Here is an 84,159-nt window from a genome sequence, read left to right as displayed (position 1 = left end):
CTGCGCTGTCTTCATCCACCGTGGCCGTATCATCAGCCACCACCGTGATATCCCCTTGTGGGTTCACCGTCACCGTGACCGTCGCCGTATCTGTACCACCATTGCCATCACTGATGGTATAGGTGAAGGTAACCACACCATTGAAGTTTGGTTCTGGGATGTAAGTCACCACACCGTTAACTAAGGTCACGGTACCGTGTGTAGGTTGTGTGACGGATGTCACCGATAAACTATCTCTATCTAAATCGGTATCATTGGCAAGTACATCGATAACCGTGGCATCATCGTCTTCATTGATAGAGACAATATCATCGACCGCGAGAGGTTCGTCATTTTGACCATTAACTGTTAAAGTCACCGTAGCCGTATCTGTACCACCATTGCCATCACTGATGGTATAGGTGAAGGTCACCACACCATTGAAGTTTGGCTCGGGGATGTAGGTCACCACACCGTTAACTAAGGTCACCGTACCGTGCGTCGGCTGCGTCACTGCGGTGACTGTTAAACTATCACCATCAAGATCGCTATCATTAGCAAGCACGTCAATAACCGTGGCACCGTCATCTTCGTTGAGTGAGATGATGTCATCAACTGCGACCGGATCATCATTTTGTGCATTGACCGTTAAGGTCACGGTCGCTGTGTCCGTGCCGCCATTGCCATCACTGATGGTATAGGTGAAGGTCACCACACCATTGAAGTTTGGCTCCGGGATGTAGGTTACTACACCGTTAACTAAGGTCACCGTACCGTGCGCCGGTTGCGTCACCGCGGTCACCGTGATGCTATCACCGTCAAGGTCGCTATCATTAGCCAGCACGTCAATAACCGTGGCACCGTCATCTTCATTCAGGGAAACGATGTCATCAACCGCAACTGGATCATCATTTTGTGCATTGACCGTTAAGGTGACGGTCGCTGTGTCCGTGCCGCCATTACCGTCACTGATGGTATAGGTGAAGGTCACCACACCATTGAAGTTTGGCTCGGGGATGTAAGTTACCACACCGTTAACTAAGGTCACCGTACCGTGCGTCGGCTGCGTCACTGCGGTGACTGTTAAACTATCACCATCAAGATCGCTATCATTAGCAAGGACATCGATGACAACTGCACTGCTATCTTCTTCAAGAGAGATATTATCATCAATGGCTTGAGGCCCATCATTTGTCCCATTAACCGTTACGGTAATTTCATGACTTTGACCATCAATAGTAAATACGGTGAAGGTTTCAATAAAGCTATCACCTTCTCCTAATGATTGAACTGCTGACAGGGTATTATCAATGCTGTAATGCCAGTTACCTTCAGCGTCAATGGTTAATACACCAAGTGTATCAGTACTGGTAACCGTATTAGGATCAAATGCAGGAGAGTCACTTGTGTCCACATCCGTCACCGTTAAATGACCTGAAGTCGTTAATTGATCCTCTGTATTAACAGCAACATCTTCTGTTACTGAACCGACATCAGTATCGCCTAGCTCAAGGCTGATCACTGATAAATCGTCAGTACCATTAACCGTTACGGTAATTTCATGGCTTTGACCATCTATAGTAAATACGATGAAGGTTTCAGTAAAACTTTCACCATCATCAAGGGATTGGACTGCTGACATGGTATTATCAATGCTGTAGTTCCAATTACCCTCAGCGTCTATAGTTAACACGCCGAGCGTATCAGTACTGGTAACCGAATTAGGATCAAATGCTGGATTATCGTTAGCGTCTACATCCGTCACCGTTAAATGACCTGAAGTCGTTAATTGATTCTCTGCATCAACAGCAATATCTTCTGTTACTGAACCGACATCACTATCGCCTAGCTCAAGACTGATCACTGATAAATCATCAGTACCATTAACTGTTACGGTAATTTCATGGCTTTGACCATCAATGGTAAATACCGTAAAGGTTTCAGTAAAACTTTCACCATCATCAAGGGATTGGACTGCTGACAGGGTATTATCAATGCTGTAATGCCAATTACCCTCAGCGTCTATAGTTAACACACCAAGCGTATCAGTACTGATCACCGAGTTAGGATCGAATGCTGGGGAGTCACTTGTGTCCATATCAGTCACTGTTAAATGACCTGAAGTCGTTAATTGATTCTCTGTATTAACAACAACATCTTCAGTCACTGAACCGACATCAGTATCGCCAAACTCAAGACTGATCACTGATAAATCGTCACTACCATTAACCGTTACGGTAATTTCATGGCTTTGACCATCAATGGTAAATACCGTAAAAGTTTCAGTAAAACTTTCACCATCATCAAGGGATTGGACTGCTAACAGGGTATTATCAATGCTGTAGTGCCAATTACCCTCAGCGTCTATAGTTAACACACCAAGCGTATCAGTACTGGTAACCGAATTAGGATCGAAAGCTGGATTATCGTTACTATCTACATCAGTCACCGTTAAATGACCCGAAGTTGTTAATTGATTCTCTGTATTAACAGCAACATCTTCGGTCACTGAACCGACATCAGTATCGCCATCAGCTAGTATTACCACTGATAAATCTTCCGAGCCTTGAATTTCTAAATTAATAGTATGTTCAGTGCCATCAATAGACGTTACAGTCACAGATTCAAATAAGCTTTCACCTTCATCGAGTGATTGGATAACAGCTAATTCATTATTAAGCTGAAATTGCCAATTACCATCAGCATCTATGGTGAAAACTCCATATTGTGTTTCGATAGAATCAACTAGAAATTGTGCTTCATCAGCATTGGTATCAATAATATCTAACTTGCCATTAATTACCGTTTGTAAATCTTCAATAGCAATCCCTTGATCATCACCTGAAATAATTGCAGGCCTTGGCGCATTATCATCATCTGAAGGGGTTACACTTTGAACGGCCCCCGCCGCATAACTGGTATCAAAACCAGCAGTGACTTGCACCTCTTCTATTGTGGCATCTATTTTTGGAGAAGTTGAAGAACCTTGATTACCTGTTTCACCGGCTGCTGCGGCTTCAAATTCATCTACTGAGGTAGGATCAATCCCCTTTTCAATAAGCTCTTGTAGGTTGGTAATTTCATCGTCACTGGTTGATGTTGGATCAACGCCTGCTAATATCAATTGCTGTAGTTGCTCTACACTTTGGTGTTCTAGCGCTAAAGTATCACCTGCAATCTCTTGGCTATGTGCGATTGGGTTATTATCGCTATCAATCGCGATACAAGCTGCACATGATGGCTCTATCGCCACTGCTTCGGTATGTCCATCAAAATGAACAAGCACCTTGGCTTGGCTTGAAGTTAAAATAATATCACCTGGACTTACTTTATCACCAACTTTAAGAGTTCTTTTTTGGCCTTCCGCGCTAATAATAGATACGTTACCAACGACCGAAACAACGCTTCCAACTTCTACCAGTTTAACTTCTTGCATGCTATCTTTTCCAAGTGTATTAAAAACAGACGATTTGTTACAAACACGTAAACATAATTGTATCAATTTTGAGCCATCAAATAAATAATTAGCGTTAAATTTGTGGAACTTTTATTACTCTTCCCCCCTATTTAACAGTAAAACAAGTTAATATATCGAAAAATATTGTTTTAAAAATTCATCCTATAAATGTTAATTAAATGTATTTTGTATGCAAACGTAGCACTTCGAATAAAAGCAATTGAATTACCAACTGTTATTCCTATATAGTTTTAGTATCAGCTAAACTAAATAAACATAATTGAAAAAGAGAAATAAATGAAAAAAGTAAGTCTAATGACCCTAATTGCCATCATTTTAACTCTGTTAACGACTAAAATTACTGTCGCTAATGAAATAACAAGCACTATTGCAACTTTTAAAAAATCTAAGCAATTAGCACCATTCTTTAAAAGTGCCTATGGCTATGCCGTTTTTCCCACCATAGGAAAAGGAGGAGCGGGTATTGGTGGTGCCTATGGTACAGGAGCAGTTTTCAAACAAGGAAAGAAAACAGGTACCACAACAATGTCTCAATTAACCTTTGGTTTTCAACTAGGTGGACAAGCTTTCAGCGAGATAATTTTCTTCAAAGACAAAGCAACATATTATGCTTTTACAAAAGGGAATTTTGAATTTAGTGCTCAAGCATCAGCAGTAGCTATTACTGTCGGCGCCAATGCTAAAACCAGTACCACTGGCACCTCTGCCGGTGCCGCAGTAAATAGTGATAAAAATCAGCAGCAAGGTATTTATCAAAAAGGCATGGCAACCTTTACTTACGCCAAAGGCGGTTTAATGTATGAAGCAGCGCTGGGCGGGCAGAAATTTAGTTTTACCCCAATTAAAAAATAGCAATGATAACCGCAGTAAATCATGTATTTACTGCGGGTAGCCAGTGATCTCTTTAATATTCTGATAGATTGGCTTTAATTGGCGATACATTTTTCTATACACTTTGCTATATAGTTGCTCATAAAGCTCTACGTTTTCTTGCTGAGGAAAAAAGCTCGCTTCTGTACGTGTCATAGCTTGAACCGCATCGGCATAACTTTGATATACCCCCATGCCTACCGCAGTGTTAATTGCCGCGCCTAAGCCTGAAGTTTCATAAGTGTGCGGTCTATGGGTTGGCAAATTAAAAATATCAGCAGTTAACTGCAACGCAGCATCAGATTGAGAGCCTCCCCCTGAGACTATCAATTGAGTAATCTTTTTACTTTGTTTTCTCTGTAGGCTCTCTTTGCCTTCACGAAGCGCATAGGCGAGTCCCTCTAAGATAGCCCGATATACATGTGCTCGGTTATGCACATCGCCAAAGCCTAATATAGCGCCTTTTGCTTCTAAATTCTTTAACCCAGGAGACCAATACGGTTGTAACATTAACCCCATCGACCCAGGCGGTACCTTAGCCACAAGTTCATCAAATAAGGATTCAGGACTCACACCTAAAGCTTTTGCCTGTTGAGTTTCCAGTAAACCAAACTCTTCTTTAAACCAGTTAATCATCCAGAAGCCACGATAAATCATCACTTCACTGTTATAGTGGTTTGGTATTGCTGATGGGTACGGAGGAATAAAACGAAGCGGCTCTATATATCGTTTGTTATTGGTATTAATGGTTGCCGTTGTACCATAGCTTAAACTTGCCGTACTCGGTGAAATACAGCCAGAGCCAAGTACTTCACACGCTTTATCAGAAGCACTAGCAATGAGTTTTAACCCTTTTGGTATACCCGTTAAGACAGAAGCCTCCTCGGAAACAAGACCAAGCAATTCTCCCGGCTTAACTAAATCGGGTAACATATCAGGGGTTATTTTTAAGGCTTTCCATTTCCAATCAAACTTCCCCGCCCAGCATTGTTTTTTATAATTTAGTGGTAAATAACCGACAATACTGGCAACAGAGTCTTTGAACTGCCCGGTCAGTTGATAAGTTAAATAACCCGATAACAATAAAAATTTATCAGTGTTTTTCCAAATATCAGGTTGATGCTGTTCAATCCAATTTGCTTGTGCTTTACGTCGAAAATATTCGATAACTTTTGATTGACCAATACAAGCAAAAGCAATTCGCCAATGCCAAGGCATTCTTTTGGGTTTATCTGCTAAGCGTTGATCGAGCCAAAGCATGGCGGGTCTAAGAGGATTGCCGTTCTCATCTAAGTTGATGACACTCCCCCGTTGAGTGGTTAACGTAACCGCGATGATTTTGTCTTTTAAATCTTGCGTAACAACTAGCTCTTGTTGCCATAACTCTTGACAGCATTGAGCCAACTTTTGCCAAAAGTAATCTGCATTTTGTTCTGCCCAGCCAGGCTGGTGAGAGAAGTAAGGCGTGAGCGTCACTTGGTTTTTAGCGACTAAATTACCAGACAAGTCGAATAATAATGCTCTAACACTTTGGGTGCCGTTATCTATGGCAAGAATAAGTTTATCGGGTACTTTTTCTTTAATCATGGTCAAACAGCAACCTAGTTAAAAATATGTATAAGGAAAAATAAAAACATAGAGCCACATCGACTTATGTTTAAACATTCATCATTACTCGCTAACTTTTACACCCAATAATTGTTGAATAGATGCCGTTATTTGTTCAATATTATGTACATCATCAGGAGCAATAAAAATAGTATCATCACCTGCTAGTGTACCGAGAATTCCTGCTGACTCCCCCATACTGTCTAACATACGAGAAATTAACGGCGCTCCGCCAATCCCTGTTTTCACAATAATCTGCATATTATTATGTTTTACACTGGTGACCACAGATTCAATTGATTGCTTCGATTTAGGTACAGCAAGCTCGTCAGGCAAAATATAAATCATTTCATTATTTGCATTACGTGTTTTTACCGCACCAAGTTTTGATAAAAGGCGAGATATTTTAGCTTGTGACATATTCACAAAGCCTTGTTCAGCAAGGGCATCAGCTAATTGGCCTTGGGAACCATAACATTGCTCTTTTAGCAACTTTTTAAAGGCTTGAACTAGGTTAGATTCAATTTGTTTTCGGCTACTATTCATCCAGCTACTTCACATAATTATGCATAAAAAATGTATTCTACACTATTTGTTACTAATTAGGACAGTCTCGAGTACTGACTAACTTGACTGTCTTCACTCTGTCACGCAAAATTCATTCTGTAAAAATTAACAATATAATAACATACACTGTTGAGATATTTCCTATGAGAAAATTAACCAAACTACTTATGCTACCTGCGCTAGCATTTGCTAGTCATACTGCGATAGCTGATGAAGGGATGTGGCAACCACATCAACTACCTACTATTGCGAAAGAATTAACTAAAGCAGGTTTAAAGTTAAACCCGAATGATCTAACTGACTTAACTGGCTTTCCTATGGGCGCCATTGTTAGTTTAGGTGGCTGTACCGCTTCTTTTGTTTCTGATCAAGGCTTAGTAGCAACAAACCACCATTGTGTTTATGGCTCAATTCAGTACAACTCAACAGAAGATAACAATTTGCTTAAAAATGGATTTTTAGCAAAATCTCTTGATGAAGAAGTACCAGCAACACCAGGCAGTCGCATATACGTTACCGAAGAAATTACCGAAGTGACTAAGCTAGTTAAAGCGGGTTTAAATAACAATATGACAGGTAGCCAACGCTACAAAGCTATTGACGAAAACTCTAAAAAGCTTGTTGCTGAATGTGAAAATGATGATCGCTATCGTTGTAGCGTGGTTAATTTCCACGGTGGATTAGAATATTACCTTTTCAAACAGCTTACCATTCGTGATGTTCGTTTAGTTCACGCCCCTGCAAGCAGTATTGGTAAATACGGTGGCGATATTGATAACTGGATGTGGCCACGACATACTGGCGATTATGGCTTTTACCGCGCTTACGTGGGTAAAGATGGTCAGCCAGCTGATTTTAGCAAAGACAATGTACCTTACAAACCAAAGCATCATTTAAAAGTAAACAAGAGTAGTGTTGATGATGGCGACTACATTATGGTTCTAGGTTACCCTGGTCGTACTAATCGTTACCGTACAGCATATGAAGTAGAGAACACGTTTACTTGGACTTATCCGCAAGCTAAGGCATACCGTGAAGAAATTATTGATTTAATTCACACTCACTCTGAAGAAGGTAGCGAAGCACGTCTTAAGTACGAAAGCACCTTAGCTGGCCTTGCAAACTATGCTAAAAACTATGGTTCTATGATCCACAGTTTTAACACAGGAACTTTCTTTGCACGTAAACAAGCTCTTGAAAGTAACTTGTCACAATGGGTAAACAGTAATGCCAAGCGTAAAGCACAATATGGCGAAGCACTATCTGGCTTAGACAAGCTGTTGAAAATGGATGACGCTCAACAAGCTCGCGATTTAATTACCGGTTACATGCGTTATAGCAAAATGCTAACAACGGCAAACCGTTTACATCGTTTAGCCGTAGAAAAACAAAAGCCAAACTTAGAACGTGAACGTGGCTATCAAGAACGTGACATCGCTCGATTTGAACAAGGTATGAAAGCGGTCGATCGTCGTTACGATGAAAAAATTGATACTGAGATTTTAGTGGCAATGTTAACGCATTACGTGGCATTACCTAAATCTGATCGTATTACTGCGTTTGATAAATTCTTTGGTTTAAGCAAAACAACTGCGAAAAACTTTAATGAAAAAGCTTTACGTAAAAAACTCGCTAAAATGTACAAAAAAACAACGCTTAACTCAGAAGAGCAACGTTTAGCTTGGATGAATAAATCGGTGAGTGATTTTGAAAAAAGTAAAGACCCATTTATCAAACTAGCAGTAACTAGCTTCAAAGAGCGTAAAGCGATTGAAGATAAGTCAAAAGAATTAGCTGGTAACATCAATGCTTACCGTCCTAAATACATGGCAGCATTAATTGCTTACTTTAATGATAAGAACTTACCTGTATATGCTGATGCAAACAGCACATTACGTATCACTTACGGTAATGTTAAAGGTTACTCACCTCAAGACGGTTTAGTGGCTACGCCATATACTACCCTTGAAGGCATTGTTGCTAAAGATACTGGCGTTGCACCATTTGATGCACCGAAAAAGCAATTAGACCTTATCAAGAAGAAATTCTATGGTGGTTACGAAAAAGAAGCGATTGGTTCAGTACCCGTTAACTACTTAGGTACTTTAGATATTACTGGTGGTAATTCGGGTTCACCAACGTTAAATGATAAAGCTGAGTTTGTTGGTTTAGTTTTTGATGGTGTTTATGAAAGTATCATTGGTGACTGGGATTACGACACTAAACTAAATCGTTCAATTCATGTTGATGTTCGTTATATGCTTTGGGTAATGGAGCATGTTGACGGCGCTACCAACTTAATTGAAGAAATGGATATTGTTGAATAACTTATTCAGTTCATAACTATAAAAAACGGGCCGAAGCCCGTTTTTTTTTGTACTCATCAATCGATGAAAATAAAATTACTCTTGCTTCATACCTTGCATTTTTTGCTCGAAAATAGCCAGCAACTGTGCATTTAACTCAATAAGTTGGCCATTTAGCTGCTCTCGTTGCCTTTCTGCTTGCTCTGATTTATCTTGCTGTAATGCTTGAAGCTGACGCTGTACTTCTTTTATTTGTTCTTTAATTTGTGCAATAAGCTTATCAAGAGGATCTTTACTGTCTTGACTTTGTTTTGCCGACTCTTGTTCATTTATCTCATATAATTTTTCGGCAATTTCCTGCCCTAACGCTTTTCGCTCTTTCGCCAATTGCTCAGATGCTTGATTTGATATAGATACCGTATCAACTTGATTTTGCTTAGTAACATTTGACGGTGAATTAGCATTACTGTTATTCGACTTAGCTATTTGTTTTGTTGTTAACTGACTAATTGATTGGCTATATGCATTAGGGGTTTCGCCACGCTCATTTACAGCATTCCTATCTACATCAAAGATAGCTACAGCTGATATATTGGTTAAATAATCCTTCATCACTTAAGCTCAGTTGCCAATCGTTATAACTAAGTTATCGACACATTGTCCCTAAGCTTAAGCAATCTATTTATGAACTAGACTTAACAATGAGAAGTCCCTAAATACACACTTAAACAAATACCTACACTGGCACCTAAATTAAACAAAAATGGGCACTTAAACAGCCACTCAAAAATATTCAGCTACTGAGTTATCTCCTGCCATTTACTCACCGCTTCTGGATTTCCATTTTTCGATTTTATGTATAAGTTTAATAACTGTAACTCATTACTTTGTCTTTCTTCTATTGGCTTAGCTAACACTTCAATTAGATTTATACCTACTGCATTTTCAGTATTTATAAACGCCTTTTTAAAATCAGCTACGCTTTGACACGTTTGACTTTGTCCTTGATAGGCAGACACTAAATGATGAACGTTAAATTGCTCATCATTGCAATGATATATTTTACCATCACCACTTTTACCTAAATGAAAAATGTTGTTTCGCATATAGATGATAGTGACATTAGTTTGATCTTTTAAGAAGTGAATTAACTCATTTGATTGAAAGTGGAAACCGCCATCACCTATTATGACCACTGCTCTTTCGGTATTACCTTGCGCTTTGATATGCTGTGCTATCACTCTGGCATAAGGTAAAGCGGTGCCCATAGCGCCATACCAAGGGTTGGTTATCCAAGAGCGTCCAAGCTTAGAAGCTTTCACCTCCAAACTGTAACTGGCAAAGTAGGAATTCCCTACTTCAGGCAAATATACGTGAGTTTTCTGACTTTGCTGTTGCAGCTCATTTAAGGTTTTTGCTAAATTATTAAAATCAATATCCGTGGTTTCATCTATTGTACTTAATAACCGCTGTTGTTTATTAACATCAACGCCTTGCTCGACTTTATTAACAAGCACTTCAATGTTAAAACGTGGCATATCACTTTCAAGTAAACGATTAAAAATTTCAATTAAATCTTTTTCAAGTAATGAGCCACCTTTTAATAAAGTCTTATTGGCAAATTTTTCAATGACATGCGTACCTGTAGCAAAAGCAACATTACAATCTTGCGAGAAAATACTAGTTGCCACATCAATCACATAATCAATATCGTTCTCAATATAATCTCGCCCTACCGTTTGGCTAAACACACCATTATAAGCACCTAAACATAGCGAAGCCGTTTCATCAAAAAGCCCTTTGGCAAACCAAGTCGTGGCATAAGGAATATTAAATTGATTTGCAAAAGCAATGACTAAGTTTTTCAATTCACTATTGTGCTTTAACCTATCTCCAATATATAGCAGCGGATGTTTAGCTTGCTTTAGCTTTTCAATAATAGATTGAGCCACTAAGTCAGTGCCACCCAATACATTACCACCACAGCAAATATGATCTACGTCTTGAGGTAACTTAAGAGGCTGAGTTTTTGCAAACACTTGATCCCTTGGCACTTCAATGAAAACAGGCTGTTTGCTTTTATAGGCTTCAGCGACAATTTGATAAAAGCGTTGACCAGCAATATTAGGATGCCCTGCTAGGCGCTGACCTTGTAACCTTTCAACACGCATGCCTAAAGCAGAAAATGCCTCTAGAGCATTGTCATATTCAGCTTTCCAAGAAGCATTAGGATGAATAGTATGATGAATCGCTAATTGGTTTACTTCGCTTTCTGCAGGAGCACCTGAAATAAAAACTACAGGCAAACTTTCAGTTACCGCAAGCGCCGCGGCACTTGTACAAGGTAAACTACCCACCATATACGTGGTTAAACAAAACCCCATGCCCGAAATTTCAGCTTGTGCACAAGCTGAAAAACCGGCATGCATTTCATTACTTGATGGAAAAATATCAATATCTTCACCAAGTGCCGCTATTAAGTTTGCCGCAAAATCACCACCTACACCGTAAATACTTGAACCACCAAAGAAATTAATTACCTCTCGCATCACATCGCCAAGAGTTGGTAATTGCTCACTATAGGTTTGACCAAAGTTTGCTTCGTAGGACATTTTTTCACCTGAAATTTATATTAAAATTTACTGACACTTTAAAAGGGAAAAAAATTTATAAGATGATCAAGATCATGGTTTGTCTAAACCATGGCAAACCAATGTGAAGCCACATGTTCAGAGTTTTTTACAGTCACTGTAAAGTATGATTTTTATGAAAGATAGAAAGGGAATCATAAATCAATAAAAATAAAAAAGGCACGAATAATCATGCCTCTTAACCTGCTTATTGATTAGTAACTAATAAGTCTAATCAACCATCAACGACAGTAGTTTTTCTTCAATTTCTGTGCAGTATTTACTTGCATAAATTTTAGGGTTAATCCCTAAACTTCCTTCAAGTGCAGGAGCTCCCGTTTGTTTTCGCGCAGCAATATTGATTATTTTATTTACATTTTGCTTACCTGATAACTGAGCAATAATCTCTTTGTAAATTTCAGCATCACCTTTATTATAAAAATCAGTCCTAGCTCTTTTATGCGCGATATAACATCCTGCAACTTCATCAGATAGTTCAGCTTTAGTTATTTCCTGAGAATCATTTTTCGCATATGCTCCAAAAGTCGCTAATAATAACAAAATGCTCAATATTTTAATCATCATAGTTCCTTTATTCCAATCAATTTAAGTCAACTTCACCTAGCTAGATCAGTATAGACAGTTTTGACTAAAAAAAGCACAAATTTGTTTAAAAGAAAGCTTGAATACCTGTTTGTGCCCTACCTAATATTAATGCATGCACATCATGGGTGCCTTCATAGGTATTAACAGCTTCTAAGTTCATCACATGGCGTATGATATGGAACTCATCACTCACACCATTTCCCCCATGCATATCACGGGCTTGCCTTGCTATTTCAAGTGCTTTACCACAAGAATTTCGCTTTATTAACGATATAGCTTCAGGGGCAAGGTTATTGTCATCCATTAAACGTCCCACTTGCAAACACGCCATTAAACCCGTACTAATTTCCGTTTGCATATCAGCGAGTTTCTTTTGAATTAATTGTGTTGCTGCCAATGGTTTACCAAATTGCTCTCTATCTAACGTGTATTGCCTTGCGCCATGCCAGCAAAACTCTGCCGCTCCTAACGCGCCCCAAGCAATACCATAACGCGCTTTATTTAAGCAACCGAACGGTCCAGATAAACCTTTAGCGTTAGGTAGCATATTTTCTTGTGGTACAAAAACATTATCCATAACGATCTCACCTGTAATTGAGGCACGTAATGAAAACTTTCCTTCAATTTTAGGCGCTGATAACCCTGACATTCCTTTTTCAAGAATAAAACCTCGAATAACTCCTGCTAACTTAGCCCACACAATAAAAACATCAGCAACCGGAGAGTTTGTGATCCACATTTTACTGCCCGTTAGCTTAAACCCACCAGGAACTTCAACGGCTTTCGTTGCCATGCTAGCAGGATCAGAACCAGAATTAGGCTCAGTTAAGCCAAAGCAGCCAATATATTCACCTGAGGCAAGTTTAGGTAAATATTTTAATTTTTGTTCTTCACTACCATAAGCATGTATTGGGTGCATAACCAAAGAGGATTGCACACTCATTGCACTACGATAGCCACTATCGACTCGCTCTACTTCTCGTGCAATTAAGCCATATGTCACATAATTTACACCTGCACAGCCATATTTCTCTTCAATGGTAGCGCCCAATAACCCCAATTCACCAAACTCCTTCATAATATTGACATCAAACTCTTCATTACGATTTGCCAATAAAATGCGCGGCATGAGTTTTTCTTGGCAGTATTGATGGGCACTATCTCTAACTAAGCGCTCCTCTTCAGTCAATAATGATTCAAGTAGTAATGGATCTTGCCAGTTAAAACGAGGTTTTGAAGCTTGTGATGCTGTGGTCATGTTGTTCTCTATGTTACGCGATAAATATATAGTGAAATAGTAATTGAAAGCATACGCAAGTCAATTCAAAGCACCACGTGATATGCGCTAGAACAATAAAAAAGGCTACTTACACTTTCTGACAAAGCTAAAACAGTTTGTCGACATTTACATTACTGTTTCAAACAGCATTTTTTTGCATGATACAGGCAATTATTAATCATTAAAGTACAAAACGTCCATGCAGCCTAATCAGTTATCGAAACTTACACTTGCTATCGTTTTATCATGTAGCTGCAACTCCTTGCTAGCAAATGATACTGACGAAAAAGAAAAACAAGATATTGAAGTCATTGAGGTAACCAGCAAACGAAATCAAGCGAATACCGAAATGACGGAAGAAACCCAAGAGTTACTAAACATTGCAGGTATTAGCGGAGATCCACTTAGCGCCGTTTACAGTATGCCGGGAATAGTTTATGCGGGCGGAGATAGTGGCGGTGAACCAGCCGTTAGAGGCTCTTCACCTGATGATAATGCCTTTTATGTTGATGACATGCCCGTTGGATACTTATTTCACTTATTCGGTGATAGCATCTTTAATGAAAATTTAATCAGGGATTTTCAGCTTCACCCCGCAGCTTTTGGTAGCGAATATGGTAATGCTACAGGCGGTGTTTTTGATGTACAGCTACGTGATCCTCGTCATCAAGATATTTTAACCACTATAGATTTAAGTATGCTTAGAAGCGGTGTCATGGTGGAGGGCTCTGTCACTGACGATCAAGCATTCTACTTATCTTACCGACGAAGCCAAATGCATTTATTCTTACCTGAAGGCGAAGAAGAAGATGGATATACCGTATTTAAAGCACCTATTAGTGACGACTATCAAGCGAAATATCAATGGCTAGTGGGTGAATCACATAAGTTAACCTTTACGGCCTCAGGTGCGAGTGATACTGGTGGCATTAATATTTCTGAAAATTCAGAATCTGGTAGAGTCGACCCAGATTCCATTGGCGATTTGAAAATATCAACAGGTTTTGATAGCCAAAGTTTGTCTTGGCAGTTTTATGGTGAAGAGCAAAAACTAATGCACTTAGTCGCTAGCCATAACAAAGAAGAATCAAAACAAAGTTTTGGTAATGGTCAGTTTATTGATATCGATGAAGAAGAATATAGCTTACGCTTTTTCTACCAACTTGCTTGGTTTGAAAATCATAAACTTGGCTTTGGCGCAGACTACAGTAAAAGTATGGTCGATTACGAGTTTGATATTATTCCATATTATTGTACAGATCATGATGCGGATTGTAATCAACAAAAAGGTGAAAGAATACAAGACAGTACTGACCTTGAGGTAGAAAATATTGCCATACACCTTGATGAAATTTGGAATATTAACGATAACTGGCAAGTCAACCTTGGAATACGAGCTGAACGTGATGATTACACTGAGCAAAGCTTTATTCATCCAAGATTATCAATTAACTGGTACGCAACAGACGCATTAACCGTTAAAGCAAAAGCAGGAACTTATAGTCGTTTTCCTGACATAAGTACGGCCTTAAGAAAAATCGGCAACCCAGAGATAAAGTCACCAGAAGCAACACATTACTCTTTAGCATTTGAATATCAATTAACTGATTTATGGTTTACGAGCATTGATATTTATCAAAAGAATCTGACTGAATTAGCTCGCTCAACAGATGACTTACAAGAAAATGACATTAAATACACCAATGATTTAACCGGTGATGCTAAAGGTATTGAATGGGTAATTAAACGAGAGCGAGATAACGGCTGGTATGGCTGGGCTTCTTTAAGTTGGTCCAAAAGTGAGCGGACCGATGAAATAACTAATACTACATCTGAATATTACTTAGATACCCCTTTATTGGCTAATGTCGTTGCTAATTACCAACTAAATGAACATTGGGATTTTGGCTTACGACTTACTGTTAGAAGTGGTGCAAAATACACTCCTATTGTTGGTCTAAGGGAAAATCCTGATTATCCCGATCATTATCTCCCAAATTATGGTGAATTAAACAGCAAAACCTTGCCTGTTTACCATCGCTTAGATTTAGAAGCGAAATATCATACACAATATTTTGGACAGGATGCTCAATGGACCTTCGCGGTGATCAATGCCATGGCTCAAGAGAATATCTCTGGCTATTATTATGATCCGCAAGACAATGATTCTCCGAATAATTATACGATTTCAGGTGAAGAGGATATTGGTATTTTTCCTTATATAGGCTTAAAGATGAGTTTTTAATACAAATATAAATGCGAAAAGATGATCATTTACATTTTTTAAACAAATAACCCAGCAGGGCAAAGTCAGTCACAGTTACATTATGGTAACATGTGAGTATTTTAACAATAATGCCCTGTGACTATGCTAAGTAAACAACGTTTATCAAATGCCCTTTTGTTCATTTTTACTGCCTTTTTTCTTGGGATTTGTCAGACTAGTTTTGCAAATGAGAACACAGAATCTGCTTTAGAAAAAACAGAAGAATCTGGCGAATTTGAGTGGCAAATAGTCCTTGAATTATCATTAGTTTATGATCCTAAAATAATTGCAGGCATTAAACAGGAAGAGCCTTGGCATTATATGCACCCAGCTATCTGGGTGGATTTATCATATAAAGGTTTTTTCCTACAAAGTAACCAGCGACGTGCGAGTTTAGCGCTCGATGGTATTGAATTAGGCTACCATATTCAAGAAGAAGAGGACTGGCAACTTGATGTCATTATCAAAAGCTATATGGAGGGCTTTGATTCAGAATCATTGATTGAATATAGTGGTGGCAGTGATAGCGAACTCAAAGGTTTAAGTGAACGCGACAGTATTGGCGGCATAGCGCTACGTTATTCTTACTACCTTGATAATGCATTATTAACACTTGATATTGCTTCAGCTCATGCAGGAAATGATGAGCATGGCGATCATGTGCAGGGTTTTATTTTTGATAGCTTTTATAGTCATCTAGTACAGCATCGAAATTGGGATATTTATTTAGGCGCAGGGTTTACTTATTATTCACAAGATATAATGGATTATTATATTGGTGTTAGCTTTGGCGAAACTAATGAGAATAGACCTGAGTTTACCGCAGAAGAAGGCTACAGAGCACAAGCAGAAATATATGCACAGCATCCAATTTCAACAAATTGGTCTTTCAATGCAGGGATAACACATAGTTATTTTTCATCGAATGTAAAAGACAGCCCTATTGTTGATGAAAACCAAGTAACCCAAGTGATGGTTGGAGTGCTATATGTATTCTAATCTTGGCAAAGGAATTGTCTTGCTATGGCTGTTTTTATTGAGTTTCCCCTGTAGCGCTGCAGAGCTAACACAAAATCAAGGCAGTAACATGCCATTAGCAGTGGCATTAACAAAAGTAACAGAAGCGTCGATACAACAAGTCGAGCCAGCACAAGTAAGCTTTGTCGCTCAACCGGAACAATGCGTGTCTTTACGACAAGGAAGAAACTGCTTTGCCACGATAAAACTTGAATGGCAGGCCGATACTAAGCAAAGTTTATGCTTATATCAATATGGTCATAAAAAAGAAATTGCCTGCTGGCAAGACGATAAAGTAGCTCAATTTGAATTTGAATTTGAATCTGATCAAACAGTGATCTATCAACTTCGAAGCCTTAAGAATGAGCAAGTGATAGCGCAAACTCAAGTGAAAGTGAGCTGGCTTCATAAAAAAAGCTCTCGTAAAAAACGTTGGCGATTATTCTAGATAAACATGGCTATCAACTAGATTAGCTAGTATGTATTAAGGAAACATTATGCACCACATTCTACTTGTTGAAGATGACATGAGCTTGGCAAGCTGGGTTAGTGAATATTTAACCGAACAAGGCTTCAAAGTTACGCATAAAGCACGCGGCGATGAAGTGCTTGGCGTGCTCCTTAACTCACCAATAGACTTAGTCTTACTCGATGTGATGTTACCGGGATTAAATGGTATTGAAGTTTGCCGCGCCATAAGACAACACCAAGAGTTACCTATTATAATGTTAACAGCGCGTGCCGATGAATTTGACGAAGTTATTGGCCTTGAAGCAGGTGCTGATGACTACGTGATAAAGCCAGTACGTCCACGCGCCTTACTCGCCAGAATTAATAGGCAATTAACCACAGTACAACGCAATAACAGTGTTGAAAACAAAATTACCTTTGGTGATTTAGTAATTAACCAAGAAGCTAAACGAGTCACCTATCAGGGGAAAGAAGTTGAGCTATCAACAAGTTTATTTTCATTTTTAACCTTTTTAGCTGAGCGCGCAGGTACAGTCGTAGACAGAGACTCCGTGTTTAAAGCACTTAAAAAGAGAGAATATGACGGTCAAGATCGTCGTTTTGACGTAATGCTGTCAACCTTAAGAAAAGTCTTTCATGACGATCCACAAAAGCCCCAAAAATTTAAAACCGTGTGGGGAAAAGGCTATTTATTTGTCAGTGATGCATGGCAAGAAAATTCACCACAACAACCAGATAACGAAGTTTAACATGAGTTACTAGCGTTATGCGTACCCTTTATCTCAGTATTATTTTTACGGTACTAGGCTCTTTATTTATTATAGGTTGGGGTTTAGATAAGTTGGCCGAAACTGCCGAGCAAGCTCAACTGTCTCATCAAAAAAATTATACAACCGATGTATATCACCAACTAATAAACGGCTTAAGCGAAGAGCTAAATCAACTGCCAGTTGAACAATTACCAGAGAAGCTGCAAGACTTTCATAAGTTATATCAGTTCGACGTGTCAATAATTGCACGTGAAAATATCGCTTTACCCGCCAGTTTACATCAAAAACTAGATCAAGAGAGTAGCTTATATCTTGCAACAAATGATGCGCAGTATTTACTAAAAACATTAATAAAACACCCACAACTCTTATTACAGTTAGATATTCCCGATGAACCTGAAATTGACAGTTCATTTAACTTTGTACTCACGATGATTTTATACATCAGCATATGTTGTATCTTGATTATTTGGCTATTTCCGCTAACAAGACGACTTTATTTGTTAAATCATACTGCTGCTAAAATTGGCGCAGGTCAGCTTGACGCTAGAATAAAACCAAGCTCTATCTCTTATATAAAAATGTTTGAGAATAGTTTTAATAATATGGCCAACCAAATTGAAAAATTAGTCGCCGACAATAAAATACTGGCGCGTGGTTTATCACACGATATCCGCACGCCTATTGCTTGTTTACGTTTTGGCTTGGAAGCAGCAATTGATACCCCCACTGTCGACAAAAAGAATGAGTACCTCAACCGTATGGAACATGAACTTACCCGTATGGAAGATATGACCAGTGCATTCTTAGATTATGCCTCAATGGAAAGGCAAGCTTTACACCTCAAACAAAGTAAAGTATCCGTTATTGAATTATTATCTTCAGTAAAAAATGATTGTCTGCCGTTAGCTAAAAAACAAAACGTTACTGTGCATTTGAATGATAATAACTCAAAAACCATTCATCATACCCTTGACTACCACTGGTGCTATCGCGCATTAACCAACTTATTAACCAATGCCATTAGTTATGCAAATACAACCGTTGAAATGACAATAAAAAAACAAGCCAAACAACTTATAATCACTATTGAAGATGACGGTAAAGGTATAGAAGAAGACAAGTTAGATATTATTTTTACCCCCTTTGTTAAACTTGATGCTGACATTCCTCGAGAGCAAGGGCACTTTGGCTTAGGTTTAGCTATTTGTGCTAAAGTGATGCATTGGCACAAAGGGAACATTCAGGCCAGCAAGAGCAAGAACTTATCAGGTGCTTGTTTCACTCTACGCTTCCCAATTCAATAGTTTCCTTTAGTTTATTGAAGTCGAATAAATAAGTTTAATTCAATAACTGTTAGAGGTTACTATTTCCCCCTCATACAACAAATACTTCTCACACTGAATCAAAGGAATTAATCATGAGCCAAAATCGCCGTCAATTCTTAAAAACCATTGCAGCTAGTGCAGCAGCAGGCGTCAGTGTAGGCATGACAACGGGTTGTACAACGACCAAAAACACAATGCAGGTACCTACTGCCCAAGGAAAATCCGTTATGGGGTTAACCGTGCCCAAAATGGACATTGTTCGTATAGGTTTTATTGGCGTAGGTGAACGAGGCTCTGGTCATGTAAAACATTATTGTCATATGGATGGTGTTGAAATTGTTGCAATTTGCGATACAAACGAAAAAGTACTCGATGCTTCTTTAAGCCATGTTGTCAGTAAAGGTTTTAAAAAGCCCGCTCGTTATACGGGGTCTGATTTAGCGTATAAAAAAATGCTTGAACGTCAAGACATTGATATGGTTATTATTTCCACTCCTTGGCGATGGCATACCCCCATGTGTGTTGACACCATGAATAGCGGCAAACATGCTTTTGTTGAAGTCCCCGCTGCAACCACCGTAGAAGAATGCTGGCAACTTGTCGATACTGCAGAAAAAACACAAAAAAACTGCATGATGATGGAAAATGTTTGCTATGGCAGAGATGAACTCATGGTACTAAATATGGTACGCCAAGGGCTTTTTGGTGACTTGTTACACGGTGAAGCCGCCTATATTCATGAGCTCCGTTGGCAGATGAAAGAATTAACTGAAAAAACAGGTTCATGGCGCACTTATTGGCATACAAAAACTAATGGCAATTTATATCCAACTCACGGCCTTGGTCCTGTCGCTCAATATATGAATATTAATAGAGGCGACAGATTTGATTATGTCACTTCAACCAGTTCACCTGCATTAGGGAGACAAGCCTATGCGGCTAGAGAATTTTCTTCAGAGCACGAACGCAATCAATTGCACTATATTGCTGGTGATATGAATACCAGTGTGATCAAAACCGTTAAAGGGCGCTCTATCATGGTTCAACATGATACCACCAGCCCTAGACCCTATTCGCGTCATAATTATATTCAAGGAACGAATGGGACTTTTGCCGGTTTCCCCAATCGCATTGCTGTTGAAAAAGCACCAAGTAAGATCCAAGCACTTTACCAGCAGGACTTTGAGCGCAAACTGCAGCAATGGCATGAGCAAGGTGAACAAGGACGAAAACCTAAGCCTTCAAGCTTTCATCGTTGGGACTACGATATTGAAAAGTGGCAGCAACAGTATGAGCACCCCTTATGGTTAAGAATGGGTAATGAAGCACAGCGTAATGGTGGTCATGGTGGCATGGACTTTTTAATGCTTTGGCGAATGGTTTATTGCTTACGTAATGGCTTGCCACAAGATCAAGACGTTTATGATGCCGCAGCTTGGTCTGTTATTACACCACTGAGTGCTGATTCAGTTTCTGATAGAAGTAACTCCAAAGATATCCCTGATTTTACCCGTGGCCAATGGCAACATGCACAACCTCTTGATATCGTCAGTTAGTTGTATATATAAAACAAATGAAAACATTAGTAATATTAGCAGCGGGCTTAGGTTCACGCTTTGGCGGCGATAAACAACTCGCTGAGTTTGGGCCGCAAAGCAAGACTTTGTTAGAGTATAATATTCACCATGCCGTGAACGCTGGCTTTGAACGATGTCTATTTGTCATTCGTCCTGAGCTACAAGCACTTTTTAATGTACAAATAGTGCCAAGGTTACCTAAGTCTTTAACTATTGATTTTGTTCAGCAAACATTGCACGAGTTACCTGCAAATTGTTCAGTAGAAGATGAAAGATCAAAGCCCCTAGGTACCGCTCACGCACTATGGTGTTGCCGAAAAAAGTTAAACCGTAATTTCGCCGTAATTAATGCAGATGATTATTATGGCGCTGATTGCTTTAAGCAGCTTGCTTCACACGATGAGCAAGCTGATAATTTTTATCTCATGGTTGCATACCAGCTAGAACAAACACTGTCTAAATTTGGTGGTGTTAACCGTGGTATATGTAAACTTTCCAAGAACAATACCTTACTTTCAATTGAAGAAGGGGAAAATATCATTCAGCAGGCACAAGAGATTACGGCGACAATATCTCAACATGAAACAACATTAATGCCTAGTTGCTTGGTTTCAATGAATAGCTGGTACTTCACACCTGATATATTCCCTGCACTAGAACATGCTATTCAAGCTCTATTGCAGAACACTAGCATAGAGAAAAAATCAAAAAAAATGGCGGAATGCTACTTACCCGATGTCGTCATGTCACAAATAGAAAAGGGCGAAAAACACGTTAAAGTACTAACCACCTCAGCAAAATGGTTTGGCTTAACATTCCCGCAAGACACTTGCCTTGTAGAAGAAAAAATAACTGCTCTTTTTCCAAAATAAATGTAGAATAGCTGCATAGCTAGTGGGCTGTAAATATATCAGCGAAGAGTCATTTCTCAAGATTTATCTACAAAATCAGATTAAGTAGTATCAGTAAATATAAAAAGTAATATGGACGATAAAAATATACCTTACAGCAGGGATATCCAGCTGTTATTAAGTCATTTTGAGCAAGATTTTACTACTGCATCGCTTGCTCCTTTAGGTAATGGTCATATTAATGATACGTTTAAATTAGTTACAGCCACTAATAGTTATGTTATTCAACGCATTAATCACGAAGTATTTCCAGATCCTGTTGCTTTGTGTAATAACGCACAGCTAATCAATCAGCATCTTAGCAAACAGAAGCTCAATAACGCCTATCCTTTATTTGTACCCCAACACTTACTGACCATAACCGGTGATAGTGCAGTAAAGATTGGTGAAAACTATTGGCGAATTATGGAGTTTATTGAAAACTCATACACTTTAGAATCTGTAACCACAGCGAAACAGGCAGCTTTAGTCGCTCAAGCTTTTGCACAATTCAGCCATACATTAAGTCAGTTTTCAGCAAAAAACTTAACCATCATAATTAAAGATTTTCACGACATATCATCCCGTATGAATCAGTTGCGACAAGCTGTTGCTAACGATTTGCATGGTAGGCTTTCAGGCTGTAAAGAAGTTGTCGATTTTTGTTTTTCACAGCAAAAATTTATAGAGCAAGTTATTGAAATAAGTAATACATTACCTGTTCATGTTACTCATAATGATACTAAAATTAACAATCTTCTCTTTAGTGCTTCAAGCCAGAAACCTTGTGCTGTTATTGATTTAGACACCTGTATGCCAGGCCTTCTTATGCATGATTTTGGTGATATGGTTCGAACTTGCTGTAGTAACTTAGCAGAAGATGATCCCTGTGTTGATAGTATGGTTTTAAACTTATCAATATTTAAAGCATTAATAGAAAACTACCAAGATACTTTTGCGGACTCTATTACTCAACTAGAAAAACAAAGTCTTATTGTCGGCGCCAGATTATTACCCTTTATTATTGGTACACGCTTTTTAACAGATCACCTCAATGGTGATAGCTACTTCCATACTTCTCGGGTAAATCACAACTTAGACAGAGCAAACAACCAGCTACAATTATATAAACTCATCACGGCAGCTGAAACCAATTTACAACAGTTTGTGAAAAAAGCACTAGAGCCAATAAACTAATTCAATTGTTACGATTAACACTGAGTTTGGGCGGTCAGGGCAAGAATACTTTGCTGAGCATCAACTAACTGACTACTAACGTGCTTACCTTGAGTGATAGCAGCTTCAAGTGGCACATGACTCATTACCCCCTGTTGTTCAGCGATCATTATTCCTGTTTCACCACCAACAATCGCTTGAACGGCGCAAACCCCCATCTTTGTCGCTAATATTCTATCTTTAGCAACTGGAGAGCCACCTCGTTGAATATGGCCTAAAACACAAGCTGTACATTCAATGCCTGCTAAGGCTTTTAGTTGTTCAACAAGCTTAGTCGCGCCACCTGACCACAGGTTTTCGGCCATAACAATAATATAACTACCATGTCGACTTTGTTGAGCTTGTTGTATTTCTTCGGCGAGTTGTTGAAGTTTTGCCTCTTCATCATCTTGAGAAAAGTTTTCAAATGACAAGACCTGTTCAGCGGCACAGGCGATCCCTACATTAAAGGTAATATGACCACTGTGCCGACCCATTAACTCAACTATAAAGACTCGCTCAAACGCATCAGCGGTATCTCTGATCTTATCAATGGCTTCAATACCTGTATTTACCGCTGTAGAAAAACCAATAGTAAAATCTGTATTAGCCAAATCATTATCAATAGTACCTGGCACACCGATAACTTGTCCTTGCCATAACGCTTGTAATGCTAATAAGCCAGTAAAAGAGCCATCACCACCAATAACGATAAGTGCATCTATTGATTGTTCAACTAAGGTGTCAGAGGCTTGATGCAAGCCCGACTTTTCCATCATCAAAGGACAACGCGCGCTTTTTAATATCGTACCACCTTGATGAATAATACTGTTTACATCAGTCAAATTAAGGCGTTTACTTTGAGCGATATACTCATCTATGACTAAGCCATTGTAACCATGAACAAAACCGATTACATCAATATGATAATGATGTGCTGCTAACACCACAGCGCGTATCGCTGCATTCATGCCTGGCGCATCACCACCACTGGTTAATAAACCTATTCGCTTTATCTGTTTTGTTGCTACTGTCATTTAATAACCCGCCCTAATAAACAGCAATGTTATGGTTAATATATTAAGAGTAGTTAACCGTCACTGGGATAGTAAGTACTTTTTTTCCTTGGCTTTTGAGCCAAAAATAAATTGCAATAAAAACCAATACAGCAATTGAAATTATCAGCATTGATGAAAGCGGCGATACAAATAAACTCCCGAGCTGATAACAGATTGTCGCCACTAAGTAAGCAAAAACAAAACTCCAAATGCCTGCAAAAGCAGCCCAACGACTCCCTACTTCATTTTTAATGGCTCCCATTGCGGCAACACATGGGGTATATAAGAGAATAAAGAGTAAATAGCAAAAAGCGCCAAGCTGGCCAGCAAAGGCTGTTTGCATCACATGATAAGTAGTTACTTCAACATCTTGCTCAACTGCAGCTACTGATAAATCACTCACCTCACCAACAGAAATCCCTAATGGATCTTCCGGTGCAATTCCCAATAAATTTTGTTTAATACTTGCTAGTGCTTCATGCCAGCTTTCACTTAGGCTTGCTTCTTCTTCATCAGCCCCATTAACAGGTGAATATAAGCTATTAAATGTTGCTACAAGTACTTCCTTGGCAAAAATGCCTGTTATGATACCAACACCTGCTTGCCAGTTTTCTTCTTTAACTCCCATTGGCGCTAATGCTGGCATAACAATTTTAGCCCCCTCACTCAATATAGATTGTTCGCTGTCTTGGTGACCAAATTCACCATCAGTACCTATTGAGTTGAGGAAATTTAAAAGACAAACAACTATCACAATGGTTTTACCTGCCCCAGTAACGAAACCTGCAGTTCTTTGCCAAACTCGCTTTGAAATATCAAGCAACTTGGGTAACTCGTATTGAGGAAGCTCCATAATGTTTAATGAACTTGTACCACTTAGCACCGTTGCTTTAAGTAAAAAGCCAGTAAATAAGGCTGCCGCAATGCCAATTAAATATAACAAGAAAACTAAATTTTGACCGTTATCAGGAAAGAATGCTGCTGCAAACAAGGCGTATACAGGTAGCCTTGCACCACACGACATAAAAGGAGACATCATAACCGTGGTAATACGCTCTCTTTCACTATCTAAAACTCTTGCAGACATCACGGCAGGCACGGTACAACCAAAGCCGACAATTAATGGTACAAAAGCCTTACCTGGCAAGCCAATTTTTTGCATTACAGTATCAACAACGAAAGCCGCTCGAGCTAAATATCCCGAACTTTCTAAAAGCGATAAACCAATAAATAAGCAAGCGATTACTGGAACAAAGGTCGCTACGGTTTGTATACCCGCACCAAACCCCTCAATTATAGTAGATAGCCACGCAGGCAAGTTAAGCGGGCTTAATAGTTCACTTGGGTAAGTAACGAAAATAAAACCACTTAAAATATCAAAAAAGTCAATAAATGCACCACCAACATTTATAGCAAACATAAATAGTAGATACATCATCATCAAAAAGACTGGAATACCGGTCATAGGATGCAAGATAAAGTTATCTAATTTATCGGTCAGTGAATTGGTATTAGGTGAAACCAAGTTAGTTCTGGATAAAACATCAGCAACATAATCATGCCGAGCTTGAATATGACTTAACGTTGCTCGTGATGTTGCAGGCTCATCAGTGTGTTGTTTATTAGGAGCTTGCGTTTCTTTAGCTAACTCCAGCAAGTGCTTTGATAAGACTGAAACATCAATATCATTTTTAGCGCTCATTGCAATAACAGGGCAACCTAATTCACTCGATAATAACTCAATATCAACTGGAACTTCTTCGGGTGAATCCGCTTTATTCAATACCACTAACACAGGTATACCTAACTCTAACAGTTGACTGGTTAGATATAATTGGCGGCTAAGTTGGTTAACATCAATGACATTGACTAAGACATCTATTTGAGCATTTTCAATGAACTGATGTGAAATGGTTAAATCTTGCCCTTGCTCATCGCGCTTATTTAAGGAACTAATACCAGGTAAATCTGATAAGAAGGCATCTTCGTCAAGAATAACAATAGGAGATTTTTTAGCGGCAACTGTCACACCTGACCAATTGCCAACTTTTTGTTGATGCTTTTTTTGCGATTGCTTATCACTTGATTGCAACAATGCATTAAACAGCGTACTTTTACCCGAATTAGCATAGCCAACTAGGGCAAAGTGTTTATTAGTGCTCATGAATAGCTCACTTGAGAATAGGAAACAGTCGTTAAACTAGTAACTAAGCATCAACCTTAATCTGTTGTGCAACTGCACGTGCAAGACTAATTTTTGTATTGTGTAAACGAAAAGCGATAGGCCCATTAAATGGTGCCTTATGTGCTAAAGAGATTTCAGTTCGAACAGCAAAACCTTGTTCAAGTAACTGTGCAGCTAAATGCTTGTCTTCAGGTAAAGCCAGTATTTTTGCTCGTTTATTTTTAGGTAAATCAATTAATGTCATGCATTACCTCAGCACAAAAAGAATAGTTAATGATAATTACTTTCGTTTAGATTATAACATTTTGTTGCTAAAGCCCATAGTAAAACAAAGCGAAGTTATTTGATTCTGATCAAGCGATAGTGTCGCTATTGGGTAAGACAGTAAAAGACGTGCAATTAACGCTGATAGAAAATCCAAGCGACACCAAAACCTAGTGCCCAATTATTATCTTGTTTCAATAAAGGGCTATCAATATATTCAGCACCTGATAGATTGTAATAACGAGCAAAGCCCCCTATCCACCATTGGTTCACTTTATACGTTAATCCCGCCGAAATATCTGAGCCAGCATAACCACCATCACTATTAAAAGCAGCGCGTGATTGGCTAATAAAGCGCTCAGGTACGCCGTAATAGTAATTTAGGTACCTATCATCTGAAAAGTTAATATTAGCACGTACAGTTAGCTCAAATTCTGCGCCATGACCTGCCAAAAACTTAGGTAAAGCGTGATCAGAGAAATGCTTTTGATAACTAACACTAGGGCCATAACGCCAACCGACATTAGTTATTGACTTGAAATCGGTAGCTGCGGCTTTTCTCGTAAAAAATTCTAGATAAAAATAATCAGAGGCTTGCGGATCACCTTGCAAATAATATTTGATTGAGGGACCTAATTCGAACACCCAGTCTAAATCATCCATACCTCTTCGCGCCGTATTGTCGTCACTATTAACTTTAACGCCACCCGAAGCTGAAATATCTAAATAGAAGTGATTATCTTGCCAAATTTTCCCGGTAAACTGGTTTCTATCCACTTTATATTTATCATCTAAATAATAGAAATAGGGAAAAGGCACTACATATGCATCACTTTGATCTGAGCCAAGATAATGGGGCAAATTTAAAGCAAAAGCCCCGGCACCAATTTCCATTTTACTTTTAGGCTTTTCAATTACCACTGACTCACTGTTAACATCAGCATTAGCTAGAGTAAAAAAATTTATAAACAGTAGCGCTAAACCTAACAAGTATTTATTTTTGTGCATCGTGATTACGACCATCGCTTGAAAATAAGAGAGGTATTTATACCACCAAAGGCAAAGTTATTACTCATAACATAATCAGTTTCAATAGTGCGCCCTTCACCTTGTATATAATCTAAATCACCACAAGCTTCATCAACCTGTGTTAAGTTTACCGTCGGCGCAAACCAATTATCTTCCATCATATTAATCGTTGCCCAAGCTTCAATACTGCCACAAGCTCCTAAGGTGTGACCAATATAACTTTTCAATGAACTAATTGGCACTTTTCCGAGCACATTGGCTGTAGCATTCGATTCTGCAATATCACCTTTATCTGTTGCCGTGCCATGCGCGTTAACATAACCAATATCACTCGCTGTTAAGCCAGCATCTTCTAGGGCTTGTTCCATAGCAATCTGCATAGTCTCAGCTGTAGGTTGAGTAACATGCATACCATCTGAATTACAACCAAAACCTACCAACTCAGCTAATATAGTCGCACCACGCGCTTTGGCATGCTCATATTCTTCTAAAATTAATGTGCAAGCACCTTCACCAATAACTAAACCATCTCGGTCTTTATCAAAAGGCTTAGGTGTTAACTTAGGGGTGTCATTCTTAATACTGGTCGCATATAAGGTATCAAATACTGCTGCTTCTGTAACACATAACTCTTCAGCACCGCCTGCCACCATCAATTTTTGACGACCAAATTTTATCGCTTCATAGGCATAACCTATTCCCTGAGAGCCAGAGGTACAGGCAGAACTTGTAGTGATCACTCGCCCTTTTAAGCCAAAATAAACCCCAACATTCACTGGCGCAGTATGCGACATCATTTGTATATAACTTGTCGCCGTAACACCGTTCATATTACCGTTTTCAAGCATTTGGCCAAAAGAAATTAACGGCTCAGTAGAACCAATTGAAGAGCCATAAGAAATACCTGTGGTTCCATCTGTTAACGCTGGAGCATCTAATAATTGCGCTTGCTCTAGTGCCAATTCAGTTGCCCGAGTTGCCATCAAAGACACGCGTCCCATAGAACGTACCTTTTTGCGTTTAAAGTGTTTTGGTTTTTCAAAGTGGTTTACAGGCGCAGCTATTTGAGTATTCAAGCCATCCATAACATGCCATTCTGGCATCAACTGAACAGCATTCTCACCATTAATTAACGCACCTTTAAATGTCGACCAATCATCACCTAAGGCGGTAATCGCAGACATACCTGTAACAACAACTCTTTTCATGTTTAATCCTGTAAATACGAGTTACTAGCACGCTAATTACATAGAAAAACAATCAAACACTCAGTTTTTCAAATTTGTTGGCATAGGCGCTAATAATAATGACGCGATATTAACACTTTATTAAAGACATAAAAATATCTTAACAGCTTAGTTAAGATATTTTTGCGTTGAGATAAGTGGTTGACAAGTGGTAGATAAAAACTTACAAAAACGAATAAAACGAGCTATTTAAGCCATACCGCCATTCACTGATATAACTTGTCTTGTGATGTAGGCTGCGCCATCAGACATTAAGAAACTAACAGTGTGAGCTACTTCTTCTGCTGAACCAGCACGCTTTAATGGGATCATTTTTTTAATTTCTTCAACCGGAAGATCGTCAGTCATCCCTGTATCAATTAATCCAGGAGCAACACAGTTAACGGTAATTTTTCGTTTAGCTAATTCTAAAGAAAGAGCTTTAGTCGCGCCAATAATCCCCGCTTTTGAAGCACTGTAGTTCACTTGACCACGATTACCAATAATCCCAGAAACCGACGCCATAGTGACAATTCTTCCGCCTTGTCTTGCTTGTACCATCGGCATAACTAATGGCTTTAATACATTATAAAAACCATCTAAATTGGTATGTATGACCTTATCCCACTCATCATCCATCATCGCTGGAAAAGCGGTATCTGCGGTAATACCAGCATTACAAACCACGCCATAAAAGGCACCATGTTGTGCTAACTCTTGTTCGAGGATCAATTTAGCATTTTCTCTGTCGCTAACATCAAATTGTAATAATGATGCTTCAACACCTAGTGCTTTAATTTCGGCAACGGTTTGTTGTGCTGCTTCAATACCTGAACGACAGTGCACTGTAATAGCAAAACCATCTGATGCCAGCTTTAATGCAATCGCTTTACCAATCCCTTTGCTAGAACCTGTGACTAAAATTCGTTTTGACATGCTTTACTCCATATCTTGCAATAATTTATTGCTCAGCTAAAAATGCTTTAGCATCGTTAGGTTGAAAAATATTAATTTTGGCTTCGACAACTATTTGACCTGCTTGCTCTATTATACAATCAAAGGCAGACAAGCCATTTTCTTCGCTATACAGTTGTTCAACAGTAACTAATAATGTACTGGCGAGGCTAAACTCTTTGACTAGCACCTTAAGTTTTCGACTACTCACTAAAAAGCCAATTGACACTTCACCGCCTTGATCCTTTTCATTAGCATTGGCAAAAGCTGCAATACTTTGCGCCATATACTCTATGGCCACATAGTTGGGCACTGATTGAGTTTCGCTATTATAAAAATTACTGTTTTCAGTAATCGTTAATTGGCAAAGGGCTTTTGAGTCATCGTACTCAAGTAATTCATCAATTAAAATCATTGGGTGAGCATGTGGAACTACATGCTCAATTGCATAGGTATTTTTTTTCATGTTTTGATTAACTCAAGCCAATTAATACACTGACGTTGTTACCACCAAAGGCGAAAGAATTAGATAAGCAACTTCGAATAGCCGTAGTCTTTTGCTGACCTTGCTTAGTCAACATAAGTTCTGGTAAATCTTCATCTACGACTTCATCCCATACATGGGGTGCATAGTTATGATTATCTTGTTGATCATCACCACCAAGTATAAGCCAACAAAGCCCAACTTCAGTCGCCCCTGCTGCGCCTAATGTATGACCAATAAGGCCTTTGCTTGAACTACAAGGGGTGTCACTGCCAAAAACCTGCTGAACAGCAATAGCTTCCATTACATCATTTTTTGGTGTTGCTGTACCATGAAGGTTTACGTAATCGACATCACTAGCAGCAAAGTTTGCTTCATTTAGAGCAGCTTGCATTGCTTCAATAGCACCGATACCTTCAGGGTGAGGTGCAGACATATGGTGGGCATCACTAGATTCTCCTACACCTAAAAGTTTTATCCGAGCAGGTTGCTTGGTTAAAATTGCTAACGCTGCAGCTTCACCAATATTAATACCATCACGGTTTGCGCTTGAAGGCTGACATACGCCTGCAGATGTTGAACTTAGGGCATGAAAACCATTTATTGTCATACCACAAATACTATCAACACCGCCAACAATTGCCGCATCCGCCAAGCCAGAATCAATCAGCTCTGCCGCAGTTTTAAACGCTTTAGCGCTTGATGAGCACGCTGTTGATATTGTTAAACAAACGCCAGTAACTCCTAACTCTTGAGCAACAAACTCAGAGGTATTAAAAATCTCTTGCTGTTGATAGTCGTAATGCTCAGGGAATTGTCCTTCAGCGTGCAACACCTTCATCGCTACTTCGCCTTCGCTTATCCCTGAGGTACTTGTTCCAACAACAATAGCAACTCTACTTTTACCCACCTGAGCAATTAAGTTATTTGCTTGGCTACGGATCTGTTCAATGGCTAATAAAGCCAACTGGTTATTACGAGAGCGTAAGTGCTTTGACTTATCTGCCAAGCTAGGTAATACAACATTCACATCGGCAACAGTAATATCCCCTTCAAGGAGTAAATCACTACGGCGACTTAAGCCATGTTGGCTTGCTAAAAATAATTGCTCTTTGATAGCGTTATTATCACTACCCAGTGCATTTACTAAACCATAACCACTGATATATAAGCTTTCTTTCATAAAATATCTTTTTTATATTACTGCTGGACTATTGGACATTACACTAATGATGTTTCACTCAAACGAGAAATGGTTAACTGATAACCTGCTCGCTTGTGTTCGAAGTGTATATTTAGGCCTTGCTCGGTTTCTTGATAACGTACAATTATAATGACTTGTTCCTTGTGATAAAAGCGCCTTGTTCTTTTTCCTGCAGACGATGTTTCACTCAGTGAATAGCCTTTTGGCAAAACCTTGACTAAATGAGCAACAGGCCAGTTGACGGCTTGCAAATCATGAAGCACTTGCTGACCATTAAAATATTGTGCTACAAACCTTTGCGTTGTGACATTTTGACTATGAGTTTGCCAACTTGCTTGCGCTAATGGGACGCCGGAAAAGCTCATTGCAGCAATATTTATTGCTTCTGCTGAGAGCTCAGTTTGAAGCAACATAGCTTCGTTTGCCATTGTACTACGCTCATCTGCTTGTTCAGCGCGGACAAAATCGAAGGTAAACTTCTCTAACCAAACAATATTTTGCAAATCCTGTGGTACAGGTTGCAACGGAAATATCGCCAGAAAATCACTATCATTCTTTAAAGGTGAAAAACTACTACAGGCACACAACAGCACCGCTGAAACCATCACAATACAATATTTTTTGACTAAGTGACTTAATAACTTCATGAAAACTTTCCTAGCCCTTGTAAATAATTATTTTCGTTCAGGTAACTTGGCTAAAGTCAATATAGGCGCTAAAACAAAAGTAAGTAAAACACCAATGAATACTGTCAAACCAAAGCTATGGATTGCGGGCATAGAGCTAAAAATCAACATTGCAAAAACAAACACTGAGCTCATAGCCGATAACAAGGTTGTTAAGGTCACTTTTTTACTCAAACCATGTTCAGCATAAAATACAGAATAATCTAAGCCTAACGCTAATATTAAAATACCGGCAACTAAGTTGAAGATATTCAAACTACCTTGCATTAAATAACTAACAATCAAGGCGATAACCAAGGAGAAAACAGGTGTCATCACGCCTAACATGGCCCGTTTCAAACCATAGCGCCAAACGAATACCAGCAAAGCTGCCAGGATTGCCGCTATCAATACTATATGTAACTGTTGACTAAACAGAGATAACTGCTGTGAAATACTACCCGCTTTATCAACAAAATGTATCTGACTACCAGGTATTATACTTTCTGATTGTTGCAATGATTCAGCTAAGTTCTGCAAGGGTTCAACATGAGATACCCCTGCTAACTTAATCACACTGTAATAGCTCAGTACAGCCCCCTGTTCTACCACTAACCATTGTGTTTGATACAGTTTACCCATCGCAGATGAAAGCCAATTATCAGGAGTTAAGGCAGAGAAATCGTCAAGCTGCATCGGTAACGATTGGTTTAGCATCTGCAAGAGCTGATTAAAATTTCCCTGCTCTACTGATTTATCGAATAAGCCTTTATTAACTCGTTGCATTTTTATCGACGGCAACCACTGGCTAATAGCCGAAAAATCACTGATGTTTTTTTGTTGTTGCAAAAGAACTAGTTGCTCAACCAGCTGCTCAGTCTTTTGCAAAGCGAGTTCAGCCGTATCTGCCTTAATAAGAAAATACTGCAAATCCCATTTTTGTTGAACGATAGCTTTTACTTGATTTTCATTGTGTTGTAACTGCTTATCTGGTGAGTAGTAGTGACGAATATCATTATCCAAACGCAGTTGGCTTGCCAGTATCAGGCTTATAATAAGGATAAATAAAGCAGGGACTTTATAACGAGCAACAGTCAACACTAGCTTTTGCTGGCATGCATTGATTGTTTGTGCAAAAGATGGGACTATTTTTATCGAAATTACTGCTGATTTATTGCACTTTTCTTCACTATTTTTATCTAACTTCTGCCTACGACTCTTTGCTTTCCCATTAAAAAGCAGAGGCCTTAACAATGGAAAAATCAATAGTACTGTGATTAAAGCACCCAACAAACCAAATAAGGTAAAAATCGCTATTTGCTTAAATAAAACAAAAGGCGCTAAAAATAATAATGCATAACCTGCACCTGTTGTGACATAACTCATCGTTAAAGAAGCAAAAATGTTAGCCAAAGGTTGTTGCTGTAATTGTTGCAACATTGCATTACTCATTCTATCTGATGGGTAACTCATTTCAGTTAAGGCGTGAAAGCTATAATCAGCTGAAATTCCTATAAGGGTCACAGAAAATACTAATGTAATAATGCTTATTTCGTTATAGGCAAAGGTTAAAGCTAAATAACCATAAACAAAGCTAATGGTTATTAGCGTCATGGTCGAAATAATAGCGACAACATTTCGATAAACTAACGCAATGAAAAGTAAAGTTGCCATTAATGAAATACTGCCATAAAGCATCATTTCATGTTGACCAACACTACTGGCTTTACTGGCATAAAACATAGCGCCAGTATAAAGATATGCTTCTTCATCACCTGCAATGAGCTGCTTAAATGTTTTAACCAAACTTTGTGCCGAGTCAATATCAATACTTGCGGCACTACTTTGAAAAGTTACCAGAACATAAAATTTATCTTGGAAATGAGTCACTAAGTGATTTTGTTGTAAATTTAACCCTGATGCACCCGCTAACGGTTGAGATAAAAAACTCGCTAACATTAAACTCGCATCATACTCTATGGTTCGGGCAACAAATTGATTCGAAGGCTGAGACAAAAGGGAGAATTGCTCAGCAAAAATCTCGTTTGCACTGCCGTTTGTTAACTTTTCCTTCATATCCTTAGACAATAGCTGCTGCTTATAGGGCAAGTATTGTTTAACAAATTCATCAAGCTTGGGTAAGTCAGCAAAGTTAACTTGCACGCTTTTTATCAAGCTATGATTTGAAAGGTTTTTCGCTAAACTGTCGGCTTTTTCAATAGCTATTGATAAATCTTTATCCGAAACCAACACTAACTGATGGTTGCTAGCTTGCTCACTTATTTGATCGGCAATATCGCTAATATCACTTTTCTGGCTTTCAGCAAATATCGCCGTTAGATCAGCATTGAGTTTTAATGGCTTGCCAAGTTGAGGTAAATTTCCTGTTTGAATTAACAGCAGTAATAGCCCCAAAACGCCAAATTGAAAAAGCCAAAGTAAGGCTTTATGACGACTATTAAGGTTAATTAGCTGCATAAATGGAGGAGAACAATCAAATTATTGCAAAGCGTGAGGCGTTAACACCTCATTAACGCTTAAAGGAGAGTTAATCTTAAGTTGCGCCAACTCTTCTTTAGACAGTGTTCGCGACGATAATACCATGGTGATTTCAGTCTTATTTTCTTTTGGCTCAAACAAAGTGATAACTCGACGCATTGTTTGTTGCTCACCTTGAGCTAAACATACTTGCGCTTGTTCAAATACCTGTCGCAAGATATCTGTTTTTGGACTAAGTGCTAAACAGTGGCCATTTTCATTTTTGAGCACTTGTTTAGCAATATCCCATTGAGAGCTATCAATATTACCAGTAAAAATTGTCGATAATATAGCAGATAACTCATTCCCTTGAGTAAGCGCTTGAAAATTTTGCTCAATAGATAAACGACGATATATTGCTTCGGGTGTTAATAGAAGTTGAGAAAAGATCGGCTTTTCAGTTTGCCAAAGTGCAGATTGCCGATTAACGAGAAAGCGTCCAGTAGAAGTAATGGGCATTGCCAAAAACTTAAAATGTTTTTGCTGGGTAAACTCACCTACGCCCTGTTCAATGGCTAACTTCTCGAGTAGTTCAGCCACCGTAACAGTGTTAGCTTGTGTATTTGTTTGCGACGTAACTTGTGATGTTGCTACGGCTGAATCCTGAATAGTTTCAGCCTTAAGCGTATAAGAAAGCAGCATTAACACCTTGGTTAAACTGATTAGCACGAGTAATTTAAACGAATTAAGCAAGTTAAGCGAGCGAGTAACCCTAAATCCTGCTCTTTGTGCGAGTTTGGTTAATACGTTTATCATTCTTTTGTCATGGCATACCATATTAACCTCCCTTTGCGACTCTTTATTGCCTAAACTTACTTGCCCAGGCTTACTTACTGACTAGACACTCTCAATCAAATTTACTAGTCTATTCTCAATCACTTTTAGCAAAATAAAAGCATAAGACTAAATTAATGCTATAACTTTATCAGTGAAAACCTTAGGACTCTCAAACATCATTTCTTCAGTTTCAATATTGACAGCGACTTGCACTGTATGCGCCTTATTGAGAATTTTGCCCGACGATAAGTCATAAATTTCATACTCAATTTTCATTCGAGATTCATATTCAATTAAATGAGCAAAAACCCGAACTGTATCAGGAAATTTAGCTGAAGCGACGTACTTTAAGCGCATGTCAACAATAGGCCAAATATAACCTGACTCTTCCATTGCTAGGTAATTATATTCCAGCTTATCGAGTAATTCACAACGCGCATCTTCAATATACTTAACATAATGGCCATGCCAAACAACGCGCATTGAATCAACATCGTAAAAGGGCACTTTGATATCAACATAGCTCGACAGCAAAGCTTTTTTAGCTACTTTGCTTGGCGAGATATTAACAGCCTGAGTGCTTGCTGGCACGTCAGTATTACTCATACAAAGACCAACGCTGCGTTTGAATATAACCAACAGTTTGTCTTAATAATTTATCTGTTGGTCTGTCTTCTTCAAGTAACTCGAAAAATTCACTGATATCTTCAATCATACCTGAGATGTCAGGTGTCAATGAATCAGCATTAATTTCACCATTCATGATTCGAATACGTATACCTTGCACTGCTGCTAGTAATGTTGCCGCTAACACTTGTTCTGTTAACTCAAGCACGCGTAAACAGTCACGTGCAGCAATTGTTCCCATACTTACTTTATCTTGGTTATGACACTCAGTTGAGCGTGAAAACACGCTGGCAGGCATAGTTAATTTTAATGCCTCTGCTGTCCATGCAGAACAACCTATTTGAATCGCTTTAAAACCATGATTAATAAAACGACGCTCAGCTTTTGCCGCACTTAGATTTGAAGGTAAACCATGATTCATTTTCACATCAACTAATGTCGCAATCTGTCTATCAGCTAAATCCGCTAAATTTGCCACACAGTTCTTCATTGAATCCATCGCCATCGCAATATGACCGCCATAAAAATGGCCACCATGCAATACATGCTCACCAATACCATCAATAATCGGGTTATCGTTTGCACTGTTCAATTCATTTTCGATCATAGAGCGCAACCAAGGCAAGCTGTCTTCTAGAACGCCAATAACATGAGGAGCACATCTAATTGAATATCTATCTTGTAAACGGTGAGAGTTACGCGGATGATCATGATGGTTTAGATCGTTTTGCACGCGCTTAGCCACATTGATTTGACCCGGATGGGGTTTAACACTGAATAAAATATCATCAAAGTGATGACTGTTACCTTTTAACGCTAAGCTAGATAACGCAGTTATACGTGTCATTAACTTACTCGCATATTCAGCACGATCATAAGCCTGACAAGCAAGAGCTGTCATGACTGCAGTCCCGTTCATAATAGCTAACCCTTCTTTAGGTCTTAACTTTATGGCTGATAAGCCTTCTTTTGCAAAGGCTTCACTAGCATTAACAATTTCACCACGATAATAGGTATCACGTTCACCTATCAGGGTGCCAGCAACGTATGATAATGGTGTCAGATCACCACTTGCACCAACAGAACCTTCTTCTGGAATAACAGGAACAATATCGCGATTAACAAGCTCTACTAGCAAATTAAGTAAGTCCCAACTTACACCTGAGAATCCTTGTGACAATGAAGCTAAGCGAGTCGCTAAGATCATTCGACCTTGCTCGATAGTAAAAAATTTACCTAAACCACAACCATGAAAACGCGTTAAATGCATTGGTAGCTCTTCAACTAACGACATAGGCACCTCAACGGTACAAGAGTCACCGTAGCCAGTTGTCACACCATAAATATGGCCTTCCTCTTCAAGCAACTTATCTAAAAAAGCGACACCTTTGTCAACTTTTTCACAAAAATGTTCATCATTACTTAGGCTAACTTGCGCTTTGTCTTTCACGACACTAACAATATCTTCGATCGTTAGTCTGCCTTGACCAAAAACAATATTACGCTGCTCTGTTGTACTCACTGTATTCTCCATATGATCATGATTAGATCAAATACTACCTAGGCATAGGTTATTAATGTTTCTTATCAACTTGTGATTTATCAACGGTATGCCAAAAATTAAAAAAGTTATACCACTGATATGGGGCTAACTTCACATGCTTTTCTAAACGCTGTGCAAAGCGCTCTGTTAAATCTTTAAAATATTGCTGTCTTTCCTTGCGTTTAACCTTGATAGGATCAGCAAGCTTTTCAATATATGTTTTATATCGTCCCTTCTCATTCAGACAAAACATGGTAAACACCGGACAGTCCATAATGGTTGCTAATGCAAAAGGCCCTACCGCAAACGGCGCTTCTTCACCTAAAAAAGGTGAGAAGTTAACACTATTTGGGTTATTTACTGAGGTTCTGTCAGCAAATATAACCACGGCCTCGCCATCTTCAATTTTTTGTTTGAGCTTTATTGTATCATCAGGGCCAAAATTATTAATATGAACAAAATTAATCGCCGAATCGGCATTGACCTTTTTTAAGAAGTTATTAAATGATGGTGTATGTTCATTGTAGGTAATGACATTAAGAGGTCTCTTATTTTCACCACTACTAAAAATAGCGCGACACACTTCCATATTACCAAGGTGTGCACTAAAAATGACTGCGCCTTGCGCTTCAAGTAATTCTTGATAGGCCTGTTCGTCAGCAATATCAATATCACTGATATTCACTTTGCCTAACCAAGCATCAAACTTATCAACAATAGACAAGCCAAATGAATAAAACACTTTAAAACCTTCTTTAAACATGGCGAAACCCGTAAGAGCTGAAAGGTTCTCACTGCTTCGATAATTGTTTAAATAATACCAAGTTGATTGTCTCGCCGCTTTTCCTGTTACATAGAAGTAGAACATGACAGGTGTTAAGCAAATCTTGAAAAACAGCTTACCAAAAATTCTATAAATGAATATTAAGGTTTCTATGCCAAGCATAGAGCCCCGTTCTTTAACTTTTGACCAGTGCAATTCTGACTTCATTATTTTACCGCCTTATGTTGTGCAGGACGGAATTTTCGCCAAATGAGTTTAGGTAAACGTAGTAACATGCCAAAAAACAAACGTGTGTGCATCAATGAAATTAACACGTTATCATCAAAAACATTAAAGTGTGAGATACCATTTTCAGGGTATTTAACTTGTGTCGGCACAAAGATTATCGGCACATCTAACCAGTGAAGCTTCACCATAACTTCAATGTCAAAATCCATTTTATTGCCAAGGGTGGTTGATTGTACTAACTGTTGATAAGACCCTAAAGGATAAACTCTAAAACCACACATAGAGTCTTTAATATCTGTCGATAGGGTTTCAATATAAACCCAAAAGTGAGTAATAAAGCGGCCATAATAGCGCCCCTTAGAAATGCTATCATCATAAACAGGCTGACCACTAATTAACGCGAAAGGATTATCGAGTGATTGTTTTATCATCCGAGAAACATCATTTAGATCATGCTGCCCATCAGCATCTACTTGCAGCACATGGCTCCACCCTGCTTTAATAGCAGCAGCCAAACCAGTTTGTACTGCAGCACCTTTGCCACCGTTTTTATCTCGACGAATTAATTGTACCTCAGGATATTTTTCATCTATCGCTTGTAACACCTGCTGTGTTTCTTGATTACTGCCATCATCCACTAAAATAATAGGTAAATTAAACGCTAATAGAGATTCTATCGTCTCGGTAATCACAAGATGGTGATTATAATTTGGGATCACAAAACCATAGCAGCTATTGCTATTATTTAATGTGGCTAATGTTTGTGCACTAAAAACTACTTGAGTCACTCAATATCCCTAAAATTACCTAGCTATAACAACTTTGCCTGAGGCATGCTGACCATGAGCTGAATAGTACTTAAAGCTAAATTTATTTTCTTTAATCTGTTCTAGTAGTAACGTTACTTGATAGTTTGGCCTAACAATTTGTTGAAACTTTAACGCATCAACACTGCTTAGCTCACGGGTATCCACAGTAAAATACTCTCGCAAAAAGTACATCACCCAATCTAGCTGCGCGACACCAGGTAAAATAGCAGCTTCGGGAAAATGTCCTTGAAAATAATATAAATTTTCAGGAATGGTGAGTAATAAGGTTACTTTTTTTTCATCTTGCTGCTCCACACTTACGTGAGGCTTATAAACAAAATTAGTCAAACAAAGTCTCCAACTGTTTCTTATTTAATTTTCCTTGACTGTTATAAGGTAAACAATCGAGGTATCTAAACTTTCTTGGCACAACGATAGCCTCGAAATACTGTTTCAAATGCGCTTTTAATTGCTTATCAAAAGTAAATTTTGAACTAGCGGCAAAGACTTCTTTACCTGTAGTAGTTAACTCAACCACTGCAGCTAAGGTTCGTCGATGACCTTGAGCATCTATCACCAGCACAAAGGCTTGTTCTACCCATGGATGCTCACCAAGTCGTAGACCAATTTCATCAAGGGAGCAGCGTTTTTCTTCTATTTTGACAATTCTATCAGCCCGCCCCAATAGTTTAAATCTTTGTTTATCAATCAACTCAACTCTGTCTTGGGTTTGATACCAAGTACTGGCGTCAACATAAGGAGATAATATCGCAAGGCATTGCTCATCATGACTGCTTTTACATGTAATACCACTAAAAACATGCCACACATCATCTTGCGCAGTTGCTCTTTGTCGCCAAGCGATACCACCCGTTTCAGTACTACCAAAAACTTCTATTGGGCTTTTCAGTAAGCTATCTTTTATTGCGATAGCGGCCTCACTATTGAGTGGGCCTCCAGATGAAAACAAGGCTTGTAATTGCTCTTTTACTTCAACTAACACATTGTCTGCCAATAAACGATGATAATACGCTGGGCTTGAGATCAACCAAATATTTGTCTTGGGATGTTGTTTGATTTCATGGACTAAATGCTCAGGGTAAGCAAAGGTTTTAAGGTACAAATCTCTGCCTGACCAAATGGGCCAAAGCACTTTAAAGAGCAAACCGTAAATATGCTGATGAGATACTGTTGCCATCACAACAGGCACTGAACTATTGCTTTGCTTAGTATCAAGCAACTTAGCAAAGGTCAATTCAAGTTGTTCAACTTCGATAATAAGTTGTTCAAAGGTTTTCTCAATAGCTTTTGCTTGACCCGATGAACCCGAAGTAAAAAAAACCAATTGGCAATGCTTGTCGAAGCTAAGAGGGTTATTTGTTAAATCAACGGGTTGTTTTATATCATCTTCAAGTTGAGATAAGTTGAAAGTTAGGTAATCTGACGATGTATCTGTGTTGTTAAGACCTGATAGCTCCCCCAAGAAAATATCTGCATGCTCCATGCACTGAACTATTTGCAGAGGTTGACCATTAGGCGGTAAGATTACTTGCTTATTAGCTGCGATTAAGGCAAAAAAGTAACAGGTAAATTGGTAACTATCCTCAAAGAAAATTAACCAACGCTGCTGTGGCTGCGAGATAAAAAAGTCTCGATAAAGAGCGACTTGCTGCTGCCACTGAGCAAAGCTTACTTGTTGTTGTAAAAATTGTGATGTTTGATATGGGAATTTCATGACTTTACTACAGTTTTAGCTAGACGCTACTTTACTCTTATTATGCTTAACGTATTTTCTAACACCGAACTCTATAAGCATTAATAAACCCATCAGCACGTAAGAAACCAAGCCATTATAAATCAACCAGTAGCTTTGATCTTCTTGAAAAATAGTCCAAGTAGCTATCATTGCATTAACACTAAAAAATACACACCACACTTTAGTGACATTACGTGTGTAGATAATTCCTTGTTGATCTAACTCTTCTTGCAAGCTTGCAATGACTTCAACCACACTCGGTGGTTTCCATAAAGAATAAGCAAAGATAACTAAAAAACTGACATTCACCACCACAGGATAAAATTTCAAGGCTATTGCTGAATTAGCAAGCATAGAGAAGGCAAGTAGTGAAGTAACACTAATAAATAAAATATTTAAATGCGGTATTTTACCTTTACGTTTATCTTGTGAAAAATATCGGTAAGCAAAAATTAGTGCAAAGAAAGCTGCGAGATAGCTCGGCTTAACATATTGTAAACCAAAGTAAACAAGTACTGGATAAATTAAAAATGTTAAACCGAGTATAGCATTTTTCATATAGCGTCATTAAATCACTAATTAGTGACTAATTAGCGCTGGCTCATTTTATAGAGAGATTAATTGAGCAACTTACTGATTGCAGTAATAACGTCTTCTACAGTACGTACTTGCTTAAAGTCGTTGGGTTCAATTTTTTTACCCGTTTGCTCTCTTAACTTAACCACAAGATCTACCGCATCTATGCTATCTAGATCTAGGTCATCATATAAGTTAGCTTCTAAGGTGATATCTTCCTCTTCAACTTCAAAAGCATCAACGAGAATATCACTAAGCATTGAAAATAATTGTTCGTTATTCATAGTGTTTATTATCCACGATTCGCTGCAATAAACTCACATAAGGTTTTCACCGAATAGAAGTGTTTTTTGCTGTCTTCAGAATTATTATCAATTTTAACATCATAGGCTTTTTTAATTGCCACACCTAACTCTAATGCATCAATAGAATCTAAACCTAAACCATCTACAAACAGCGCATCTTCATAATCAATATCTGCTGGCTCAATATCTTCCAGATCTAAGGTATCAATAATTAACTGTTTTACTTCTTCACTTAATGCATTCATTTTTATTTCCTTTAAATACGACTAACAAGTTGTTCTTTTAAATTGCCATTTATGGCGCTTTGAAACAACTTCTGCTTGTTCTACACCACTATAATAAAAATGAAGAAAATCTAGCGCTTGCATGTGCGGATTTTCATCATCTCCAGCGGGTTTATCACCTTGTTCTTTATTCGATAAAGTTAATTCAAAAACAGCTTTATCTTCTTCACATTCACTTGCCAATGCCGATTGAACAGGCTCTATCAATAATGCACATGACATAGAATACTCTTCTTGAGCAACATATTGCGCATATATTTCAGGTACTTGTGCTTCAGTGTATACCAGCAAAATTTGTGGGTATGCGTTATAGTTCATTTTACTTACCGCATCTAATATCGCGACAAAAAAAGTATCCTCGCCGGCAGAAATAGCACTCAAAGGCGCTTTATTACCAGTATAAATACTGAACAATCCGCCCACTGCGTTATGCACTGACAAGCCAAATTGTGTCGGTGATAACACTTCTTTGGCTGCAACATCACTGATTAATTTACTCGTTTTTTGTAAATCTCCATGACGAGAGGCAAAAACACTCGGTACAGTAGCTAAACAATCCTCAGCGGCCGATAGTGCACAATGTAAAGACAGCTTTGCAAAAGGGCTTAATCTTCTGCGTTGCATTGCCGGCATTTGCTTTAACGCAGGTAACTCTTGCTCTAGAGATAACTCTTTTTCTTTTTGCGCGAACTCTTGCCAGTCTTGGTCTGTGGTTAAACCACCGCCCCAAGCAACACATTTTTTAATGGTAAATTTCAAACTGAAATACCCTTTAAGATATAGTAAACACAAAAACAAGGAGGCAGATTTTACCTAAGGCGATAGTGTGATTCAAGTGATTACTACGTTTACTAAAGATAAACTTTGTACCGTTTAGTTGTACATTAACACAATTTTATCAGCATTTTTCTTCAATTTACCGACAAATCATATTATGTGCTAACCACAGTTTTCGGCTATCTAAAGTGATTTTAAAAATAGGTATCTTTTATTTTTCCATAATGAAAATAACCCCACTGCCCGACCCGTCTAAGTGGTGCAAGTGGAAACTTAGGTAAAGATGTTTGATATAGCGGTAAATTAGGTAGCTCTTTCTCTGCCACTCTTTCAGCTAATCGCTTACCCGCTTGCGTAGAAAAAGAAACACCACTTCCACAATACCCCATGGCATAAAACACTTGTTGATCTTTGTCTTGATAAATATGCGGAATATCATCTAGTGACATACAAATCCAGCCAGACCAAGCATAATCAAACTTTAAACTGCTTAGTGGTGGGAAACTAGTTTTTAAAACCGACAGTAAACGATTAGCATAATAAGGATCATCTGCCTTATTACCTGTAATAGCACCTCGTCCACCAAATAATATGCGGTTGTCAGGTAATTTTCGGTAATAGTATTTCAATGCTCTGGTGTCCATCACCACATTTGAAGTGAGAAAATTACACTGTGCTAATTGTGCATCGGTTAATGGCTCTGTAACAATAATTTGTGAAAGCACAGGTAAACTTCTTTTTTCTATCAGAGGGTGAAAACCTTTAGGCGTATAACCATTAGTGGCAATAACCACTTTTTTAGCTGTCACTCTTGCTTTGGGTGTATGTAAGACCTGCGCATTATTTTCCTGAGTCCAGTGCTGAACAGGTGAAGAGGTATGAATTGTGGCCCCAGCCTTCTGGGCTATTTGTTGATAACCCAAGGCCAGCTTTAATGGGTTCAAACCAAAACCATCATGATAACGAATGGCACCAAAAGCATTTCTATCGTCCATATATTGTTGACGAACTTGCTGTTCACTTAGTACTTCAACTTGATAATTGAACATTTCTTGCTGAAGTTTTGCTTGCTTTATTAGAGTGTTTAACATTGCAGGTTTATGGGCAACTTTAAGGAAACCTGATGACTGCTGCTGACAATCAATACCTTGAGCTATTAAGCCATTAACCGTTTCAACACCTTGGCACATCTCTTGGTAAATACCATGCATGACTTCTTTACCCCATGTCTTAAGCATGCTTGGGTAAGTTTTTCTACCTGATGATTTTAAAATAAAACCTGCATTTCTGCCGCTACAGCCCCATGCAGTTTGGTTGGCTTCTAATACATGTGCTTTAATACCATGTTGCTGGGCCAAGTGCAGAGCACAAGACAAACCAGTATACCCTGCGCCAACAATGGCAACATCAACATCAATATCCGTTTCAAGCGCTGCAGTGCCATTACTTTTAGGTGAAGATGACTTCCCTCCCTTATAAAGAGTATCCGCCCAATAACTATCTGGATAAGGTTCTCCATGACCAGGAGATTGATGTAGTAGAGGGTCATACATATAAAGCGCCTTTTAAAAAACAAACAAAACTTCTCGAAAAACATTCTAATATTTTGAATAAAAACTACTACAATTAAAACAGTTATGTTACTTATATAATTACACAAAGATGCAAAAAAATGAGTTTGTATACTAAGATAATCGTGATGAGAGCAGTATTGATGATAGATAGGGTTCACGAAAGTTGTTTATCTAACTTAAAGTATTTTCAGTTATTTATCATTAGCTGCATTACATATTTTATCTTCAGTATGCCTAGTTATGCTGAAGAGGAGCATTCTTCTTGGATCAAAGCTCCTTTTCAACAATTAGATGAATTTAATAAAAAAGATCCTGCTATTGCGTTAGATTTTGCCGAAAAACTTTATGCCAAATCCTCAAGCAAAATGAACAATGCAGAGAAAGCAACTTTATTTGCCAAAATGGCGTTGTATTGTTCATACCTAGGTAAGTTAGAACAAAGCCAAGAATATGTCGACACCGCCAATACCTTTAAGCCTAAACCGAACAGTACAACAGGTATTTCATTATTGCTTACCCAAGCAACCTTACTTGACTCGTTGGGGAAGGCAAAAGAAGCCATGCTCTTGTATAAGCAAGCTGAGCAACGCTCCCTTGATAGTGAAAACTTAAAGTCACTGGCAGATAGCTATAGCTATATAGCAAGCTCTTACTCATTAAACCATAATGACATCGAAGCAATAAAATATTTCAATAAAGGTTATCACTTGTTTGAACAGTTAGGTGATGATTTAGAAATAGCCTATATGAAAATCCAGATGTCGACTTCTTATTCACTGTTATACGACGATGAACAAGCAATACGGTTCGCCAATGAAGCTTTAGAGTATTTCTTGATACATGAATTATTCTTTGATGCCCTATTTGCACAAAATGCCCTAGCTTATAACTATTTACGAAAGAAATCATATGAGTTGGCAAAAGAAGCCTTTTATCAAGTCATAGAACTATCAAAGAAAGTAAATACCGAAGACTATGAGCCTGGCGCTTATCTTGGTTTAGCAAAAGTATTCTTACAAAGTGAAAAGAATGAAAAAGCTCGTTATTACTTCAATAAATATCAACGCTATAAAACCCTAGGTAATACTCCCTATGAAAAAATAGATCATTTGCTGGTCAAAGCAGAATTAGAGTTAAACGATGAAAAACTTGAATTAGCTGAGCAAGCACTAAGCAAAGTAGAAACAACACTAATAGGCATAGAGAAAGAAAATGCCTTGTCAGTGTACAGACAATTATATGACTTAAAAGCCAAACTTGCTACCTTTCAAGATGACTATAAAACCGCTTACAATCTGCAATCGCAAGCGAGAGATATACAATCAAATTACAGTAACTCTGAACGTGAAAAAATTCGTTCTAAAATGAAAATCATTTTTGATACTGACCAAGCCTTATTAAAAAATAAATTACTTGAACAAGAGAAACAGCTTAACGATATAGCACTTGAAAATGCGCAGAATAAGCAATGGTTACAGAACCTAGTGATTGCCATTATTTCAACTTTAACTTTGCTACTTGCATATTTTGTCTATCGCCAGTTAAAAACGAGCCAATCACTGCAAATGCTGGCAAATACAGACTCATTAACGGGCTTAGCCAATCGACGTTTTGCTTTCAATCAAGCAGAAAAATATTTAGCGTATGCCAAAAAAACGAAAAAAGATTTCTCAATCATTATGTTTGATATCGACTTCTTCAAACAAGTTAACGATGAATATGGTCATACAGCTGGCGATGTAGCCTTAAAAGAACTTGCAATACTAGCCTGTGGATTCGTTAGAGCTAACGATATTATTGGTAGAATTGGCGGTGAAGAGTTTTTAATCGTTCTTCCTACCGCGTCTTCAAAGCAAGCTGCCATTATTGCAGAAAGAATAAGAGCAGCTACAGAAGAGCAATCTTTCACTGCCAATAATACCGAAATAAAAATCACCGCAAGCTTTGGTGTTTCTCAATTAACATCAAAAGAAGAAACATTTAGCGAAATATTCCACAATGCTGACGTTGCACTATATCAGGCAAAAGAACATGGACGTAACAAAGTGGTATTGGCTTAGTTTTAAATAGAACTAAGCCGTAGGGTATAAAAGACATTATTTTTACTACAATCACAAAAATAGTGTCTTTAAATAATCAACTCAATCAGTTGAAAATTAATTGTGCTTTAACAATGCTTTGAAGCTGACTTCTTCTGTAAGCTTTTCTTTTGCACCATAAACAATTCTATGTGTACCATGACAACGCGCACATGCTAATACAGCTAATGTACCTATGTGTCTTCCTTGCTCCTTTAAGGTACCTGAAGTAATGGCTGTCTCTAAACTTGTCATGGTTTTTTGCATGTCTTCATCTGGATAGACTCTTCTGTCTTTTTTATGACAATCTACACACACTTTGCCCAACTCATTCATTTCTACTTTTAACTCATCAAGTGACGATAATGCCAACGCAGTAAACCCATCTTGTGATGATATTTTTACCTGATTAACTTGTTGGGTTAATTTATTCATGTGATCAGAGAAAGCTTCACCGCTTGGCATGGTTTTATCTGAAAAATCTGGTGTGCGGTAGGTAAGTGCTGTAATGGCCTGATAGTCATTATGACATGAATCACACCCGTGCTGTAGGGTATGTAGCTGTAGCTTCACATTTTGAAAATCATCCTGAGCAATTGCATTTTCAAGTTGCTGTAAGCTATTTTCATCTAGCAATTTTTGCCATTGCGGCACCATGTCAGCAATACTCAAATAATGCTTTTTGAAATTAACACTCCATTGCTTAAGGTGAACACTATCACCTTCTTCTGCATAAAAAGACATTGCCTGCATTTCACGCCTAAGCGCAAACATAGTATGTAGCCAAACATGTCGCTTACTTTGTGGTTTATACCATTGAGCCAATTCTTTGGGTGGTGTTTTTACTAGGCTGGCTTTGTCTTCATGCTGATATACAACACCAGCAACTACGGCAAAGATAATGATTTGCAAAATAAAAAAATAAGACCAACGCATAACAAACTCTTTATAAAAGACTTAAAATTTAAAAGCCTAGCAGTGTAACGTATTGAAGCGCTTAATTGAAATATTCGCCTATGCTTTTTCAACTAAAACCAGTAAGGCTATATAGCTTCAGCATAAATAAACATATCAGTTGTTGCTTCTCCTTCTTCAACAGGGAAAGTTTTACGCTTCACATTTATCACCTTGAAACCAGATCTTGCTAGCACTTCTTCAAAAAATGGGTACTGATGGTAATAAATAAATACCTGATCTCCTGCACTTGAAGTTTGCAAACCCGAGTTATTATATTCACCTTCCATTGTACTAATATATAATACGCCACCTATTACTATGTGTTTGCGTATGTTAGCAATCAAGGTCACTATTTCAGGCTTAGATAAATAAGGCGTGAAAAAACCACAAACCACCGCCTCATAACCATGTGGGCTAACCGAAAAGTCACGACAATCCATCACTAAAAAACTTGCTTGAGGCACGTTTTGTTGTGCAAGCTCAACCATTTTTGGGGCCATATCAATACCTAGAACCTGGCAGTTAGGTAGTTTCGATAACAGGTACTTACTAATATTGCCTGGTCCGCAAGCGACATCTAAAATTTTTGCGGTTGAAGGTTTGATATACTGGCAAAGCTTGTCATAAGTATCATGATAGAACCTAAAATCCATGTACTTGTCTTGATATTTTTGAGCCAATTTATCAAAAGTTTTAACGCTTATTAGGTTGTTATTTACTTGTTCTTCGTTGTTCATTTAATGCATTTATTCTGTTATTTTGAGGGTGAGAATTCTTGTAGAAACAAAGGCAGCAAAATCGATCAGCTGACTAAGTATAGGGGCAGTTATAACAAATTATTGGTGAACATGTCATGAAAACTACAACTATAAATTCTTCTTTGGCTCAATCTCTGTAAGTTTAAGTAGCTTATTTTCACTGGCGATGGTTATCTTATCAATATAATTTGCTGGGCATTGTAATTCACTGACACCAAAAGCTCTGTTTCTACCTTTTTCTTTGGCCAAATAGAGCGCTTTATCCGCTAAGTTAAGTAAATCATCAATATCACCTTTACTATTGGCTTTTTCAACGGGTACATAACCAATACTGATAGTGATATCCCTTGGTTTATCTTCAATAACCACCGGTGAGTTACTTACAAGACTTAATATGCGCTCAATCACTACCTCTATACGTAAATTCTCATTAGGTGGCAATACAATGAGGAACTCTTCGCCACCTAATCGAACTACATTATCAGATAAGCGCGAATCATCTTGTAGATTTTTTACTAACTCTTTCAGAACTGTATCACCTGCGCTGTGCCCATAAACATCATTAAATTTTTTAAAATGGTCAATATCAATTGCTACTAAAAAACTGGTCTTTTTGGCTAAGCTTGCTGTAAGCAAGTTCTTGCTAATGACATCATTAAAATAACGGCGGTTAAAGCATTGAGTTAACGGATCATAGAATAGTTGCCGATTTATTTCGGCCTGGTTGAGTTTGTACCTGATAACCATTGACCATACAAATTTAGCTAAAATAATTGCCAGTAATGCCGCTAATAACAGCACACCTAACAGCAGAACCTCTCTGTTTTCAGATATTTGCGCGGTTTGCGTTGTTGCTTGCTCTAAATGAAATTGTGCAATATCTGCATCATCTTCACGGATACTTACTAATACCTTTTGAAGAATAGTCTGAATATTCAAGCTATTCTCGCGAACATAGTTTTCAAATAACAAGCTATATTGCCCTAATGCTTCACTTTCTCGTTTAAACAGCATAGCCTTTTGAGCGATTAGAGCTTGCTTTTGCCAAGCTAGCAATTTTGCAACTGAGTAGTTTTGCTTCTCTAAAAAGTTAATTGCTTGCTCAAATAAAGTAATAGCTTTGTCACTATTATTACTCATTAAGGCATAAAAACTTTGCTGTAACAGCACTTGATGTTGTAAATACTCATCATTATATTCGGATGCGTACAGTTCAACCGATTCACTTAATGAATTAGCCGTAGCTAGATCACTCATCAACAAAGATAAAAAAGCCAAATCGAGCACAAAAAATTGCGCATCTCGGTGTTTACCTTTTTTCTTACTTTGGCTAATCGCTTTTTGAATAAACTCTTTTGCTTTTTGATATTGTGCTAAAGCTTGTAACGCTTTAGCTTTGTTGCTGTACAATTCAGCTTGATACCAAGTATCCTTAGTTTGCTCTAGAGCTTGCTGTGAGGCTTCATTATGCTTAAGGGCTAATTCATATTGTTTCGAAGCAAGGTAAAGATCAGCCAATAAGTGATTCGCTGTTTGTATTCGGTGCAGATCTTGATTGTCATTGGCAACTTGCAAGCCTATTAATAGTGCTTTTTCATTATTTTTTACATCATGCAATTGTTCAAATAAATTACTAACGTTTAAGCTTATCCAATAACGTAAAGTGGCCACATCCGCCTTTTGTGCAAATAAAAATGCCTTATACAATGAAGTACGATATAAAGGGCTATCTTCTAAGTAATTTGCCACATTGGCTTCACATAGCGCTGTAGCAGCACGGACAGCAGCATTGTTTGTATGCTCTCGAGAATATTCTTTTAATGAAGCTAACCGCTGCTCAGCTAAAGTAGAAGCTAATCCTGCCCTTAAAGCACAGTCATAAGTCATGAATAACGCTCTTTCTCCTGGGGTAGCACTAGGAGAGTTTTCTAGTAGGTTATCAAGAGCATCGAGCACAGCAGAAGTATCTCCTGCATACTCATTTGCAATACGATCCATTTCAAGTTCAAGGGCACTAAACTTAAATAGCTTTGAATCAGTAGCATGTGCGTCGCTATTAGCAAAATTAATGACAAGTAAAAAAGTTATTATTATTCTATAAATCACGTTAAAGCTCCAAGCAATGCTTTCAAAAAAGCAAATAAATAAAAGCTTGTATCCATTAACAAACTGCCGACATTACCAATAATATACTATTTTATTGTAACAAAAATCTGCTGTTTTTTGAGCACATCGTATAAAAGATGCAATATTTACATCTTGTAAACTTTACATTAACGGTTTTTTAAAACACTCCCGTTAAACGTGCTTGCCAATTTTCAATGTTGCCTGTTTCAAGACGCTTATGCACATAATCTTTCCAATGCTGAGATAGATGTGACAATTCCGCAATTTGCAGTAACGCTTCTTTATTGGTTGGGTCATTAAAAAAGATATTGGCGACTTGGTAAACTGATAGGCTATTTTCTGCTCTGCGCAGTAGTGTTAAATTAGCATTAAGATCAACATAACCTGGCGTAATAACACGATACAACCAGCCACAACGATTTGTTTCTTGAACCTTTTCAGCAAAACCTTCAACCGCTAAAAAACGACTCAATTTAAAACAGGGAGATCTTGGTTGGCTCACTTCGATTATTGCCTCACCTAGCTGAAACTGATCACCAATATAGACATTATGCTCAGTCATACCTGCAGAGCTAATATTTTCCCCCATGGCAGAGGCTTTAAATAGTAATTTACTTTCAGGGAATTGGCTTTGCCAGTATTGATAGTGCTCCATGGGATATTGGTGCAGGGCACGTTCAAAGCCTCCATGGTGCTTAGTATCAGCACAATGATCACCGTCAATGCCATTTAAAGATAAGTAAACTCGATTTTGTACCAATGACTTTTTAATCGCCGTAGTTAACCCCTTGAATTCTCCCACAGTTCCTCGATAAAGAGTCACATGACAATTAATAACATTTTTATCAGACACATTCATTCTCCTAATTTCAATACAAATCGTTATTAACTCTGACTTCTTATTTATTAGTGATTAACTGAGTAAAACACTCAAGACTGTTTGCTTGCTGTTGCCAATGGACAATAATTGCCATATCAACAATATCATGACTCAAGTCATAACTCGCAAGGGAAGTAATATTCTCCAAGGCATGCTCGCTAGCCCCTGTGAAAATATTCACGCCATTAACCTGAAATTGTTTAGCGATATAAAAATTAGCCGCATTGCCTACCGTTGAAATAAAGTCTAACGGTCGAACCTCTTCACCCTTTTCACAATCAACTATTAACGATTGCAATAATTCTACAGAAAAATAATCAGCGACTGAGTACAAACCAAGGTTGTATTGAGTTAAATGAAACGGCTTTCCCTGAAGCTCATAATCAACTGCTAACTGAGTTATCATTTCATGAATAGTTTGTAGCGCTATCAACGTAAAACTGTCCATACGTCTCACTTCAAAGCCTGTGACTTGTTTTACTTGTTTCCGCACCGCTTTAGTTGGCATGTCATTACTTATAGCAAGCTGATGCTGAGCTATAATGTTCAACGTACTAACCGTATTACTTTCAATAATAGGTTGTTTATCACTAAAGAAGGTGCTTTCTAAGTATGAAAGCTTCTTCAATACTATAGCGGCATTATTACCACCAAAACCACAATGATTCGTCAATATATAGTTAACGTTTTCAAACGAAATCTGAGTAGATAATATAGGTAAAATTAACTCATGTTCTGTCATATACTCACTGACAGGTATTTTATTTAACTTAATGAGTTGTACTAATAAGGCAAGTTCTAATGCACCACATGCCCCTAAGGTATGTCCAATGAAAGGCTTTAGGGCAAATAGCTTTTTCTCTTCTAATGCAAAAGATTTCAATGCTTGAGCTTCAGCCTGATCACTTGCCGGTGATGCAGTGCCATGCACTTTAACCACATCAATATCTTCAATAGTCAGGTTTGATAATGCCAGAGCTCTGTTAATGACTTCTACAATTTTATTACCATCTTCTTGTGTGCTCGTTAGACTATAAGTGTCACAAGAAGAATAACCATCAAGCACTTGTAAAAGTGGCTTACTGTTATTGATTTTAGCCTGACTGGAGAGAAATAAAGCGCCGACACCTTCGCCTAGCACCATGCCATCTCTTTGCTGACTAAAAGCAAATAACGCACGATCACTTAGCAGCTCTAATGACATAAAGCCTCGTAAGGTCAGTTCATTATAAAACTCACAACCAACGACTAAAGCGTACTTTACTTGTTTCGACTTAAGTAGACGATTAGCATAAATAACGGCATTGCTACTCGAGGTGCAGGCAGTATTAAAAGTGAAATGCAAAGCATTGAGCTTAAATTTTTCGACTAAATATAAATTAATCTTATCTAGGGTACTTAACCAAATCACTCTATTTTCATCACTTTGAACATTAACAATATCTAGTGAAGATGAACCTAAAAATAATGATGTTTCTCTAAGTTGCTCTTGAGTAAGAGACAATCGCTCAATTAACTGAGAAACCACCTGAGACAGAATAATATATAAATCATTCTTTCTCTGTTCAACAGCAAACAAAGGTAGTGCATGAAAAAGGCAAGGTATCGGTTTTTCAATAGTTTGGGCTAATTGGGAGTGTGAAAATAAATCGAGTGATGCAATGCCATGACCTAATGAGCTCACTGCTGCTACATCATGAATATATGTTCCATCATCTTCCATAACCTGCTGCTCTTTAGATTGCGTCTTTTCTTGCACTTTACTTTCCTTTAAGGTTTGTCATCCCTCGATAAATTAAACAATTAAGCTTTTTTGCTATTAATCAGTGCGACAATGGCATTAACCGACTGTAAATGTTTGCGCGACTCCTTAGAGCCTTCAATGCTAATTGCAAATTGCTTTTTAAGTACCAGCGATAATTGCAATGCATCCAATGAATCTAAAGCGATCCTAGATTTTCGACCAAACAACAACTCGTCATCGATAATTTCTTCTGGTGAAAAGTCATCTTCTTTATCACACTCTTCAACAATCAGAGTTTTAATTGCCAACTTTAACTGAGCTTCATTCATTGTGCTGATATCCACAAATACATCCTGTGTCTTTAACGGTAAAATTACTAGATTAATACTGTGACATAAAAATTATGTCCATGATAATTTGTTCGTTTTCTTAATAAAAAGGTTAAGTGCCAATAAATAACACCCTAAGCCAAACACAGATAATTTAATCATGTTTGGTACGGCTTGCATCAAACTATCTCCTGCCAAGCCTTGCTTTAATATATCGGCTGACCAATACATTGGTGAGAAATTAGCTATATTCGCCAGCGCATCAGGCATCATATCAATAGGCACCATAAAACCACTTAACGCCGCCATCAAAATATTAATGCCACCACCTAGCACAATTGCTTGTTCATAGGTATTGACTAACGCAGCAATTAACAAAGCAAAGCAAATGGCACTGGCAATTATAAAAGCCGCAGAGAGCAAATAAAGTGATGGTGAATTAATCACTAGTAAAGCTTGGTCTGTCAGCCATGGCACAAAAGCAAGTCCAACTACAGATAATAACAGCCACTGAATAACACTCACTGCACTGTATGATAACGCCTTAGTAAACAAATACTGTTGATTAGAAATGGGGTAGGTTTGAATGCGAATTAATGTACCATTCTCTTTCTCTTTTATTAAAGTGGTTGAGATTGGTAACACAATGAAAAAAACACCAAAAATTAACCATGATGGAATGGAATAAAGTGTTGGCGCGGAAAATACTTGATCTTGATTTTGTTCATTAAGTAAATAATCGACACTTGATGATTCATTTACGATATCGACTTTCTCGGCCATTGACAGCGATTCATCAAAATCACCTACCTCTTCCATATAAGCATGTAATTTCATCTTCGAAATAGATACTTTTACTAACTCAGCAATCATTAATCGCGTTTGAGGTGATAACTCATTGCTATAACTCAACAGTATTTGAGCCTCAGAGTCCTTCAGTAAAAGATTTCGTTCAAAGCCAGATTCGATGCTAATGAAAGCATCAACACTTTCTTCTTGATTAACCTTAAAACCACTAGTTTTTAAATAAGAAACTAAAGATAGCAGTGAGTAATCACTTTTCTCTGCATGTACTGAAACGTTAATTTTCTTAACGAGATTGGCTTGTTTCTCACCCATCGCAAAAGTCATAATTACCATAAAGGTTATAGGTAATATCAACAATACAGCCACACTGTGTAGATCATTTAAGATAATAATGGCTTCTTTTTTAATACTTTCAATTAACATGCGCCATCCTGTGTTGCTTGCTTACTGTGATAGACACTAAAATACAATTGATCGATAGAATTTTGTGAAAAATGAAGCTGCTTTATCACCAACATATTCTGAGCCAAACAGGTGAAAATAGCATTCAACTGGCTAATATCTGCAATTTTTATATTTAATTGTGTCTGTGCAGTATCAATATCAGGCAGTAATACTTGTAACTGCTTTCTCAACATTTCAGTGTTTGGATGCGCTAAAAAACTTACCGTAATCATCATATTGCTTGAGGTAAGATCGCTCACTGCCAGCGCTTTACCTTGCTCTAACAAGATAATGTCATCACATAACTGCTCAACTTCATTTAACATATGAGAGGTATAAACTAAACTTTTACCCTGAGCTTTTAATGTTTTTAGTAAATCAATGATCTCTTGGCGTGATACAGGATCAATACCTACTGTTGGCTCATCTAAAAAAATAATATCAGGAGATTTACTTAACGCGATGGCGATATTTAAACGACGTTTATATCCCCCTGACAGACTTGCCGCTTTTTTATTTGCTACATGAGTTAACTGACATTGCGCTAAGCTAGCGGCAAGAATGCTTGCTTGTTTGTCGCGCTTTCGTTCACTTATAGCGATAAAATATTGCAAATTTTGTTTTACGGTGAGCTCTGGATAGAAAGCATATTCTTGAGGGATCAAGGCAATGTGCTGCTCAATAAAAGCTTGGCTGTTTGTTGCCTTGGTTAATAATGTCGACTTTGCCTGTGAACTTTCATCATCAACATAATAAGTTAATTGCCCTTTTTCTGGCGTAAGTAAGCCACATAACAAGGAAATCAAAGTTGACTTTCCTGCGCCATTAGGGCCGATGATGCCAGTACATTTGCCTTTTTTTAAAGTAACTGTGACATTATCAATCGATGGAAAATCATTACTTGGATACCTAAAAGCAAGCTGCTCCGCTTTTATAATCACTTTATGTTGCACTTGGCTTGCTTGACTGTCCTGGTTCACCATTATGTTTTTGATTCTCTATTGTTATGGTTTTGTTTATCAAAAATAGCTTTTAAATAGATTGTGCTAACAAGGCCGCTTCTGCAATAGCTCTCTCTGCATCTAACCCTTTCGCACTTTTAGCGCCACCTAATACATGACAGGGCTTATCGCTTAGTTGACTCACTAAGCTATTTTCTTCCAGTTGGCCAGTACAGTTAATAATATGATCAACGGCTAATAAGCGCGGCTTACCTCTAACTGAAATATGTAAGCCCTGCTCATCAATCTTTTCATAGCTAACACCGACAGTCATTTTGACCTGTTTATGTTTTAGATGTTGACGATGGATCCATCCCGTCGTTTTACCCAAATCTGTTCCTGGTTTACGTAAGCGGCGTTGTAACATGGTTATTTGACGAGTAGCACGGCGACAGCTTTTCTCAGCCAAACCTCCCGCTTGAGATAAAGATAAGTCAATCCCCCACTCCTCAATGAATTCTCGTTTTTCTAATGCCTGATTAACAGTAACGCTTTCAACAACTTTATCAGCATCATTGGCTAAAAATAAAGCCACATCAAAACCAATCCCGCCACCACCAATAATAGCGACATGATTACCTATTGTTTTACGTTTTAGCAGCACATCTTCATAACTTACTAGTTTGCCTTGCTCGATGGCCCACTCTATTCCTTCAATATCTGGCACTCTTGCTTTAACGCCCGTGGCGATAATAACTTCATCAAACGCATGTAAATCTTCAGCTTGCACAACATGGTTTAAACGAATATCCACACCAAGTTGCGGTAATCGAGTGGTAAAATAGCGAATAGTTTGTAAGTACTCACGCTTACCGGGAACTTGACCTGCGAGATTAAACTGCCCACCAAGTTTTGAGTTTGCCTCAAACAAGGTCACTTTATGACCACGTTTAGCTGCATATTTAGCAAAAGCCATTCCTGCGGGCCCAGCACCAACGACTGCTAACTCCTTAATGACATCAGCTTTAGAGAAGTTAAGTTTAGTTTCATTGCAAGCTCTAGGATTCACCAGACATGTTGCCGTTTCACGTATAAATATCTTATCAAGGCAGCCTTGATTACAAGCGATGCAAGTATTTATCTCATTCGCTTTGTTATTCATCGCTTTATTGACAAATTGACTGTCTGCCAAGAAAGGTCGAGCCATGGATATAAGATCTGCCTTACCTTCTTGAATAATTTTTTCACCAAGTTCAGGCGTGTTGATACGATTACTCGTGATTACAGGAATATCAATATATCGTTTAATATTGGCACTTAAACTGGTAAAAAAGCCTGCGGGTACATTTGAAGCAATGGTCGGCACTCTCGATTCATGCCAACCAATACCGGTATTAATAATATTTACACTTGCTTGTTCTAAGCGCTTTGCTAATTCAATAACTTCATTGGCACTTGAACCTTGCTCAATTAAATCAATAAGTGATAAGCGAAAGATAAGAATAAATTTATCACCAACTGCAGCACGGATTTTTTTTACAATAGCTAAAGCAAATCGAATTCGATTTTCAAAGCAACCACCCCATTCATCATCTCGCTTATTAGTCGCTTCTACAATGAACTGGTTAATTAAATAACCCTCGGAGCCCATAATTTCAACACCATCATAGCCAGCTTGCTTAGCTAACACCGCTGAGTGAACAAAATCATCTATTTGCTGTTCAACCTCTTCAGACAGCAAGGTTCTTGGTGAATAAGGACTAATAGGTGCTTGTATGTCAGAAGGAGCGACTTGGTTAATATGATAAGCATAGCGACCTGCATGTAGTATCTGCATGCAAATTTTACAATCGTACTCATGAACTGCATCAGTTATTAATTGATGATCTTTAACATCACTTTCCTGCTGCATAATGGCTCTATTTGGCGCTACAATGCCACTGTCATTTGGCGATATTCCGCCTGTAATAATCAGGCCTACACCACCTTCAGCCCGTTCTTTATAAAATTGAGCAACCTTAATAAAGCCCTGCTCAGTTTCCTCTAAACTGGTATGCATAGAGCCCATAACGACTCTATTTTTTAATTGACTAAAACCTAAATTCAATGGTTTTAACAAATGAGGAAAAGGCATAAAACACTCTTAACGTTATACATAGCGTTGCAAACAAAAGGTCAAAAGTCACTACGGCACAATGACTTCATTTTTATAGGACTCTAAAAGGTGGCTAGACTAGCAAAAATAGGGCTTTGGTGCAAAGCTTATACCCTACAAGTTTTGTAATATATAACTCAGAAACAGCTAAGCTGCCATTATTTTCGCTTACCACGTTTTCTTTTATTGTTTAATTTAACCTTTACGTTACGTATAGAGTCGTATTCAAAGCAGGTATCTACAGGCTTGGGCATCCCCAGTATCAAACTTGGGTTATTTGAAAAGCCTGTTGGCTCTTTTGGGATGTCACCATTAGAAAATGCTAAAACACCATCATTGTCAATATCTTGAAACACACGAAACGCTACTCTATTGCCATTTTCATCAGGCACACTTTTGACAGCAGAATGTGGCAATGTAATGATAATATTGTTATCTATGACCGCTGTTTTATTAGCGTAAATTAATCTAAGGTCTGACCAAGTAACTAATTCACTTTCAGGGCACTCGAAGAGTTGATAAAACAAAGTACCCTCTATACGCTTAATCCGTTCAACATGAACAACAAGAGCTGTTTCGTCTTTTGCCTGTATTTTGGTAAAGAACGCAATCGGCAAATATAAAAATATGCTGAGAACTATCATAGTTTTGAGGCTAAATTTCATCAAAAGACACTAAATTGGGCTAATCAGGTAGTTTCTATTTTAAGACAATAACGTATAATATGTCACAAAAATATATCCCTTTAGGTTTTTATCTGTGCGTAAAGTTCTCGTTATAAATTATTCTCAAACAGGCCAGTTAACGCGAATCGTCAATTCAATCATTTCACCATTGCAACAAAGTGAACAAATTGAGCTTGATTATCTCACCATAACCCCAGAGAAACCCTACCCTTTTCCATGGCCCTTTTTTAAGTTTTTTCATATTTTTCCTGAAACGGTAAAAATGACGCCCGAAACCATTCAGCCCATTGCTCCAAACTTTATCGAAAATGCTGATGAGTACGACCTTATAATATTAAGTTATCAAGTTTGGTTTCTATCACCTTCCAGACCTATTGCTTCATTTTTACAATCAGAGCAAGCCAAAACGCTCTTCAAAGACAAGCCTGTTGTTACTGTAATTGGTTGTCGTGGCATGTGGCTAAATGCCCAAGAAAAAATGAAACAACTACTTAAAAACCTCAATGCTAATTTAGTTGATAATGTGGCATTAACAGATGATTGTGGCGCTGCATTTAGTTTTTTAGCAACGCCTCTGTGGATGTTTACCGGTCGTAAAAAAGCCTACGGCTGGGTACCTAAAGCAGGTGTGAGTGATGAGGATATTGAAAAATCACAACGTTTTGGTCAAGCAATTTGCCAACGTTTAACACAAGATGAGTCGATTATTCACTCTCCAATGTTAACAGGTTTATCTGCTGTTAGAATTAATGAAAAGCTTATTGCCAGTGAACGAGTAGCGAGTCATAGTTTTAGAATTTGGAGTAAAATATTAAGCACATTAGGCCCTCAAAACTCCCTGCGTAGAAGTTGTGGCCTAACAGTCTATGTGTTATTTTTACTGACCTTAATTTTAACGGTTGTTCCCGTTTCTGCCTTAATTAAGAAAATCATTGCCCCCTTTACCAAAAAGCGCATCGATGCGCAAAAGGCATATTTTGCCAAGCCTTCTGGAGAGTAGTTTTACACCATGGAAACCCAAGAAAAAGCAAACTCAGTATATATCAACCGCTTAAGTGCAGTAATGCCCAATGAACCAGTAAGCAATGCTGAGATGGAAAATGTATTAGGTCAAGTTGGCGGACAACGTTCGCGCGCAAAATCAATTATTCTTCGTAGTAACCAAATAAAGTCTCGCCATTATGGCATTGACCCTGAGACAGGCGAATATAACTATACCAACGCCTCTTTAGCTGCCGAAGCCGTAGAAAAATTAATTCCGCAAATTAGTGAACTGGCCAGCGTCGATACCTTAGTGGCAAGCACTTCCATACCTGATCAAACGTTGCCAAATCACGGTGTAATGGTACATGGTGAGTTAAAGAACCCACCGTTAGAAGTTGTTTCGACCTCTGGCGTGTGTTTATGTGGTATAACCGCATTAAAATATGCTTATATGGCCATAAAATCAGGCGAGAGCCAAAAAAGCGTTGTTGTTGCTAGTGAGCTAGCTTCCAATGTCATGCATGCTTCAAACTTCAATGCAGAATGTGAACATAAAGTGGCTCAGCTAGAAAGTAAGCCGGAAATTGCTTTTGAGAAAGACTTCTTACGCTGGATGCTCTCTGATGGCGCTGGAGCAGCCCTATTATCAAATGAACCAAGCCCAGAAGGCTTATCACTTCGCGTTGATTGGATAGATGTATTATCTTTTGCTAACGAGTTAGAAGCCTGTATGTATGCAGGATGTGAAAAGCAAGATGGTGAAATTGTAGGCAATGCCCGTTTCTCAAGTAATGAACGAGCCGAACAATCAATTGCATCAGTTAAACAAGATGTAAAATTACTGAATGAAAACATCATCAAGACAACCGTTGAAAGAACCTTAGCGAACTCTGTTAAAAAGCGAGGTTTAAACGCAGATGATTATGATTATTTCGTGCCACATTATTCATCAGGCTATTTTCGTGAAAAAGTTTTTGAGGGCTTACAAAACATTAACTTTGAAATTCCTTATGACAAGTGGTTTACCAACTTAACCACTAAAGGCAACACTGGCTCTGCATCAATTTTTATTATGCTTGAAGAGTTATTTAATAAGGGCAACTTAACTAAGGGAGAAAAGCTGCTGTGCTATATCCCTGAAAGTGGCCGATTCTCTAGCGCCTTTATGCAATTAACTGTGGTGTAATCATGGAACAGAAAAATGTCCCACAAGATAATAGCGCAACTTATCAAGGCCAGAAGAAACTTGTCTATGCGGTTGATGAAACAGGTCATTACACAGGTGTACAGTCGACAGGTTGGGAAGTAGAGAGTTTTGCAACACAAATGGCTGTTGATGATTTACAACAACAGACCGATGAAGCCTTATTGCAAGCTCAACTTGGTGAAGTATCGCCCCTCGCTTACCACATGCTACGCTTACGTTTTGATATCGTATCATTAGCGCAAACCACAGGTTTTTTTCAATGGCAAATAAAGCGCCATTTAACGCCTAAAGTGTTTAATAAACTTTCTTTAAAAAAATTAGCTGTATACTCAGACGTGATGAAACTCACTGTTGATGAATTACGAAGTTTACCTAAGCAAAATACAACTCCAGAATAGCCCTGATTAGAAACCAAAACATGACTGATATTATCCTTGATATTGAACATCAACAATCATCACACTGTGAAACCGGTGTTATTTCAACTTTACTGCGCAGTAAAGGGTTAAATATATCTGAGCCGATGGCTTTCGGTTTAGCTTCTGCAATGAACTTTGTTTACTTACCGATTGTTAAGCTGGGTGGTTTACCGTTAGTCGCTTATCGCATGCCGCCGAAAACAATTATCAAAACGGTGTGTAAAAAACTCAAAGTTGAACTGTTTAGTCAAAAATTTTCCGATCAAAAAAAGGGGATGCAAGCTCTTGACGATGAATTAGCTAAAGGTAATTTAGTTGGTTTGCAAACGTCTGTGTATTGGTTACCTTATTTCCCAGAGGACATGCGCTTTCATTTTAATGCGCATAACTTAGTTGTTTATGGTAAAACAGCCCAAGGAAATTATTTAATTAGTGATCCTGTGTTTGAGCATTTAGTTGAATGCCCAGCAGAAGATCTGCAAAGAGCGCGTTTTGCTAAAGGTGCACTCGCTGCCAAGGGCTTAATGTATGTGATCAGAAACGTACCTGAAAGCGTTGACTTAACCCCGCATATTTATAGTGCAATTAAGAAAACAGCTAAAATGATGAATGGTATCTTCTTGCCTTTCTTTGGTAATAAAGGCATTAGACACCTCGCTAAAAAAATTAAGTTGTTGAAAAAAGAAAAACCAAAATATCAAAAATTATTTCTCGGCAATATTGTCCGCATGCAAGAAGAAATTGGTACTGGTGGCGCAGGTTTTCGTTTTATGTTTGCCAGTTTCCTTGATGAAGCAGCAAAAATTACCGGGAATAAACAACTTGTTGAAGCAGCAAAACAAGGCACTGAGGTTGGCGATAACTGGCGTGAATTTGCCATGGATGCAGTACTGTTTTGTAAAAAGCGTAAAGAGCTTACCTTAGACGATGTTGCAACTAAGCTGACTAGTTGTGCAGATCAAGAGCAAGCGTTGCGCGAAACGCTGTTAACCATTAAGCCCGCTGCTTGATCCCTATACGTCAATAAGCTAAACCGATAAGGCTCATCTAATGATGAGCCTTTTTTATACACTTTACCCTAAAATGAATTACTGCACTAATCTTCTTTAAGACTGCTATGACTTATTTGAGTTGCTAATAGCGATAATAAACAATAACCAACAAAATAATAAAAACCTTGCCCTACAGCCGACAAGGTTTCTGTTGACGTGAGCACATCAATTTTAAAAGCAAATAGTTGTAATTGTTGACTCGTCGCTGTCTCACCATGATTGGTCGATAAAACCGCTAAAAATATTGCGACAACAAAAACATCAGCCATTGACCATTTACCAATAGCATTAATAAAGCGGTAAATTGATTTTTCTATTTCAGTATTTTTCTTAATATATGCCCATGTCATTAATAATGACTTCAATATCGGGATGCACAAAGAAAAGAACAAAATTAAGCTGGCCACCAAAACACGATCATCTTGATATAATTCTTGAATAGTTCCAATAAGAGAGAGCTGTTTATCGAGCAATCCAGAAGAGACACTCGCGTTAGCTACTTGAGCATTCATCGTCATGTTCAACGAAAACATAGGTAAAATAATACCAGGCACAAACAAGCCTATTGCGAGTACGTTTAATAAAAATCCAAGGTGTTTCTTCATATAGCTATTTTCTTAATTATTCAAAGGCCTAAATACTTTATTCATATAAGATTTAATGAAAGAGATAAATCATACAATCATTTCAGTAAAAAATCGCTCAATAGTATCATTTAATCCTCTTACCTGTTTACTAACCATACTCTCATTCACCGTTGGAATAGCGATATTATTTTCAATAAGTTGAGCACTAAATAGCGCCTTATGTTCTGGCACAATATACCAAGGTTCAGACTTAGTTAACGTTGTTGGATTCACTGTAAGTAAAACTGTTATCACCTCACGCTTGACTTTATCTGCTCTTAAACAGCGTAATGCGATGTTGGCAGCGCCTCGTTGAAATTTAATTTTTTGTCCTGGCTTTGTCCGCGTCCCTTCAGGAAATATAATCAAGTTATTACCAGCTGCCAGTGACGTTGAACAGTCAGCTAACAACCCTTGTGGATCGGCATTACTAATATACCCAGTATTACGTACTACACCACGTAAAAAAGGATTTTTAAATAAATGCGCTTTCACTACGCAATCCGCATTGGGCATAATGGAAATGAGCACTACGACATCAATTAACGATGGATGATTTGCTAAAACAAGTTCACCCTTCAATGTTCTCAATGCTTGAGCCTTTTCAAGATCGAACTTAAAGATTCGACAAAGCCCCATAAAAGCAATAAAAAACTTAAAAGTATAATGAACGGTTTTACGCGCCACTTTTTTCTGAGCATCACTGTCTGAAATAATAATTTTTTGTAATGGAAAGACAAAAACAGTCAGCAAAAGCCCGCCAATTCCAAACAATGAAAAACAAAGTCCAGTCGCGAAAATTCGCCAGATATGATTAATTTTTTTGAGCATGATGAATATAAAATCTTAAAATATTTAACATCTCCCTGACAATAAATTGCACTAACCTAATGTAATTTGAGAGAAATCTTTTTGCTATACTAGCATTAATCTTACTAACTAGGAGGGTTAATTTTCCAGTATTTCTCTACACAGGCCAAGCAGATCAATTTTTTAAATCTTGTTTCGTCATTTGAAGAATTTGTATACCCTCAAATCCAACATTTGTTGCCATCACAGTTAAATCAAAGCGGTGTTTAATATTATTCACATCTGTCACTTGATACTCGTTGGTACTAACAAAAGACATATTAGGAAACTGATAAGCTAATTGACTCAACGTATCTTTTGCCAATAAATCCATAATCCCTTGTTGACTTGCTTTGGCTAAAGACTCTTTAAGGGTCCATATTCGGTAGAAGTACTCTTCACCCAACTGATTTACCATTTGCGCCTCTAGGGTATGATAAAAGTGCTCTGATAGCTTAATTACATTGCGCTTTTGTTTATATTTTTCAATATCCACACCTAACTCAATTGCTCTAGGTGAAAAAGCAATTAGAACTTGCCCCGCACTGTGGCTAATCGATACTGTCACGGGTAAGCGTTTGTTCCGAACAAAGACCTCTAGGCGCGACAGTTGCTCGTTAAAGCAAACAGAAATACTTTTAAACGTTAGTGCCTCACTCCCACCAATAAACTTCCTTTTTTCGTTAAATAACCATGCTCTGACAAGTTGCTTTATCAGTATACGACTAGCTACAAACTCTTTTTTGGCTGACTTAGCCTTTCGACGTGTGAAGACTTGGTACTCTTTATCAGTGAGCCAAGTACTGGCTAATTCATCCGTTTCAAATTGAGTAAGGTTATTGGTGTTGAACAGCAAGATTTCAAGTGGGGTTTCAAGTGCTTTGTTGCTAAATTGAAGCCTCTGCCAACTAGTAAATTGACTTAAGGGTAAAACATTTGCCATGATTTTATTAACGTTTTGGCAAGCCATGCTCATTGTAAACCTTTAAACAAAATGGTTAGCGTACGGGGAATTAAAAGAAAGTTAGCATAAGTGTTTTGAAGAAAAAAAACCACTGCATAAACAGTGGTTTTTAATAACAATAATCGCACTACCTGTTAACTAGAAGGAAGCTCTTCCGTCTTAACTGCATGACTATCTTCAAGCGCTTTCTGCTTGCGCTTCTTTCTTGTAAATAAGTGACGAATATCTTCAATGATAAGATATAGACAAGGTATTAATCCTAGAGTCACAACAGTCGCAAAAAGTACACCAAATGCTAATGATACTGCCATTGGAATAACAATTTGTGCTTGCATACTCGTTTCAAAGAAAATAATCGGCGCTAGACCAATGAACGTTGTAAGAGAAGTTAGCAATATTGCTCTAAAGCGTTTAGTACCTGCATGCATCACCGCGTCTTTTAAACTTTCGCCTCTGCGCCTAGCGTTATTTACATAATCAACCATCACTAAGGAATCATTCACCACAACACCTGCAGCCGCTAATATCCCCATCACCGATAGCGCATTTAAGTTCATTCCCAAAATTAAATGACCAAATACTGAACCTATGATGCCAAATGGGATAACGATCATAATCATTACAGCTTGTGAGTATGACTTTAACGGAATTGCAAGCAATGAGAAGATAACCATCAATGAAATAGCAAAATCACGTAACTGATTATTAATACTATCCATTTCTTCTTGGATACTACCTGTTACTTCACTTTTAACTAGTGGGAATTGACGTAATAGTTTCGGAATAAAGTTATCTCGAATATCATTAGCCACTTTAAATGGTTCTACTTGCTCTGCATCAACACTCGCCCAAACGTTAATAGTTCGGTTGCCATTTTCACGACGAATACGGGTCACACCATCGGTCAATTTAATCTCAGCTAGCTCTGATAATGGTAACTCTGCGCCATTAGGTGCTTGAATCATCACATCATCCACATGACCAACTGAACTACGCTCCGCTTGCGGGTAGCGAACCATCACTTTAATTTCTTCGGTATCACGAAGAATACGCTGTGCTTCAAGGCCATAAAAACTATAGCTAACCTGTGAAGCGATGTCAGCTAATGTTAGGCCCATTGAGTATGCTAAAGGTTTTAATTCAAACTGCACTTCTTTAGCGCTGGTTTGACGAGAATCATTCACATCACCCACACCTTTCAAAGAGTTAAGCTTTATTTTCAACTCTTTAGCGGCTGCCAACAACTGCTCATCATTTTGCGACTCTAATCTAAAAGCAATATCACCATCATCACGGCCACCGCCAAATAAATTATCACTAATGGTTAACGATTTAACACCAGGGTAATTCGGAATTGCATTACGCCATTTATCTGCAAGTTCAAACGTATCCATGGCTCGCAATTCAGGATCAACAAGCTTAACCATTACGCGGCCTTCGGTTCTGCTACGCAAATCAACTTGCATATCAGAAATCATGCCATTACCGTGCTCAGCTTCAATTTCTTGATCTATACGGTACAAGACATTTTGAATATTCAATACAGCAGATAACGTCGCTTTCTCTGAAGCATCAATATTCATTTCCACTGTAATACGTGGGAAATCATGAGGTATTTTAGGTTGACCAATAAAGCGTACTAAACCACCTTGGAACAAACCTGCACTTAGCAACATGATGCTGATAAAGAACATCAATACGCCGTAACGATACTTAATACAAACAGCTAAAGTTGGACGATACACGTTGTCGATAAATTTCTTTAATGAGCTGTCAATTACAGCGCGTAATCTATCTAACGGGTTTTTTGGATTAAACTTCTTCATTTTCATCTGAGCTAAATGCGCAGGCAAAATCAACTTCGATTCAATTAATGAGAAAATTAAACAGAACACCACAACAAAACCAATCGACTTACTAAATGCAGCACCAGGATCATTATCTAAAACGAAGGGTAAGAACACGGCAATAGTCGTTAATACCCCAAACGTTGCTGGCATAGCAACACGCTTTACTCCACGAATAACGTTATCGATACTGTGGCCTCGCTGCTCTATCTCGTCATGGGCACTTTCGCCCATCACGATCGCATCATCGACCACAATACCCAACACTAAAATAAAGGCAAATAAGCTGGTGATGTTAATGGTGACATTAACAAATTCCATCGGCATAACCAGTAAGGTTCCTAAGAAACAAACAGGTAACCCCATCATTACCCAAAAAGCTAATCGAACACGTAAAAACAAGGCTAACATTAAGAAAACCAGCACTGCACCGCTTTTCATGTTATCCATCATCATGTCTAAACGACCTTCAAGGTAGTAAGTCATATCGACCCAAGTTTCTAGTTTTACGCCTTGAGGTAAAGATCCTGATTTTTTCTCAACAAAACCATTTAAAACAGCAGCAACATCAGTAATGCTTTGATTCTCAGCTGCACCGATAAAGAAAGTTACCGAGTTTTTCCCATTGAATTTCGAGTATTGTAAGCCTTCTTCAAAACCATCAATAATGGTAGCTAAGTCGCCTAGCATCACCTTAGTGCCGTCTTCTAAAGTGACTACAGGTATTTGTTCAAACTCATGTCCACGATAGGCTTGTTCTTCAACACGTAAATTAATATAACCATTTTCTGCACGAATCTGCCCAGCTGACATATTACGTGAATGACCTCTTACCGCATTAGCAACATCTCTAAAGCTTAAGTCATATTCTCTTAATTTATCTTTACTGACTTCAATTGAAATTTCATAACCTAAGCCACTAAAAAATTCAGAGACATTCACTAATGGCAGCTGTTGAATTTCATCGTGAATTTTACGACCTAATTCTTTAAGTTCTTTATTGGTTAAATCACCATATAAGCTGATGTACATTACTTCTTGACGATATTTTTCACGCTCAACTTTGATACGCTCCATACCATCTGGAAAGCTTGGAATAGAGTCTATTGCAGACTTAACTTCTTCTAAGACAAGTTGCGGATCATAATCAGTGTCAACTTCGAACCAACCATTAGAATACCCTCGGTTTGAATACGTAATAACACGCTTAAGGCCTTGTACTGACTCTAGAGCTTCCTCAATTTTAATAGTAATGCCTTCCTCAACTTCTTGCGGAGCAGCACCTGGATAAGGCGCAGCATAAGAAATCCAGTTAATTTTAACTTGCGGAAACATTTGTTTGTTGATGGTGTTTATCGTTAAGAAACCACCAACTAAGATAAAAATCATAAGTAAGTTTGCAGCAACGCTATTGCGAGCAAACCAAGCAATTAAGCCTTTATGTGTATCAATATTATCAATATTTGTTCGATTCAAGTTTTCTTGATCTAACGCTTCATTGGTATGTTTATCAGGTGAAGTCATATTTACTCTCCTGAATCATTATTCGCAACTTGAGTTTCTGACTCTTTCGCCTCTAACTCTTCAGTTTCTGGTGTTTCTTCTTCACCAGCTAACGCCAGCTTCATACCATCAATAGGGTAATCTAACGCTGAAATAATTAATTGGTCACCATCTGCCAAACCATTACCAATAATTACGTTACTACCTTGTTGACGCACAATATCAATAGTTGCGAAATGAAGTTTTGACTCACTATCTAAAATAGCAACTTTACCATCAACAACTAAATACCTTGGAATTGAAGCGGCAGACGCAACATTAATTCCTATAATATTGGCATTTACATAGCTACCAAAACGAAGAGGTGATACATCATTGGATGACTGTGCTAATAAATATGGGTCATTAATTTCTGCAACCAAATAACTCATGCGGCTTTTATTATCTACCACACCTTCACTACGCGCTATTTGAGCTTGCCATTGGGTATCTTGACCTGCAAACTTACCATTAAGTTGAACATTAGCTTCTCTACCTTGATCCACTAGAAATTGTAATTGGTTATCAGCCACAGGCAATCGAACTTCAGCTATCGCAGTTCCTAAGACATGACCAAGTTTAGTGCCTACACCAACAAAAGAGCCTAAACCTATATCTCTGCTATCAATCATGGCATCATACGGCGCTCTAATTTCAGTACGCTCTAAGTTACGCTCAGCTCTTAACACTGCAGCTTGAGCTGCTTTTACGCGTGCAAGTTCTTGCGCAAGTTGCGGTTTACGTAAACTTAATTCTGTTGGTGACGTATCTGTAATTTGTTTCCATTCGCGTTCTGCCACTTTACCTTGTGCAACTTCTTTTTCTAGAGCAGCCCTAGCTGAAGCCATATTAGCTTGTGCATCAATAAGTGCCGCTTGGTAGTCACTAGGATCTATACGCGCTAACAATTGGTCTTTTTTAACAAAACCACCGCGTACAAAAGTATCACTTAGCTCAACAATTTGGCCGTTAACTTGTGCAACTAATTGCGTCTCATATTTAGGTTTAACAATACCGTGCGAACTTACTTCAAGTGTTAACGGGGCAACACTAATATTTTCAACGGCAACAATCGGTGTATTATCAACTTCAGCTTTTTCTTCGGGTGGTTTTTTCATACTAGAAAAACCTATCATGGCTAAAACGCCGCCGGCTAAAATGACAATTGGAATAATAATTTGTTTTTTACGAGCCACTTTTCAATCCCTAATACTAATAAATTTACAGTTATTGTAATGTAATGCTTTATAGTCTAACCAGTTTCTGGTCACATGCATTAACAAAGTTGTAACGCTCTATTACAATATTCGCACCAATTTCTGCTAAGAATAGTCCAAACAAGAAAACAAAAACAATATAATCAAAGTAAATCAACAGGTTGTAGAAAAATATTTTTTGACTTATTTTGAAATAACTTGATTAACATCAACTTAATTATTTTAATTACTTGGCATATTTCACCAAAATATTACTCTTTTAGTCAATATTTACGAAATATCTGTTTACGAAACTCCATAAGACTTCAGCTCGGATAAATCATACAATGTAAGGGTTATTATTTTCATTTAGGGGTTATTGTATGTTCGCTCAATTGAAAGATTTCTTCTCAAGCTTAGACAACAAGGAACAAAGTAATACCATAATTTCTACTGAGCTAGCTTGCGCCGTTTTATTTTGTGAAGTAATGAGAGCAGATAACCACTACACCATTGAAGAACAAACGAAACTCACTCACTTACTACAAAATCAATTTTCGCTCTCAGATACTGAGGTGACAGATATTATTGAACAAGCTATTCAGCTAAGTGAGAATGCCAACGATTTTTTTCAGTTTACAAGTCAATTAAATCAACACTTATCACTCGATGAGAGAATTCACATTGTCAGTTTACTTTGGCAAATTGCCTATGCCGATGGGGAGTTAGCCAGTATCGAAGAGCATATTATCAGGCGTATCGCTGATTTATTGCATTTAAGGCATAGTGAATATATCGCAACAAAAATCCAAGCTCAAAGCATTCAGCAATAACAAAAGAGTGCTTTTAAACAATTAATCTGACTTTACTCATTTGCCTTTCGATCTATGCTAGATATTACGATACAATAGCCCATCGATTTTTTTATTGGCAATGTAATGACTCAAGACACCACCACAAACCCAGCTGAAATAGGCAAATTCAACACCTTAAAAGTTATTGCCATAACTGATAACGGTGCTTTTTTGGACGCTGGTGAGTTAGGCGAAATTTTATTGCCTAATCGCTTCCTTCCTGATGATTGTCAAATCGACAGTTTGGTGACTGTTTTTATTTATTTAGATTCGGCCGACAGGCTTATTGCTACGAGTCAAAAGCCACTAGCGCAAGTAGGTGAGTTTGCTTCATTAAAAGTTGTTCAAGTAAATAAAATGGGTGCCTTTTTAGATTGGGGTCTGCCAAAAGATTTATTGGTTCCATACAACCAGCAGCATACTAAAATGGAAGTTGGTAAGTATTATTTAGTACGCGTATTTCTCGATCAACGAACAGAGCGCATTGCTGCTTCGAGTAAGCTTGATAAATTCATTGATATTTGGCCTGCAGAATATAATGATGGTGAGCAAGTCTCTTTAACTATTGCTAATAAAACCGATCTTGGCTTTAAAGCGATTGTTAATGATTTACATTGGGGACTTTTATATGACAATGAAATTTTCCAACCGCTTCGCGCAGGTCGAAAAATTACGGGCTATATAAAGAAAGTACGTGATGATGGACGCCTTGATTTAATCTTAACCCGTGGCGGAAAAGGAAAAGTTATTGATTTTGCCGATAAGTTTATTGCCTTTTTACAAGACAATGATGGTTTCACCTCTTTGAATGATAAGAGTAACCCAGAATTAATTAAAAGAACTTTGGATGTCAGCAAAAAAACGTTTAAAGCTACGGTTGGCAATTTACTAAAGAAAGGAAAAATCTCTATAGAGAAGAACGGTATAAAATTATTGTAGTATGAACGTAAAAGTAGTTTTAACCCTGATACTATTAAGTATCACATCCTATAAAGTATGCGCAATTAATGTCACTTATATTGCGGATACTAATAGATATACTCCCTTTTGGCAGAATGTACATGACATTGCCCATGCTGCCGCACAAGATCTCGATATAAACCTAACTTTTATTCAAGGCAAAGGGCATCGATTACTGCAAGATAAGATAATTGAAAAAATAGTTAACGCTGAAAACAAGCCTGACTTGTTAATTTTTATGGCGCATCAACGAAGCGCCTTTAAAAATTTTACCTTATTAGAGCAAGCGAAAATTCCCTTTGTCACTTTGTCTAATTTTTCTTATAACGACAATAGTATCCATCAAGAAAAAATAGCTTACCCTCAAGAAGAATTTAAATATTGGCTTGGCGAGCACTATGATAACCACTTTCAAGGTGCTTATTTATTAATGGATTATTTAATTTCTCGATCAAAGCAATCAAAACCTAAAAACACATTAATAAAAGCCTTATCAATAAACGGTGACTTTGCTTCTCAATCATTAGAAAAATCAGCAGGACTCACTCATAAAATAAATAGCGACGAGCAAACGATTATAGTCCAAGATATCGTCGCCCAATGGGACTACGCTAAAGCTAAATCTCACTTCAAAAGCTTATATCAAAGGCACAAAGGTATTGATATTGTACTGGCAGCTTCAGATCATATGGCCGTTGCGGCTATTGAAGGTGCAAAAGAGCTCGGATTAAAACCCAATAAAGACATTTTTATCGGTGGGTTTGATTGGGAACGAAGGGCTTTTAGAGAAATAAAACAAGAACAATTAACAGCCTCAGCAGGAGGACATATTTTCAGTGCTGCCTGGCTATTAGTTAAAGTTTATGATCACTTTCACAATAAAGTTGTTTTTCATCCTGGCGTTCAATCACCCAGTACTGAATTTAGCCTTATTAATATAAACAACTTAAATTCAATGGAAGAAATCACCTATCAAAACAATTTTTCTCACTTAAACTTTTATTGCTTTAGTAGAACATTCACCCAACAGAAAGACTATAATTTTTCGATTAATGATCTGATCGTGCAATTAAGTAAACAATCTAATCACAGCTGTCATTAGTTAGTATCGAGCAAATGTCGAGCTTTTTAGCCGATAAAATCCAGATATACACCAGATTTTATCGGCATTGTTATATTCGTGCCGTGCAGATGTTAAAAACTACCACGAATACCTACACTAAAGCTTCTTGCTGGTAATGGCGCAACATCTTTTAAAAATGAAGAGTGTACTCTTGCATTTTCATTCAATAAGTTTTGGCCTTTAATATAAAGCACTAAGTCATCGCCTATCCCATCAATATAGTAATTAAGATGAGCGTCAACCATGGTATATTCATCTGTTGAACTTTCTAACTGGGCAAGGTTATCTTGTTTAAAGTAATGGCTTACACTGAATTCACCATCAAATTGTTCGCCTTGATAATTGAGCATACTTGCTAACCGTAAAGGTGGAATTCTCGGTAAGTTATCACTCTCACCTTCTTGCACATCAGTTAATTTCGCTCGAATATAGTCACCCAAGAAAGTAACTTTGAACTCATCTGAAATTTGATAAGCCACTTCTGCTTCAAAACCATAAAGCTTTGCATCGGCCTGTACATATTGCATTACAGGTAACCCAGACAACTCTTCCCCATGCTCATCGTCGTTATGCTCGTGTTCGTCATGAAAAACATAGCCGGTATCTTGTTGATAGTAATAGTCTTCAATTTGGTTATAGAACGCACTTAATACAAAACCAAAATCACCAGAGAATTTTCGCCAAGTAAGATCTAAATTGTAGGATGTTTCAACGCTAGGCTTTTGTTCAGATAACTCAACATGCAGCTCTTCACCTTCTTGCTCTACCACAAACATTGCACCTACTTCATAGGTATTTGCACCGATATGTGGTCCAAAAGCAAACAGTTCGCCAGCACTCGGAGCCCTTTGAGAAACGGCAGCAGATGCGCCAATATTATAGCCTGGTTGATAATCCCAAACTAAACCTAAGGAAACACTTAAAGGAGTAAATGATTGATTAGATAACGAAATAACACTCTCTTCATGACCGTGTTCTTCTTCATGTCCATGCTCTTCTTCATGTCCATGTTCAAATTCATAATTATTTACATCAATATCAACATATTCTATTCGTGCACCCAACTGCACTAGGACATCCCCAACATGTTTCTCTTCTAACCAAGCAGCAGCAATATTTTTTGTTAGACTTGCCGGTGTAAACGCCTCTTCTCCTTCTGCAGAAAAATCACTCTGTTTATAGTGCAATGTCCAAGCACCTTGCCAATCATTAATGGCTTTATGATAGATATCAGCACGCGCTTCAAATGTTTCATTATCAAAACGAGTTCCTACTTGACCATCATCAATTTCCTCATGACTATAGTCGGTATAGGCCAGCTTAGTTGCTAATTTTGAAATAAAAGTTTTTTCAAACTTCAACTCACTGAGCATTTGCAGCCGGTCTTGTTTCATTTTTGCATAAACACCATGCTCTTCTTCATGCTCTTCGTGCTCTTCCTCATGTTCTTCATGTTCTTCCTCATGCGCTCCGTGCGTATGGCCTGGTATGCCATATTCACGGGTCATATTGCCATATGAAAAACCAACAAAGCCTTGGTCAAATAAATAACTACTACCTAAAGTAAAACCATCAGATTTTGAGGCACTATTTGCTAACCTATCACTGTGCTCTTCTTCATGCTCATCATCATGGCCTTCATGTTCTTCATCATGATCATCAAGCTCGGCTTCACCTGCGAGCTTATAATCTTTAGATTCACGCCAGAAAGCATCGGCATGAAAAGCCCAGTTATCAAAGCCGGTTTGTAAGTTCACTGCTGCTTGCTGCTCATTTGATACATCATTATATTGTAATAACCAATCGGCTATAGATTCATTACTTGTTGGCACACGGTTATCAACAACATTGACGACACCACCAATCGCACCACTGCCATAAAAGAGTGTTGCTGGTCCGCGCAAAACCTCAACTTGTTGTGCTGTACTGGTTTCTGTGGCAACTGCATGATCAGCCCCAAGCCTAGAAGCATCACCAGCATCCAAGCCATTTTGTGTAATTAAGACTCTTGGCCCGTCTAAGCCTCGGATAATTGGCGAGCTTGCCACAGGTCCATAGTAACTCGAGTGAACGCCTACTTCGTTTTTCAATGTTTCGCCCAAAGTCGACGCTTGTTTCATCTTAAGCTCATCACCACCTATTACATTGACAGGTAATGCTGATTCAATAGCTGATGCATGTAAAACACTGCCTTGCACATCTATAACTTCAATGACAGAAGGTAATAGAGATATGCTTAAATTTGTAATATTGCTTTGCCCTACTTTTACCATTACAGAATCATGACTGTAGTTTTTAGCACTGGTATGTAATTCAAAAGTGCCTTCGGCAATATCATTAAAAACAAAAAAGCCATTTTGGCTGGTGGTTTGCTTTTTATCTAACCCTTTTAAGCTCACTTGTGCATTGGCGATAGCGTTGCCTTGTTTATCAACAATTTGGCCTGATATCTCAGCAGATAATACCTGGCTACACCAAAATAATGGCATAGCTGTGATTGCTGAAGCTAAAGCAGATTTAGTCGTTTTTAATGAGTGAGCAGGATTTTTTTTAATAGCAGGACTTTCACTCAAACCATTCGTTTGAGCAATTCTTTTTTTAAACATCTTAATTTCCAAAAATTTTATATAGCAAAGCGGTAACTCAGCTAAACTGAGCACCTAAACATTCTTCGTGATAAAACAATTAGAAACGTGGTGGGGCTCTTAACAGGGGTTGGCCAAAGTAAGGGGACTGCGCGAGCATTAATTCTGTATTAATCGCTACATCTTGAAACACCTGAGCAATCAATAAACTAATTGAATGATTGGCTTTTACGGTATCTAGCCCCTGAGAACAAAGATAACACTCTTGTTGTTCAAGCTGTGATGTTTGCGAGGTGATATGTTCACTATGAGAGAAAAAAGCGCATAAAAACAACACTAGTGCAAATGCACTAATGTAACGGCTTATTCTTTGTCTTTTTGACAGTATGGTCGAGTTTTTCTTAATAGAACACATCATAACTTTTGTTATAATATAACACACACTTTCTATCATCAATATTATTTCACGAATATTCATTGACTAAAGCCAATAGTAAAGTCTAATCTTAAAGTTGATTACCTATTTTATTTCTGTTTTTTCATTATTTATTGGTAACTTATGACTACTTCATCGCCTGCTCCAAAGCAATCAAAACTAAAAAAGCTAGCAAATCTATTTCACTACTTAAGCTGTGCTTCCTTGACTGTATTTTGTCTTTCTTATTCCCTGCCAAGTGAAGCAGAAAGTTTTAATGCCAAAAGAGCCGGACAAGGATTTACTGGCATTACCCTAGACTTTACTAATGCCCTTAGTAACCCTGCTTTACTTACTGAGTATAAAAGTGACGATGACTTTTATTTTTCCCTCAATCTTGGCATTTTAGTCTCAGATGAATATAACGTTATAGATAATGGAGGTAATATTGCAGATGATTTGGCAAGACTTGCTGATAATATTAACCTTGGCTTACCTGCTGAAGACTTAAATGCCGATGTTGATGACATCGTCGCCGGTTTAACAGCTATAGATTCAAAAATGGTTAACGGTCAAAATGGCCTAAGCTTTCAAGTGATAGTGCCTAATAAGTACTTAAGCTTTGGCTTATTTACGAACCAATATGGAAAATACGGTGGGTTAACTCAATATGATAAAACTGATGAACAACTTTTACGCGACGCTATTGACTCAGGTTATTTGGATCTAGATGAGCTGAAATCAACTGCAACAGGCGTTGGATACTCTATTGCAGAAGCTGGTATTATGCTTGGTGGTGAAGTACTTAATAGTAAGCACTATGATGTTTCGGCTGGCTTGAAACTAAAATATCAGCGCATTGATTTATTGTTTAACTCTAAGAATATTAGTGAGTTTAACGATAACGACTTTGATTTAGGCAATGAAGATAATATAACAGATGAGTCAAACGGTAATATTGACTTAGGTTTATATTTTTCATGGGGTGATGAAAGACAATGGCACGCCGCTATTGTGTCAAATAACTTAATATCTCATGAGATTAAGCACCCAGAGCAAATGATTAGCTTCTTAGTTGAAAATTACAGTATAGCGGGGTTTAGTTATCAAAATGACTGGCTTACCTTAGCCACTGAATTTGATTTAACAGACCGAGAAAGTTTTATTGATATTAAGGCATCAAAATATGCCAGTATTGGTGCTGAATTTCAATTCTATCAAAACTTACAGTTAAGATTAGGCTATCGTGCAGATCTCAATGATATTGATGCTGACATTGTTACAACAGGGATTGGTATATCACCTTGGGACGTTGTTTCTATCGATATTGCAGGTTATATAGGTGACCATGACACATACGGCGCAGCCATTGAGTTTGGTTTAAAAATATAACGAAACAATTTACTTAAAAATAGCACTACCAAGATAATAAAAAAGCACACTTTAGTGTGCTTTTTTATTAGCAAAGAATAGCGAATTACTCTGCGTTGAGTTCAAAGAATTTACTAAAAACTTTATAAAGTTCGGTTCCTTGATTCACACTGGCGGAAGCAAAATGCAGTATAGGTAGCACAGGATGATCTAACGCCACATAATGTAAAGGATCGCCATCTCCATAATTGTCCATACGCAATATTCGTGCAAGCGGCTCGCCTGCAGCTAGTGGTTCTCCAAAATTAGCAAGGTAATCAACCATGCCTCCCATAGGAGAATACAATGCTTTATAGTCCTTTAAATAACATGCATAACGAGTCATTTCTTGTGGTTGATAATTAGGGGCATCAATAACACCCTTGTACTGTAAGTAACTTAAAATCCCCATTGCATCTTGGTGCGCAACATCTAAATCAATTTGCTCTTGCGAACCTAACTCAACAGTAAAGCTTTCTTTATTGAAGATTCCTTGGCCCATTTCAAATGTTCGACCTTTCGCTTCGTATGCCTGCTGTAAGTACCACCAAGGACAAAATGTCGCTTCATCCATTGCACCATCAAAATCATTAGGAATAAGGATGGTATGAGGTATATCAAAATAACTGGCACTGGCTTGGGCGTATTCAGGACAATATAAATGCTTACTCGATATGGGTCCTGTGTGAAGATCTAACACTAAATCAGCTTGATGAGCCAGTCGTTGAAGCTGGTAAGCAATACGCTGACCTGTAGTTAAACCAAAAATATTGTGCTCAAGCTTTTGCTCAATTTCATTTAACATTAATTGTTTAAATTGTTGCTGAATATCACCATCAGTTGCATCTATGAATTTATCAGCAAAAGGCGCGATGACTGATTCGTCAAAATGATACATACGGTTCCAATTCACCCCCGTAATAGGATCAAAACGTCCTAATGTGTATTCGCCATTTTTATGATTACAAGCCACAGGGTTCGCATAAGGGACTAAGGTAATATTACCCTTAATATTGCAGTCTTTTAATAATTCCAAAAGTTGAAAAATAACTGCGTTGCCTTGCACTTCAGCGCCATGCATATTCGCCTGAATATAAACACTAGGACCGACAAAACCATCTGTTTTATAGGAATAAACAGGCACGGTTAATTTAGCGCCACTTGCCATTTCACCTACAGGCATAACGGTTTTATTAAAAATATTTTTACTGTTTGACATATTCATATTATTTTCAAGAAAATTAAGATTAAGCTAAATAACTAGCGGCAGATTTTGCAGGCCTTACAGGTGTCATTTCACCTTGCTCATAAACATATTCAGCCGCAAGCTCATGACACAAGAAAAAAGGCATACTTTCTGTAAAGCCATAAGCACCGCAATAACCAAAGACAAGCTTATCTCCTACTTCTACATCGCTAGGTAATGATAGATGCCCCAGTTTGTCCATACTGGTACATAGAGGTCCATGAATATCAAACTTTTGTAGTTTCTGGTTTGAATCTCTCAATAACTGCACAGGAAAAGGCTGATCTGTTATTGCTGGACGTAATAAGTGGTTTATACCCGCAGCCAGTACTAATTGTTCTTGCTGATAATTCACTTTCTTATCAACAACCGGCACGACATAATAGCCACATTCTGCTACAGCAAAACGACCTAGCTCTAACCATAACTCTTCGACACCTGCTTGCGCTTTAATCACCGCAAGATCTTCAATGGTTTGCTGCCAATTCAACTGCTGATCTGTTGCTAAATAATCAATACCAAGACCACCACCCAAATCAAGCACTTTCAATGTCATCTTAATGCTATTTGCCAGCTCAACTAGTGGCGTCACCATTTGTGACCATAATGAAAACATTTTTTCATTGCTCAGCATATTGCCCCATTGAAAAATATGTAAACCGCAAACATCTAACGCAGGATACTGCTCAAGCGAGATACTTTGCCATTGGGCAACCGAAAGACCAAAAGGCGTTAAGCTATTTCCACCTAGAGGGTTCTTTTCCCCTTCTTGCCACTGTAACTGCACCCTTAGTAAAACTACTGGCTTTACCGTGTTTTGAGCAGTTTCGTTATACTCTAAAACAGCCTCATTTAGCCAAGTTAACTGATTTAAACTTTCGACAACAAAGGTCTCAACCCCTTGCTTAACAAATGAAGCGAGTTGTTTTTTGGTTTTTGCAGGACCTGTATTAAGAATACGATTTGCAGGAACACCTTGCGCCAACACTTGATTCAGCTCACCAGAACTTGCCACATCAAAATTAAAACCTGCCCCATCGAGTGTTTGTAATATCTTAGATAATGGGTTGGCCTTTACCGCAAACCATAATTTAATTGCATCTTGCTGTTGTAATCTTTCTAAGTGTGACCTTAAAGCATCTAATTGATAAACAAAAAGTGCTTGTTCATCTTCTGGTGAGCTATGTTGCTCAATAACAGAGGCTAGTTTACTATCATACCAAGGAGGAATTGTTGTCATTATCGGCTCAGCTTTTTCAAATAAAGTTTATCTAAAAGGGAATGACTACTTAGCCTCATCGCTTTAGCTAAGTAATCATTGTTACAGTGCTTTTATCGTAGAATTGACTCTAACTCTAAGGCTGCATCACTTTGCTTATCACGATATTTTACAATAAGCGCACACGCCATATTTAAGCCTTGCTCTTGCGCCCATTCACTTTGAACAGGACGAGTACCAGGTACAACAATAGCTCCAGCAGGAATTTCAGCACCTTTCTTACGCATTACATTGTTAACACAGTCATAGACAGGTACTGATTTAGAAAGTGACACGCCTGGTGCTAATACCGCTCCTTTTTTTACAACAATCCCTTCTACCACGACAACACCTGCACTTAAAAAAGCGCCATCTTCAATGATTACTGGGCTAGCGCCAACAGGCTCAAGCACACCACCAATTTGCACAGCTGCAGAAACATGGACGTTTTTACCCACTTGAGCACAAGAGCCAATTAATGCATGACTATCAACCATAGTGCCGCTATCCACAAAAGCTCCCACATTGATATAAGCAGGAGGCATAATAATAACGCCAGGAGCCACATGAGCACCCGCTCGTACTGATGAACCACCCGGTACTAAGCGAACATTATCACTTGGTGAAAATTGACGTGCAGGTAAATTATTTTTATCAACAAAGCCTTGATAGTTTTCACTAAAAGCGATGTTTTCACCTGCTTTAAACGCCGCTAATATGCCTTCTTTTACAGCAATATTGGCATGCCAGTTGCCATTTTCATCTTGATCTGCTGCACGTAATGTACCCGCTTCTAACTGTGCTAAAACATCTTGCCAGTTCATGTATTTCTCCGGTTTTCAAATAATTAATCAATAAAAAGGTTTAAACGCTTTAAGCAAAACGTTTTGCTATGGGTATATTTTTTGTTAGCCACAGTGATATTTGTTGGTCATAATTTAACAGCTCACTTTTGTCCGTTAACTCTTCATGAGTCAACGGGGCGCGCAAAGTTGGGGTACTGATACATTGCTGATGATGAAGCAGTACTTTTGCGGGAATGGGGTTTGCAACACTAAAAAGCGCTTGTACTGCATTATCCCATAAAGGAAAGAGCTCTTGATTTTGCTCTGGCGAGCCATGTAAGCATTGATTCACATAAGCAAGCGTAGCTTGAGGCCAAACGTTGGCACACACTGAAACTAAACCTTTAACACCCGCAGGTGCTAAATAAGGCATCATGGCATCTTCACCACTGAATAATTCAATTTTTGGGCAGAATTGACGGTACTGTAAGAACTTACTTATATCGCCACTTGCTTCTTTCATCGCCCAACAATTAGGATGATCTTGTAGTGCTTGAACTGTCTTAACAGGAATTTCAACACCACTTCTTGAGGGCACGTTATATAACATGCAAGGAAAATCAGCCGTATCTAGTAATTGACTAAACCATTGTGTTTGGCCGACTACACCAGGCTTGGCGTACATTGGAGTACCTAAAAGGTAAGCATCAATAGCTAGTGAATTACAGCGTTTTATCCACTGTTTTTGATCTGGTAAATTATAACCGGCAACCGCCACCATTAAAGGGGTATTGAGTTTAAGATTGCAGACGTAATCCACAATAGCAAATTGCTCATCTTTATTAAGGGCAAGACCTTCGCCAGTGCTACCTAGCAATAAAATACCATTGCCAGAATCAGCCTGAGCTGTTGCTAAAGTTTTTATACTATCAAAGTCAATAGTATTGTCTTGATTAAATGGGGTAACTAATGCTGTCCATAAAGAACAGGCTTTTGTCCGCATATGACGAACAGAGGTAGAATTTTCAGTATTCATTACTCTCGAACTCATTAATTGCCTTATTGGCAGTTTAGTTCGGAGAGATCAGGCGTTTACAATGAAGAGCAGAACACTCACGCGGAGTGCATTAGGCTGATAATGCAAAGGCCAGAAGCTCTCCACTCATTTACCTAATCTATTAGGTAATAGTGACAGTTGCTGGGATTCAGCCCAATATTGTTAGTATGCTTTACACACTTGGCAATAAACAACCGACAAAACCATCATCAAATATGGCTTTATCTCGGCGTTAATCCCCCTCATTATTATTACTGGAGTTTGATCTCCATGTTTTAGTCACCTAAAACAATAATAACTACCTGGTTAACGCTCCTCTTCTGACCCCTTAGACATGCTTGTATTTAAGTTTTCAAAAAAACTAAAGCACAAGCTGTCAAAATAGGGACGACGCTATTAAAGCACTTTTCACTAACCAATTCAATGCGTATTCTTTACTTAATGTACAATGCTTGTGGGCTCTTGGCCTTTTCAGGTAGAATGCTTTCTTCTATCTTATGTGGATTATTGTGTTCACATCTTTAGCTTTTTTCAGATGTTAATTAGGTTTTTATGTCAATAAATCAATCCGGCTTATCAAGTACCAGTCAAGTTTTACTTAGAAGCTCACACCTTCTTATAGGCAAAGAGCCGCTATTGGTTAACATGCCCGAAGATGGTTTTATTAACGAGTACCTCTCGTTAAATCCACAAAGTCATATAAGTTGTTATAACACTAACTTTATTGACTACAGTGCAATATCCGCTCGACATAAAGATACCGTTAGTTCTCAGTTTGATAGTCAATACCAAACTGAGAAATTGCATGATTTAGCAATCATCACTTTTCCAAAAAGCAAAGCTGAATTACCTTTTACTTTAGCTATGATTGCTAACTACTTAACACCTGATGCGACAATACTGTTAGTAGGTGAGAAAAAAGGCGGTATTCAATCGAGTAAAAAACTTATTCCTGAATACATAGATAATTACCAAAAAATCGATTCAGCTCGCCATTGCATGTTATTTGCGGGTTCAATTGCTGAGCAAGCCCGCACTAGACCATTTAACCTAGATATGTGGTATAAACAATACCAACTCAGTATAGATGGTATTAATTTAACCGTAGCTTCATTGCCTGGTGTATTTAGCCAGCAACAATTAGATATCGGCACAGCATTATTATTGAATAACCTACCTAAGCAGATGTCGGGTAAAGTGCTTGATTTTGGTTGTGGGGCTGGCGTTATTAGTTGTTTTATTGGGAAGAAGCACCCTGATTGTCAACTTTCAATGCTTGATGTAAACGCATTAGCATTAACCTCAGCGAAGAAAACCTTAGAGATAAATGGCTTAACCGGCCGAGTATTTGCTTCAAATAGTTTATCTACGGTAAATGAGAAATATCAACACATTGTCTCTAACCCTCCATTTCATCAGGGCATAAAAACACATTACCATGCAACAGAGCAATTTTTATCTGGCATTAAAGCCAATATGCTAGCTAAGTCAAATATCACTATAGTCGCCAACAGTTTCTTGCGTTATCAGCCCATTATGGAGCAATCAATTGGCGTTACTAAACAATTAGAATGTAAACAAGGCTTCACTATTTACCATACTCAATGTTAATAAGTTATTAATATTTAAAATAATCATATGGCTAAATAGGATAAAGGTTGAATTCTTTAGCTTTTTAAACAATTATCATACATAGGTTCAAATTTCTTTGGATGATTTGGTAAGCCCAAAATATGTCGAATATTACAAAAATTAAATCACTGCGTGGCCATTACCTAAATTATATTATTGGCCTGGTCAGCATTGTTTTATTAGTCTCTTTTATCATTTTGATAGATAAGAGCCGTGAGTATGAAAGCCAGTTATTAGAGCAGGAATCACAAGCTTGGGCTAAATATATAGCAAAGCAAAGTGCGCCTTTTTTACAAGACAGCATAGAAAAAAACCACGGTGAGTTAAAAGAAAAACTCAAGCAAATCATTTTCACCCCAACTATTAACAGAGTTCATATTTACCGAGTTACAGAAGATCAAGGTGCTGAATTCTTTACTAGTTACAATAAAAACCACAACTATCCTGCCATAAAAGACAAAATTACTGAGATTGGTAAATTATCAGGTATTCGATATCAAGATAGTTACTTAGAACTCATGTGGAAAATAACTCAAGGTCAGAAAGTTATAGGCCACGTTTATTTACAAGCCAGTTTAAATGACACGAATAACCTCATTAAAAAACTAACTTATTTAGCGCTTATTTTATCCACTGTTGCCATTATCTTTGCAGCTATTATTGCTTTTAGATTATATAACAATACTCAAAAACCTATATCTTCGGTAGTTGAAGGGCTTCAGCAAGTTTCACAAAGTAAAAATTATCAGTTGAGAATAGAGCAGCAAGCTTTTACTGAATTAGATATTTTGGCACAGAACATCAATATTCTCCTAAATAGAACTGAAAAACATATTGCCAACCTAGAAGACTCGCATAAACATGCAATTGAAAAAAATGATGAACTTAAAGAAAAAGTTAATTCAAGAACTGACGCCTTAAAAGAATCAAACCAAGAACTATTATCAACATTAGAAAAGCTTCACCAGTTCCAAGGACAATTAGTTGAAACAGAGAAAATGGCGTCACTTGGTGATATGGTGGCAGGTATTGCTCATGAAGTTAACACTCCAATCGGTCTAGGTGTTACAGCTTCAAGCTTGCTTTCTGATAAATTGAACGAAATAAAATCAGCATTTGAAAACAAAACGTTAAAATCTAGTCAGTTAAAAAAATTCCTCAATGATGGCGAGGAAAATGTTTCAATCATTTTTAGAAACTTAGAACGAGCAGCAAAATTAATATCAAGCTTTAAAAAAGTAGCTGTTGACCAATCTAGTGCAGAATCAAGAACTTTTAATGTTAAAGAATTATTAGATGAAATACTGATTACACTGGCAGCAAAATTAAAATCATCGTCGGTTAGTTACCAATTACAGTGCCCTGATGATTTACTGGTAACGAGTAAGCCTGGCCCTATTAACCAAATCCTCATTAATTTAATTTTAAACTCTATTTACCATGCCTTTGAAGACGTTGAGAATAGGCAGATTGAAATTAAAGTCATGAACTTAAGTGACCAACTTCATATGGTTTATAGCGATAATGGCGTCGGGATCAATGACGCTATTAAAGCAAGAATATTTGAGCCATTTACCACGACTAAACGTGGATCAGGTGGTAGTGGCTTAGGTATGCACTTAGTCTATAACTTAGTAACGCAAGCGCTAGATGGCCATATCAACGTAGAAAGCGAGTTAAATGAGGGGGTTAGTTTCGATATTACTTTCCCGGTAAAATTAGAAGCTAATCAACAAAA

At 37.9% G+C, this 84,159-nt stretch carries 71 protein-coding genes and 1 riboswitch (1 of these 72 only partly in view); of the genes, 21 read left to right on the top strand and 50 right to left on the bottom strand.

The annotated features are described in order from the left end of the window. Positions 1–3,415 (bottom strand): retention module-containing protein (locus tag EPA86_RS18155; RefSeq protein ID WP_140605795.1); only part of this gene is annotated, 3,415 nt, incomplete at its 3' end. Positions 3,416–3,733: 318 nt separating this feature from the next. Here EPA86_RS18155 and EPA86_RS18150 point away from each other — a divergent pair. Beyond that, positions 3,734–4,309, top strand: a complete 576-nt coding sequence (locus tag EPA86_RS18150; RefSeq protein WP_140605794.1) for a YSC84-related protein — start codon at positions 3,734–3,736, stop codon at positions 4,307–4,309. A 27-nt stretch (positions 4,310–4,336) separates the two neighbouring features. Here EPA86_RS18150 and EPA86_RS18145 read toward each other — a convergent pair whose 3' ends face one another. Together EPA86_RS18145 and argR are read right to left on the bottom strand one after the other, a co-directional pair. After that, entirely contained in the window at positions 4,337–5,914 is a 1,578-nt protein-coding gene (locus EPA86_RS18145) for an FGGY-family carbohydrate kinase (protein WP_140605793.1), read from the bottom strand. A gap of 84 nt (positions 5,915–5,998) precedes the next feature. Beyond that, positions 5,999–6,481: a transcriptional regulator ArgR gene (gene argR / locus EPA86_RS18140; RefSeq protein WP_140605792.1), complete on the bottom strand. Its 483-nt coding sequence runs from the start codon at positions 6,479–6,481 to the stop codon at positions 5,999–6,001. A gap of 164 nt (positions 6,482–6,645) precedes the next feature. Here argR and EPA86_RS18135 point away from each other — a divergent pair, with 164 nt between their 5' ends. Then, the gene (locus EPA86_RS18135; RefSeq protein WP_140605791.1) at positions 6,646–8,829 is read left to right on the top strand and encodes a S46 family peptidase; all 2,184 of its coding nucleotides are present in this window, start codon (positions 6,646–6,648) and stop codon (positions 8,827–8,829) included. 75 nt (positions 8,830–8,904) lie between these two features. On the opposite strand, the gene EPA86_RS18130 is transcribed toward EPA86_RS18135, so the two are convergent. The 4 genes from EPA86_RS18130 to EPA86_RS18115 form a co-directional block, all read right to left on the bottom strand. Beyond that, positions 8,905–9,420 (bottom strand): hypothetical protein, encoded by a 516-nt coding sequence (locus EPA86_RS18130; RefSeq protein ID WP_140605790.1) that lies wholly within the window; start codon positions 9,418–9,420, stop codon positions 8,905–8,907. 185 nt (positions 9,421–9,605) lie between these two features. Further along, a complete protein-coding gene (locus EPA86_RS18125; protein ID WP_246058473.1) occupies positions 9,606–11,420 on the bottom strand; it encodes a thiamine pyrophosphate-dependent enzyme in 1,815 nt (604 codons plus the stop codon). Between the two features lie 249 nt (positions 11,421–11,669). Beyond that, positions 11,670–12,023 (bottom strand): hypothetical protein, encoded by a 354-nt coding sequence (locus tag EPA86_RS18120; protein ID WP_211664965.1) that lies wholly within the window; start codon positions 12,021–12,023, stop codon positions 11,670–11,672. Between the two features lie 85 nt (positions 12,024–12,108). Further along, positions 12,109–13,302, bottom strand: coding sequence for an acyl-CoA dehydrogenase (locus EPA86_RS18115; protein ID WP_140605788.1), 1,194 nt, complete (start codon positions 13,300–13,302; stop codon positions 12,109–12,111). A 283-nt stretch (positions 13,303–13,585) separates the two neighbouring features. On the opposite strand from EPA86_RS18115, the gene EPA86_RS18110 reads away from it, so the two are divergent. The 8 genes from EPA86_RS18110 (at position 13,586) to EPA86_RS18075 (ending at position 22,839) form a co-directional block, all read left to right on the top strand. After that, a complete protein-coding gene (locus EPA86_RS18110) occupies positions 13,586–15,568 on the top strand; it encodes a TonB-dependent receptor plug domain-containing protein (RefSeq protein ID WP_246058472.1) in 1,983 nt (660 codons plus the stop codon). A gap of 123 nt (positions 15,569–15,691) precedes the next feature. Further along, on the top strand, positions 15,692–16,588 hold the full coding sequence (locus EPA86_RS18105) for a MipA/OmpV family protein (protein ID WP_140605786.1): 897 nt from the start codon (positions 15,692–15,694) through the stop codon (positions 16,586–16,588). After that, positions 16,578–17,054, top strand: coding sequence for a DUF3019 domain-containing protein (locus tag EPA86_RS18100; RefSeq protein WP_140605785.1), 477 nt, complete (start codon positions 16,578–16,580; stop codon positions 17,052–17,054). The genes EPA86_RS18105 and EPA86_RS18100 overlap by 11 nt, the downstream gene beginning before the upstream one ends. A 49-nt stretch (positions 17,055–17,103) precedes the next feature. Further along, positions 17,104–17,826: a response regulator gene (locus tag EPA86_RS18095; protein ID WP_140605784.1), complete on the top strand. Its 723-nt coding sequence runs from the start codon at positions 17,104–17,106 to the stop codon at positions 17,824–17,826. Between the two features lie 17 nt (positions 17,827–17,843). Further along, positions 17,844–19,154 (top strand): ATP-binding protein, encoded by a 1,311-nt coding sequence (locus EPA86_RS18090; RefSeq protein WP_140605783.1) that lies wholly within the window; start codon positions 17,844–17,846, stop codon positions 19,152–19,154. 113 nt (positions 19,155–19,267) lie between these two features. Beyond that, positions 19,268–20,731 carry a Gfo/Idh/MocA family protein gene (locus tag EPA86_RS18085; protein WP_425462586.1) on the top strand — a complete coding sequence of 488 codons (1,464 nt, stop codon included), beginning with the start codon at positions 19,268–19,270 and terminating at the stop codon, positions 20,729–20,731. Between the two features lie 17 nt (positions 20,732–20,748). After that, positions 20,749–21,624: a nucleotidyltransferase family protein gene (locus EPA86_RS18080; protein ID WP_140605781.1), complete on the top strand. Its 876-nt coding sequence runs from the start codon at positions 20,749–20,751 to the stop codon at positions 21,622–21,624. A gap of 111 nt (positions 21,625–21,735) precedes the next feature. Beyond that, positions 21,736–22,839, top strand: a complete 1,104-nt coding sequence (locus EPA86_RS18075) for a phosphotransferase enzyme family protein (protein ID WP_140605780.1) — start codon at positions 21,736–21,738, stop codon at positions 22,837–22,839. Between the two features lie 14 nt (positions 22,840–22,853). Here EPA86_RS18075 and EPA86_RS18070 read toward each other — a convergent pair whose 3' ends face one another. The 22 genes from EPA86_RS18070 to EPA86_RS17965 form a co-directional block, all read right to left on the bottom strand. Beyond that, positions 22,854–23,894 carry a 6-phosphofructokinase gene (locus tag EPA86_RS18070; protein ID WP_140605779.1) on the bottom strand — a complete coding sequence of 347 codons (1,041 nt, stop codon included), beginning with the start codon at positions 23,892–23,894 and terminating at the stop codon, positions 22,854–22,856. Between the two features lie 43 nt (positions 23,895–23,937). Then, positions 23,938–26,079 (bottom strand): ferrous iron transport protein B, encoded by a 2,142-nt coding sequence (gene feoB / locus EPA86_RS18065; protein ID WP_140605778.1) that lies wholly within the window; start codon positions 26,077–26,079, stop codon positions 23,938–23,940. A gap of 43 nt (positions 26,080–26,122) precedes the next feature. Continuing rightward, positions 26,123–26,344 carry a FeoA family protein gene (locus tag EPA86_RS18060; RefSeq protein ID WP_140605777.1) on the bottom strand — a complete coding sequence of 74 codons (222 nt, stop codon included), beginning with the start codon at positions 26,342–26,344 and terminating at the stop codon, positions 26,123–26,125. 155 nt (positions 26,345–26,499) lie between these two features. Next, positions 26,500–27,372, bottom strand: coding sequence for a MipA/OmpV family protein (locus tag EPA86_RS18055; protein WP_170309704.1), 873 nt, complete (start codon positions 27,370–27,372; stop codon positions 26,500–26,502). A gap of 5 nt (positions 27,373–27,377) precedes the next feature. After that, positions 27,378–28,601, bottom strand: a complete 1,224-nt coding sequence (locus EPA86_RS18050; RefSeq protein ID WP_140605775.1) for a beta-ketoacyl-ACP synthase — start codon at positions 28,599–28,601, stop codon at positions 27,378–27,380. A gap of 228 nt (positions 28,602–28,829) precedes the next feature. Then, positions 28,830–29,555: a 3-oxoacyl-ACP reductase FabG gene (fabG, locus tag EPA86_RS18045; protein ID WP_140605774.1), complete on the bottom strand. Its 726-nt coding sequence runs from the start codon at positions 29,553–29,555 to the stop codon at positions 28,830–28,832. Between the two features lie 25 nt (positions 29,556–29,580). Continuing rightward, on the bottom strand, positions 29,581–30,039 hold the full coding sequence (locus tag EPA86_RS18040; protein WP_140605773.1) for a hotdog family protein: 459 nt from the start codon (positions 30,037–30,039) through the stop codon (positions 29,581–29,583). A gap of 7 nt (positions 30,040–30,046) precedes the next feature. Continuing rightward, the gene (locus EPA86_RS18035) at positions 30,047–31,240 is read right to left on the bottom strand and encodes a beta-ketoacyl-[acyl-carrier-protein] synthase family protein (RefSeq protein WP_140605772.1); all 1,194 of its coding nucleotides are present in this window, start codon (positions 31,238–31,240) and stop codon (positions 30,047–30,049) included. A 38-nt stretch (positions 31,241–31,278) separates the two neighbouring features. Further along, entirely contained in the window at positions 31,279–31,908 is a 630-nt protein-coding gene (locus tag EPA86_RS18030) for a DUF3261 domain-containing protein (protein WP_140605771.1), read from the bottom strand. A 27-nt stretch (positions 31,909–31,935) separates the two neighbouring features. Next, complete coding sequence (locus tag EPA86_RS18025; RefSeq protein ID WP_140605770.1) at positions 31,936–34,404, bottom strand: MMPL family transporter; 2,469 nt, start codon at positions 34,402–34,404, stop codon at positions 31,936–31,938. 21 nt (positions 34,405–34,425) lie between these two features. Then, positions 34,426–35,241 (bottom strand): LolA-like protein, encoded by an 816-nt coding sequence (locus EPA86_RS18020; RefSeq protein ID WP_211664964.1) that lies wholly within the window; start codon positions 35,239–35,241, stop codon positions 34,426–34,428. 126 nt (positions 35,242–35,367) lie between these two features. Further along, positions 35,368–35,847, bottom strand: a complete 480-nt coding sequence (locus tag EPA86_RS18015) for an acyl-CoA thioesterase (protein ID WP_140605768.1) — start codon at positions 35,845–35,847, stop codon at positions 35,368–35,370. Continuing rightward, entirely contained in the window at positions 35,840–37,390 is a 1,551-nt protein-coding gene (locus tag EPA86_RS18010; protein WP_425462585.1) for an HAL/PAL/TAL family ammonia-lyase, read from the bottom strand. Before EPA86_RS18010 ends, EPA86_RS18015 begins: the two co-directional genes overlap by 8 nt. 52 nt (positions 37,391–37,442) lie before the next feature. Continuing rightward, complete coding sequence (locus tag EPA86_RS18005; RefSeq protein ID WP_140605766.1) at positions 37,443–38,402, bottom strand: lysophospholipid acyltransferase family protein; 960 nt, start codon at positions 38,400–38,402, stop codon at positions 37,443–37,445. After that, complete coding sequence (locus EPA86_RS18000; RefSeq protein ID WP_170309703.1) at positions 38,402–39,211, bottom strand: glycosyltransferase family 2 protein; 810 nt, start codon at positions 39,209–39,211, stop codon at positions 38,402–38,404. Before EPA86_RS18000 ends, EPA86_RS18005 begins: the two co-directional genes overlap by 1 nt. A 15-nt stretch (positions 39,212–39,226) precedes the next feature. Continuing rightward, positions 39,227–39,580: an ApeI family dehydratase gene (locus tag EPA86_RS17995; protein ID WP_140605765.1), complete on the bottom strand. Its 354-nt coding sequence runs from the start codon at positions 39,578–39,580 to the stop codon at positions 39,227–39,229. Next, entirely contained in the window at positions 39,573–40,967 is a 1,395-nt protein-coding gene (locus EPA86_RS17990) for an AMP-binding protein (RefSeq protein WP_140605764.1), read from the bottom strand. The genes EPA86_RS17995 and EPA86_RS17990 overlap by 8 nt, the downstream gene beginning before the upstream one ends. A 15-nt stretch (positions 40,968–40,982) precedes the next feature. Next, on the bottom strand, positions 40,983–41,546 hold the full coding sequence (locus EPA86_RS17985) for a COG4648 family protein (RefSeq protein WP_140605763.1): 564 nt from the start codon (positions 41,544–41,546) through the stop codon (positions 40,983–40,985). Positions 41,547–41,605: 59 nt separating this feature from the next. Then, positions 41,606–41,848: an acyl carrier protein gene (locus tag EPA86_RS17980; RefSeq protein ID WP_140605762.1), complete on the bottom strand. Its 243-nt coding sequence runs from the start codon at positions 41,846–41,848 to the stop codon at positions 41,606–41,608. An 8-nt stretch (positions 41,849–41,856) separates the two neighbouring features. Continuing rightward, positions 41,857–42,114, bottom strand: coding sequence for a phosphopantetheine-binding protein (locus EPA86_RS17975; protein WP_140605761.1), 258 nt, complete (start codon positions 42,112–42,114; stop codon positions 41,857–41,859). 21 nt (positions 42,115–42,135) lie between these two features. Further along, positions 42,136–42,912, bottom strand: coding sequence for a beta-ketoacyl synthase chain length factor (locus EPA86_RS17970; protein ID WP_170309702.1), 777 nt, complete (start codon positions 42,910–42,912; stop codon positions 42,136–42,138). A 212-nt stretch (positions 42,913–43,124) separates the two neighbouring features. Further along, positions 43,125–44,483 carry an NAD(P)/FAD-dependent oxidoreductase gene (locus EPA86_RS17965; protein ID WP_140605759.1) on the bottom strand — a complete coding sequence of 453 codons (1,359 nt, stop codon included), beginning with the start codon at positions 44,481–44,483 and terminating at the stop codon, positions 43,125–43,127. A 161-nt stretch (positions 44,484–44,644) separates the two neighbouring features. On the opposite strand from EPA86_RS17965, the gene EPA86_RS17960 reads away from it, so the two are divergent. Then, positions 44,645–46,564: a tetratricopeptide repeat-containing diguanylate cyclase gene (locus EPA86_RS17960; RefSeq protein WP_170309701.1), complete on the top strand. Its 1,920-nt coding sequence runs from the start codon at positions 44,645–44,647 to the stop codon at positions 46,562–46,564. 96 nt (positions 46,565–46,660) lie between these two features. On the opposite strand, the gene EPA86_RS17955 is transcribed toward EPA86_RS17960, so the two are convergent. From EPA86_RS17955 to EPA86_RS17910, 10 genes are all read right to left on the bottom strand, one after another. Then, positions 46,661–47,518: a multiheme c-type cytochrome gene (locus tag EPA86_RS17955; protein ID WP_140605757.1), complete on the bottom strand. Its 858-nt coding sequence runs from the start codon at positions 47,516–47,518 to the stop codon at positions 46,661–46,663. A gap of 107 nt (positions 47,519–47,625) precedes the next feature. Next, positions 47,626–48,276 (bottom strand): class I SAM-dependent methyltransferase, encoded by a 651-nt coding sequence (locus EPA86_RS17950; protein WP_140605756.1) that lies wholly within the window; start codon positions 48,274–48,276, stop codon positions 47,626–47,628. 129 nt (positions 48,277–48,405) lie between these two features. Then, positions 48,406–50,403, bottom strand: coding sequence for a tetratricopeptide repeat-containing diguanylate cyclase (locus EPA86_RS17945; protein WP_140605755.1), 1,998 nt, complete (start codon positions 50,401–50,403; stop codon positions 48,406–48,408). A 178-nt stretch (positions 50,404–50,581) separates the two neighbouring features. Next, positions 50,582–51,277, bottom strand: coding sequence for an MOSC domain-containing protein (locus EPA86_RS17940; protein WP_211664963.1), 696 nt, complete (start codon positions 51,275–51,277; stop codon positions 50,582–50,584). Positions 51,278–51,323: 46 nt separating this feature from the next. Continuing rightward, a complete protein-coding gene (locus EPA86_RS17935) occupies positions 51,324–53,063 on the bottom strand; it encodes a beta-ketoacyl synthase N-terminal-like domain-containing protein (RefSeq protein ID WP_140605753.1) in 1,740 nt (579 codons plus the stop codon). Between the two features lie 44 nt (positions 53,064–53,107). Continuing rightward, positions 53,108–53,392 carry an acyl carrier protein gene (locus EPA86_RS17930; protein WP_246058471.1) on the bottom strand — a complete coding sequence of 95 codons (285 nt, stop codon included), beginning with the start codon at positions 53,390–53,392 and terminating at the stop codon, positions 53,108–53,110. A 57-nt stretch (positions 53,393–53,449) separates the two neighbouring features. Continuing rightward, positions 53,450–54,607 carry an ABC transporter permease gene (locus EPA86_RS17925; RefSeq protein ID WP_140605752.1) on the bottom strand — a complete coding sequence of 386 codons (1,158 nt, stop codon included), beginning with the start codon at positions 54,605–54,607 and terminating at the stop codon, positions 53,450–53,452. Beyond that, positions 54,601–55,611, bottom strand: coding sequence for an ABC transporter ATP-binding protein (locus tag EPA86_RS17920; RefSeq protein WP_140605751.1), 1,011 nt, complete (start codon positions 55,609–55,611; stop codon positions 54,601–54,603). Before EPA86_RS17920 ends, EPA86_RS17925 begins: the two co-directional genes overlap by 7 nt. A 49-nt stretch (positions 55,612–55,660) precedes the next feature. Further along, entirely contained in the window at positions 55,661–57,703 is a 2,043-nt protein-coding gene (locus EPA86_RS17915; RefSeq protein WP_140605750.1) for an NADPH-dependent 2,4-dienoyl-CoA reductase, read from the bottom strand. 179 nt (positions 57,704–57,882) lie between these two features. After that, positions 57,883–58,368, bottom strand: coding sequence for a DUF2141 domain-containing protein (locus EPA86_RS17910; protein WP_170309700.1), 486 nt, complete (start codon positions 58,366–58,368; stop codon positions 57,883–57,885). A gap of 115 nt (positions 58,369–58,483) precedes the next feature. On the opposite strand from EPA86_RS17910, the gene EPA86_RS17905 reads away from it, so the two are divergent. The 4 genes from EPA86_RS17905 to darH are packed head-to-tail and all read left to right on the top strand — an operon-like array spanning position 58,484 to position 62,030. After that, complete coding sequence (locus EPA86_RS17905) at positions 58,484–59,410, top strand: NADPH-dependent FMN reductase family protein (protein ID WP_140605748.1); 927 nt, start codon at positions 58,484–58,486, stop codon at positions 59,408–59,410. A 9-nt stretch (positions 59,411–59,419) separates the two neighbouring features. Further along, on the top strand, positions 59,420–60,580 hold the full coding sequence (locus EPA86_RS17900; RefSeq protein WP_140605747.1) for a beta-ketoacyl-ACP synthase III: 1,161 nt from the start codon (positions 59,420–59,422) through the stop codon (positions 60,578–60,580). 2 nt (positions 60,581–60,582) lie between these two features. Beyond that, positions 60,583–60,999, top strand: a complete 417-nt coding sequence (locus EPA86_RS17895) for a DarG family dialkylresorcinol biosynthesis protein (RefSeq protein WP_140605746.1) — start codon at positions 60,583–60,585, stop codon at positions 60,997–60,999. 20 nt (positions 61,000–61,019) lie between these two features. After that, a complete protein-coding gene (gene darH / locus EPA86_RS17890; RefSeq protein ID WP_140605745.1) occupies positions 61,020–62,030 on the top strand; it encodes a BtrH-related acyltransferase DarH in 1,011 nt (336 codons plus the stop codon). A gap of 86 nt (positions 62,031–62,116) precedes the next feature. On the opposite strand, the gene EPA86_RS17885 is transcribed toward darH, so the two are convergent. The 5 genes from EPA86_RS17885 to EPA86_RS17865 all read right to left on the bottom strand — a co-directional run bounded on the left by EPA86_RS17885 (position 62,117) and on the right by EPA86_RS17865 (position 69,096). After that, a complete protein-coding gene (locus tag EPA86_RS17885; protein WP_140605744.1) occupies positions 62,117–62,677 on the bottom strand; it encodes a paraquat-inducible protein A in 561 nt (186 codons plus the stop codon). A 69-nt stretch (positions 62,678–62,746) separates the two neighbouring features. Continuing rightward, on the bottom strand, positions 62,747–63,451 hold the full coding sequence (locus tag EPA86_RS17880; RefSeq protein ID WP_342777405.1) for a lysophospholipid acyltransferase family protein: 705 nt from the start codon (positions 63,449–63,451) through the stop codon (positions 62,747–62,749). A 232-nt stretch (positions 63,452–63,683) separates the two neighbouring features. Further along, positions 63,684–64,517, bottom strand: coding sequence for a 4'-phosphopantetheinyl transferase family protein (locus EPA86_RS17875; RefSeq protein ID WP_170309699.1), 834 nt, complete (start codon positions 64,515–64,517; stop codon positions 63,684–63,686). Between the two features lie 128 nt (positions 64,518–64,645). Further along, on the bottom strand, positions 64,646–67,882 hold the full coding sequence (locus EPA86_RS17870; RefSeq protein WP_140605741.1) for an efflux RND transporter permease subunit: 3,237 nt from the start codon (positions 67,880–67,882) through the stop codon (positions 64,646–64,648). A 2-nt stretch (positions 67,883–67,884) separates the two neighbouring features. Beyond that, positions 67,885–69,096: an efflux RND transporter periplasmic adaptor subunit gene (locus tag EPA86_RS17865; RefSeq protein WP_140605740.1), complete on the bottom strand. Its 1,212-nt coding sequence runs from the start codon at positions 69,094–69,096 to the stop codon at positions 67,885–67,887. A gap of 383 nt (positions 69,097–69,479) precedes the next feature. On the opposite strand from EPA86_RS17865, the gene EPA86_RS17860 reads away from it, so the two are divergent. The 3 genes from EPA86_RS17860 (at position 69,480) to EPA86_RS17850 (ending at position 72,012) form a co-directional block, all read left to right on the top strand. Further along, a complete protein-coding gene (locus tag EPA86_RS17860; RefSeq protein ID WP_140605739.1) occupies positions 69,480–69,929 on the top strand; it encodes a tellurite resistance TerB family protein in 450 nt (149 codons plus the stop codon). Positions 69,930–70,034: 105 nt separating this feature from the next. Beyond that, positions 70,035–70,889 carry a CvfB family protein gene (locus tag EPA86_RS17855; RefSeq protein WP_140605738.1) on the top strand — a complete coding sequence of 285 codons (855 nt, stop codon included), beginning with the start codon at positions 70,035–70,037 and terminating at the stop codon, positions 70,887–70,889. A gap of 1 nt (position 70,890) precedes the next feature. After that, complete coding sequence (locus tag EPA86_RS17850; protein ID WP_140605737.1) at positions 70,891–72,012, top strand: ABC transporter substrate-binding protein; 1,122 nt, start codon at positions 70,891–70,893, stop codon at positions 72,010–72,012. A 92-nt stretch (positions 72,013–72,104) separates the two neighbouring features. Here EPA86_RS17850 and EPA86_RS17845 read toward each other — a convergent pair whose 3' ends face one another. Then, positions 72,105–74,639, bottom strand: coding sequence for a TonB-dependent receptor (locus tag EPA86_RS17845; RefSeq protein WP_246058470.1), 2,535 nt, complete (start codon positions 74,637–74,639; stop codon positions 72,105–72,107). Between the two features lie 79 nt (positions 74,640–74,718). Continuing rightward, the gene (locus EPA86_RS17840) at positions 74,719–75,036 is read right to left on the bottom strand and encodes a hypothetical protein (protein ID WP_140605736.1); all 318 of its coding nucleotides are present in this window, start codon (positions 75,034–75,036) and stop codon (positions 74,719–74,721) included. A 141-nt stretch (positions 75,037–75,177) separates the two neighbouring features. Between EPA86_RS17840 and traF the strand changes: the two genes are divergently transcribed. Next, positions 75,178–76,425 (top strand): conjugal transfer protein TraF, encoded by a 1,248-nt coding sequence (gene traF / locus EPA86_RS17835; protein ID WP_140605735.1) that lies wholly within the window; start codon positions 75,178–75,180, stop codon positions 76,423–76,425. Between the two features lie 85 nt (positions 76,426–76,510). Here traF and EPA86_RS17830 read toward each other — a convergent pair whose 3' ends face one another. The 4 genes from EPA86_RS17830 to dapA all read right to left on the bottom strand — a co-directional run bounded on the left by EPA86_RS17830 (position 76,511) and on the right by dapA (position 80,768). After that, the gene (locus EPA86_RS17830; protein WP_140605816.1) at positions 76,511–77,662 is read right to left on the bottom strand and encodes a succinylglutamate desuccinylase/aspartoacylase family protein; all 1,152 of its coding nucleotides are present in this window, start codon (positions 77,660–77,662) and stop codon (positions 76,511–76,513) included. Between the two features lie 28 nt (positions 77,663–77,690). After that, complete coding sequence (locus tag EPA86_RS17825) at positions 77,691–78,929, bottom strand: PLP-dependent decarboxylase (RefSeq protein WP_140605734.1); 1,239 nt, start codon at positions 78,927–78,929, stop codon at positions 77,691–77,693. A gap of 92 nt (positions 78,930–79,021) precedes the next feature. After that, complete coding sequence (locus tag EPA86_RS17820) at positions 79,022–79,771, bottom strand: 2,3,4,5-tetrahydropyridine-2,6-dicarboxylate N-succinyltransferase (protein ID WP_140605733.1); 750 nt, start codon at positions 79,769–79,771, stop codon at positions 79,022–79,024. Positions 79,772–79,820: 49 nt separating this feature from the next. Further along, entirely contained in the window at positions 79,821–80,768 is a 948-nt protein-coding gene (gene dapA, locus EPA86_RS17815) for a 4-hydroxy-tetrahydrodipicolinate synthase (RefSeq protein WP_246058469.1), read from the bottom strand. 107 nt (positions 80,769–80,875) lie between these two features. Continuing rightward, a riboswitch (Lysine riboswitch) is annotated at positions 80,876–81,117 on the bottom strand. Between the two features lie 224 nt (positions 81,118–81,341). On the opposite strand from dapA, the gene EPA86_RS17810 reads away from it, so the two are divergent. Both EPA86_RS17810 and EPA86_RS17805 read left to right on the top strand, forming a co-directional pair. Continuing rightward, complete coding sequence (locus EPA86_RS17810) at positions 81,342–82,400, top strand: methyltransferase (protein ID WP_140605732.1); 1,059 nt, start codon at positions 81,342–81,344, stop codon at positions 82,398–82,400. 122 nt (positions 82,401–82,522) lie between these two features. Beyond that, positions 82,523–84,159, top strand: the 5' portion of a protein-coding gene (locus tag EPA86_RS17805; RefSeq protein ID WP_170309698.1) for a sensor histidine kinase. It continues 10 nt past the right edge of the window; the window shows 1,637 of its 1,647 coding nt (coding positions 1–1,637); the start codon lies at positions 82,523–82,525; its stop codon lies beyond the right edge, outside the window.

The organism is Litorilituus lipolyticus, assembly GCF_006439335.1.
In the GTDB taxonomy this organism is placed as follows: domain Bacteria; phylum Pseudomonadota; class Gammaproteobacteria; order Enterobacterales; family Alteromonadaceae; genus Colwellia; species Colwellia lipolytica.
The sequence above is the reverse complement of the archived record's forward strand: the minus strand, read 5'-3'. Positions and strand labels throughout refer to the sequence as shown.

Excerpts from the sequence above, each read along its gene's own strand:
- EPA86_RS18150 (WP_140605794.1), top strand. The coding sequence starts at position 3,734 with ATGAAAAAAGTAAGTCTAATGACCCTAATTGCCATCATTTTAACTCTG.
- EPA86_RS18145 (WP_140605793.1), bottom strand. The coding sequence starts at position 5,914 with ATGATTAAAGAAAAAGTACCCGATAAACTTATTCTTGCCATAGATAAC.
- argR (WP_140605792.1), bottom strand. The coding sequence starts at position 6,481 with ATGAATAGTAGCCGAAAACAAATTGAATCTAACCTAGTTCAAGCCTTT.
- EPA86_RS18135 (WP_140605791.1), top strand. The coding sequence starts at position 6,646 with ATGAGAAAATTAACCAAACTACTTATGCTACCTGCGCTAGCATTTGCT.
- EPA86_RS18130 (WP_140605790.1), bottom strand. The coding sequence starts at position 9,420 with ATGAAGGATTATTTAACCAATATATCAGCTGTAGCTATCTTTGATGTA.
- EPA86_RS18125 (WP_246058473.1), bottom strand. The coding sequence starts at position 11,420 with ATGTCCTACGAAGCAAACTTTGGTCAAACCTATAGTGAGCAATTACCA.
- EPA86_RS18120 (WP_211664965.1), bottom strand. The coding sequence starts at position 12,023 with ATGATGATTAAAATATTGAGCATTTTGTTATTATTAGCGACTTTTGGA.
- EPA86_RS18115 (WP_140605788.1), bottom strand. The coding sequence starts at position 13,302 with ATGACCACAGCATCACAAGCTTCAAAACCTCGTTTTAACTGGCAAGAT.
- EPA86_RS18105 (WP_140605786.1), top strand. The coding sequence starts at position 15,692 with ATGCTAAGTAAACAACGTTTATCAAATGCCCTTTTGTTCATTTTTACT.
- EPA86_RS18100 (WP_140605785.1), top strand. The coding sequence starts at position 16,578 with ATGTATTCTAATCTTGGCAAAGGAATTGTCTTGCTATGGCTGTTTTTA.
- EPA86_RS18095 (WP_140605784.1), top strand. The coding sequence starts at position 17,104 with ATGCACCACATTCTACTTGTTGAAGATGACATGAGCTTGGCAAGCTGG.
- EPA86_RS18090 (WP_140605783.1), top strand. The coding sequence starts at position 17,844 with ATGCGTACCCTTTATCTCAGTATTATTTTTACGGTACTAGGCTCTTTA.
- EPA86_RS18085 (WP_425462586.1), top strand. The coding sequence starts at position 19,268 with ATGAGCCAAAATCGCCGTCAATTCTTAAAAACCATTGCAGCTAGTGCA.
- EPA86_RS18080 (WP_140605781.1), top strand. The coding sequence starts at position 20,749 with ATGAAAACATTAGTAATATTAGCAGCGGGCTTAGGTTCACGCTTTGGC.
- EPA86_RS18075 (WP_140605780.1), top strand. The coding sequence starts at position 21,736 with ATGGACGATAAAAATATACCTTACAGCAGGGATATCCAGCTGTTATTA.
- EPA86_RS18070 (WP_140605779.1), bottom strand. The coding sequence starts at position 23,894 with ATGACAGTAGCAACAAAACAGATAAAGCGAATAGGTTTATTAACCAGT.
- feoB (WP_140605778.1), bottom strand. The coding sequence starts at position 26,079 with ATGAGCACTAATAAACACTTTGCCCTAGTTGGCTATGCTAATTCGGGT.
- EPA86_RS18060 (WP_140605777.1), bottom strand. The coding sequence starts at position 26,344 with ATGACATTAATTGATTTACCTAAAAATAAACGAGCAAAAATACTGGCT.
- EPA86_RS18055 (WP_170309704.1), bottom strand. The coding sequence starts at position 27,372 with ATGCACAAAAATAAATACTTGTTAGGTTTAGCGCTACTGTTTATAAAT.
- EPA86_RS18050 (WP_140605775.1), bottom strand. The coding sequence starts at position 28,601 with ATGAAAAGAGTTGTTGTTACAGGTATGTCTGCGATTACCGCCTTAGGT.
- fabG (WP_140605774.1), bottom strand. The coding sequence starts at position 29,555 with ATGTCAAAACGAATTTTAGTCACAGGTTCTAGCAAAGGGATTGGTAAA.
- EPA86_RS18040 (WP_140605773.1), bottom strand. The coding sequence starts at position 30,039 with ATGAAAAAAAATACCTATGCAATTGAGCATGTAGTTCCACATGCTCAC.
- EPA86_RS18035 (WP_140605772.1), bottom strand. The coding sequence starts at position 31,240 with ATGAAAGAAAGCTTATATATCAGTGGTTATGGTTTAGTAAATGCACTG.
- EPA86_RS18030 (WP_140605771.1), bottom strand. The coding sequence starts at position 31,908 with ATGAAGTTATTAAGTCACTTAGTCAAAAAATATTGTATTGTGATGGTT.
- EPA86_RS18025 (WP_140605770.1), bottom strand. The coding sequence starts at position 34,404 with ATGCAGCTAATTAACCTTAATAGTCGTCATAAAGCCTTACTTTGGCTT.
- EPA86_RS18020 (WP_211664964.1), bottom strand. The coding sequence starts at position 35,241 with ATGGTATGCCATGACAAAAGAATGATAAACGTATTAACCAAACTCGCA.
- EPA86_RS18015 (WP_140605768.1), bottom strand. The coding sequence starts at position 35,847 with ATGAGTAATACTGACGTGCCAGCAAGCACTCAGGCTGTTAATATCTCG.
- EPA86_RS18005 (WP_140605766.1), bottom strand. The coding sequence starts at position 38,402 with ATGAAGTCAGAATTGCACTGGTCAAAAGTTAAAGAACGGGGCTCTATG.
- EPA86_RS17990 (WP_140605764.1), bottom strand. The coding sequence starts at position 40,967 with ATGAAATTCCCATATCAAACATCACAATTTTTACAACAACAAGTAAGC.
- EPA86_RS17985 (WP_140605763.1), bottom strand. The coding sequence starts at position 41,546 with ATGAAAAATGCTATACTCGGTTTAACATTTTTAATTTATCCAGTACTT.
- EPA86_RS17980 (WP_140605762.1), bottom strand. The coding sequence starts at position 41,848 with ATGAATAACGAACAATTATTTTCAATGCTTAGTGATATTCTCGTTGAT.
- EPA86_RS17975 (WP_140605761.1), bottom strand. The coding sequence starts at position 42,114 with ATGAATGCATTAAGTGAAGAAGTAAAACAGTTAATTATTGATACCTTA.
- EPA86_RS17965 (WP_140605759.1), bottom strand. The coding sequence starts at position 44,483 with ATGTATGACCCTCTACTACATCAATCTCCTGGTCATGGAGAACCTTAT.
- EPA86_RS17960 (WP_170309701.1), top strand. The coding sequence starts at position 44,645 with ATGATAGATAGGGTTCACGAAAGTTGTTTATCTAACTTAAAGTATTTT.
- EPA86_RS17955 (WP_140605757.1), bottom strand. The coding sequence starts at position 47,518 with ATGCGTTGGTCTTATTTTTTTATTTTGCAAATCATTATCTTTGCCGTA.
- EPA86_RS17950 (WP_140605756.1), bottom strand. The coding sequence starts at position 48,276 with ATGAACAACGAAGAACAAGTAAATAACAACCTAATAAGCGTTAAAACT.
- EPA86_RS17925 (WP_140605752.1), bottom strand. The coding sequence starts at position 54,607 with ATGTTAATTGAAAGTATTAAAAAAGAAGCCATTATTATCTTAAATGAT.
- EPA86_RS17920 (WP_140605751.1), bottom strand. The coding sequence starts at position 55,611 with ATGGTGAACCAGGACAGTCAAGCAAGCCAAGTGCAACATAAAGTGATT.
- EPA86_RS17915 (WP_140605750.1), bottom strand. The coding sequence starts at position 57,703 with ATGCCTTTTCCTCATTTGTTAAAACCATTGAATTTAGGTTTTAGTCAA.
- EPA86_RS17910 (WP_170309700.1), bottom strand. The coding sequence starts at position 58,368 with ATGATAGTTCTCAGCATATTTTTATATTTGCCGATTGCGTTCTTTACC.
- EPA86_RS17900 (WP_140605747.1), top strand. The coding sequence starts at position 59,420 with ATGGAAACCCAAGAAAAAGCAAACTCAGTATATATCAACCGCTTAAGT.
- EPA86_RS17895 (WP_140605746.1), top strand. The coding sequence starts at position 60,583 with ATGGAACAGAAAAATGTCCCACAAGATAATAGCGCAACTTATCAAGGC.
- darH (WP_140605745.1), top strand. The coding sequence starts at position 61,020 with ATGACTGATATTATCCTTGATATTGAACATCAACAATCATCACACTGT.
- EPA86_RS17885 (WP_140605744.1), bottom strand. The coding sequence starts at position 62,677 with ATGAAGAAACACCTTGGATTTTTATTAAACGTACTCGCAATAGGCTTG.
- EPA86_RS17875 (WP_170309699.1), bottom strand. The coding sequence starts at position 64,517 with ATGGCTTGCCAAAACGTTAATAAAATCATGGCAAATGTTTTACCCTTA.
- EPA86_RS17870 (WP_140605741.1), bottom strand. The coding sequence starts at position 67,882 with ATGACTTCACCTGATAAACATACCAATGAAGCGTTAGATCAAGAAAAC.
- EPA86_RS17860 (WP_140605739.1), top strand. The coding sequence starts at position 69,480 with ATGTTCGCTCAATTGAAAGATTTCTTCTCAAGCTTAGACAACAAGGAA.
- EPA86_RS17855 (WP_140605738.1), top strand. The coding sequence starts at position 70,035 with ATGACTCAAGACACCACCACAAACCCAGCTGAAATAGGCAAATTCAAC.
- EPA86_RS17850 (WP_140605737.1), top strand. The coding sequence starts at position 70,891 with ATGAACGTAAAAGTAGTTTTAACCCTGATACTATTAAGTATCACATCC.
- EPA86_RS17845 (WP_246058470.1), bottom strand. The coding sequence starts at position 74,639 with ATGTTTAAAAAAAGAATTGCTCAAACGAATGGTTTGAGTGAAAGTCCT.
- EPA86_RS17840 (WP_140605736.1), bottom strand. The coding sequence starts at position 75,036 with ATGATGTGTTCTATTAAGAAAAACTCGACCATACTGTCAAAAAGACAA.
- traF (WP_140605735.1), top strand. The coding sequence starts at position 75,178 with ATGACTACTTCATCGCCTGCTCCAAAGCAATCAAAACTAAAAAAGCTA.
- EPA86_RS17830 (WP_140605816.1), bottom strand. The coding sequence starts at position 77,662 with ATGTCAAACAGTAAAAATATTTTTAATAAAACCGTTATGCCTGTAGGT.
- EPA86_RS17825 (WP_140605734.1), bottom strand. The coding sequence starts at position 78,929 with ATGACAACAATTCCTCCTTGGTATGATAGTAAACTAGCCTCTGTTATT.
- EPA86_RS17820 (WP_140605733.1), bottom strand. The coding sequence starts at position 79,771 with ATGAACTGGCAAGATGTTTTAGCACAGTTAGAAGCGGGTACATTACGT.
- dapA (WP_246058469.1), bottom strand. The coding sequence starts at position 80,768 with ATGAATACTGAAAATTCTACCTCTGTTCGTCATATGCGGACAAAAGCC.
- EPA86_RS17810 (WP_140605732.1), top strand. The coding sequence starts at position 81,342 with ATGTCAATAAATCAATCCGGCTTATCAAGTACCAGTCAAGTTTTACTT.